Below are 101,061 nucleotides of genomic sequence, written 5' to 3'. Positions count from 1 at the left end.
TCCCCCACTCCGCCCAGTTCATCCGGGCAAGCGCCTTGCCCCCCTCGGCGTTGTTGGGAAGGTTCACCGTGCCGTCGACACCCACCTCCAGCCCGTGCGCGCGTGCCCACGCCGCCGGGATCTCCGCATTGCCGACCTGGCTGCGCGTGCCCAGCCAGTCCGGGATCGGGTTCCACGACCCCGCGTTCGCCCGCGGGTTCACGCCCGCGTCCAGAAGCGGAACCTCGACCTTCGAGGCCGCGCGGAACTCGTCCGCAAGCTCAGGACCCGTCAGCGCCTGCGCAACCAGAACAGGCTCGCCGTCCAAATCCCCGGCACCGCCCTCCAGACCCCCGACATCCCCGCCCGCGCCAGGAAAAAGCCCAAAGCCCCCCTCGCCGCCGCCGTCGCCCGACCCAACCCCATAACCGCCAGAGGACAAACCCCCAAACTCAGATCCCGTCGCCATGACCGAATTCCCACGCAAACCGGCGCAGCCGCCGCCGGATGCGCGAGGCTGCCGCCATTTCCACAACAGTTGTTCAGGACAAGGGCGCGCGGCTGTTCAGGTGGGCACCAGCGATGCGCGACAGGAGCGTGACTGGCACGCGACCCTGACGGCTCTGTTACAACCAGACCGGGAAAGCAATCAAGCGGGAAGTCGAAGGAACTCGACACAAACGAGATCGACTGCCTCGTCGACAGTGTCGCAGTAGACGGCGCCCGGCACCTGCGGGGCACTTTCGAGGCCTACCACAAGCTTGTCGAAGTGGCGGCCATAGGCCATCTCGGTCAGCGTGCCGAACTCGCCCCCCACCGCGATCATGGCGAAGGCCGCACGCGCGATCACCGCGTTGCGGGCGACCCCGATGCCGGTCGCGAGCGGGATGGCGACATAAGGATTGGCCAGCGTCCAGTCGTCGTCGGGCAACATGCCGATGGGCTGGCCGCCCGCTGCAAGGTTGCCCTTGCACACCCCCTCCATGACGCCGGACTTGCCGCCGCAAAGGACCGTGAGCCCGACCTCGCCCAGCAGATGCCCCAGTTCCTCCGCCACGGCGACCTGGCGTGGCGTAGCGACCTTGGGGCCGATCACGCCGACGGGCAGGCGGCGTGCGCCCCCCTCCGCCGTCAGCCAGCGCACAGCCTCGCGCGCCGTCACCTCCTCCAGATCCCCCGGCGCCGCGCCGTCGGCCGGCACCCAGCGCAAGGCCCAGGCGTCGAACGCGAGCGAACCGGACCGCAGGGTGCGGACGGAGCGGGAAAGCGAAAACGGAAACTGCATCGGACCCATGATCCTGGCTGAGGGGCGCGCGACATGGACTTTCGCCCGGAATTGTCGCACTTGTGTGTCAGAGTCGCTGCGGCTTGTAAATTATCTTCCATCGCCCTGAGGAGGCCTTCGCGCGTGACCTCACGCCCTGCCCCTGCGCCAACCGCGGATGACGGATCGGGCCCGCGCCTCACCGATCGCCAGCGCGCGATCCTGGAGGCGGTGACCCGGCAGGGCTTCGTGACCATCGACGCGCTGGCCCGCGACCTCGACGTCTCGGCCCAGACAATCCGCCGCGACATCATCCAGATGGACCGCGCGGGCGTGCTTCAGCGGTTTCATGGCGGCGCGGGCCTGCCGGAGAACAGCGTGCGCCTTGGCTATGTCCAGAAGCGCGCGACCGCGGCGGAGAGCAAGGAGCGGATCGCCGCCGCCGCCCTCGGCCTGATCGCACCGGATGCAGCGGTCTTCCTCGACTACGGAACGACGGTGGAGGCGGTGGCCCGCGGGCTTGCGGCGCGGCCCCAGCCGCGCGTCTTCACCGCCAGCATGCCGGCAGCGGCCGCCTTTGCCGGGCGCAACGGCGCGGAGGTGCACGTCACCGGCGGCACGGTGCGCGGCGCGGACGGCTCTCTGGCAGGTGCGGCCGCGCTCGCCGCGCTCGATGCACTGCGCGTCGACGTCGCCGTGGTCGGCTGTTCCGGCTTCGACGAGGACGGGGCGCCGATGGATTTCGACCTCGACAAGGTCGCGGTCAAGCGCGCCATGATCGCCCGCGCCCGCACGGTGATCCTTGTCGCCGACGGTGCGAAGTTCCGCCGCACGGCCATCGCCCGGATCGTGGAACCCGGGCGCATGGCGCACCTCGTCACGGACGCCGCGCCGCCCGCCGCGCTCCGCCAGAGGATGGAAGCAGCAGGCGTGCGGATCGTCGTGGGCTAGAACCCGCCGCGCAGGTACTGTGGGGGCACCGTCACGTCCTTGGCTCCCAGCGCGCGCGCCGCGCTGAATGTCCAGTTCGGATCGACCAGCAGGGCGCGCCCTACGAGGATCAGGTCGGCCTGGCCCTGCGCGAGGATCGCCTCGGCCAGTTCCGGTACCTTGATGAGACCGACCGCGCCGGTGGCGATCCCCGCCTCGCGGCGGATGCGCTCCGCGAACGGGACCTGGTAGCCGGGGAAGACCGGGATCTTCTGGTCCGGGCTCATGCCGCCGCCGGAGCAGTCGACGAGATCGACGTCGCCGCGGGCCTTCAGCTTCTTCGCCACCATGACCGCGTCGTCGATCGTGAAGCCGCCGTCGGCCCAGTCGTCGCACGACAGGCGCACGAAGAGCGGCAGTTCCTCCGGCCAGACGCCGCGCACGGCGTCGATCAGCTCCATCAGGAAGCGCGTGCCGCCATCGCTCCGGATGCCATATTCGTCGGTACGCCGGTTGCTGAGCGGCGACAGGAACGAGTGCCCGAGGTAGCCGTGCGCGGAGTGCAGCTCGAGGATCTCGAACCCCGCCTCCAGCGAGCGGCGGGTGGAGTCGACGAACGCCTGGATCACCTCTGCGATCATGGCCTTGCTCATCTCCTCCGGCACGGGATGACCGTCGGCATAGGGCACGGCGGAGGGCGCGACGGTGGTCCAGGCCCCCTCGTCCGGGCCAAGCGGCAGCCCGCCGTCCCACGGCACGTGGCAGGAGGCCTTTCGCCCCGCGTGCGCGAGCTGGATCGCGGGGGTTGCGCCCTGCGACTTCAGGAAGGCGACGATGCGGCCCAGCTCGTCGCGCTGCGGGTCGTTCCAGAGGCCGAGACATCCCGGCGTGATGCGCCCGCGCGCCTCGACATGGGTCGCCTCGACGCAAACGATGCCGCAGCCGCCCGTCGCGCGCGCGCCGAGATGGACGTAATGCCAGTCGTTCGGCATGCCGTCGGTCGCGGAATATTGGCACATCGGGCTCATCATCACGCGGTTGCGTGCGGTCACGGAGCGGAAGGAGATGGGCCGGAACAGCCGCCGCCCGGTCGGCGATCCGGTGCCGAAGACGGGGCTGGCGGGCGCGCTGGTTTCGTAGGTCATGACACTCCTGCTTGGTCTGGATCGTACTGGAAGCTGGTGGGCCGGGCTTATCCCTCGGACCCGTTGCCGGAGCCCCGCCGCAGCCCGCCATAGGCGGACCAGGGCACGGCCGTAAGATAGCCCGCGTCGACTGGCAAGACCGCTCCCGTGATGGCGGATGCGCGGTCGGAGGCGAGAAAGACGATGGCGTCCGCGATCTCCCGCGCAGCGACGAGCCGGCCGAGCGCCGCGGAGGCGGCAAGCGCGTCCTCGTCCAGCGTGCCAGTGGCGAAGCCGCGCGCAAGCGCCGGCGTCTCGGTGAAGCCGGGTGCGACTGCGTTCACGCGCACACCGCGCGGTCCCCATTCGCCGGCAAGCGTGCGCGTGAGTTCGGCGATGGCGGCCTTGGCCGGCGCGTAGGAATGAAGCGGCCCGGACACGAGACCCGCGACCGAAGAGATGGTGACGATGGCGCCGCGTCCGCGCCGGGCCATGGCGGTGCCCGCCTCGCGCGCGCAGGCGTAGGTGCCGCGCACATGGACGCGCTGGACGAGATCCCACTCCTTCCAGCTCAGTTCGTCCGGCGGCAGGGTTTTCTGCAGCACGCCAGCGCAGGTGACGAGCACGTCGATTGGTCCCTCGCCGGCCTCGATCCGCGCGACCGCATCCGCAACCGCCGTCTCGTCGCCCACGTCGAAGGCGAGGCTCACCCCGCCGAGGGCCGACGCGGCCGATTCCGCCGCCGCACCGTCCCGGTCGGCGATGGCGACGCGCGCGCCTTCCGCCGCGAACGCCTCTGCCGTCGCGCGGCCGATACCGCTCGCACCGCCGGTGATCAGGACGAGCCGCCCGGCGAGCCCGGTTTCCATGTGCATCCCCCTGCCCGAACTGGCTTTTATGAACTATGAATCGTATTTCATTTTATGTTGACCGCCAGAATTTGACCACACCATACTCGATACCGCATCCCCTGCCGGAACGGATCCGGGCGGCGCGCGCCATGCGCGACAAGGCTCCCGGACCGTGGCGAAGGAGGACGCAGACGGCGCGCGGCCTTCGGACGGCAACGAACGCGCCGCACAACGAAGGGAGGATCATGTCATGTCGCTGGTGCAGGACTTCGGAACATTCATCGCCGGCCTGACGATGGACACGCTGCCGGCGGACGTGGAGGAGCGGGCGCGGGTCTGCCTGCTCAACGGCTACGGCGTCGGGATCGGCTGCCACAACACACCCTATGCCCCGGTGGCGCGGGCCGCGGCGCTGTCCATGGACGGGGTGCACCCGGACGGCGCGACCCTGCTGGGCGACGGGCGCAAGACCTCCGTCGCGGGCGCCGTCCTTGCGAACGCAGCGCTGTTCCACGGTCGCGCGCAGGAAGACGCCTCGGGCGCGGCGCACTTCGGGACGGAGCTTCTGCCGCTGGCAACCGCGCTGATCGAGGCGAAGGGCTGTCCGCTCGACCGTCTCCTCCCCGCGCTGGTCGCCGGTTACGAGATCGGCGGCCTGCTGGAAGAGGCATATGCCGGAAAGACGACGCCCGCGGGCCTGCGCTCCTCCACGATCTATGGGCCGGTCGCCTGCGCCGCGCTGGCAGCGCGCCTCATGGGGCTCCCAGCGGAGCGGATCGCGGCGGCGCTGTCGCTCGCGGCGTCCTTCACGGGCGGGAACCTCCAGGCCTTCGCCGATGGCACGGACGAGTGGCGCTACCAGGTGGGCATGGTGGCGCGCATGGGCCTCGTCGCGGCGGAACTGGCGGCCGCGGGCGCGCGGACCGCGCCGGGCGCCATCGAGGGCAAGGCGGGCCTGATCCGCACCATGGCACGGGTGGAGCCCGACCCGGACGGGCTGCGCGCAAAGCTCGGCAAGGAGTGGAAGATCCATCGCGTGGCCTTCAAGCCCTTCCCCGTGTGCGCCTTCAACCAGTCGCCGGTGACGGCGGCGCTGCGCCTGCGCGAACGGTTGGGCGGGACGGACCTTGCGCGCGTGACCGTGCGCATGAACCCTTACGAGACGGGCTATGCCGGCATGGACGCGACGGGGCCGTTCGCGTCGATCTCCGGCACGCTCATGAGCATTCCGTTCTGCATCGCCACGACGCTCGTGCATGGCGTTCCCACCATGAAGCACATGACGACCTATGACGATGCCGCGGTGAACGCGCTGGAGGCGCGCGTGGAGCTCGTCTCCGACGACAGCGTGCCGACGCTCTGCTGCGTGATCGAGGTGGAACGCACCGACGGCACCCGCGAGGTCGAGGACCTGAAGATGACGGCGAAGGACTATGCCTACAGCTGGGACGAGACCTCCGCGCTCGCCCGCCGCATCGGCGCGGAAAGCGGCGTTCCGTCCGTGGCCTACGACGCGCTGGAGCGGTTCTGCCGCGACCTGCCGGGCGGGTCGATCCGGACCGTGCTCGACGCCTTTGCCGAGCTTGACAAGGTGCCGGCGGCAGCCGAGTAAGCGTCCGTGACGAACAGCCAAGCTCAGCGGACGGTGGCCGTGCAGACTTCCAAGCCGAGGCGCGCGCGCCGCAAGACCCGCGAAGAAAAGGCGCGCGAGACCTATTTGCGCATCCTCGAGGCCGCGGCCCAGGTCGTCGGCGAGGATGGCTATGCCGACAGCTCGATCTCCAAGATCACGCAGCTTGCCGGCATCGCGCAGGGCACGTTCTACAATTATTTCGAGACGCGCCAGCAGGTCTTCGACGCGCTGCTGCCCTACATGGGCGAGCAGATGGTGGAGTATATCCGCACCGCCGTTCCCGCGGACGTGCAAGGCGCGGCGCGGGAAACGGCACGGCTGCGGGCCTTCTTCACCTATCTGAACGCGCACCCGGTCTTCTACCGCATCCTCTACGAAGCAGAGGTGTTCGCGCCCGCGGCGCACGCCAAGCATTTCCAGATCCTCGTCGACGGCTACCGCGGCGCGCTCGAGCGCGCGGTCGCACGCGGAGAGATCGAGGGCTACGACGCCGAGGAGCTGGAAGCGATCATCTACATCCTGCTTTCGGCGCGGGCCTATCTCGCCATGCGCTATGTGCGGCGCGCGGACGACGGGCGCAGCACGGTGCCCGAGCACGTCATCACGGCCTACGAGAAGCTGATGACACGGGGCCTCTACGGCAAGCCGGACCACGCCTGATCCGCCGTCTGCCGCCGCGCGCCGCCCTCAGATCGCGAGGTAGCGCCGCGTCACCTCCTCGTTGGCACGCAGGTCCTTGATCGTGCCGCGGTAGACGATGCCGCCCTTGTCGATGACAGCCGCGTCCTCGGAGATGCCGAGACAGAAGTGCATGTTCTGCTCCGCCAGCAGGATCGTCACGCCCATGCCGCGCAGCTTGCGGATGAGGTCGCCGATGGCCTGCACGATGATCGGCGCGAGACCCTCCGACGGCTCGTCGAGCAGCAGCACATCCGGGTTCCCCATCAGCGTGCGCGCGATGGTCAGCATCTGCTGCTCGCCGCCCGAGAGAAGGCCCGCCTTGCGCTCCTTCATGCCGGCGAGGATCGGAAAGACCTCGTAGACCGTCTTGAGCGCCCAGAAATCCTGCCCGCCCGGGCCCTTCTTGGCACCGATCAGCAGATTGTCCTCGACCGTGTGCTGGGGGAAGACCTGCCGGTCCTCCGGCACGTAGCCCATGCCTGCGCGCGCGATCGCGAAGGGCTTGGCCCCCGCAATTTCCCGGTCGTGCAAGCGGATGCTGCCCCGCTTGGGCGGCGCGATACCCGCGATGGCCTTCAGCGTGGTGCTCTTCCCCGCCCCGTTTCGGCCGAGCAGCGCCAGCGTGCGCCCCTTTTCCACCGCGAGGTCGACGCCGAACAGGATCTGCGAGGCGCCGTAGAAGACGTCGATCTTCTCGACCGACAGCATGGTCTCGCCGCTCATTCCGCCGTCTCCTCCGCACCGGTCTCGCTGCCGAGATACGCCTCGATCACGTCCGGATGGCCGCGGATCTCGTCGGCGGTGCCTTCTGCGAGCACCGCGCCGTAGCACAGGACATGGATCTTCTGGGCGACCTCGAAAACGATGTCCATGTCGTGCTCGATGAACACGACCGTCATGCCGCCCATCTCCCAGAGACGGCGCACCGTCTCGATCATCTGCCAGCGTTCCTCCGGCCCCATGCCGGCCGTCGGTTCGTCGAGCAGCAGCACCTTGGGTTCCAGGGCCAGCGCCAGCCCGATGTCCAGAAGCTTCTGATCGCCGTGCGAGATATTGGCCGAGATCATGCGCGCGACGGGCTGCATGCCCAGCACCTCGATCAATTCGTCGGCCCGCTCGCGCACGCTCCTCGGCGGAAAGACCGACAGCAGGTGATCCGACAGGTTCTGGTGCGAGGCGACCGCCGCCATGAGCGATTGTTCCACCGTCAGCGTCGGGAAGATGCTCGCGACCTGGAACGCACGGCCCATGCCCTTGTGCACGATTTCGCGCGGCGAACGCCCGGCGATGTTCTCGCCCGCCAGCAGGATCTGGCCGCTGTCCGGCACGAGATGGCCGGTGATGAGGTTGAACAGCGTGGTCTTGCCCGCGCCGTTCGGCCCGATGACCGCATGCAGCGAGCCCTCGGGAAAGTCGAGCGTGACATCGTTCGTGGCGGTCAGGCCGCCGAACTTCTTCACGACGGAGTCGAGACGCAGCACCGTTCAGCCTCCCCGCTTGCGCACGCCGCCATAGGGCGCCCAGCCCCCGGCGGTGAAGTAGCCGCAGTCGACCGGCAGCGCGATCCCGGTGATCGCGGCAGCCTCGTCGGAGACGAGGAAGGCGGCCGCGCGGGCGATCTCGTCCGGCTCGACCAGGCGGCCGAGGGCAGAGTTCTCCTCCAGGAGCGTCGGGTCGCGGTAGCCCCTGTCGATCTGGTCCTGAAGCGCGGGCGTGCGCGTGTAACCGGGCTCGATCGTGTTGACCCGGATGCCCGCCCGCCCCCACTCGGCGGCAAGACCCGCCGTGAGGTTCGTGACCGCCGCCTTGGTCGGCGCGTAGGCATGGAGCGGCGTCGCGCGCTCCGCCGTGATCGAGCTGATCGTCACGATCGCGCCCTTGCGCCGCGGCAGCATATGCTGCGCGAAGGCGCGCGCCGACAGGTAGGTGCCGCGCAGATTGACCGCCACCACCCGGTCGAAAAGCTCCATCGGAAGCTCCTCCGGGGGCAGCGGCGGCTGCACGATTCCGGCGGAGGTGACGAGGATCTCCGCCGGGCCGACCTCGGCCTCGGTGCGGGCGGCCACGGCCTCGATGCTCGCCTCGTCGCACACGTCGAGATGCATGGCGGTGCCGCCGGTCTCGCGGGCGACGGCCTCGGCGCCCGCCTCGTTCATGTCGGCGACGACCAGGCGGGCGCCGCGCGCAGCCAGCAGGCGGGCACACGCCGCGCCGATGCCGCTCGCCCCGCCCGTGACGACGGCGACGCGGCCGTCGAGGCTTCCCGCGGACCCGCTCATCGTCCGGCCTCCCCGCCGGCGCTGCGGGAGGTGTCGTCGGCCGCCCGGCGGAGGCTGGATTGCTCCCGCTCCACCCACAGGTCGCGGATGAAGTCGAGAATGCCGCGCCGCAGCCCCAGCACCACCGCCAGGATCACGATGCCGATCACGATCTCGCTGTGGGTCGTGTAGGACTGCACGACGTCGTTCAGGATGCGCAGAAGCACCGCCCCCAGGAGCGGCCCGAGGAACACCGTCAGTCCACCGAGCATGATCATGAAGATGGCCTCGCCCGACTGCGCCCAATAGGCCCACTCCGGATAGGCGCCAGAGGTGAAGAGCGCCAGGATCACGCCGCCCACACCTGCGACCGCGCCCGCGACCACGAAGCTGATGAGCTTCACACGGAACACGTTCACGCCGAGGAAGGCCGTGCGCGTCGGGTTGTCGCGGATCATGCGCAGCGTGTAGCCGAACGGGCTTTCCGTCACCACGCGCAAGAGCATCAGGCACGCCACGAACACGATGGCGCAGGTCACGTAGCGGTCATAGGGATTGCTGAGGTCGACGCCCAGGAACTCCGGCCGCGGAATACCGCCCATCAGGCCCTGGTCGCCGCCGGTGACGTCCACCCAGCTGATGATCAGGCTGTAGAGGAACATCTGGAACGCGAGCGTGAGGAAGGCGAAGTAGATCTCGCTCAGCCGCACGCAGATCGCCCCGATGACGAGGGCGTAGAGCGCCGTACCCCCCGCCGCCGCCACGAAGGCAACCGGCACCGACCATGCCCCCATCGCGCCCGTGAAGCCCGTCGACTGGAGCAGAAGGCCGAAGGTGTAGCCGCCGAACGCAAAGAACGCCGCATGGCCGAAGGAAACGAGCCCGGTAAACCCGATCAGCAGGTTGAGCGACATGGCCAGCAGGCCATAGGCGAAGATCGAGGTCAGGAAGTCCCGCGGCCAGGGGTGATCGACGCCCAGCCCGATCAGCAGCAGGACAGCGAGACCCGCGATCGCCAGCAGGAAATCGCGGCGGAATTCGAGAAGCACGTTCATCGCAGTTGCCCCTGCCCCAGCAGGCCCGTCGGGCGGAAGATCAGAACCAGCGCCATGATCAGGAACATCGCACCGTCCACGAACAGCGGGAATCCCACGCTGCCGATCGACCGGGTGAGCCCGAGAATGATCGCCGCGAGGAACGCCCCGGTGATCGACCCCATGCCGCCGATCACCGTCACGATGAAGCTTTCAACCAGGATGCCGAAGCCCATGCCCGGCGTCATGGAGCGGACTGGGGCCGCCAGCGCGCCCGCCACCCCCGCGAGGATGCAGCCATAGCCGAACAGCAGCGCGAAATAGACCGGCACCCGGATGCCCAGCGCCGAGACCATGGACGGGTTGATCGCCGCGGCCCGGACGATCTTGCCGAAGCGCGTCCTTCCCACGAGCAGCAGCGAGCCGATCCCGATGACCACCGCAACCGCAACGAGGAACAGGTAGAACGGCGGCACGAATCCGCCGGCGATCCGGAACGGCGGCAGGCGGAACTCGGGCGGGATTCCCATCGCCAGATATTCCGCGCCCCAGAACACCTTCACCAGGTCGTCGGTTATGAGGATGAAGGCATAACAGACGAGCAGCTGCATCAGCACGTTCTGTCCGTAGACGCGACTTATGATGAGGCGCTCGAACAGAACGCCCGCGACACCGGCCCCGAGCGCGCCGAAGGCCGCGGCCAGGAAGTAGCTGCCGGTGATCTGGTAGGCCGTGTAGGCGAAATAGGCGCCCAGCATGTAGAAGCTGCCGTGCGCGAAGTTGATGACGTGCAGGACGCCGAAGATCAGCGTCACGCCGGACGCCACCAGGAAGAGCAGCATCCCGATGATGAGGCCGCTCGTGACCTGGTTCACGACGCACGCGGACGTCGAGAGACAGGTCGAAATCGCGTCGAGATCGAACATGCGCGGGGCACTCCGCTGCTACCGGATAGCCAAGGGCCGCCGCCGGCGCGAACCGGCGGAAATGTCAGGCGGGGCAGCCGGGGATGGCCGCCCCGCCCGGGTCAGGCAATCGGAATCAGATGTACCCGTTCCGCTTCTTCCACTCTTCCTCGTACTTCGTGATCGTCGCCCAATCGGTCGTGGTGAAGTCCTTCACATAAGGCTCCTTGCCGATCGTGACGCCGTAGCCCACGACGTAGTTGACGAGAGTGTGGTCGCTCTCGCGCATCGTGAGCGTGCCGTCGACGCCGAAGGGCGACTGGATCGTCAGGCCCGCGGTCGCAGCAGCCATCTTCTCGGCATCCGTGTTGCCGCCGGTCTTCTTCAGCGCCTCGATGATGAAGGACATGGCCGTGTAGTTCTGCCACGCCCAGTTGGTCGGCAGCACGTCGGAGTTGGCGCGGAACTTCTCGTTCCAGGCCTCGTTGGCATCGGTATCCGGGTTGTCCTTGTGATACCGGCTGCCGCCGTGGACCCCCTCGGGCAGGTTCTTGATCGCCGTGATGACCGGGTAGTCGGTCAGGTTGACCGCGAACGCCTCGAACTGGTCGAACAGGCCGTAAAGGCTCGCCTGGTCGAAGAAGGCGACGAGGTCGCCGCCCCACAGGCAGGAATAGAGCGCATCCGGCTGGGCGTTGAGCAGCGCGGTGATGTTCTCGGTGTAGTCGGGCTGGAAGAGCTTCGGCCACGTCTCGGTGATGACCTCGACGTCGGGCGCGAAGATCTTCACATACTCCATGAACTCCTCGGTGTTGGCGCGGCCGTAGGCATAGTCCGGGGAGCATGTCGCCCAGCGCTTCAGGCCCTTCGCCTTCGCCACCTCGGCCGCGTAGAGACCGCCGCCGACGGCGTCATGGATGCCCTGGCGGCAGGAGCGGAACGCCCACGGCACCTGGTTCTTCGGATCGGCCGTCAGCGAAGACGTTTCCGAGCACGAGTGCAGGCAGAACTTCTTGATGTCGCGCACGGTCTCGTTGACGGCAAAGGTCGCGCCCGAGGCCTCGGCATTGAGGACGATCTCGCAGCCCTCGTTGTTGACCATGTCGCGGGTCATCCGCGCGGCCTCGTCGGGCTTGCCCTTGGAGTCGCGGGTCACGACCTCGATCTTGCGGCCCTCGATGCCGCCGGCGTCGTTGATCTCCTTGGCTGCAAGCTGCAGGCCCGCCACGGACGACTGGCCGAGAATCGCGACACGGCCCGACAGGATCGTCGGAACGGCGACCTTGATCGGCGCGTTGGCGGCCTTCAGATAGGCCGGGAAACCGGTGATGCCGGTGGCGACGGCGGCGGTTGCCGCGGCCCCCTTCAGCACGGTACGCCGGTCGAATCCGGCCGGTTGACGGGTGTCGGTCTTCTTCATGGTGTCACTCCCTCCCATGGGTTCCTGCCGTCGTGATGCGGCGGGCTCTCATCCCAGTCCCGCGAGGGCCGGGCTTGTCGTTTTTACATCGCGAGTTTGGCCAAGGCCGCTCCGCGCTGTCAATTGAAATGACTTCTGAATCATTGCTCATTTTTTCACGAGAATGGCTTCCGCGAGACCTGGGCGTTCAGGCCTCGCCGGCGAGTTGCTCCCGCAGCACACGCTTCAGAACCTTGCCGGACGGATTGCGCGGCAGGGCGTCGGTCAGGTGCAGCCCCTTGGGCACCTTGAACCCTGCCAGGTGCGCCCGGCAATGCGCACGCAACGTGTCGAGGTCGAGCGTCTCACCCGGCTTCAGCGTCACCACGGCGACCGCCTTCTCGCCCCATTGCACGTCCGGCACGCCGATCACGGCGCAGTCGGCCACCTGGGGCATCTGGTAGATCACCCTCTCGACCTCGGAGGAGGCGATGTTCTCTCCCCCCGACAGGATCATGTCCTTCTTCCGGTCCGTGAGGAACAGGAACCCGTCCGCGTCAAGGTAGCCCACATCGCCGGTGCGGAACCAGTCCCCGTGGAAGCTGCGCGCGGTCTTTTCCGGATCGTTCCAGTAGCCGCGCGTGACCTTGGGGCCGCGCACGCAGATCTCGCCCTCCGTGCCCGCGGGCAGCGCCTTGCCGTCGTCGTCGCGGATCGAGATCTCGCAATGGGCAAGCGCCGGACCGGTCGAGCCGATCTTCTCGATCTCGCGGCCGGGCAGCATCAGCGTGTCGCCGCTGCATGTCTCGGTCAGGCCGTAGGCGTCGATGTAGCGGCCTTGGGGGAAGAGGTCGGTGAAGGCGCGGATGCGCCCCTCGGGCGTCTTCTCGCCCCCGCCGACGCACCAGCGCAGCGAGCTGAGGTCGTAGGTCTCGCGCCCCTCGTGCGACAGGGTCATGCCCAGCATCACCGGCGCCATCCATGCCCCCGTCAGCCGCTCCGCCTCGATGGAGGCGAGCATGGCGCCCGCGTCGAAGTCGCGGTGCACGCACATCATGCCGCCGAGCCAGAGGACCGCGGTGCCGGGCAGGTCGTAGGCGCCCACGTGATAGAGCGGACCGACGCAGACGAGGCGGTCCTCCGCGCTCAGGCCAAGCGCGATCACATGATCCATGCACTTCCAGTAGTAGTTGTCGTAGGTGTGCATGACGCCCTTGGGCCGGTCCGTGGTGCCCGAGGTGTACATGAGGCGGAAGAGATCCTCCGGCTTGCGCGGGTGCATCTCCGGCGCGCGGCGGCCGGTGCCGGTGAAGGTGCGGATGTCGGCCTGCGCCGCGGCATCCAGCAGGGCGAGCTTCGGCGCGCCTTCGACGACATTGGCGAACTCTGCGTCCGCAACCACCACCTTCGCGCCCGCGTCGCCTATGATGTAGGCAGCCTCGTCGCGCGCCAGCCGGTAGTTGATCGGCAGGAAGATGCCGCCGAGGTGGCTCACCGCGAACGAAAGCTCCAGGAACGCCGCGCTGTTTTTCATGAAGGCGGCGACCACGTCGTCGGGACCCACGCCTTCTGCCTTCAGCCAGGCGGCGAGGTGCTGCACCCGGTCCCACAGATCGGCGTAGGTGATGCGCGTTGCGCCATAGACGATGGCCAGCGCACCGGGCGTGCGGAACGCATGATTGCGGATGAACGCGCTCAGATTGACCACGGCGCGATTGCCTCCCTGTTGGCCCGCCCCCGTCCGCTCAGTACGACTTCGGCATGCCGAGGTCGTGCATGGCGATGAAGTTGAGGGTCATCTCTTCCGACACCGGCGCGAAGCGGAACAGGCGGCAGTCGCGCCAGAGCCGTTCGAGATGCGATTCCCTGGCGTACCCCATGCCGCCCAGCGTCTGCATCGCCCGCTCGGTCGCGGCCGCGCAGGCCTGCGCCGCGATCAGTTTCGCGGTATTGGCTTGCGACCCGAACGGCAGGCCGCTGTCGAACAGCGAGGCGGCCTTGTAGTTCATCAGCCGCGCGCATTCGTTCTCCGCATGCGCCTGGGCGAGCGGGAACTGGATGCCCTGGTAGCTGCCGATCGGGCGGCCGCCGAAGATCTTGCGGTCGTTGGCGTAGTCGACGGCGATCTTCAGCGCGAGATCGACCGTCCCCGTCAGGCCAGCCGTCGTGACGATCCGCTCGGTATTGAGGATGTCCAGAAGCTCCGGCCAGCCGCCGTGCAGCGTGCCGATCACGTCCTCCTGCTCGACGCGCACGTCGTCGAAAAAGACGCTGCAGGACGAGAGCGTGTTGGTGCCCAGCTTCTCGATGGGTGCGAAGCTCACGCCCTCGCGCTTGGTGTCGATCAGGAACATGGTCAGGCCGTCGGTGCGGCGCTTGACCTCGTCGACCTTCTTCGAGCGCGCGATGACCAGCATCACGTCGGCGGCTTCCACGCCCGTGATCCAGATCTTGCGCCCGTTGATGCGCCAGCCGTTGCCGTCCTCGCGCGCAAACGTCTTGATCTCCAGCGTGTTGGAGCCCGCGTCCGGCTCGGTCAGCGCCATGCAGCAATTGATCTCGCCGGAGATGATCTTCGGCAGGAGCGCCGCCTTCATTTCCTCGTTGCCGAAGCGCGAGATGGAGACGCCGCCGAAGATCGGGTTGATCATGAACAGCTGGCCGACCGTCGAGCCCGCGCCCGCGGCGGCAAGCTGCTCGATGATCAGCGCCATCTCCAGCATGCCGAGGCCGCCGCCGCCGTGCTCCTCGGGCAACGCCGCGCCGCCGAGGCCCGCATCGCAGATCGCCTTCCACGCTTCCGCCGGAAATGCCTTTTCGGCGTCCTGCTTGCGCCAGTAGTCGAGGCCGAACCGCTCGCCCACCCGGCGCGCGGTCTCGACGATCATCTCCTGCTCTTCGGTCAGACGGAAATCCATGAGCCTTCAGCCTTCCTTCGCTGGAACGGTCAGCAGCCGCATCGGCTGCCCGATCAGTTCGACGACGCGGGCGAGGAACGCCGCGCCGTCCATGCCATTGATGACCCGATGGTCGCAGGCGAGCACGAGACCAAGCTCGCGCTTCAGTACGGGGCGCCCCTCGGCGTCCGGGCGGAACACCTCCCCCACCGCGCCCGCGCCCAGGATCATGGCCTGCCCCGGGTTGATGATCGGGGTGAGATAGCGCACGGCGTTCGTGCCAACGTTGGAGAGCGTGATCGCGCCCCCCGCCATCGCGGCCGCGTCGAGGCCGCCGCCCCGCGCCTTCTCGACGAGAGCACCGGCCGCGACGGCGATCTCGCCCACGGACCTGTGCCCTGCGTCCCGCACCACGGGCACATAGAGCCCGCGCGGCGTGTCGACCGCCAGGCCGACGTCGGCGCGCGGCAGGCTGACGAGGTGCCCGTCGTCCCACACGCGGTTCATCTGCGGCATCTCGGTGAGCGCGCGTCCCATCGCCGCGACGATCCAGTGCGTCAGCGTCGTGCGCGGCCAGTCGCCCACGGCGTTGACCTGCGCGCGCAAGGCCATGAGCGGGCCGACATCGGCGTCGGCGGCGACGTAGAAGTGCGGGATCTCCTGCTTGGACTGCGTCAGCCTGCGGACGATCGTCGCCTGCGCGCCCGTGACCGCGACCCGCTCGCCCTCGGGCGCGGGGCCTTCGGGCATGGCGGCGGTGGACGCCTGCCGGGCCTTCGCGGCCTCCACATCCTCCGCCTTGATCCGCCCGCGCGGGCCGCTGCCGGCGACGGCGGCGAGGTCGACCCCGTCCTGCCGCGCGATGCGGCGGGCGAGCGGGGTGGCGATGATGCGCTCGCCCTCCTTGCGCGGCGCGGTCGCGGCGGCGGCTAACTTCGGTTCCGTCGCCGTGGGCTTCTCTGAGGGCGTTTCGGCGGGTGCGGCCTCCGACTTCGCCGTGCCCGCCGCACCGCCCGCCTTGAGCCGGGCGAGCGGGGTGCCGACGGCGACCGTCTCCCCCTCGCCCACGAGGATTTCGGCGATTTCGCCCGCATCCTCAGCCTCGATCTCGTTGGCGATCTTCTCCGTCTCGATCACCAGCAGGATGTCGCCGGGCGCGAAGCGGTCGCCCGGGCCGACCCGCCATTCGGTGACGAGACCCTCCGTCATGGTCAGGCCCAGCTTGGGCATGACGATGTCGCGAACGCCGCTCATGCGCTTACTTCCCGGTGAACTTCGGTGCGCGCTTTTCCAGGAAGGCGCGGCAACCCTCGTGCGCGTCCTCGCTGTCGAGCACCAGCCCGATCATGGATTGCTCATAGGGCAGCGCGGCCGCGAGCGGCATATCGCCCCCGTGCAGCAGCGTGCGCTTCAGCAGCTTCAGCACCAGGGGCGACTTCGACGCGATCTTGCCCGCAAGCTCCATCGCCGCGTCCATGAGTTCCGCCGCCGGGACCACCTTGTTGACGAGGCCGATCTCGAGGGCCTCCTGCGCGCTGATCCGGTCGCCGGTGAACATGATCTCCTTGGCGCGGCAGAGCGGCACCTGCCGGATGATGCGCTGCGTGCCGCCCGCGCCGGGGAAGAGACCCAGCGTGATCTCCGGCAGGCCGAGCTTGGCCGTATCCGCGACGATGCGCATGTCGAGGCAAAGCACAAGCTCCGTCCCGCCGCCCAGCGCCCAGCCGTTGACCGCCGCGATGGTCGGCTTGTCGCAGGTCTCGAAGCGGCGGAAGACGCGGTGGATCTCCTCCGCGAACTCCTCGTAGTGCGCGAGGCCCTGCCGGCTGTCGAGGTCGCCGATGTCGCCGCCCGCGACGAAGGCGCGGTCGCCCGCGCCCGTCACGACGATCACGCGCACGCCGTCGTCGGCCTCGGCCTTGTCGAGCGCGGCCTCCAGCGCCGCCATCATTTCCATGTTGATGGCGTTGAGCGTCTTGGGCCGGTTGATGGTGAGGACGGCGACGCCGTCCGCGGCCTTGTAGATCACCGGTTCGTCGGACATGGGTTCCCTCCCCCGTTTCCTGTTGGCCCGTTCCTATTCCAGCGTGCGCCGGACGCCCGCGACGATGTCGTCGGGGCCGGGCAGATAGGCCTGTTCGAGGCTGGCGGCGAACGGCACCGGCATGAAGGGCGCGCCCACGCGCACCACCGGCGCGTCGAGTTCGTCGAAACCCTCGTCCGCGATGGTTGCCGCGATCTCCGCGCCCACGCCGTGCGACTGCACCGCCTCGTGAGCCACCACGGCCCGGTGCGTTTTCGCCAGCGAGCCCAGCACCGCCGCCTTGTCCCAGGGTTGGAGCGTGCGCAGGTCGATCACTTCCGCCTCCACCCCATCGGCGGCAAGCGTATCCGCCGCCTGGAGCGCGCGGCCCACGCTCGCGCCATAGGTGACGATGGTGACGTCCCGCCCCTCGCGCGCCACCCGCGCCCTGCCGAGTGGGATCGGCCCCGCACCTTCGGGCAAGTCGCCCTTCATGGCGTAGAGCGCCTTGTTCTCGATGAAGACGACCGGGTCCGGGTCGTCGATGGCCGCGCGCAAGAGACCGTAAGCCTCCGCCGGGTCGGCCGGGCAGACGACCTTCAACCCCGGAATGTGCGCGAACCACGCCTCCAGGCATTGGGAATGCTGCGGCCCCGCGTTGAGCCCCGCCCCGTGCGGCGTGCGCAGCACCATCGGCACCGAGCATTGCCCGCCGAACATGAAGCGCGCCTTGGCGGCCTGGTTGACCATCGCGTCCATGGCGAGCGTCACGAAGTCCATGAACATGATCTCGACGACGGGGCGCAGGCCGCTCATCGCCGCCCCCGCCGCCGCGCCGACGATGGTCGCCTCCGAGATCGGCGTGTCGAGCACGCGCGCTGCGCCGAACCGGTCGCGCAGGCCCCGCGTGGCGGAGAACGGGCCGCCCGCCGCGCCGATGTCCTCGCCCAGCAGGACGACGCGGTCGTCGGCCTCCATCGCGTCGGCGAGCGCCTGGGTGATCGCCTTGACGAAGCGGGTCTCAGCCATGGGCGGCGTCTCCGTTCAGCGGGTCGGCATAAACATCCGCTGCAGCCTCCGCGAAGTCCGGCAGCGGGCTTGCGAGCGCGCCCTCGACCGCCCTGGCGATCCGCGCGTCCACGTCCCCGGCGATCTTCTCCAGCGTCTTCTGCGCGACCTTGCGTTTCTTCAGCATCGCGGCGGCCCGCGCGATGGGGTCGCGCGCCGAGAGCCCCTCGATCTCGTCCGGGTTGCGGTAGCGTTGCGGGTCGCCCTCGAAGTGGCCGTGCACGCGCGTCGTCTTGCATTCGAGGAGGCGCGGCCCGCCCCCCTTGCGCATCTCCGCGACGAGGGCCTGGGCCGCCTGCGCCACCGCCTCCACATCGTTGCCGTCGACCGTCTGCGCCTCGATGCCGAACGCGCCTGCGAGGTCCGGCGCGGTGCCCGCGAACTGCGTGTCGGAGGGGGAGAACTCCGACCAGCCGTTGTTCTCGCACACGAAGAGCAGCGGCAGCGACCACAGCGCGGCGATGTTCAGGCTTTCGTGCATCGCGCCCTCGGCCAGCGCGCCGTCGCCGAAGAACGCCGCGCACACCCGGTCGGTGCCGAGCGTCTTGTGGGCGAGCGCGCTGCCGACCGACAGCGGCACGCCCGCGCCGACGATCCCGTTCGCGCCGAGCATGCCGACCGAGAGGTCGGCCACGTGCATCGAGCCGCCCCGCCCCTTGCACAGCCCGTCCGCGCGCCCGAACAGTTCCGCGAAGAAGCCGTCAAGCTGCATCCCCTTGGCGAGCGAGTGCCCGTGCCCGCGGTGGTTCGACGCGATGGTGTCGTCGTCGCGCAGCGCGGACATGACGCCCGCGGCCGTCGCCTCCTGCCCGATGGAGAGGTGGATGAAGCCCGGAATGTCGCCCGCGGCGAAATGGCTGCTGAGCGTCTCCTCCACCCGGCGGATGAGCAGCATCTGGGCGTAGAGCTCCGTCAGGCGCTCTGCTGATAGGGACCGTGCCGGCATGCGCGTCCACCCGGTTGCCTGAGAACCACGAAGCGCCCCGGCGGCACGCGGCGGCGGCGCGGCCCGCGCGGGGCCTGCGGGCCCGTCAGGCGCCCCCGGGGTTCCCGAACACGGGGGTCCCGAAGCACCCGGCCTGGCCCAGCGCCCCCGGAAGCATCCGGCGCGCCCGCCGCCCCGTTTCCGGAGCCACCCAATCAGGTCACGCCACCCCTCGCCCTGTCAACAAAAATGAATGGCGGCTCATTATTCATTTTGTGTGCGGTGCGGGATGGAGGGGGCAATAGTGGTCTGCCCCATGAAAAGTGGTCCTCCCTGAAGTAGGCTTTCGAGCCAGTTTGGAGGGTAAGGGAATGCCCCAGAAGAAGCACAAGCCGGAAGAGATCGTGATGAAGCTCCGGCAAGTTGACGTGTTGGTGTCGCAAGGAGTATGCGCCCCGGTGCTCTAGGAGGCTCGGATTGCCGGGAAACGTCACCTCGGTCCATAGTCCGGACAAGGACACCGGAAAACGGATAGCGCAACATGGAACGCCGCTTCAAGATTGACCCAGAAGGCCTGCCAGATCTGACAGGAATGATGTTGGCCGTCACGGATGCACTGCGGTCTATCGGCGGGTCTGCCAGCATTGAAGAACTTGATGAAAAGGTAATTGAGCAAGAGGGGCTGACCGAGGAAGAGCAGTCCTTCACGATGCGCAATGATGAAAGCAAACCTCGCGTGAACTACTACCTCGCATGGGCGCGGACCTACCTCAAACGCGGTGGCGCCTTGGAAAACTCCAAGCGCGGTGTGTGGGCCCTTACCGAGAAGGGCCTCTCGCTGACCACCTATGAGGAAGCACGCGATATTTATGAACAGGTCCAACGTGAGGAGCGCGAGCGCGCCCGACTGAAACGGCTGGCGGCAAAGAATGCCAACTCAAATGCTGCGGATGATAAATCCATACCGGATTTTGCTCCCGACCCCGAATCTGAAGGCGATTGGCGTTCAGAGCTGTTGGCGGCACTGAGCGCAATGTCATCTGACGGATTCGAGCGTTTGGCGCAGCGGCTCTTGCGCGAGGCCGGTTTCACCAAGGTCGAAGTACGTGGGAAGTCTGGCGATGGCGGTATAGATGGAGTCGGCGTTTTGCGCGTGAACCTGGTGTCGTTCCAGGTCTATTTCCAATGCAAGAAATGGAAGGGGAGTGTCGGCGCGAAGGAAATCCGCGACTTCCGAGGCGCCATGCAAGGGCGGGCTGATAAGGGCCTCTTCGTCACCACAGGCCGATTTACCGCCCAAGCCTCCGACGAGGCCACACGTGACGGCGCCACAGCCATCGATTTGATCGACGGCCCCAGACTGTGCGACCTACTCAAGCAGCAGGGCTTAGGGGTGCGAACCGAGATGATCGAGCAGGTCTCCGTCAACTCCGATTGGTTTAAGACAATCTGAGGTTGGAAAACGTAGGGCGCACGCACTTATTTCGCCGAAACGCTCCCCTAGCGCTCACTTACGGACAAGCGCTGGCGAATCCGAAGCTTCGGGATTCGTGTAACAGCTTGCTTCCAAAACGTTTTATTGGCGCACCCGAGAGGATTCGAACCTCTGACCTCTGCCTTCGGAGGGCAGCGCTCTATCCAGCTGAGCTACGGGTGCGTCGGGCCGGTGTTCGGCCTCGCATAGGGCCGTCGCGCGGCCCCATGCGGCTGGGAGGCCCCGTTTAACGCATCATCGCGTCCAAGGCAAAGGGTGATCTCGCGAAAAACGCGCTGGCGCCCTACTCCGCCGCCAGGCCGCCCGCACCCGCCTTCGCCGCCGCCGCGCGGCTGCCCGTCAGCGACAGGAAGACCGATTCGAGGTCCGCGTCCTCCGTCGACAGGTCCGCGATGCGCACGCCCGCGCCGTGGACCGCGTCCAGCACGTCCTCGAACGGCATCCGGCTCGGCGCGTAGTGGAGGACCAGCGCCCCGTCCTCCCGCACCGCCGGCTCGAACGCCTTCAGCGCCTCCGGCGCCTGCGCCAGCGCCGCCTCGGGCCGCACGATCAGCCGCTTGGTGTCGAGACGGCGCAGCAGCGCGTCCTTGGTGTCGTGGGCCACCACCTCGCCATTGTTGATGATGGCGATGCGGTCGCACAGCTCCTCCGCCTCCTCCAGATAGTGCGTGGTCAGCACGATGGTCGTGCCCGCCGCGTGAAGCTGGCGCACATAGTCCCAGAGCTGGGCCCGAAGCTCGATATCCACGCCCGCCGTCGGCTCGTCCAGCACCAGGATCGGGGGGGAGTGCACCATCGCCTTCGCCACCAGCAGCCGCCGCCGCATGCCGCCCGACAGCGAGCGGGCATAGGCCTCTGCCTTGTCGGTCAGGCCGACCGCGGCGAGGATCTCCTCCGTCTTGCGGGCGCGCTTCGGCACGCCATAGAGGCCCGCCTGGATCTCCATCGCCTCGCGCGGGGTGAAGAAGGGGTCGAGGTTCAGCTCCTGCGGCACGATGCCGATGGACCGGCGCGCGTTGCGCGGGTTCCGGTCGATGTCGAAGCCCCAGATGCTCACCGATCCGGCGGTCTTCATCACGAGGCCGGCGAGGATGTTGATGAAGGTGGACTTGCCCGCCCCGTTCGGTCCCAGCAGCCCGAAGATCGAGCCCTGCGGTATGGCGAGGTCGATGCCCTTGAGCGCATGCTTGGGCGGCTGGCCGTGCTGGCCGCGATAGGTCTTCTCCAGCCCCCGCGCCTCGATGGCGTTCTGGCTGGCGGCGGTGTCGGTCGTGTCGGTCATTGTCGCTCCGCTGATCGGGCGTGTGGCTTGCGCCCGGCTTCGCTTTGCCTATAGTCGCGTGCACATATAAGGGCTTCAGCGCATGAGGGCGAGCATGACGGCTCCCGAACCGCCGGAAATCATCGAGGTCGACGATACCCGCGTCTCCTGCGACGGCGGGGGCGGGCCGCTCGGCCACCCGGTCGTCTGGTACACGATCGGCGACGAGGGCTATGTCGAGTGCAAGTACTGCGACCGCCGCTTCGTGCTGAAGGCGGGGGCGGAGACGCATGCCCACTGAGCGCCCATTCCGGAATTGATCCGCCGCGCGGCCCGGCCCATAGTCCGGCCCCATGACCGACAAGACGCCGACGGGCCCCGGCAAGGGCGACCATCTCTATCTCATCGACGGGTCCGGCTACATCTTCCGGGCCTATCATGCGTTGCCGCCCCTGACGCGCAAGTCGGACGGCCTGCCCGTGGGTGCCGTGCACGGCTTCTGCGCCATGCTGTGGAAGCTGCTGGAGGAGACGAAGGGCGAGGACGCGCCGACGCACCTCGCGGTGATCTTCGACGCCTCGGGCGTTTCATTCCGCAACGAGATCTATCCCGCTTACAAGGCGCAGCGGCCCGAGCCACCGGAAGACCTCGTCCCGCAGTTCGGCCTGATCCGCGACGCAACGCGCGCCTTCGGCCTGCCGTGCGTGGAGATGGAGGGGTTCGAGGCCGACGACCTGATTGCCACCTACGCCCGCCAGGCGGCCGACGCAGGCGCGAAGGTCACGGTCATTTCCTCCGACAAGGACCTGATGCAGCTCGTCCGTGAGGGTGTGGAGCTGATGGACCCCGTGAAGGCGCGCCGCATCGGCCCCGAGGAGGTGATGGAGAAGTTCGGTGTCACCCCCGGCAAGGTGATCGACGTGCAGGCGCTCGCGGGCGATTCGGTGGACAATGTCCCCGGCGTGCCCGGCATCGGGGTGAAGACCGCCGCCCAGCTTCTCGACACCTATGGCGACCTCGAGACGCTGCTGGAGAAGGCCGAGGAGATCAAGCAGCCCAAGCGCCGCGAGAACCTGATCGCCTTCGCCGACCAGGCGCGCGTCTCCAAGCTGCTGGTCACGCTGAAGGACGACGTGGAGGTGCCGGAGCCGCTCTCGGATTTCGCCGTGCGCGATCCGGAGGCAGGCCCCCTCGTCGGCTTCCTGAAGGCGATGGAGTTCACGACGCTGACGAAGCGCATCGCGGGCAAGCTCGACGCCGACGCGGGCGAGATCTCGGCGACGGCGGAGTTTGCCGCCGACCCGGATGCCGCCGTGGATGAGGCTCCGCCCGTCGAGGCGGGCGCGCCGGGTGCGGCCGTCGCGGGCCAGGCGGCCCCGATCGACACCGCCGCCTACCAGACCGTGACAGACATGGAAACGCTCGACCGCTGGATCGCACGATGCTTCGCGGCGGGCGTCATCGCGGTCGACACGGAGACGGACTCGCTTGACGCCGCCTCGGCCAATCTCGTCGGCGTGTCGCTCGCCACGGGCGTGAACCAGGCCTGCTACATCCCGCTCGCGCACCGTGCGGGCGACGGTCTCGACCTCGACGGCAACGGCGACGCGCCGAAGCAGCTCGACCGGGCCGAGGTCCTCGAACGGCTGCGGCCGCTGCTCGCCGACCCCGCGACGCTCAAGGTCGGGCAGAACATCAAGTACGACCTGCTCGTACTCGCCCGGCACGGGGTGGAGGTCGCGCCCTACGACGACACGATGCTGATCTCCTACACGCTGGAGGCGGGCGCGCACGGTCACGGCATGGACGAGTTGTCGAAGCTGCACCTCGACCATGCGCCGATCCCGTTCAAGGAGATCGCAGGCAGCGGCAAGTCGGCGAAGACCTTCGACCTCGTGCCCATCGCGGACGCGACGCGCTATGCCGCCGAGGACGCGGACGTCACGCTGCGGCTTTGGAACGTGCTCAAACCCCGCCTGCTGGCCGAGCGCAAGGTCACCGTCTACGAGACGCTGGAACGCCCCATGGCGCGCGTGCTGGCGGGCATGGAGCGCGAGGGCGTCAAGGTCGATGTGAAGGTGCTGAACCGCCTCTCCAACGACTTCGCGAAGGAAATGGCGCGGCTCGAGGAGGAAATCTTCGCCCTCGCCGGGGAACGGTTCACCATCGGCTCGCCGAAGCAGTTGGGCGAAATCCTGTTCGGCAAGATGGGGCTCGTCTCGGCGAAGAAGACCGCGACGGGACAGGCCGCGACCGGCGCCGACGTGCTGGAGGAACTGGCAGCCCAAGGCCACGACCTGCCCGCGCGGGTGCTCGACTGGCGGCAGGTGTCGAAGCTGAAATCGACCTACACGGACGCGCTGCCCACCTACATCAACAAGGAGACGGGGCGGGTCCACACCTCCTACTCGCTGGCGGCGACGACGACCGGGCGGCTCGCCTCGTCGGAGCCGAACCTCCAGAACATCCCGATCCGCACCGACATGGGCCGGGAGATCCGAACCGCCTTCATCGCGGAACCGGGCAATGTGCTCATTTCGGCGGACTATTCGCAGATCGAGCTGCGCCTGCTCGCCCACATCGCCGACATCCCGCAGCTGAAAACCGCGTTCGCCCATGGGCTAGACATTCACGCGCTGACCGCAAGCGAGATGTTCGGCGTGCCGGTCGAGGGGATGGACCCTTCCGTCCGCCGGCGTGCCAAGGCGATCAACTTCGGCATCATCTACGGCATCTCCGCCTTCGGCCTCGCGAACCAGCTACACATCCCGCAGGAGGAGGCGCGCACCTACATCGCCCGCTATTTCGAGCGCTTCCCCGGCATCCGCACCTACATGGACGAGACGAAGGCGTTCGCGCGCGAACACGGATACGTCGAGACGATCTTCGGGCGGCGCATCCATGTGCGCGGCATCGACCAGAAGCAGCCTTCCGCCCGCGCCTTCGCCGAGCGGGCGGCGATCAACGCGCCGATCCAAGGGGCTGCGGCCGACATCATCCGGCGCGCGATGATCCGCCTGCCGGGGGAACTGGCGGCGGCCAGGCTCAAGGCCCGCATGCTGCTGCAGGTCCACGACGAACTGATCTTCGAGGTGCCGGAGGACGAGGCCGACAAGACCGCCGCCCTCGTCAAGCGGGTGATGGAGGGCGCCACCCTGCCCGCCCGGCAGCTCTCGGTGCCACTGACCGTCGAGACGGGGCGCGGTCCCAACTGGGACGCCGCGCACTGATCGTGGCGCGGCTACCCGCCATCGATGCCGACTTTTTTATCCCTTTGTCATGTCACCGTAACGCGGACGACATGAAAGGCCGTCAGTAAGCACGTGCCCCGGCGCATGTTGCGTCCCCGCGCCGGGCGCCGTGCGGCGCATGAACGGTCCCCTGCCGACGCCCACGTCGTTCCCCTCTCTGTTGTGTCTTCAGGAGCGACCGATGGCACAGGTCAGCAGCACCGCGGCTGCAATCCCCGGCTACCCCACCCCCCCCTCAGACGCAGACGCATTCTCGTATCTGGTTGCGCGCGCCGACCCGCCGCCAAACGACGGTCTGTCCACCGCAGCACCCTATGCGACGGACGACCTCCAGCGGTTCGGACGCACCGCTCCGGGCGGCGCCGTGATGATTGCGCCCGGCGCCGGCGGCGCACCCGAGCCGGGGCAGTTCCTCGAAGTTCCGACCGGGGACGGTGGCGTCGTGCGGGCGTCGGGCTACTTCGACCCGGCGACGGCGACACAAAGCACCAAGGTTCTCGGCATCTTCAAACCGCCCTCGACCCGGCTCGACGAGATGGCGCCCGGGGTGGGCCTGAAGCCGCCCTCCATAGAGAACTGGTGGACGGTGGAGCTTCCCCTTCAGAAGACGAAGCTCGGCGGCGGGCGCTTCGGGGCCGAGGCGGGCATCGACGCCGGCGTCGGCTACGAGCCGAAGTTCGACCGCACCGGCGATCTCGTCGGTCACCAGGTTCGCATCGAGGTGAAGGCGGGCGCGAAGCTCGACCTTGGCCAGGTGGTCGGCGCGGGCCTCGCCGACCCTAGGCTCGGAATTCCTGCGGGCACCCGCACGCAATTGCTGCGAAATCTCGACCAGGGTGTGCTTGCAAACGCACAATCGAAGATCCCCAGCGGCGCGGCCGGCAAAGCCATCGTGGACATTCTCGTCACCCGTGCAAACGACACCTCGCTCGACGGCGCGGCAGCCTGGCGCACGCCCAACGTCGGGGTGCACGTGACCTTCATCGGCGAGGTGACAGGCGGCGGCGTCTCGGTTGCTCCGGGCGGGGCCGCGCGGCAAGCCATGGGCAGCCTGCCCAAGCCCATGCAGAAACTCGCGGAGACGAGCGACAAGGTGGAGATGAAGGCCGGCGTTGCCGTCCAGTATGTCTCGCCGCAACGCATTCCGGCCAGCGCCGCGGCCGCGTCCGCGCCTGCCGCACAGCAGACCGACGCCGCGCCCATGGACGCCCAGCGGATCGCGCGCGCCGCCTACGACCGCTATGTGCGCGACGGGCATGCCCCGGCGGACGCCCGCGCCTGGGTCACCGACGCCTACCGCAACGGCGGCAAGGCGGCGCTCGTCGCGCGCGCGACACCCGATGTGCCCGGCTCGGTCCACACGGCCGTGTTTCGCGCGAACGGGATGGGTGCGCAGGCCGCGGGCCTCGCCAACGAGGCCTATCTCGCGCTGCGCCAGTTCGGATCGTCGCCCGCGCAGGCATGGTCCACGGTCTGGACCAGCTATCTGCAGGGGCTCGGCAGCGGCGGGAACGCGGGCGCGGTGAACCGGCTGTCGGAACTGTCGGCCCGCATCTGACTCGAAAAAGGGCGGCGCATCGCAGCGCCGCCCTTCACCTCTGGCATCCGGTGTGCGGACCGTCAGGCCGCCGTCGGGGCCGCCTTGCGCACGTCGTCGGAGACGTGGCTTTCGAACTTCGCGAAGTTCTCGATGAACATGTTCACGAGCTTTTTCGCCTGCGAGTCATAGGCCTCGGCGTCCGACCAGGTCGAGCGCGGATCGAGGATCTGGGACACCACGCCCGGCACCGCGACCGGCACCTGGAAGCCGAAGTTCTCGTCCGTGCGGAACTCCACCTTCGCGAGCGAGCCGTCGAGCGCGGCCGACAGCAGCGCGCGCGTCTCGCGGATCGGCATGCGATGCCCCTCGCCATAGGCGCCGCCCGTCCAACCCGTGTTGACGAGCCAGCAGTCGACGTCGTGCGCGGCGATGAGGTCGCGCAGCAGATTGCCATAGACCGACGGATGGCGCGGCATGAAGGGCGCGCCGAAGCAGGTCGAGAATGTCGCTGTCGGCTCCGTCACGCCCTTCTCGGTCCCGGCCACCTTCGCCGTGTACCCCGACAGGAAGTGGTACATCGCCTGCGCCGGCGTCAGCTTGGCGATGGGCGGCATCACGCCGAAGGCATCGGCCGTCAGCATGATGATGTTCTTCGGCTGGCCCGCCCGTCCGGTCGCGCTGGCGTTCGGGATGAAGTCGAGCGGATAGGCCCCGCGGGAATTCTCCGCCAGGCTGCCGTCGTCGAAGTCGAGCACGCGCGTGCCCGCATCCATCACCACATTCTCGAGCACCGCACCGAAGCGGTTCACGGCGGCATGGATCTCCGGCTCGGCCTCCGCCGAGAGCTTGATCATCTTGGCGTAGCAGCCGCCCTCGAAGTTGAAGAGGCCCGACTCCGACCAGCCATGCTCGTCGTCGCCCACGAGCGTGCGATTGGGGTCGGCCGACAGCGTCGTCTTGCCCGTGCCCGAAAGGCCGAAGAAGATCGCCGCGTCATCCTCCTCGCCCACGTTGACCGAGCAGTGCATCGGCATGACGCTCTTCTCGGGCAGCAGGTAGTTGAGGATCGTGAAGACCGACTTCTTCGTCTCGCCCGCATAGGACGTGCCACCGATCAGGACGAGGCGCTTGGCGAAATTGACGGCGATCACGGTTTCGGACCGGCAGCCGTGGCGCGCCGGGTCGGCGCGGAAGGACGGCAGGTTGATGATCGTGAACTGCGGCGCGAACTCGGCCAGGTCCTCAAGCTCCGGGCGGCGCAGCAGGTGCCGGATGAACAGCGAGTGCCAGCAGAGTTCCGTGACCGCGCGCACGGGCAGGCGGTGCACCGGGTCGGCACCGCCGTAGAGATCCTGCACGAAGAGCTCGCGCCCCTTCATGTGCGCCTTGAAGTCTTCCCACAGCGCGTCGAAGTGCGCCGGGCTCATCGACTTGTTGTTGTCCCACCAGACCGTGCCTTCGGTCGTCTCGTCGCGGACGGTGAACTTGTCCTGGGCCGAGCGGCCAGTGTGCTGACCGGTCCTGACGACCAGCGGGCCGCCCCGCGCGATCTCCCCCTCGCCGCGGCGGACAGCTTCCTCGTAGAGCGCTTCCTCGCGCCAGTTCCAGTGGAGCGCGGCGACGCCGCTGACGCCCAACGTCTCAAGTCCGTTCTTGCTGATCTGAGGCCCGGTCTGTTTCACGGTTGTCTCCATTCAACGCAGTTCGTGCGCCCGGTCGCTCCAGCACGGGACAGGTCGGGCGGGTCGCCTTCTTCTCACGCAAGATGAAGGCCAACACAACCCCGCTTTCGCCGCAATTCGCCCCTAGGCGGACGCAAGCGTGTCATGACGACAGGGGCGTGCGTCCCGGGCGAGCGGCGCTCGCATGGGTTTGCTTGGCCTGCATGCGCGGGCGTGCATAGAGTGTGACCGAACCGGACACGGGAGGGAAGAGGACAAGATGTCCACGATCGCGCTGGTCGACGACGACCGGAACATCCTGACATCGGTCTCCATCGCGCTGGAGGCGGAGGGCTTCCACGTGCGCACCTACACCGACGGGACACAGGCACTCGCCGCCATCTCGCAGCGCCCGCCGGACCTTGTCGTGCTCGACATCAAGATGCCGCGGATGGACGGGATGGAAGTGCTGCGCCGCATCCGGCAGAAGACCGACCTGCCGGTGATCTTCCTCACCTCCAAGGACGAGGAGATCGACGAGGTCCTTGGCCTGCGCATGGGCGCCGACGACTATATCCGCAAGCCCTTCTCCCAGCGCCTGCTGATCGAACGGATCCGCGCGGTGCTCCGTCGGGCCGAGAGCGCGCAGGGCGCCGAGCGGACGGAGGGCGAGAAGGTGCTGGTGCGCGGGCGCCTCGTCCTCGATCCGCTGCAGCATGCCTGCACTTGGGACGGCAGGGACGTCACGCTGACCGTGACAGAGTTCCTGATCCTGCAGGCGCTCGCCGTCCGGCCCGGCTTCGTCAAGAGCCGCGACCAGCTGATGGACGCCGCCTACGACGACCAGGTCTATGTCGACGACCGGACCATCGACAGCCATATCAAGCGGCTGCGCAAGAAATTCAGGGCGGTAGACCCCGAGTTCTCGGCCATCGAGACGCTCTACGGCGTCGGCTACAAGTTCACCGAAGGCTGATGGCACCGCCGCCGGGACAGATGCGAGCATGACAGGCGCAGGCACCACGCCGCCCACACCGGAGACCGGACCCGCGCCCGCCGCGGCGCGCGATGCCGCGCCAGTGCGACGCAAGCGCGGCGCGGGCCTGAGGACGCGCGTCTTTTCCTCCCTCACCATGCGCATCCTCGCGGTCAACCTGTTCGGACTGATGCTGCTGTGCGCGGGCGTGCTCTATGTGAACCAGCTGCGCTCGGGCCTGATCGACGTGCAGATCGAGGCGCTCATCACGGAAGGCGAGATCATCGCCGCCGCGATCACCGAGGCCGGGGACTACGGCCCGGAGGACACGACCGTGCGCCCGGGCGACGCCCAGGACATCCTGCGCCGCCTCGTCGTGCCGACGCGGACGCGCGCGCGCCTGTTCTCCGCCGGCGGCGAGGTGGTGGAGGACACGGTTGAGTTCACCAGCGCCCAGGTGCGGACCTATGCCCTGCCGCCGCCCGATGCTGGCTTCGATGCCATGCAGACGGCGGACCATGTCTATGAATGGCTCGTTTCGCTGATCCCCGGGCCGCACCTGCCGGTCTACCGGGAGGGTGCCGACGTCACCGCCGCCGACCTGCAGGAGGTGGAGGACGCGCTGCGCGGACTGCGGGCGAGCGCGGTGCGCGAGAACAGCCAGGGCGAGCTTGTCGTGTCGGTCGCGGTGCCGGTCCAGCGGTTCAAGGTGGTGATGGGCGCATTGCTTCTGTCCACGGAGGGCGGGCAGATCGACGAGATCGTGAGGGCGGAGCGGTTCGCCATCCTGCGCGTCTTCCTGCTGGCGACCGCGGTGATGGCGCTGCTGTCGGTCCTGCTGGCGCGCGGCATCGGGCGGCCCATCGCGCGGCTTTCGCGGGCCGCCGACGCAGTGCGCTACGGCCAGGTCGGCTCTGGCGGCGCGGAACGGGCGCAGATTCCGGATCTCGGCCGGCGGCGCGACGAGATCGGCGATCTTTCGGCGGCGCTGCAACGGATGCTGGATGCGCTCTACGGCCGCATCGACGCGATCGAGAGTTTCGCTGCGGACGTGGCGCACGAGATCAAGAATCCGCTCACCTCGCTGAAGAGCGCGGTGGAGTCGCTCGACCGCACGAAGGATCCGGAGAAGCTTGCCCGCCTGGTCGATGTCGTGCAGTCCGACGTGAAACGTCTCGACCGGCTGATCAGCGACATCTCCAACGCCTCGCGCCTCGATGCGGAACTGGTCCGCGACGCGCGCGCACCCGTCGATCTTGCCCGCATGCTGGAGGCCATCGTCGCCATCTACCGCGACCGGATCGCGCCGGAGCAGGCGCACTTCACGCTCGACATCGGCGAGAGACCGCTCGTGGTCAGCGGGCTCGAAAGCAGGCTCGGGCAGGTCATGCGCAACATCGTCGACAATGCCATTTCCTTCAGCCCGCCCGGCGGCGAGATCCGGCTTGCGGCGCACGCGGCGGACGGCCTGGCCCGGCTGTCCATCGAGGACGAGGGACAGGGCCTGCCCCCCGACACGCAGGAGCTGATCTTCCGCCGCTTCTACACGGAGCGGCCGGAAACGGAAGCGTTCGGCACCCACTCAGGCCTCGGTCTCTCCATCTCGCGCCAGATCGTGGAGGCGCACGGCGGGCGCATCTGGGCGGAGAACCGCGCGGACCCGGACGGAACCGTCAGGGGCGCACGCTTCATCGTGGAGCTGCCGCTGTGAGCGCGCGCGCAGAGACGATCCATGCCACGTGTGTCGCGATCGAAGGCCGGGCGGTCCTGCTGCGCGGTGCATCGGGCGCTGGCAAGTCCGACCTCGCCCTGCGCCTCGTCGACGAAGGCGCGGACCTGGTGGCCGACGACCGCGTTCGCCTCGCGCTCAGGGGCGGCAGGCTTGTCGCAAGCCCGCCGCGCACTCTCGAGGGGTTGCTGGAGGTGCGCGGCCTCGGCATCGTCCGGCTGCCGTTCCTTGCCGGCGTGCACGTGACGCTGGTCGCCGACCTCGTGCCCGCCGCCGACATCCTCCGCCTCCCCACGCCAGGCGAGGTGCGCCTCTGCGGCGTCGCGCTGCCATGCATCGCGCTCGACCCTTCTGCCCCCTCGGCGACGGCACGCGTCCGTCTCGCGCTCGCCGGGCGGCACTGGGTCGCGGGCGCACTCGGCGATGAGGACGGCCCCTGAAAGCCGTGCTAGATAATGCCCCCATGGACGAGATCGCACACACCCCGTCACCCGAGCCGCGAAAGACCGCCGAGGCATTGCGCCTCGTGGTCGTGACGGGGCTTTCGGGCGCCGGAAAGACCTCCGCCCTGCGGATGCTGGAGGACATCGGGTTCGAGGCGATCGACAATCTGCCGGTGCGCCTCCTGGGCCAGCTTCTGCCCGAGGGAACGGACGCCCAGCGGCCCATCGCCGTCGGCATCGACGCCCGGACGGAAGGGTTCGACCCGCAAGCGGTACGCGCCTGGATCGAGAGCCTGCGGGCCCGCCCCGGCGTCGCGCCGACACTCCTCTACATGGATTGCGACACCGAGGTGCTTGCGCGCCGCTTCACCGAGACGCGGCGGCGCCATCCGCTGGCGCTCGACCGGCCCGTGCCCGACGGCATCGTGCGCGAGCGCGCCCTGATCGGTCCCTTGCGCGACGTGGCCGACCTCGTGCTCGAGACGACGGACTTCTCGCTGACCGACCTGCGCCGCGAGATCGCGGAGCGGTTCGAGACGGCGGGCGCGAGCGGACTGCTCGTCTCGCTCCTGTCCTTTTCCTACAAGGGCGGCCTCCCGCGGGAGGCGGATATGGTGTTCGACGTGCGCTTCCTCGACAATCCGCACTGGGTGGCGCACCTGCGGCCGCTGACCGGGCGCGACGCGGGCGTGGCGGCCCATGTAGCCGCCGACCCCGCATTTCCGGAGTTCCTGGCACGGCTGACCGGGCTCATAGACCTGCTGGTCCCCCGATTCCGGGCGGAGGGGAAGAGCTATCTCACGCTCGCCATCGGGTGCACCGGCGGGCGTCACCGCTCGGTCTTCGTGGCTGAGAGGCTGGCTGCACACCTGCGCGAGGCGGGCGTGCCCGTCGTCCTGCGGCACAGGGAACTGCCGTGACCCCGCAGACAACATGTTTTCATCGCCCGTGCGGCAAGGCATAGTGCCTGACCCGGCCGCGTGCGGCACGCACTCGCCGGATGCAGCTTGTGACAGGGTTTTAGGGAGAGATCCGCGCCGATGATCGGACTGGTCCTCGTGACGCACGGACGGCTCGCCGACGAGTTCGTCTCTGCCATGGAGCATGTCGTTGGTCCGCAGCAGCAGGTCGGCTCGGTCTGCATCGGCCCGGACGACGACATGGAGCAGCGCCGCAACGACATCCTCAAGGCCATCGAGGAGGCCGACCGGGGCGACGGCGTCATCCTGCTGACCGACATGTTCGGGGGCACGCCGTCCAACCTGTCGATCTCGGTCATGAAGCGGCCGAAGACCGAGGTGATCGCCGGCGTGAACCTGCCGATGCTCATCAAGCTCGCCAGCACGCGCGCGAGCGGCGAACTGGCCGAGGTGGTGGAACAGGCCCGCGACGCCGGCCGCAAGTACATCTCGGTCGCCTCGCAGGTCCTGGCTGGCGAAGGCACTTCATGAGCACGGGCGCGGCATCGCCCGCGCCCGGGGCGCAGCGGCTGGAGCGCGAGGTGACGATCCGCAACGCCAAGGGCCTGCACGCGCGCGCCTCGGCCAAGTTCGTGCGCTGCGCGGAAGTCTATGACGCCGAGGTCATCGTGTCCAAGGACGGGCAGCGGGTCGCCGCGACGTCCATCATGGGCCTGATGATGCTGGCGGCGGGGCCGGGTTCTGTCCTCAAGCTCGAGGCTGAGGGTCCGGAAGCCGCCGGTGCGCTGGACGCGATCGCCGCGCTGGTCGACGGCCGCTTCGACGAGGACTGAAACCCGCAAAGGCGGAGGTGCCCATGACATCGCTCAGGCCCCGCACGGCGACGCGGCGGCTGGCCGGTCTCGGCGTCTCGCCGGGCATCGCGTCCGGCCGCGCCCACGTCCTGCGCCGCGGCCGGATCGAGGCGCCGCGCTACCGTCTCGCACCGGAGGACGTGACCGGCGAGGTCGCCCGCCTCGCCGACGCCTCCTCGCGCGCCCGCGCCGAGCTGGAAGCGATCCGCGACCGGCTGGCCGAGCGTGCGGGTCCCGCGGTCGAGGACCTCGCCCAGATCATCGACGTGCAGATCGCCATGGTCTCCGGCTCGCGGCTGATGCGGGCGGCGGAGGTGCGCATCAGCGATGGACGGCAGAACGCGGAAAGCGCTCTGGAGGACACGCTGGAGGAGTTCGCGCGCGCCTATGCCGAGATGGACGACGCCTATCTCGCGAGCCGCATCTCCGATATCCGCGCCGCGGCCGAACGGGTCATGGCCTCGCTGGGCGCGCAGGCGGGCGGCGACCTGACCGACCTGCCGGAAGGCACGATCCTGCTCGCGCGCGAGATCACGCCCGCCGACGCGGCCATGATGGACCCCGCCCGCATCGCGGGCTTCGCCGCGGAGATGGGTGGCGCGCAAGGGCATACCGCGATCATGGCGCGCGCGCTCGGCATACCCGCGGTGCTCGGCGTCGACGGGCTTCTGGACGAGGTACGGGCGGGTGACGAGGTGGTGATCGACGGTGCCGGCATGGTCGTCATCGATCCGGACCCGGCAACCCGCGCCTCGGTGGAACGGCGGCGGGCGGAGGCGCGCGACCGCGACCGGCGGCTGCGCGGCCTCGCCTCGGAGCCCGCGGTCACGGCGGATGGTGTCGCCGTCACCCTCACCGCGAACATCGAGCTTCCGGCAGAGGTTGCGGCCGCGCTGTCGAATGGCGCGGAAGGAATCGGCCTGGTCCGGTCGGAATTCGTCTTTCTCAACCGCGCCACCATGCCCGGAGAGGAGGAACAGGCGGAACTGCTGGGCGACATCGTGCGCCGGATGAACGGCCGGCCGGTCACCATTCGAACGCTTGACGTCGGCGGAGAGAAGGCCCTGCCCGCGCTCGCCGACTATCTGGGCGACTGCCCCAATCCCGCCCTCGGGCTGCGCGCTGTGCGGCTGTCGCTGCGCGCGCCCGACCTGCTGCGCATGCAACTGGCGGCGATCCTGCGTGCCGCCGTTCATGGGCCGGTGCGCATCCTTCTGCCGATGATCACCACGGGCCGCGAGATGCGGCAGGTGCGTGCGGCACTTGCCGAGGTGGCGGCGGGGCTGCGCCAGCGCGGTGTCGCGGTGCCCGATCCCCTGCCCCCGCTCGGCGCGATGATCGAGGTGCCGGCGGCGGCACTGGCCGCGGACTCGCTGGCCCGGGACGCGGATTTCTTTTCCATCGGCACGAACGACCTGACCATGTACGCGCTGGCCATCGACCGGGCGAACGAGCAGGTGGCGGACCTCTACGATCCGTTGAACCCGGCCGTGCTGCGGCTCATCCAGTTCACCACCGCCGCGGCGCAGCGCGCGGGCATCCCGGTCAACATCTGCGGCGAGATCGCAGGCGACCCCTGGTTCACGCCGTTGCTGCTCGGCCTCGGCCTGACGGACCTGTCGATGACGGCGCAGTCGCTGCTCAGCGTGAAACAGCGGGTGCGCAGCCTGTCCGCGGCCGATGCACGCGCCACGGCGCAGGCCGCGATGGCCGAAACGGACCCGGTGCGCATCGCCGCCGTTCTGGACCAGGCCAGCGCAAGCGCGTGAGTGCGCGGCGCAATGTCGCGCAAGGACATAAGGATGTCTTTATGCGGCGGTTGTCGGCGTCCCTGCCGCCTGATATAGACGCCATCCAAGGACACCCCGGACCCCTCGCCAGAGAAAGAGACGCCGCAATGACCGCCAACGACTATGTGGTGAAGGACATCTCGCTTGCCGATTACGGCCGTACCGAGATCGAGATCGCCGAACACGAGATGCCGGGCCTGATGGCCGTGCGCGCCGAATATGCCGATGCCCAGCCGCTGAAGGGTGCGCGCATCGCGGGCTCGCTGCACATGACGATCCAGACCGCCGTTCTGATCGAGACGCTGGTTGCGCTGGGCGCGGAGGTGCGCTGGGCGTCCTGCAACATCTTCTCCACGCAGGACCACGCCGCCGCCGCGATCGCCGCAGCCGGGATCCCGGTGTTCGCCGTGAAGGGCGAGACGCTGCAGGAATACTGGGACTATTGCGACCGCATCCTCGACTGGGGCAATGGCGAGAGCGCCAACATGATCCTCGACGACGGCGGCGACGCGACCATGCTCGTGCTGCTCGGCGCGCGGGCCGAGACCGACCCGTCCGTGCTCGACAATCCCGCCAACGAGGAGGAGGAGTGCCTCTTCGCCACGATCCGCGCCCGCCTTGCGAAGAACCCCGGCTGGTATTCGAAGGTGAAGGCGCAGATCCGCGGCGTGTCGGAGGAGACGACGACCGGCGTGCTGCGCCTCTACCAGCTCGAGAAGAAGGGCGAACTGCCCTTCCCCGCCATCAACGTCAACGACAGCGTCACCAAGTCGAAGTTCGACAACAAGTACGGCTGCCGGGAGTCGCTGGTCGACGCGATCCGCCGCGGCACCGACGTGATGATGGCAGGCAAGGTCGCGGTCGTGTGCGGCTATGGCGACGTGGGCAAGGGCTCGGCACAGTCGCTCGCCGGGGCGGGCGCGCGCGTGCTCGTGACCGAGATCGACCCGATCTGCGCCCTGCAGGCCGCGATGGACGGCTTCGAGGTCGTCACGCTGGAAGACGCGGCCCCGCGCGCCGACATCGTGGTCACCGCGACCGGCAACAAGGACATCGTCACGATCGAGCACATGCGCGCGCTCAAGGACATGGCGATCGTCTGCAACATCGGCCACTTCGACAACGAGATCCAGGTTTCGGCGCTGAAGAATTTCCAGTGGAAGAACGTGAAGCCGCAGGTCGACCTGATCACCTTCCCGGACAACAAGCGCATGATCCTGCTGTCGGAAGGCCGCCTCGTGAACCTCGGCAACGCGACCGGGCATCCGAGCTTCGTGATGTCGGCGTCGTTCTCCAACCAGACGCTGGCGCAGATCGAGCTGTGGACCAAGGGCGGCCAGTACGAGAACAAGGTCTATGTCCTGCCGAAGCATCTCGACGAGAAGGTCGCGGCGCTGCACCTGGAGAAGCTGGGCGCGAAGCTGACCCAGCTGACCAAGGCGCAGGCCGACTATATCGGCGTGCCGGTGCAAGGCCCGTTCAAGAGCGGCGAGTACCGCTACTGACGGTCGCAACCGCCATCGCCCCCCTGTAGACTGTTGCGTCATGATTCTGCGGGGGTTCGACACTGGCAATCGGCATGATGGCGCGCGGCGTGCGGCCCCCGTGGCTTGCGCCGCACGCCGTTCGCTGGGTGCGGGCGCCGCGGCGGCGGGCATGGCGGCCGCCTCGCCTGCCCATGCGGCTCCCGGCCCGCTCGCGGGCGCCGATGCTGCAACGCTGGTCGCCCTCTCGCTTGCCCTCATATTCGCCGGTTGGGCCGCGGTCATGCGGCGTCGCACCCGTACCGCGCTTGAGGATGCGGCAGCCGAAATGGACCGGCTGCGCGCCACGCTGGGCGATCTGGAGACCGTGCTGGGCGCGGGCGCAACGGTATTGTGCGTCTTCGACGGCGGGCGCCTGCACCGCGTGATCGGTCCGGTGAAGGCGCTGCTCGGCGCCTCGGAAGACGCAGCCCTGGCGTCGCGCGCCGACCTGCTTGCCCGCCTCGACACCCGGATGCGCAGCCGCATCGGCGCGCAGATCGAGGCACTGCTCGACGAAGGGCGCCCCTTTGCGGACCGCGCGGGGCTCGCCGACGGCCAGGCGGAGGTTGCGATCACGGGTGAGACGGCCGGTCCGTTCGCCGTGGTGCGCCTGATGCGGCCATCGGATGCCGAGCGGATCGCGGCGCGGCTGCGGGCAGAGCGGGAAATGGCGCGGGCGGACGCGGCGCGGCTGCGCGCATTGCTCGACGCGGTGCCCATGCCGATGTGGGAACGCGGGCCCGACGGCGCCTTGCGCGCCGTCAACGCGGCCTATGTGCGCACGGTCGAGGCGACGGACGCGGGTGCTGTCGTGCGCGACGACACGGTGTTTTCCCTCACGGGGATCGAAGGCGGCCAGGCCGCGGTCCGCCAGGCGCTGCGCCGGCTTGCCCGCAAGGCGCGGCAGAGCGGCGTCCCCCAGCGGGCGGAGCATTTCGTGGTCGCGGGCGGCGAGCGGCGCGTCTTCGAGATCGTCGAGGCACCCTACGCATCCGGCACCATCGGCCATGCCCGCGACATGACCGCAGAGCACGAAGCGACGCAGGAACTTGCCCGCCACGTTCGCGCCCATGCCGAGACACTGGACAGCCTGCGCACCGCGATCGCGGTCTTCGGCCCGGACAAGCGGCTGCGCTTCTTCAACGCGGCCTTCGTGAAGCTCTGGCAGCTTGATCCCGGCTGGCTCACGGGCCATCCGAGCAACGCCGACGTGATCGAGGCGCTGCGCGAACGCCGCCGCCTGCCGGAGCAGGCGGACTTCCGCGCCTGGAAGGCGGAACGGCTGGACCTCTACACCTCGCTGCTCGAGCCGCAGGAAGACCTCTGGACGCTGCCCGACGGGCGCGTGCTGCGGGTGACGGCGCGGCCGCACCCGCTGGGCGGGCTGATGTTCGTCTACGAGGACGTGACCGACCAGCTGACGCTCGAACGCAGCTACCGGGCGCTCGCCGGCATCTACAGCGCCTCCATCGAGACGCTGAGCGAGGCGGTCGCCGTCTTCGGCACCGATGGGCGGCTCAGGCTCTTCAACCCGGCCTTCGAGCGTGTCTGGGGTCTCTCCGAGGAGCGGCTGCAAGGTGGGCCGCACATCGTCGACGTGGCCGACTGGTGCAGCGACAAGAGCCAGGACGCCACGCTCTGGCCCGCGCTGCAGGAGCGGATCACGGCGCTCGGCGGCACGCAGGCCCGGTTCGAATCGCGTATCGAGACCGCCGACGGACGCATCCTCGATTGCGCGGGCGCCGCCCTGCCCGACGGTGCGACGCTGCTGACCTTCTCCGATGTCAGCGCCAGCGTGCGGGTGGAGCGGGCGCTGCGGGAGCGGGCCGACGCCCTGGAAGCTGCCGACCGCATGAAGGCCGACTTCATGGCGCACGTCACCTACCAGCTGCGCACGCCGCTGAACGCGGTTCTCGGTTTCGCGGAAGTGCTGCGGCGCGAGATGTTCGGGCCGGTGAACGCACGCCAGGCCGAACAGCTCGACGCGATCATCGACGCCTCGGTCCGGCTCTCGGACCTCATCGACAACATCCTGGAACTCCTGGACCTGCAGCAAGGCAACACGGCCCTGGCTGCCGCCGCGTACGATGCGGACGCACTCATGACGGAGGCGGAAACAGCAATGGCGGACATGGCGGCGGCACGCGGCGTCACGCTGACGCGCACTGCCGGTCCCGGACTTCCGCCGGTGATCGGCGACCGCGGTCGCCTGGTGCGCGTCCTGCAGCACCTCCTGTCGAACGCGATCCGCTATTCGCAGCCCGGCCAGAACGTGCATCTGGGCGCGCGGCGCGAGGGCGGCGAGATCCTGTTCTCCGTCACCGACACCGGCATCGGCATGGATCCGGAGTTGCAGGCGCGCGTGTTCGACGACTTCAGCACCCGCCGCAGCGGAGGACAGCGGCGCCGCGACGACGGTGCGGGCCTCGGCCTCGCGGTGGTGCGCCGGGTGGTGGACCTGCACGGAGGCAGCGTCGACCTGGAGTCCGCGCCCGGCAAGGGCACCACGGTCAGCGTCCGCCTGCCCGCCTTTGCTCGGGCGGAAGCGGAAGCGGAAGCGGACGCGGAAGGCTGAGGCGATGGCCCGCTCCCTCCCCCTTGCAGGCGAGGCTGCGACCGCCGATCTCGGCCGGCGGCTGGCTGTCGCGCTGCTGAAGGCGGGGACGGACGGGGCGGCGGTCCTTCTGCATGGCGACCTGGGCATGGGCAAGACGACACTGGCGCGCGCGCTGGTGCACGCCGTGCTCGCCGCCGACGGTGCACCCGACGAGGACGTGCCGAGCCCGACCTTCACCATCGTGCAGACCTATGCGACGCCCGCGCGGGAGATCTGGCACGTCGACCTCTACCGGATCGAGGAGCCCGGCGAACTGGCCGAACTGGGCCTCGACGACGCGTTCGAGGAGGCGCTGGTTCTGGTCGAATGGCCGGACCGGCTCGGCGCACGCCTGCCGCACGACCGGGTGGACGTGACGCTCGCGGCGGAGGCTACAGGCCGGCGGGCAACGATCGCTGGCCATGGCCGCCTGGAGGGGATCGCGGAGCATGTCTGAGACGGGCACGGTGAACCGGGCGCACGCGGCGCGCGCGTTTCTCGACGCATCGGGCTGGCGCGGGGCCAGAATCGCGCCGCTGGCGGGCGATGCCTCCTTCCGCCGCTACGCGCGCGTGACGCGGCCGGGCGCGACCGCGATGCTGATGGATGCCGACCCCGCGACGGGCGAGGACGTACGCCCCTTCCTGCGGGTCACGGCGCTGTTGCGCGGGGCGGGCTTCGCCGCGCCGATGATTCTGGCGGCGGACGAGGCGCAGGGCTTCCTGCTGCTGGAGGACCTGGGCGACGCGCTTTTTGCGCACGTGCTGGCGCACGATGACGACCCGCACCTCGAAGAGACGCTCTACGCCGCCGCGGTCGACGTGCTGGCGGCCCTGCATACCGGGCAGGCGCCGGGCGCGGACGCGCGCGCCGCCGCGCACCTGCCGCCTTATGACGATGCGCGGCTGGAGGCCGAGGCGGGGTTGCTGCTCGACTGGTACATGCCAGCCGCGACCGGAGCGGCCGTCCCGGCGGAGGCCGCGGAGGAGTGGCGGGCGGTGTGGGCGGAACTGCTGGCCCTCGTGCGGGTCGGCGGGGATGTCGTCTGCCTGCGCGACTATCACGCGGAAAACCTGATCTGGCAACCGGAGCGGGCGGGCCTCGACCGGGTGCGCCTGATCGACTACCAGGACGCGGTGACAGGACCGGCGGCCTACGACCTCGTTTCGCTCGTGGAGGATGCGCGCCGCGACCTCGCGCCCGGTCTTGGTGACGTCATGATCGCGCGCTACCTCAACGCGGCCGGCGTGGCCGACCGGGAGGCGTTCCTGACCTCCTATGCCGTGCTTGGCGCCCAGCGCAACGCGAAGATCGTCGGCATCTTCGCCCGGCTCTGGCGGCGGGACGGCAAGCCGCGCTATCTGGGGCTGCTGCCGCGCGTCTTCGGGCACCTGGCGCACGACCTCGCGCACCCGGCGCTTGCGCCCTTGGCGCACTGGTTCGCGCGCTGGCTGCCGCGGGAGCGTTGGGAAAGGGACGTGGCGTATCTGAAGGAGACGGCCAAGTGAGCTTCGAAACCGCCATGGTGCTGGCCGCGGGCCTGGGAACGCGGATGCGGCCGCTCACCGACGACCGCCCGAAGGCGCTGGTCGAGCTCGACGGGCGCGCGATGATCGACCGCGCGCTTGACCGGCTGGTGGCGGCTGGCGTGCGCCGGGCCGTCGTCAACGTCCACCATTTCGCCGACATGCTGGAAGCCCATCTCGCCCGGCGCACCGACATCGAGATCGTCGTCTCCGACGAGCGGGCGCAATTGCTCGACACCGGCGGGGGCGTGAAGGCCGCGCTGCCGCACCTCGGCCCCGGCCCGTTCTTCGTGCTTAATGCCGATTCCGCCTGGATCGAGGGCGCGGTCCCGGCGCTGACCCGCCTCGCGCATACCTGGGACGGGCGGAAGATGGACGCTCTGCTGCTGCTGGCGGCGACCGTGCTGTCCACCGGCTATGCCGGGCGCGGCGACTTCCTGATGACGGCGGACGGGCACCTCGACTGGCCGCGCGAGAACCGGGTCGCGCCCTTCGCCTTCACGGGCGTCGAGGTGCTGACCGCGGCAGCCTTCGAGGGCACGCCCGACGGCCCCTTCTCCATGCGCCGCGTCTGGGGCCGGGCGATGGAGGCCTCGCGCCTCTACGGTCTGCGGCACGAATCCATGTGGCTGCACGTCGGCACGCCGGACGCGATCGACGAGGCGTCCCGCGCCATCGCGGAGTCCTGAGCCGATGGCCGGCGGGCCGGCGGTCTTCACCATCCCCGCGGGGCTGCCCTTCGCGGACCTCGTCGCGCGCGAGGTGCTGCGGGCGCACGGACGCGCCGATCCTCTGGCCCTCGCCGACGTGACGCTGCTGGTGCCGACACGGCGCGCGGTGGTCACGCTGCGCGAGGCATTCCTGCGCGAGGGCGGCGGCCGCCTGACGCTGCTGCCGCGCCTGCGCGCGATCGCCGATGCGGGAACCGAGGCCGCCGAAATGCCAACGGGGACGGAAGCGGCGGCGCTCGACCTGCCCCCCGCGGTCGACCCCGTGCACCGCGAGATGCTGCTGGCGCGCCTGATCCTCGACGGCGGTGTGGTCGACGGCCTCGACCTCGATGCGCCGCGCGCGCTGGCGCTGGCGGGTGACCTTGCGCGGCTGATCGACGAGATGACGGCGGAGGGCGTGGGCGCAGACGGCCTCGACACCGTGCTCGCGGCCTGCGTGGGACCCGAGTGGCGGGATCGGCTCGCCGAACTGAGCGCCCATTGGGAGACGACGCAGACCCTGCTCGCCCATGTGCTGGCCGCCTGGCCGGAGCGGCTGCGGGCGCTGGGCCTGGGCGACGTGGCGATGGTGCGCGACGCGACGATCGACGCGCTGACCGCGCGTGTCGTGGCGGGCGGCATGCCGGGGCCGGTGATCGCCGCGGGCTCGACCGGAAGCGTACCCGCGACGCGCCGCCTGCTCGCCGCCGTCGCACGATCTCCCGGCGGCGCGGTGGTACTGCCGGGCCTGGACGAGACGCTGGAGGAGGAGACCTTCCGCACCCTCACCCCCGATCATCCGCAGTTCGGCCTGGCGCGCGTGCTGGACGAGCTGGGACTGACGCGTGCGGACGTGCGGCGCTGGCCGGGCTGCGGGGCGCACGACACCGCCGACGCGCGCGCCCGGCGCTGGCTCGTGTCGGAGGCGCTGCGCCCGGCGGAGTCGACGGACCGCTGGGGCGGACTTGCCGCGCACGCGCCTGCGGAGGGCGATCCTCTGAAGGGCCTTGCCCTGCACCGCGCGCCCGGCCCGCGGGAGGAGGCGGCGCTGATCGCCGTGCTCATGCGCGAGACGCTGGAGACGCCGGGCCGCACCGCCGCGCTGGTGACCCCAGACCGGATGCTGGCGCGGCGCGTGCAGGCCGCGCTCCGCCGCTGGGGGGTGGAGGTCGACGACACAGGCGGCACGCCGCTCAGCAAGACCGCACCGGGCGCGTTCCTGCTGCATCTCCTGGAGGTGGCGGCAGAAGAGGCAGCACCCGTCGCGCTGCTCTCCCTGCTCAAACATCCACTTGCTGCGCTGGGTCTCGATCCGGCGGCGTGCCGGCGCGCGGCGCGCACGCTCGACCGCGCGATCCTGCGGGGGCCGCGGCCGGCCCCCGGGCTAGGCACCCTGCGCCATATCGTGACCTCGCGGCGTCGCAAGCTGGCGGAAGGCGGCCGGCGCGCGGTTCCCCACGGCGTGCGCGACCGGGACCTCGCGGACGCCGACAACCTGCTCCGGCGGCTGCAATCGTCGCTTGCCCCTCTCGCGCGCCTGTTCGCGGACGGACCCGCGCCCCTGCCGGAGATCGCGCGCGCGCTGGAGGATGCCGCGCTCGCCGTTGCGCGCACGAACGCGCAGGCCGGGGGAGATCGGCTGTGGCACGGCGACGCGGGCGACGCGGCTGCGCAACTTCTCGACCGCCTCGCCAGCGCGCCCGACGGCGCACTCGCGGTAACGGGGGCCGAAACGGGCGCGATCCTGCGCCGGCTGATGGACCAGGTGTCCGTGCGGCAACGGGCGGCGACGCATCCGCGGCTGAAGATCCTCGGTGCGGCGGAAGCGCGCATGACGACGGCCGACGTGCTGATCCTCGGCGGGCTGAACGAAGGGACGTGGCCGCAGGTGCCGGATGCCGATCCCTGGCTCACGCGCGGAATGCGGACTGCGCTGGGCCTGTTGCCGCCCGAACGGCGCCTCGGCCTCGCCGCGCACGACCTGGCGCAGGCGCTGGGCGGCGAAACCGTGCACCTGACGCGCGCGGAGAAGGCGGGCGGCAAGCCGCAGGTTGCCTCGCGCTGGCTGACGCGAATCGAAAGCCTCGTGCAGGGTCTCAACGGCGAGGACGCGCTGAAGGCGCTGGCACATGCCCATGACGCGGGCAGCTGGGCCGCCGCGCTCGACCGGGCGGACCGGGTCGAAGGGCCGGGTCGGCCCGCACCGAAGCCACCCGTCCATCTGCGCCCGCGCCGCCTCTCGGTCACGCGGATCGAACGGTGGATCCGGGACCCCTACGAGATCTATGCGCAATATGTGCTGAGGCTCTCGCCCCTCGACCCGCTCGATGCGGAGCCTGACGCCCGTGACCGGGGCACCGCGCTCCATGCAGCGCTCGAGGCGTTCACGCGGGCCGTGGGCGACGGTCCGCTGCCCGCCGACGCCGAAGCGCAGCTCGAGGCTGCGGGCCGCGCCGCCTTCGCCGACCTGGAGGATTTTCCCGGCGCGCACGCGCTCTGGTGGGGCAAGTTCCGCCGCGCGGCGGCCTGGTTCCTCGACTGGGAGCGGGTGCGCCGCGCAAAGGGCAAGGTCCCGCTCGATGTCGAGGTGCGGGGCGAGCTTGCAGTCGAAGGGCCTGCGGGGCCCTTCCTGCTGACCGGCACCGCCGACCGCATCGACCTGCTGCCCGACGGCACGGCGGAGATCATCGACTACAAGACCGGCAGCGGCGCGACGCCGGGCACGGTGGCGAGCGGCCTCAGCCCGCAATTGCCGCTGGAGGCCGCAATGCTGATGGCGGGCGGACTGGGCGGCCTCGGCCCCCGCGAGGTGACGGCGCTCACCTATGTCGAACTGAAGGGCGGGCGCGAGGCCGGCAACGAACGATCCGCGCTCGCTTCAAAGCCCCCGAAAACCGCCGCCGAACTGGCCGCGGAGGCGCGCGCGGGCTTGGCCGACCGCGTGGCGCGCTTCGACGATCCGGACGTGGGCTATCTCTCCCGCCTGCTGCCGCAGAGCGTGGCGGCGGAGGGCGACTACGACCACCTCGCCCGCGTGCGCGAATGGACGGCGGGCGACGCGGGCGACGCGGAGGATGTCGCATGACCCTGACACCGGAATTCCGCGAGAGCGTGCGCGCGCCGCAGCGCGCGGCCGCAGCGCCCGATGCGTCCGTCTGGGTTTCGGCGAACGCGGGCTCCGGCAAGACGCGCGTGCTGGTCGACCGGGTGGCGCGGCTTCTGCTGGCGGGTACGCCGCCGGCGCGCCTGCTCTGCCTCACCTTCACCAAGGCCGCGGCGAGCGAGATGGCGACGCGCCTTTTCCGCACGCTGGGCGGCTGGGCGACCATGCCCGATGCACAGCTTCACGAGGCGCTGGAGGAATTGACGGGCGAGGCCGCCGACGCGGACCGGCTGCGCGACGCGCGGCGGCTCTTCGCGCGGGCGCTGGAGACCCCCGGAGGCCTCAAGATCCAGACGATCCACGCCTTCTGCGAAAGCCTGTTGAAGCGCTTCCCGCTGGAGGCCGGGCTCAGCCCGCATTTCGAGGTTGCCGACGAGGGCACCGCAAAGGCCCTGCTCGGCGAGGCGTTCGACGGCGTGCTGTCGCACCTCGACGCGGCACAGCGGGGCGAGATCGCCGCCGCCGTCGACCGGCTGTCGGAGGTCTGCACGCACGAGACGCTGCTCGGCCATGTGCGCACGCTGCAGACCCTGTGGCGGCGGCACGGGACGGGAGAGCGGGATGCGGAGGCGGAGCTTGCCGCGCTCGCCGCGACCCTAGGCATTGCGCCCGGCACCACCGCAGACCAGGCGCGCGCGGAGTACGCGGCGGAGAGCGGCCGCCACGGCTGGCAGGAGGCGCTGGAGAAGCTCTCGCAGGAAAAGGGCAAGGAGGCTCCGCCGCGCGCCGTCCGCCTGCTCGCCGCCCTGCGCGGGAACGAGCCTGGCGCACGCGAGGCGGCTTACCGCGACTTCGCCCTGACGCAGAAGGGCGAGGCGCGCAAGAAGATTGTGCCGAAGGGGCTGCTCAAGGCCGATCCCGCCGCCGCCGACACGCTGGAGGCAATCCAGGACTGGGTCGTCGCGACGGATGCGCGGGTGCGCGCGGCGCGCCAGCTCGAGGCGATGGACGCGATCCTGACCGTTGCGCACGCGGTCGACGACCGCTACCGCATCGCCAAGCGGGCACGCGCGCTGCTCGACTACGACGACCTGATCGACGCGGCGCGCGACCTGCTGGTCCATGGCCGGATGACGCCCTGGGTGCTGTTCAAGCTCGACGGCGGCATCGACCATGTGCTGGTCGACGAGGCGCAGGACACGGCCCCCGAGCAATGGCAGATCGTCGGCGCGCTGACCGAGGAGTTCTTCGCGGGCGAGGGCGCGCGGCCGGTCGCCCGCACCCTCTTCGCCGTGGGCGACGAGAAGCAGTCGATCTACAGCTTCCAGGGGGCCGATCCCGGCGCCGTGGCGGCCACGCGCGAGACGTTCCGCGGCGCTGCACGCGCCGGCGGCGCGCGCTGGGCCGAGCCTCGGCTCGACACCTCCTTCCGCACCGTTCCCGCCGTCCTGCACGCCGTGGACGCGGTCTTCGCCGATCCGGCAGCGCGCGACGGCCTGGTCTTCGACGGGGACGACGCCATTGCCCACCGCGCCTATCGGGAGGGCGAGCCGGGCTCCGTCGAGCTGTGGCCCCTGCTGGCGAGCGACGTGGAGGACAAGCCGGATGCCTGGTGGACCGAGGTCGACCGCCCCTCGCCCGCGAGCGGCAGGCTGAGGCTCGCCCGCCTGATCGCCGAGCAGGTCACGGGCTGGCTGTCGGGTCTCGCGCCGAGACGGATCGAGGCGCTGCAGCGCGACGCGCGCCCCGGCGATATCCTCATCCTCGTGCGAAAGCGCGACGCGCTCGCCCGCGCGCTCGCCCGCGAACTGAAGACGCTGGGCGTGCCCGTGGCGGGTACCGACCGCATGATGCTGACCGAGCAGATCTCCGTGATGGACCTGCTGGCCGTGGCCGAGGTGGCGCTGCTGCCAGAGAACGACCTGGCGCTTGCGACCGCGCTCAAGACGCCGCTGTGCGGCCTGTCGGACGACCACCTGATCGCGCTCGCGCCGAAACGGACGGGCACGCTCTGGCACGCGCTGGAGACGGCAGCGGCAGCACCGGATGCCGCGCCAGGGATCGCGGCGGCGCACGGCCTGCTCGCCCGGGCCCGCGCGCGGGCGGACTTCACCGCGCCGTTCGAGTTCTTTTCCTGGCTGCTCGAGGCGGAGGGCGGGCGCACGCGCCTTGCCGCCCGGCTGGGCCCGGAGATCCACGATCCGGTCGACGAGCTGCTGGCACAGGCGCTGGATTTCGAGCGGACGGGCACGCCGGCGCTTCAGGCCTTCCTGCACTGGATCCGCCGCTCGGCGCACGAGGTGAAGCGCGAGATGGAGCAACAGGCCGACGCCGTGCGCATCATGACCGTGCACGGGGCGAAGGGGCTCGAGGCCAACATCGTCATCCTGCCGGACACGACGGCGAAGCCCAGCGACGGGTCGAAGACCTCGGGTCTCTTTCACGATGCAGACCTGAATGCGACCGTCTGGGGCCTCGGCAAGGACAGCGATGCCGACGCGGTGGCGGAGGCACGCGGACGGCGAGAGAAGGAGATCGCGCGGGAGGAACGCCGCCTGCTTTACGTCGCGCTGACGCGGGCGCGCGACCAGTTGATCGTGGCGGGCGCGCTGGGCGGCAAGCCGAAGGAGGGCGCCGAACCGGAGGCGCCGGAGGGAAGCTGGTACGCGCTCGTGACCGACGGGCTTGCGCGGCTCGGGGCGCAGGAGACGGCGGTTCCCGGCATCGAGCGCCCGGTGCTGCACTACGCGACCGACGGGGGCGTGCGCACGCAGGCCGCAGCGGACACCGCTGCCCGAACGCCCGCGCCCGCGCCCGCCTGGCTGTGGCAGCCGCCCCGGGAGGAGCCGCGGCCGACCCGCCCACTCAGTCCGTCGGCGGCACTGGGCGAGGAACCGGGACCGGGCGCGGTCGATCCGGAACGGGCGCGTCTCGCCCGCCGCCGGGGCACGCTGATCCACCGCCTGCTGGAAACCCTGCCCGAGCTTCCCGTGGCGGACCGCGCGGCGGCCGGCCGGCGCTACCTCGACACCGCGGCCCGCGACCTTGATGAGGATGTGCGCGGGGCGCTTCTGGAAGAGGCGCTGGGCGTTCTGGCGACAGAGGGGCTTGCACCGCTGTTCGCGCCGGGCTCCCGCGCCGAGGTGCCGCTTGCAGGCGTGCTTGCGGACCTCGGCGGCCGGGTGGTGAGCGGTACGGTCGACCGGCTCGCGGTTACGGACACGCAGGTCATCGTCGCCGACTACAAGACGAATCGCCCCCCGCCCGCAGACGTGAAGGACGTGCCCGACGCCTATGCCGCGCAGATGGCGGTCTATCGCGCCGCACTGAGGGAGATCTATCCCGGGCGCGAGATCGCGTGCTGGCTCGTCTGGACGTGGGAGGCGCGCGCCATGCGGCTTGCCGACGGCGTCCTCGACGCGGCGCTCGCCCGTCTTGCGCCGGGCACGCATCCGCTTGCTTGACGCCCCGGACCGGGCTGCTTAGGTCTAGTTCGTCAGGGCACGGCGCCCCTCGCGGCGCTGGTCCGAACGGTTTTGCGAACCCCATGTCCCAATGAGGAGAGGAGAGGGCCGATGGCGACCGCCAAGGTGACCGATGCAAGCTTCGAGGCCGATGTGCTGAAATCCGGCAAGCCGGTGCTCGTGGATTTCTGGGCCGAATGGTGCGGTCCCTGCCGCCAGATCGCCCCTGCGCTGGAAGAGATTTCCGGCGAACTGGGCGAGAAGCTGACGGTCGTGAAGATCAACATCGACGAAAACCCGGTGACGCCCACCAAGTATGGCGTGCGCGGCATCCCGACGATGATGATCTTCAAGGATGGCCAGGTCGCAGCGACCAAGGTCGGCGCGCTGCCCAAGGGCAAGATCGTGGAGTGGATCGACGGGGCGGTGTGACCCTGCCCCCCGCGCGCCGTCAGGAATTGGCGCGCAGGATCTGCCCGGCGAGATAGAGCGACCCGCAGAGGAGCACCCTTTGCGGGTCGTTTCCGTCCCGGGCGAGGCGGCGCAGGGCGTCGTCCACGCTGTCGGCAGTGCGCGTCGTGAAGCCGTGTGCAAGCGCCGCCGCGGCGATGTCGGCGGCGGGAACCGCGGCTTCTTCTCCCGGGATCGTGACCGCCGTCACGGTGCGCGCCAGCCCTGCGAAGGGCGCAAGGAAACCGCCCACGTCCTTGGTGTTGATCATGCCGACCACGAGATGGAGCGGCATCGGGCGGGCATCCTCCATCGCCGCCATCTCGCCCGCGAGCGCCGCGCCCGCCGCGGGGTTATGCCCACCGTCGAGCCAGACCTCGTCGTCGGAGGTCAGTGTCTCCACCAGCGGCCCGCGCGTCAGCCGCTGCAGCCGGGCAGGCCACTCGACGCGGACGAGCCCCCGCTCATAGGCGCGCGTCGGCAGGGCGAAACGGTCCTGCGCCCGCAAGGCCGCGATGGCGAGACCGGCGTTCGAGACCTGGTGATGGCCGGGCAGGCGTGGGCGCGGCAGGTCGAGAAGGCCCGCGGCGTCCTCGTAGACCATCCGGCCGCCCTCCTCCCGTACCTCGAAGTCGCGGCCCTCCACCGTCAGAGGTGCGCCGACCTGGCGGGCGCGCTTCTCGATCGCGCGCATGGCGTCCGGCTCCTGCGCCGCGACGACGGCGGGCACGCCGGGCTTCAGGATCCCCGCCTTCTCGCCTGCGATCTGCGCGAGCGTGTCGCCCAGGAACGCCTGGTGGTCGTAGGAAACGGGCGTGATGACGGTCACGAGCGGACGGTCGACAACGTTGGTCGCGTCGAGACGCCCGCCGAGCCCCACCTCAAGCACCAGCGCATCGGCGGGCGTACGCGAGAAGGCGAGGAAGGCCGCCGCGGTCGTGATCTCGAAAAAGGTGATCGGCGCATCCCCGTTCGCCGCCTCGCACTCCTCCAGCAGGGCGAGCAGGGCGTCCTCCGAAATCAGGTCACCCGCGAGGCGGATCCGCTCGTGAAAGCGCACGAGATGGGGTGAGGTGTAGACATGGACGCGCGCGCCCGACGCCTGCAGCATGGCGCGCAGGTTCGCGCAGACCGAACCCTTGCCGTTGGTTCCCGCGACGTGGAAGACGGGCGGCAACGCCTGCTCCGGATGCCCAAGCGCGGCCAGCAGCCTGTGCACGCGGTCGAGCACGAGGTCGATTCGCTTGGGATGCAGCGCCATGAGGCGTGCAAGCACCCGGTCGCTTCCGCCCGCATCGGGGGCGGCGGCAGCGCCCGCGGGCGCCGCGTCGGTGGGTCCGGTCATGGTTGCGCGGGCTCCGCCCCTCCGCCTTCGCTCAGCCCTTGGACCGGGCCTCGGCCTCGCCGCCGGCGTCCGCCGCGGCCTCCGATTCCACGGACGGTCCGGCAGCATCCTTCTCCGCCGCAACCTTGCGCTTGCGGCCAGCCGCGGACTTGCCCGCCCCCTCCGCATCGTCGAGCAGCGGCAGCGGCACCGGCCGCATCAGCATCTCGACCACCAGGGTCAGTGTCTCGCGCATCTGGCGGCGGTCGACCACCATGTCGAGCATGCCGTGGTCGAGCAGGTACTCCGCGCGCTGGAACCCTTCAGGCAGCTTCTCGCGGATCGTCTGCTCGATCACGCGGGGACCGGCGAAACAGATGAGCGCGCCCGGCTCCGCGATCTGGATGTCGCCCAGCATGGCGTAGGACGCGGTCACGCCGCCCGTCGTCGGGTCGGTGAGCACAACGATGAAGGGCAGACCCGCCTCGCGCAGCATCTCCACCGCGACGGTCGTGCGCGGCATCTGCATCAGCGAGAGGATTCCCTCCTGCATCCGCGCACCGCCTGCCGCCGGGAAGGCGATGAGCGGCGCGCCGAGCGCCACGGCGCGTTCCGCCGCCGCGAGCAGCGCATTTCCGACCGCCATCCCCATCGACCCGCCCATGAAGTCGAAGGCATGGGCCGCGAGCACGACGGGCACGCCCGCCATTTGCCCCTCGACCACGGTTGCGGCGTCCTTGAACCCGGTTTTCGAGCGCGCATCCTTCAGCCGGTCGGTGTAGCGCTTGGTGTCGCGGAACTTCAGCGGGTCGGCGATCGGCTCCGGCACCTCGACGGCGGCCATCGTCCCTTCGTCGAGCAGCGCCCGGAACCGCGCATCCGGCCCGATCTTCATGTGGTGGCCGCAATTGTCGCAGACGTGAAGCTGCGCCTCGAAATCGCGGTGGAAGATCATCTGGCCGCAGGAGTCGCACTTCTGCCAGAGATTCTCCGGCATCTCGCGCGTGCGGAAGACCTGCTTGATCTTCGGCCGGACATAGTCGGTGAGCCAGTTCATGCGTTCCGTCTCCGCTCTCGCCCCGGGGAGATCCCTATTCCGCCGCCCGGCTGCGCGCGCCGCGCACGCCATCGGCCAGCCGCGCCACGAAGTCCAGCGCCTCCTCCACCAGGCCGGGCTTCGCCTTGCCGTCGGCATCGAGCCCGCGGGCGATCACGTCGACGATGGCAGAGCCGACAACCGCACCGTCGGCAACCTCCGCAATGGCTGCCGCCGCCTCGGGCGTCTTGATGCCGAAGCCGACCGCGACGGGAAGGTCCGTGTGCCGCTTGATGCGCGCGACCTCGCGGCCCACCGCGCCGGAATCGGCCGACTTTGACCCGGTGATTCCCGTCATCGAGACATAATAGAGGAAACCGCCGGTGTTGGTGAGCACCTTGGGCAGGCGCCTGTCGTCGGTCGTGGGCGTCGCGAGGCGGATGAAGTCGATCCCCGCCGCGCGCGAAGGGATACACAGCTCCGCATCCTCCTCCGGCGGCAGGTCGACGACGATCAGCCCGTCGACGCCAGCGTCCTTCGCGTCCTTCAGGAACGCCTCGACCCCGTAGACATAGATCGGGTTGTAGTAGCCCATGAGGATGAGCGGCGTCTCGCCGTCGCCCTCCCGGAACTCCCGCACCATGGCGAGCGTGCGCTTCAGCGTCTGCCCGGCCTTGAGCGCGCGCAGGCCCGCTGCCTGGATCGAGGGGCCGTCTGCCATCGGGTCGGTGAAGGGCACCCCCAGCTCGATCACGTCGGCACCCGCCGCGGGCAGGCCCTTGACGATGGCCATGGAGGTGTCGCGGTCCGGATCGCCCGCCGTCACGAAGGTCACGAGCGCCGCGCGCCCCTCTTCCTTCAATTGGGCGAAGCGCCGCCCGATGCGCGTCTCGAACGTCACAGGTCCACTCCCAGCGCTTCGGCGACGGTGAAGATGTCCTTGTCGCCCCGGCCGCACATGTTCATGACCATCAGGTGATCCTTTGGCTTGCGGGGCGCCAGTTCGATCACCTTGGCGAGCGCGTGCGAGGGCTCGAGCGCTGGGATGATCCCCTCCAGCCGGCAGCAGAGCTGGAAGGCGTCGAGCGCCTCCCGGTCCGTCGCCGAGAGATATTGCACGCGGCCCACGTCCTTCAGCCAAGAATGTTCCGGCCCGATGCCCGGATAGTCGAGGCCCGCCGAGATCGAGTGCGCCTCGGTGATCTGGCCGTCGTCGTCCATCAGCAGATAGGTGCGGTTGCCGTGCAGCACGCCCGGGCGTCCGCCAGTGAGCGAGGCGGCGTGCTGGCCCGTCTCGATGCCGAGGCCCGCGGCCTCGACCCCGTAGATTTCCACGCTCGCGTCGTCGAGGAACGGATGGAACAGGCCCATCGCGTTCGACCCGCCGCCGATGCAGGCCACCAGGCTGTCGGGCAGGCGGCCTTCGCGCGCCTGCATCTGCTCGCGCGTCTCCTGCCCGATCACGGACTGGAAGTCGCGCACCATCGCCGGATAGGGATGCGGCCCCGCCACCGTGCCGATGCAATAGAAGGTGTCGGAGACATTCGTCACCCAGTCGCGCAGCGCCTCGTTCATGGCGTCCTTGAGCGTGCGCGAGCCAGAGGTGACGGGCACCACCTCCGCCCCCAGGAGCTTCATGCGGAAAACGTTGGGCTGCTGGCGCTTCACGTCCGTCTCGCCCATGTAGACGACGCATTGCAGGCCGAAGCGCGCGCACGCAGTCGCGGTCGCCACGCCATGCTGGCCCGCGCCTGTCTCGGCAATGATCCGCGTCTTGCCCATGCGGCGGGCAAGCAGGATCTGCCCCAGCACGTTGTTGATCTTGTGCGCGCCGGTGTGGTTCAGCTCGTCGCGCTTCAGGTAGATCTTGGCGCCGCCCAGGTGCTCGGTCAGCCGCTCGGCGTAATAGAGCGGCGAGGGACGCCCGACATAGTGCGTCATCAGGTCGTCCATCTCGGCCTTGAAGGCGGGGTCGGTCTTCGCCGCCTCGTAGGCCGCCTGCAGGTCGAGGATGAGCGGCATCAGCGTCTCGGCGACGAAGCGGCCGCCGAAAATGCCGAAATGACCGGACTCGTCCGGGCCGGTCCGGTAGCTGTTCGGTTTCTCACTGCCCATGAACATTCTCCGCGGGCGCGCGGGCCCCGCGCGCAGCCTTGAGGAAGGCATGGATCAGGGCGGGGTCCTTCAAACCCCGCGACCGCTCCACGCCGGAGGAAACATCGACCATTCGCGCGCCGGTCCTGTCAATGGCTTCCGCCACGTTCTGCGGCGTCAGGCCGCCAGCGAGGAACCAGGGCGTGCGCGTGCGCAAGCCGGCGAGCAGTGTCCAGTCGAAGGCCAGCCCCGTGCCGCCCGGAACCGCCGCATCGGGCGCGGGCTTGGCGTCGAACAGGAACATGTCGGCCACGCCCGCGAAATCGCGCGCGCGGGCGAGGTCATCCGCCGTCGCGACGCCCAGCGCCTTGATCGCGGGCAGGCCCGTGCGCGCCTTTATTTCCGCCACCCGCGCCGGGCTCTCCGCCCCGTGCAGCTGGAGGATGTCGAGCGGCACGCGGGAGAGCACAGCGTCCAGCGCGGCATCGTCCGGATCGACGAACAGGCCGACCTTGGCGAGCCCCGCCGGCGCCTCGGCCGCGAGAGTGCGCGCCTCCTCCACCGCGAGGTGACGCGGGCTTGCAGGATGGAACACGAAGCCCACGAACGCCGCCCCGCCCTCCGCCGCGGCGGCCAGCGCCGCGGGCGTGCGGATGCCGCAGATCTTGACCTTGATGTCGGTGGCCTTGCTCATGGCCGCACGTCTTAGCAAAGCCGGATGCGGAGCGCGAGGCTCTATCCGCCCCGCGCCTCGATCCAGCGGACGAGACCGTCCGCGTCGCCCGTCTCGACCGCGCGCGCGAGGCGGCGGCCGACCGCGGGGCCGAACTTGTAGCCGTGGCCGGAACAGGCCGAGACGATCCACGCCCGTCCCCGGCGCGCCGCGAAGAAATGCTCGTCGCGCGTGAAGGTGTAGGCGCAGGTCACCACTTCGGCCACCCGGTACTCATCGATCCGCGCGAAGGGGGGCGCGAAGCAGTCGCGCAGCCGCTGCCCTTCCCCCGGTTCCGGCGCGCGGCGCTCATCCGCCCGTGCCTTCACCTTGTGGATGCCGGCGCCGACCTTGAGCCCCGTGCCCTGGACGGGCGGCAGAACATAGCCGTCGACCGCGCCGCCCACGTCGAGAATGGCGGGCGCGCCCGCCCAGGCAGCGGCGAGGTCCGGCGGCGGCTCCAGATAGGCGACCGCGGTACGCCAGGGCGTCAGCGTCGGGGCGAGATCGGGCAGAAGGTCCGTGACCCACGCACCCACCGTCACCACCACGGCGTCGCCCGTGATGCGCTGGCCGGATGCCGTCACGACCGCCGCGCCGTCGGCATCGAGCCCGGTCACGCGGGTGTAGGGCCTGAGTTCCGCGCCCGCCGCCGCGAGCCATCCCGCCAGTGCGTGTGCGATGCGCGCGGAGAACAGCACCCCCCCCTCCTCCATGCGGATCGCATAGGCAAAGGTCGCGGGATCGAGAAAGGGGTAGTCGCTGGCCGCCGTGGCCGGCGCAAGGCGCACGAACGGCGTGCCCATGCGCTCCAGCCCGGCACGGTAGCGGTCGGCCTCGTCGCCCGCGTGCTGGGAAACGGCGATCACGCCCGTGTTGGCGTAGTGCGCGGCGCCGAGGTCGGCCCAGAGCGCATCCCACGCCGAAAACGCTTCGGAAATCGCCCGGGCATAGCCGTCCTGCCCGGCATAGGCGCGACGGATGATGCGGTGCTGGTCGGCGGACGCCGAGAGCGGATTGGGAATCGGCCCCTGGTCAAGCAGCACGACCTCGTGGCCCTCGCCCGCGAGCGCCCAGGCCGTCGACAGGCCTGCGATTCCGGCCCCGGTGACGATGACGCGCATGGATGTGCGCTCCCGCGCCCTCCTCAGGCAGCCTTCGCGGGCAATCCGCCCGGGCGCGGCGGCGGCAACTTGGCCTGCGCCTCCTCCGCCTCCCGGTGGGCGATGCGCGCATCCGCCCGCGCGGCGCGCGCGGCCTTGCGGTGCTTGCCCTGCACGAACCACATCACGATACCGCCCGCCACGAAGCCGATCATCAGCGTGGCGAGGATCACGATGGCGAGTCGCGTCTCCACGCTCGGCAGATAACCCGCCTCGGGATTGAAGGGATCGAGGTGCAGGGTGACGACCTGCCGGTTGGCGAAGGCGATCACGCCGAACAGAAGCGCGGCAACGAGATAGCAGACGAAACGGACAAGCTTCATGGCGCGGTTCGCGACCTCCCGCTCAGACGCCGGGGTTGCCGGGGTTCAGACGCTCCCGCAGTTCCTTGCCGGTCTTGAAGAAGGGGACGTACTTCTCCCCCACCTCGACCACGTCGCCGGTGCGCGGGTTGCGGCCCTTGCGCGGCGGGCGGTGCTTGACCGAGAACGCGCCGAAACCGCGCAGTTCCACCCGGTCCCCGCGGGCGAGCGCGGCGGAAATCTCATCGAAGATCGTGTGCACGATCCGCTCGACATCCCGCTGGTAAAGATGCGGGTTGGCGGCGGCAAGCTTTTGAACCAGTTCGGATTTGATCATCCCCCCTCAGCACGGCTCTCGGCGGTAACGCGGCGCGGAGACCCTGCCCCCCTTTCTTTTATTTAGAATGCCCAAATCTAAAAAGGACGAGGAAAAATTGCTTATCGTACAGTAGGTTGCCAGACAGAAACGAGCCCGTCAACGGAGAGACCCGCCTCGCGCCCCAGCAGTCGCGCGGCGCCTGCCAGCGCCTGGCCGATCAGTCCGGCCTCCTGCTCGAAGATCGAGCCCGGATCGTAGGGCACGACGGGCAAGTCAGGGGCGACCCCGCGCTCGGCTTCGAGCCAGGCGATGGCCGCATCCTCGCCGCCGACGGCATCCACGAGGCCGAGGCCGACGGCCTGCCCGCCCGTGAAGACGCGCCCGTCCGTCACCTGCGCCATGATCTCCGGTGCAAGGCCGCGCCGCTCCGCCACGAGATCCCGGAACCAGGCGAAGCTGTCTTGCAGAAGGCCGCGCATGGCCTCGCGCACCTCGTCGCTCATGGGGCTGAGGCCGGTCGGCTGGCCCTTCAGCGGCGCGCTCTTGATCTCGTCCACCCGCACGCCGAGCGTGTCGAGCAGGCCCGAGACATCCGGCGACTGGAAGATCACGCCGATGGAGCCGGTGATGGAATTGCGCCGTGCGACGATATGGTCGCCGGCGATGGCGGCGATGTACCCGCCCGAGGCCGCGACCGAGCCCATGGTGACCGCGAGCGGCTTCGTCTCGGCCAGCTTGCGCAGGCTTTCGTAGAGCGCCTCCGCCCCCGAGACGGTGCCGCCGGGACTGTCGACATGCAGGATCACCGCCGCGACGCTGACGTCCTCGGCCAGTTCGCCGATCCCCTCGATCATCACGGGATCGTCGACGATGGTTCCTTCGATGGTGAGGCGGGCGATGCGCTCCCCGCGGATGGGGGAGACGCCCGTGCGGTCGATCGCGACGACGAGCGCGACGACCGCGAAGAGAATGGCGGCGAACCGCCAGAAGCGGCCGCGACGGCGGAGGCGACGACGTTCCAGAACCTCGTCAATGTCACGCGCCATCGCGGCCTGCTCCTTCGTTCAGAGGGAGGCGAAGATCACTCCTCGTCGCCCTTGTCCTTCTGCGCCTTCGACAGCGCGGCACCGAGGATGTCGCCGAGCGAGGCGCCGGAGTCGGACGAGCCGTACTGGGCCACCGCCTCCTTCTCCTCGGCGATCTCGAGCGCCTTGATCGACAAGCCGATCGAGCGGCCCGAGCGGTCCACGTTGGTCACGCGGGCGTCGACCTTGTCGCCCACCGCGAAACGCTCCGGACGCTGCTCCGAACGGTCGCGCGACAGGTCGGCGCGGCGGATGAAGGCTTCCGCCCCTTCCGAACCCACCGCCACGACGAGGCCGTTGTCCTGAACCGCCTTGACGGTGCAGGTGACCGTGTCGCCCTTGCGCAGGCCAGCCGATGCGGTCTCGAACGGATCGCCCTCGAGCTGCTTGATGCCGAGCGAAATACGCTCCTTGTCGGTATCGACGTCGAGCACCTTCGCCTTGACGATGTCGCCCTTCTTGTACTCCTTGATCACCACGTCGCCCGGACGGCTCCAGTCCAGATCGGACAGGTGGACCATGCCGTCGACGTCGCCCGGAAGGCCGATGAACAGGCCGAACTCGGTCATGTTCTTGACCTCGCCCTCGATCTCGGTGCCGACCGGATACTGCTCGGAGAACGTCGACCAGGGGTTGTCCATGCACTGCTTCAGGCCGAGGCTGATGCGGCGCTTGTCCGGATCGACCTCGAGCACCATCACCTCGACCTCCTGGGAGGTGGAGACGATCTTGCCCGGATGGACGTTCTTCTTCGTCCAGGACATTTCGGAGACGTGCACCAGGCCCTCGACCCCCGGCTCCAGCTCCACGAAGGCGCCGTAGTCGGTGATGTTGGTGACGCGGCCGGTGAACTTCACGCCGACCGGGTACTTGGCTTCCACGCCGTCCCACGGGTCGGCCTGGAGCTGCTTGATGCCCAGCGAGATGCGCTGCGTCTCGGGGTTGACCTTGATGATCTGCACCTTGAGCTGCTGGCCGATCTGGACAATCTCGGACGGGTGGTTGACCCGGCGCCACGCCATGTCGGTGACGTGCAGCAGGCCATCGACGCCGCCCAGGTCGACGAAGGCACCGTAGTCGGTGATGTTCTTGACCACACCCTCGACCACGTCGCCCTCGCGCAGGTTCTCGACCAGTTCCTGACGCTGCTCGGCACGCGCTTCCTCGAGCACGGCGCGGCGCGAGACCACGATGTTGCCGCGGCGGCGGTCCATCTTCAGGATCTGGAACGGCTGCGGCACGTTCAGCAGCGGGGTCACGTCGCGCACCGGGCGCACGTCGACCTGGCTGCCCGGAAGGAAGGCCACCGCGCCGCCGAGGTCGACGGTGAAGCCGCCCTTGACGCGGCCGAAGATGTGGCCCTCGACGCGGTCGTTCTTCTCGGCCGCCTTCTCCAGGCGGTCCCAGGCTTCCTCGCGGCGCGCCTTGTCACGGCTGAGCACGGCCTCGCCGCGCGCATTCTCGATCCGGTCGAGGTAGACCTCGACCACGTCGCCGACCTTGGGCTGGCTGCCCTGGCCGCCACGCCCGAATTCCTTGAGTTCGACCCGGCCCTCGGTCTTGAGGCCGATGTCGATCACCGCGAAGTCGTTCTCGACGGCAATCACGGTGCCCTTGACGACGGAGCCTTCCACCGGAACCTCGGTCTCGAAGCTCTCGTTGAGCATCGCCGCGAAGTCGTCACGGGTGGGGTTGAAGCTCTCGCCTTGCGTCTGATTCGTCATGTAAGGTCTTTCTCCTGATCATTCTGTCGTTTCGGGCCAGCCGGTTGGCTCCGGCGGTCTTCCCCGAATGCGCCCACCCCCGAGGGGCGGTGCCGGGGTCTCGTTGATGTCACGTCACGGACAAACGTCAATTGCGCCCGGGCCGGGTCATCCCCTTGCCCGCAGCGCGTCCTCGGTCAGTCGGATCGCTTCAGCGACGGCGCTGTCTATATCCATTTCGGTGGTGTCGAGCAAGCGTGCGTCGCCCGCGCGGACCATCGGTGCCGCCGTCCGGCCCGCATCGCGGGCGTCCCGGGCGCGGATGTCGGCCAGCACGTCCGCTTCCGTTACCCGATCGCCGCGGCGCGAGAGTTCAAGATGGCGGCGGCGGGCGCGCGTCTCCGCGGCGGCCGTGACGAACAGCTTCAGGTCGGCGTCCGGGCACACGACCGTGCCGATGTCGCGCCCGTCGAGCACCGCGCCCGGCGCGCCGCCCGGGGGGTGTGCCGCGAAGTCCCGCTGGAAGTCGAGAAGGGCTGCCCGTACGCCCGGAATGGCGGCGACGACCGAGGCCGCAGCCCCTGCCGCCTCGCCCCGCAAGGCCGGGTCGTCGAGCTGGCCGGGTGTCAGCGCGCGCGCAGCAGCCTCCGCCGCAGCCGGATCGGCGGGGTCGTCCCCAGCCATCCGGACGGCGTGCCCCACGGCACGGTAGATCGCACCCGTATCGAGATGCGCGAAGCCGAAATGCCGGGCGAGCGCGCGCCCGATGGTACCCTTGCCGGACGCGGCGGGGCCGTCGATGGCGATCACCGGACCGCGCGCGGTCATGCCGGGGGCGCCTCGCGGAACGCCGCGCCGAAGCCGGTCATCAGTACCTCGAACTCCGGGAAGCTCGTCGCGATCATGCGGGCGTCGTCGACGCCGACCGGCGTCCGCGCGGACAGACCGAGCACCAGGAAGGACATGGCGATGCGGTGATCGAGATGTGTGGCCACCGTCGCCCCACCCGGCACGGCGCCCGGCGCGCCGGTGACGGTCATGCCGTCCGGGCTCTCCGCGACCTTGACGCCGCACGCCTCCAGCCCGCGCGCCATGGCAGCGATCCGGTCGCTTTCCTTCACGCGAAGCTCGCCGATGCCCTGCATCACCGTCTCCCCCTCGGCATGGGCGGCGGCGACGCAGAGGATCGGGTATTCGTCGATCATGGAGGGCGCGCGCTCCGGCGGCACGGTCACGCCCTTCAGCGCGGAATGGCGCGCCACGAGATCGCCGACGGGCTCGCCCGCTTCCGTGCGCGCATTCTCGATGACGAGGTCCGCGCCCATCTCCCGAAGCGTGTCGAAGAGGCCCGTGCGTCCGGGGTTGAGGCCGACGCCTTCCATCCGCACCTGCGAGCCCGGCACGGTCAGTGCCGCGACCAGCGGGAAGGCTGCCGACGACGGATCTCCCGGCACGGCCACCGGGGCGGCGGTCAGGTCCGGCTCCCCGTCGAGGGCGATCTCGCGCCCCTCCGGCCCCTCGGTCACCGTCACCGTGGCGCCGAAGTGACGCAACATCCGCTCGGTGTGGTCGCGTGTGGCTTCCGGCTCGACGACGATCGTGCGGCCCGGCGCGTTGAGGCCCGCGAGCAGCACCGCCGACTTTACCTGCGCGGAGGCGACCGGAAGGACATAGCGGATGGCGCGCGCCCGCGCGGCCCCATGCAGCGTCAGCGGCAGCCGCCCGCCCTCGCGCGAAAGCCACGTTGCGCCCATCTGCCCGAGCGGCGTCAGCACGCGGCCCATCGGCCGGCGCGACAGCGAGGCGTCGCCCGTGAATGTCGCCGTGATCGGGTGCCCCGCGACGAGACCCATGATGAGCCGCGCGCCCGTGCCCGAATTGCCAAGGTCGAGCACTCCCGCAGGCTCGGCGAGCCCGCCGACGCCCACGCCGCGCACGCGCCATGCGCCAGTGCCCTCGCGCGCGACCTCGGCGCCCAGCGCACCCATGGCGGCGGCAGTGCGCAGCACGTCCTCGCCCTCCAGCAGGCCGGTGATCGACGTCTCCCCCACCGCCAGCGCGCCGAAGATCAGTGCGCGGTGCGAGACCGACTTGTCGCCGGGGGCGCGGCCCGTGCCCGACAAGGGGCCGGACGCCGCCGAAACGAGCGGCCGCGGCGCGCTCTCGGGGTCTGCGGACATGGACGTCTCCGGTCGCTGGAACGGCCGCGTTGGGCCGCCGATGCGGGCGCAAACTGACCGATCCCGCGCGCTCCCGCAAGCCGGGCGCGCAGAAAAAGCGAAAGCCCCGCCGCCGCGATGCGATTTTGACTTTTGACAGAGGCCCGGCAGCGTGGCAAACACCCCGGCGCCCGCGGAGGATCGCGCGGGCGCGCACCCGGGGTGCCTGCCGCTTGCGCGGGGGTGGCCGGGCTCCAGCAGCCAAGGGGGATGGACGCCATGGCGAAACCGGAATGGGGCACGAAGCGCATCTGCCCTGCCTGCGACACGAAATTCTACGACCTGGGCAAGACCCCGCCCCTCACCTGCCCGAAGTGCGGCGAGGTGTTCGAGCCGGAGGTGGTGCTGAAGTCGCGCAAGACGCGCCCGGCCGACAAGGTGCCGGCAAAGCGCGCGCCGGTGACCGAGGACGAGGATCTGGAAGACGAGGACCTCGAGGACGAGGAGGAAGAGGCGGACGAGGACGAGGACGAGGACGACGCCGACACCTCGGACGACGACGATGACGAGGAAGACGGCGACGACCTGGCCGAAATCGACGAGGACGAGGAGGAAGATCTCGACGAGGACCTGCCTGTCGAGGAAGACGAGGACATCGACGATCTCGACGACCTGGACGAGGACGAGGATCTGCCTCTCGACGACGAGGAAGACGACCTCCCGCTCGAAGATGAGGACGAGGACGGCGACGAGGACCTGCCCAAGCGCTGATCCTGCGCAGGTTTGAAAAGGCGCTGATTTTCGGGTTGAACCCCCGCCCGGAACAGCGTATATCCCCGCCGCGGCCGCGATGTCCCAACGCGCGGCGACAGGGTTTTCGGGGCCATAGCTCAGTTGGGAGAGCGCTTGAATGGCATTCAAGAGGTCGGCGGTTCGACTCCGCCTGGCTCCACCAGATCGAGAGGCCCGGTGCACCGCGCACCGGGCCTTTTCGCATCCGCGGCAGCGGCTATCCGGCGCCGCTTGAACCGCCCCCCCGACACCCCCATGTCTTGCACTGTACCCAAGGACGCGCTGCGTGCCGATTTCCGGGCGGGCCGTTCCCTGTCGCTTCTTCAGGAGGACAGCAGATGAGTCGCATGTCGCTGTTTAGCAGCCCCCAGCTTCTGGGCTTCGACCATGTCGAGCGGATGCTGGAGCAGCTGTCGAAATCGGGCGGCGAGAGCTATCCGCCCTACAACATCGAGCAGTTGGGCGAGGATCGCCTGCGCATCACGCTCGCCGTGGCCGGTTTCCGCCTCGAAGAATTGTCGATCACGCTCAAGGACAAGCACCTCGTGATCGCGGGCAAGCAGACCGAGGACGTCGATCGCGTCTATCTCCACCGTGGCATTGCCGCGCGTCAGTTCCAGCGGAGCTTCCTGCTCGCGGACGGCATCGAGGTGGAAGGCGCGCGCATGGCGGACGGCCTGCTCCACATCGAGCTGCGGCGTCCGCAAACGCAGGAAGTGGTGCGCGAGATCAAGATCACTCCTGCCGGAAGCTGACGGGCCGTCTGGCCCCTTGCGACCCATCATTCGGAGCACACGGACGCACATGATTGCAAAGCACACCCCCGGCGCCGCGGGCGCCATCACCGCCGAGGCGCTGCTGGCGCTCGGCACGCCGGACACGGTTTACGTCCGGCCGCTGGCAGCCGACGAGGCGGAGGGAATTCCCGAAGCCCAGTCGCTGGCCCGGACCGGCCAGCTCTACGCGATCCACCAGGCGGACGGCACGAGGCTTGCCATCGTCAATGGCCGGACAGCCGCCTTCGTGACCGCACGTCAGAACGACATGGAGCCGGTGAGCGTCCACTGAGCCGCCGCCGGCGCGGACGGAACCGCCCCCCTTGAACGCAGAACCGGGCCGGATCCCCGCAGGATCCGGCCCGGTGCGTTTCCGGCACCGCCGCGTCCGCCGTCAGGCGGCGTTCGACGCGGCCGAAGATTCGGTGAGCAGCGCGTGGATCGCGTCGGCATCCCGGCTGCCGCGGATCTTGGCGCAGACCACCTTGTTGCGCAGGAGGCGCGACACGCGGGCCAGCGCCTTCAGGTGATCGGCCCCCGCCCCCGTCGGGGCGAGCAGCAGGAAGACCAGGTCGACCGGTTGCTCGTCGATGGAATCGAAATCGATCGGCTGGTCGAGGCGCGCGAACACGCCCCACACGCGGTCAAGCCCGTCGAGCTTGCCATGCGGGATCGCAACGCCCTGCCCGACACCCGTGGTTCCGAGCCGCTCCCGGCCGAGCAGGGTCTCGAAGATGTCACGCTCCCCAAGGCCCGTCAGCTCGGCAGCCTTGGCAGCGAGCGCCTCGAGCGCCTGCTTCTTGCTTGACACCTTGAGCGCCGGAAGCACTGCCTCCGGAAGCACCAGTTCATGCAGTTCCATATCGCCTCGATACAGGTTCGCTGCGGGGCTCGGGCGTGCCTGCCGTCACGCCCCGCGCTTGGTCCGCCCGTCAGGATCCACCCAGCCGATGTTCCCATCGGACCTGCGGTAGACCATGTTCAGACCGCCATGCGCGCTGTTGCGGAACATCATCGCCGCGGACGACGAAAGCTCCAGCTGCATGACGGCTTCCCCGACCGTGAACTCGCGTATATCCGTCGTGGTCTCCGCCACGATTACGGGATCAAGCGTCTCCGGCTCGCTCTCGCTTGCCTCCTCGTCCTCCGACGGCGCGCTTATGACATAGGATGCGGCAGAAATGGAAGGGATACTTCCCTCGCGGGCCTTGTGATGGTCCTTCAGCCGCCGCTTGTAGCGCCGCAACTGCTTCTCCAGCCGCGTCAGCGCGTCGTCGAAGCTCAGGTAGATGTCCTGCGCATTGGCGTGCGCATGGCCGGTCATGCCGGACGGCAGATGGATCTGGAGGTCGCAGCGGAAGCCGGGCCCCTCCCGGTTGAAGGTCACCGCCGTCTCGGTCGGACGGCTGAAGTACTTGCCCACGGCCTCGTCGAGGCGGTCCTCGACATGAACCTTGAGAGCGTCGCCGATGTCGATCTGCTTACCGGTAATCTGAAGATGCATGGGCGTTCCTGCCTCATGTGTGACTGTGCCATCGGGGCCGTTTCGCAAGGCCCCCCGAAAGCGGACGGGACAGTAGTTTGCCCCGCTTCCACAAGTCAACTCTGAGCGGAATTCCGTTTTAAGTCAATATATTAGACAAGAGCCGCCTTCATGCGGCGGCGTTGCACCGAGGACGGAATCCGCATGGCCTCACGATACTTCGCCACGGTCCTGCGGGCAATGTCCACGCCCTCGGATTTGAGGATTTCCACGATCCGGTCGTCGGACAGGATGGCGTCGGGCGGCTCCGCGTCGATCAGCCCGCGGATGCGGTGACGAACCGATTCTGCCGACAGCGCCTCGCCGCCGTCCGCCGAGGCGATGGCGGTCGTGAAGAAGTACTTCATCTCGAGGATGCCGCGGGCGGTGCCGATGTACTTGTTCGCCGTCACGCGGCTGACGGTCGATTCGTGCAGGCTGACCGCCTCGGCCACCGTCTTGAGGTTCAGGGGCCGCAGTTCTGTGATGCCATAGGCGAAGAACCCGTCCTGCTGGCGCACGATCTCGGTCGCGACCTTCAGGATGGTGCGCGCGCGCTGATCGAGGCTCTTCACCAGCCAGTTGCCGGTCTGGTAGCAGTCGGAGAGATAGGTCTTGTCTTCCTTGCTGAGCCCCGAGCCGCTGATCTGCGTGTAATAGCGGCTATTCACGAGGACGCGCGGCAGGGTCTCGCTGTTCAGTTCGACGAGCCAGCCGCCGCTCTGGCTCTCGCGCACGAAGACGTCGGGCACGACCGGCTGGACGGGGGCGCCGCCGAATGCGCGGCCGGGCTTGGGCTCGAGCGCGCGCACCTCCGCGATCATCTCCTGCAGGTCGTCCATGTCGACGCCGCAGACGCGCAGAAGCTGGGTCAGGTCGCGCCGGGCAAGCAGGTGGAGATTGTCGAGCAGCGCGGCCATGCACGGGTCGTAGCGGTCCCGCTCCTTCAATTGCAGGACGAGACACTCCTTCAGGTCGCGCGCGCCGACGCCGGTCGGCTCGAGCGACTGCACGAGCGCCAGCGCGGCTTCCGCCCGCGCGGGCGGGATGCCGAGGCGCAGCGCAAACTCCGCCATCGGCTCGCGGATGTAGCCGGCGTCGTCCACCTGGTCGATCAGAAGCTCCCCGATCAGCAGCATCTGCCGGTCGCGCGTCGCAAGGTGCAATTGCTTGCGCAAATGATCATGCAGCGTGTCCTCGGCGGACAGCATTTCCTCGAAGCCGCCATCCTCGCCGTCGAAGCCGCGGCCGCCGCCGACGCCCGACCAGGAATTGACCGCGAATGCGTCGCCTTCGCCCACCCGGGCCGGCACCGCGTCGGAGCCGGTGTCGTCGCCGTAGAGGTTCTCCTGCCCGCCGTCGAGCGCCTCGGACCGCTCGTAGCCGCGGCTGTCGTCGCCCAGCGCCTCGTCCGCTCGTTCGGTCCGGGTCTGCGCGTCGGCCCGGTCCGACCCGTCCGAATCGCCATCGCCGCGGTCTCCCCGCTCGTCGCGTTCGAGCAGCGGATTGCGCTCCAGCTCCTCCTCCACGAAGGAGGCGAGCTCTATGTTGGAAAGCTGCAGCAGCTTGATCGCCTGCTGCAGCTGCGGCGTCATGACGAGCTGCTGGCTCTGCCGGACCTCCAGCCTGGGCGCAAGGGACATGCGCGAGGGTCCGGCGGCGGACATCAGAGCGAGAACCTTTCCCCGAGATAGACGCGGCGCACGTCGGCGTCGCGCACGATCTCGGACGGCGTGCCCTCCATGAGGACCTGCCCGGAATGGATGATGTAGGCCCGGTCGATCAGGTCGAGCGTCTCGCGCACATTATGGTCGGTGATCAGCACGCCGATGCCCCGCTCCTTGAGGTGCTGCACGAGCGCGCGGATGTCGCCGACCGCGATCGGGTCGACGCCCGCGAAGGGCTCGTCCAGCAGCATGAAAGAGGGCGCGGACGCGAGCGCGCGGGCGATCTCCAGCCGGCGCCGCTCGCCGCCCGAAAGCGCGATGGACGGGGTGCGCCGGAGATGGGTGATGGAAAACTCAGCCAGCAAGTCGTCGAGCAGCGCCTCGCGCTTGTCGCGGTCGCCGACGTTGAGTTCGAGCACGGCGCGGATGTTGTCCTCGACCGTGAGGCCGCGGAAGATCGAGGCCTCCTGCGGAAGATAGCCGACGCCGAGACGGGCCCGCCGGTACATCGGCAGGTCGGTGATGTCGTGCCCGTCGAGCGATATGCGTCCATAGTCCGCGGCCACCAATCCGGTGATCATGTAGAAACAGGTCGTCTTCCCGGCTCCGTTGGGTCCCAGAAGGCCGACGATCTCGCCGCGGCGCACCTTCAGGCTGACACCCCGGACGACCGGCCGCTTCTTGAAGCTCTTGCCGATCTCGTGGGCCTCCAGCCCCGCCCGGTCTGCCACCACGCGCGGGCGCGGACGCGAACCGGCCGGTTTCTCGGGTGCGGACGGGCCGCCCTTCAGAACCCCCCTTAGCCAGGATGTCATTGGACCCCGCCCCGCTTAAATTTCTCTGAAGCCGTCTGCACGGAACGCACGCCCACCCTCATGTCACTGCTCCTTCGCCCCGCGTTCGGGCACGGTGAAGACGCTGCGCACGCGCCCGCCGCCGGACCCGCCGGTCAGCTTCGAGCGCCCCGTGGCAAGGTCGATCACCAGCTCCTGCCCGCGGATCACCGTGTCGTCCTGGCTCAGCACCACGTCGCCGGTCATGCGGATGGTGCGCGCTGCGACGTCGTAGTGCGCGGTGGCGCCGGTCGCCTTCTCGCGGCCCGACGTCACGACGACGCCGCCCTCGGCGCGAAGTTCGGTTATCTGGCCGCCGCCCGATTGCGGGTCGCCGGAATAGGCGACGCGCAGCCGCTCGGTCCGCAGGCGGATGTCGCCCTGCACCACGTCCACCTTGCCGGAGAAGATCGCGCGGCTTTCCTGCTGCAGGACCTCGAGGCTGTCGGCCGTGATCTCGATCGGTTTCGATGCGTCCAGCGCAAATCCCGGCGCCGGCGACTGGGCGAAGGCAGGCACAGCGGCCATGAGCGCCGCGGCAAGACCGAAGCGGGCGAGCGCCGCGCGGAGAAAGGCAGGGGACATCATGGGCGGCTCTCCGGTCCGGAGGCGGGGGTCGGTGCGTCGGCCCCGCGCACGGGATTGATCACGAGACGGACACCGCCGTCGAATTTCAGGCGCCGGCCCTCGTCGCTGACGCGGGCGCGGGCGGCGTCGAGCGTGCCGTAGGGCCCCTCCGCTGCGAGTGCGCCGGGCGCGACGATCGTGCCCTGGGCAAGATCCAGGGTGGCGGCCCCTGTCTCCACGCGCGTGCCGTCGTTCGAGGTCACGACCACGCCGCCGTCGAGATCGAGCGTCTCGAGCTTCGGATAATAGAGCCCGCGCACGGCATCGACGGTCACGGTACGGCCGGAGGGATCGGTGACGGTCGCGGTGAGCCGTTCCAGCCGCACCTCGGTCGGGTCGAGACCGTTCGGATAGGCGGCATCGGCCACCAGCGCGTAGCGGCGCCCGGACGCATCCGCGCCCGAATAGCTGGGCCGCGTCATCTTCATCAGGTCGCCGGGAACGTTCATCTCACCCATCACGCGGGCCGATTCGAGCGCGCGGATCCGCTCCCCGATCACGGGCCAGAGCGTGAGCGCCGCGAGCAGCAGCAGTGCCACGAGCGGCAGCGCCACCCGCATGACGCCGACGAAGCGGGAGTAGCGGCGCGCATCCCGCGCCGACCCCCCGGCTCCGGCCAGGCCGTCCAGCCGCGGCCGCCGCGCGGGCGCAGACGCCATCTCAGACCACTCCGGCGCGGAGGCAGTCATGGATGTTCACGAAGCCGGCAATGCGCGGGGCCACCCCCTCGCCCGGCTCCCCCTCGACGACGAATACCGAGGTGATCGCAGCCGCCTGCATCATCGAGACCGCCTCCACCGCCAGCGCGTCGGCGCGGATCGTCTTGGGCCGCGCGGTCATCACGTCGGCGACCTTGCGGGTCAGCAGATCGGGCTGCATGTGCCGGCGCAGGTCGCCGTCCGTCACGATGCCCACGAGGCGGCCCGCACCATCCTCGATCCCGACGCAGCCGAACGATTTCGACGTCATCTCGATCAGCGCGTCGCCGAGCGCGGTCTCGGGCGTCACGAGCGGGAGTGCGGTGCCCGTATGCATGATGTCGCGCACGCGCACCAGCCGCGCGCCGAGGCGCCCGCCCGGGTGGAAGGTGCGGAAATCCTCCGCCGAGAAGCCCCGCCGCTCCATCAGCGCGACGGCCAGCGCGTCGCCGAGCGCCAGCATCATGGTGGTCGACGTGGTCGGCGCGAGGCCGTTGGGGCACGCCTCCTCCGCCTTCGGCAGGACCAGCGCCACGTCGGCGGACCGCGCCAGCGTGCTTTCGGCGCGCCCCACCATGCCGATCAGCGGGATCGAAAAGCGGCGGGTGTGCGCGATGAGGTCGGCAAGCTCCGAGGTCTCGCCGGAGTTCGACAGGCAGATCACGCTGTCGCCCTGGCGAATCATGCCGAGGTCGCCGTGGCTCGCCTCGCCCGGATGGACGAATTGAGCCGGCGTCCCCGTCGAGGCGAAGGTCGCCGCGATCTTGGCGCAGATGTGCCCGCTCTTGCCCATGCCGGACAGGATGGTGCGGCCCGTGGTGCGCGCGACCAGGTCCACGGCGGCGGAAAAACTGCCGTCCAGCGCCGCGCTCATCGCGGTCAGGCCCGCGATCTCGACCGAAAGCGCCCGCCGGCCGGCTGCCACGTCCCGGCCGGTCTGACCGTCGGCGCGCGCCGCCGCCTGTGCATTGGCTGTCGTCACCCGAAACCCCTTCTCCGCGCCCGCAACATTCTTATGGTTAACGGCCGTTATGCGAAATCCATGCCAGCCCGCCCGCGATAATGGGGGCTGGGTGCGCGCCGGTCAATGCGTGTGGCATGAAAACAACGCATGCGCGCGGCGCGGGGGCGGTGCACCGGGCGCGCATCAATGCGCGAAGATATCCGTCTCGGCCCAGCCCGCGATGTCGAGCCAGGCACGCGCCGGCAGGAAGTCGAAGCAGGCCTGCGCCACCGCGGTCCGCCCCTCGCGCGCCAGCATGGCGTCGAGCCCGGCCTTCACCTTGTGCAGGTAGAGCACGTCGCTCGCGGCATATTCCATCTGCGCCTGGGAGAGCGTCTCCGCCCCCCAGTCGGAGGATTGCTGCTGCTTCGACAGTTCCACACCCGCGAACTCCCGCACCAGGTCCTTGAGCGAGTGGCGGTCGGTGAAGGTGCGCACCAGCTTCGACGCGACCTTGGTGCAATAGACGGGCTCCGCGCGCACGCCGAGATAGTACTCCATCACCGCCACGTCGAAGCGCGCGAAATGATAGAGCTTCAGCACCTCCGGGTCGGCCAGCAGGCGGCAGAGATTAGGCGCGTCGTAGGTGTCCGGGGCAAACTGAACCAGGTGAGCGTCGCCGTCGCCCGCCGACAATTGCACGACGCAAAGACGGTCGCGGTGCGGGTTGAGGCCCAGCGTCTCGCTGTCGATCGCCACCACCGGCCCGAGACCGAGTCCGTCCGGCAAATCGCCCTTGTGAAGATGGATCGCCATGCGCCCTGCTTCCCCCTCATTCCCGTCGCGGCCCGGCCCCGGATGGCGGACATGCCCCGGCAAGGGCCCCGAAACCGGGGGAAATGGTGCCCAGGAGAGGACTCGAACCTCCACGACCTTTCGATCACTAGCACCTGAAGCTAGCGCGTCTACCAGTTCCGCCACCTGGGCTCAGCAAGCAGCGGAGGGGTGAGTAACGGCCCTCGCGGCGTCTGTCAATCGGCCATCGCAGGGATTCTTGACGGCAAGCCGAAACGGCCCCGTTTTTACGCCACGAACGGCTGACAGGCCGCGCCGCCCGGGTTATATCGTCGGGCGGCGCCAAGGTGCGGCGCCGCACATGCGTCAGGGAGAGCAGGACCATGGCCGACAATCTGCGCGATGCCCGCGGGCAGCTTCCGCTTCAGGGCAAGCTCGTCACGATCTTCGGCGGCTCGGGCTTCGTCGGGCGCCATCTCGTCCGCCGGCTGGCGAAGTCGGGCGCGCGCATCCGCGTCGCCGTCCGCCGCCCGAACGAGGCGCATTTCCTGAAGCCGCTGGGCACGGTCGGCCAGATCATGCCGATACAGGCGAACGTCCGCAATGCCGCCTCCGTCGCGCGCGCTGTCGAAGGCGCGGACATCGTGATCAACCTCGTCGGCATCCTTGTGGAGAGCGGGCGCCAGACCTTCCGCGCGCTGCAGGCCGATGGTGCGGACAGGGTCGCCGCTGCCGCGGCGGCTGCGGGCGTCACGCAGTTCGTGCAGATGTCGGCGATCGGGGCCGACCCGGAGAGCCCGTCGGCCTATGCCCGCACCAAGGCCGCGGGCGAAGTTGCCGCACGCGAGCACATGCCCGGCGCCACCGTCATCCGCCCCTCAATCGTGTTCGGACCGGAAGACGAGTTCTTCAACCGCTTCGCCGCGATGGCCCGCATCTCGCCCTTCCTGCCGCTGATCGGCGACGGGTCCACGCGCTTCCAGCCGGTCTACGTCGCCGACGTCGCGGAAGCCATTGCCCGCACGCTGGAAAACCCGGCACTGGGGGGCGAGATCTACGAGCTTGGCGGGCCGAACGTCTACACGTTCCGCGAGCTGATGGAGCTGACCCTGCGCATCATCGGGCGCAAGCGCTTCCTCCTGCCGCTGCCCGTGCCTGTGGCGCGCGCGCAGGCAGCGGTGTTCGAGATGCTGCCGCTCATCACGCCGCCGATCACCCGCGACCAGATCGCGCAGCTGACCCGCGACAATGTCGCGGCCGAGGGCGCGCGGACGCTGGAGACTCTGGGCATCGAGGCGGCCACGGCGGAGGCGGTCGTGCCGACCTACCTCTACCGGTTCCGCAAGCACGGCCAGTTCACGGACGTGGGCTACGACCCTACAGGAACACCCACAGAAGCATGACGCCAAGCGCGAGGCGGTAGATCACGAACGGCGTGAAGGTCGCCTGGCGCAGCCAGAGCATCATCGCCCAGATCGCCGCCAGCGCGCTGACGAAGGCGAGTGCGGCCGCGATCACCGCGTCGAGCTGCAGCGTGGCGTCGCCGGACTGGACAAGGTCGAGGGTTGCAAGCGCACCCGCCGCGAATGTCGTCGGTATCGCCAGGACGAGCGCGAAACGCGCCGCCTCGGGCCGCGAATAGCCGAGCAGCAGCGCCGCCGTCATCGTGATGCCCGACCGGCTGACGCCGGGAATGAGCGCCAGCGCCTGGGCCAGCCCCACGAGGATCGCGTCCCGCCAGGTGATGCCGGCGAACAGCCGCTCCGCCCGGTCGGCCTTGCGGTCGGCCACCCACAGCGCCACCCCGAACAGGATGGTCGTCGCCGCGATCAGCAGGGGCGCGCGGAAGTCGCTGCCGATCATGTCCTTGAACAGCAGGCCCGCCACCATCACGGGCACCGTCGCGGCCACCACCATCAGGGCGAGCCGCGCGGCATCCGTCCGCCGGAACAGGACGACATCGAAGCCGCCACGGATCAGCATGGCCGTTTCCTTGCGGAAATAGACCATTACGGCAGCCAGCGTGCCCACGTGCAGCGCGACGTCGATCAGGAGCCCCTGGTCCTTCCAGCCGAAGAGAACCGGCACGAGAATCAGGTGGGCCGAGGAACTGATCGGCAGAAACTCGGTGATGCCCTGCACGACGGCCAGCACGGCAAGCTGGATGAACTCCATGTCCTTGCGGATCTCCCTAGCAACGCGCCGGCAACTCCGGGGCCAGCGAGGGGTATCCTAGCAGGCCTGGGATAACAATTGCTGACCAGGCCCAGCCCGCCACAGCCGCCACCTCAATTAGTCTCATATCGGAACCAATATGACAGAAACGCGCGGCACATGCCGGGCACCCTTCGACCCAACGGTGGATTTCGGGGCAATGGGCGCCAATTTAGTCTCGTATTGATGCCTAAATTGGAAAAATCGCTTGGCCGCGTGCCGGCATGGCGCTATGTAGAGGGCCGAGCGCGCCCGGAAGCCGGCGGCCCGGACGCCGGAACAGGGTGGCCGGACCCCCGATGACCGGCACGCATGCACGACGCCGTAACGGAGGGAGGCCGGCACGAAGATCGGCCCTGCGGCCGCCCCGGTGCCATGCCAGAGATCACGCTGCGCTTCATCACGCCTGCGCTTGAAGAACACAAAGGGACGCGAAAATGGCTCAACGCATGCTGCAATTCGTGAAGGTCGGGCGCCAGATGCCCGAGAAGCGCGGCGCCGACACGCGCAAGCGCGACTTCGACGAGATCTATGCGGAGTTTGCGGAGGCCAAGGCGGCCGAGCAGGCCTCGCGCTGCTCGCAGTGCGGCGTGCCCTTCTGCCAGGTCCACTGCCCCTTGCACAACAACATCCCCGACTGGCTGAAGCTGACGGCGGAAGGCCGCCTGCAGGAGGCATGGGAGGTGTCGAGCGCGACCAACAACATGCCGGAGATCTGCGGCCGCATCTGCCCGCAGGACCGGCTGTGCGAGGGCAATTGCGTGATCGAGCAGTCGGGTCACGGCACGGTCACCATCGGCGCGGTCGAGAAATACATCAACGACACCGCGTGGGAGGAAGGCTGGATCCAGCCCTTTACCCCGCCGCGCGAGCTTGAGCAGTCCATCGGCATCGTCGGCGCCGGCCCCGCGGGTCTCGCCGCGGCGGAGGAGATGCGGCGCAAGGGCTACAAGGTCACCGTCTACGACCGGTACGACCGCGCGGGCGGCCTGCTGATCTACGGCATCCCCGGCTTCAAGCTTGAGAAGGAGGTCGTGGAACGGCGCACCAAGCGCCTCGCCGACAGCGGGATCGAGTATCGCATGAACTTCGAGGTCGGACGCGACGCGACGCTCGCCGACCTGCGGGAGAAGCACGACGCGGTGCTGATCGCGACCGGCGTCTACAAGGCGCGCGACATCGACGGCCCGGGCTCCGGCGCCGACGGCATCCTGCCGGCGATGGAGTTCCTGACGGCCTCGAACCGGGTGGGCCTCGGCGACGAGGTGCCGGACTTCCGCAACGGGCGCCTCTCGGCGGAGGGCAAGAAGGTCGTCGTCATCGGCGGCGGCGACACGGCCATGGACTGCGTGCGCACCGCCGTGCGCCAGGGCGCGACCTCGGTCACCTGCCTTTACCGCCGCGACCGGGAGAACATGCCGGGCTCGCAGCGCGAGGTGGCGAACGCCGAGGAGGAAGGCGTGCATTTCGAGTGGCTGGCCGCGCCCAAGGGCTTCCTCGCCGACGACGACAACCAGGTGATGGGCGTGCGCGCGGTGCGGATGCGCCTCGGCCTGCCGGACGCCACGGGCCGCCGCCGGCCGGAGGAAGTGGCGGGCAGCGAGTTCACGGTCGAGGCCGACCTCGTGCTGAAGGCGCTGGGCTTCGATCCGGAGGACCTGCCGACCCTGTTCGGCGCGCCAGAGCTTCCGGTGACGCGCTGGGGCACGGTCAAGGTCGACTTCCACACCCAGATGACCGAGATGGAGGGCGTGTTCGCCGCGGGCGACATCGTGCGCGGGGCCTCGCTCGTCGTGTGGGCGATCCGCGACGGCCGCGACGCTGCGGAAGCCATGCACGCCTATATCCAGAACAAGACCAAGGCCGCCGGAGAGACGGCCGGCGTGCGCGCGGCCTGACCGGCCCGACGCGACCTGCACGCCATCAAGGACACAGAAGAACGAGGGATGCGCCCATGACCGACCGCCCCATCATCGACACCGGCTTCGCAGAGATCGCGCGCATGGAGCGCGAGCGCGAGCGGCTGGCCGCCGAAGGCCTCTACGATCCGGCGTTCGAGCACGATGCCTGCGGCGTGGGCTTCGTCGCCGCCATCGACGGCAAGCCGCGCCGCGAGGTCGTGGAGAAGGGCATCGCCGCGCTGAAGGCCGTGTGGCACCGCGGCGCGGTCGACGCCGACGGCAAGACCGGCGACGGCGCGGGCATCCACGTCGAGATCTCGCAGGAGTTCTTCAAGGAGCACGTCGCCCGCACCGGGCACGAGCCGCTGAAGGGCCGCCTCGCGGTCGGCCAGGTCTTCCTGCCGCGCACCGATTTCGCCGCGCAGGAGGTCTGCCGCACGATCGTCGAGCAGGAGGTGCTGAAGTTCGGCTACTACATCTATGGCTGGCGCCAGGTGCCGGTGAACATCGACGTTCTCGGCGAGAAGGCGAACGCCACCCGCCCGGAGATCGAGCAGATCCTGCTCGCCAACTCCAAGGGTGTCGACGAGGAGCGGTTCGAGCGCGACCTGTTCTTCATCCGCCGCCGCGTGGAGAAAGCGGCGATGGCCGCCTCGATCCGCGACTTCTACATCTGCTCGCTGTCGTGCCGGTCGATCATCTACAAGGGCATGTTCCTGGCCGAGCACCTGTCGGAGTTCTATCCCGACCTGCGGGACGAGCGCTTCGAATCGCGCTTCGCGATCTTCCACCAGCGCTACTCGACCAACACCTTCCCGCAGTGGCGCCTGGCCCAGCCCTTCCGCATGCTCGCCCACAATGGCGAGATCAACACGCTGAAGGGCAACTCGAACTGGATGAAGAGCCACGAGATCCCGATGGCGTCGGAAAACTTCGGCGTCCATGCGGAGGACGTGAAGCCGATCATCCAGCCGGGCTCGTCGGATTCCGCCGCGCTCGACGCCGTGTTCGAGGTGCTGGTGCGCGCGGGCCGCACCGCGCCGCTCGCCAAGACGCTGCTGGTGCCCGAAGCCTGGTCGAAGCGCGTGACCGTGATGCCGGAAGCGCACCGGGCGATGTACGCCTATTCCAACTCGGTCATGGAGCCGTGGGACGGCCCCGCAGCGCTCGCCGCGACGGACGGGCGCTGGGTCATCGGCGGCATGGACCGCAACGGCCTGCGGCCCATGCGCTATGCCGTGACCCGCGACGGGCTGATCGTCGCCGGTTCCGAAGCCGGCATGGTGGTGCTGGAGGAAAACCGCGTGATCGAGAAGGGCCGCCTCGGCCCGGGCCGCATGATCGCCGTCGACCTAGTGGAAAAGAAGCTCTACCGGGACCGCGCGATCAAGGACAAGCTCGCCGCCGAGCAGCCCTACGAGGAGTGGATCCAGAACGTCCGCGAGCTCGATTCCGACATCGAGGCGGTGCGCGAGCCGCGCCTGTTCGGGAAGGAGGACCTGCGCCGCCGCCAGGTTGCCGCGGGGCTGACGCTCGAGGACATGGAACTGATCCTGCACCCGATGGTGGAGGACGCAAAGGAAGCGGTCGGCTCCATGGGCGACGACACGCCGTCTGCGGTGCTGTCCAAGACCTACCGCCCGCTGTCGCATTTCTTCCGTCAGAACTTCAGCCAGGTCACCAACCCGGCCATCGACCCCCTGCGCGAGCACCGGGTGATGAGCCTCAAGACCCGGTTCGGCAACCTGCAGAACGTGCTCGACGAAAGCTCCGCGCAGGTCGAGATCTTCACGCTGGAAAGCCCCGTCGTCTCGAACGGCATGTTCGCCAAGATGCGCGAGATCATGGGCGAGCACGTCTACGAGATCGACTGCACCTTCGCCCCCGCCGACGGGGACGAGGCGCTGAAGGACGCGCTGGACGCCATACGCGCCGATGCAGAGGACGCGGTGCGCCGCGGCTTCCAGCACATCGTGCTGACCGACGAGAAGAGCGGCGCCGACCGTGCGCCGGTGCCGATGATCCTTGCCACGGGCGGCGTGCACAGCCACCTGGTCGCGCAAGGACTGCGCACCTTCTGCTCCCTCAACGTGCGCTCGGGCGAATGCCTCGACCCGCACTATTTCGCGGTGCTGATCGGCTGCGGCGCGACCACGGTGAACGCCTATCTGGCGCAGGAGTGCATCGCCGACCGGCATGCGCGCGGCCTCTTCGGCGACATGTCGCTGGAGGAGTGCGTCGCCCGCTTCACCGAGGCGGTGAACCAGGGCCTGCTGAAGATCATGTCCAAGATGGGCATCTCGGTCATCTCGTCCTATCGCGGCGGCTACAATTTCGAGGCGGTGGGCCTGTCGCGCGCACTGGTGGCGGAATTCTTCCCCGGTATGCCCTCGCGCATCTCGGGCATCGGCCTCGCCGGCATCCAGCACAAGGTCATGGAGATCCACGAGAAGGCCTATGGCACGGACGCCGTTCCGCTGCCGATCGGGGGCTTCTACCGCTACCGCCGCGGCGGCGAGAGCCACGCGCTGGAGGCCAACCTCATCCATCTGCTGCAGCAGGCGGTGACGGACGAATCCTACTCCGCCTACAAGAAGTATTCCGAGGCGGTCCACAAGCAGCCGCCGGTGGCGCTGCGCGACCTCCTCGACTTCAAGCCGGCAGGCAAGGCCGTCCCGATCGACGAGGTCGAATCGATCACCGAGATCCGCAAGCGGTTCGTCACGCCGGGCATGTCGCTGGGGGCGCTGTCGCCGGAGGCGCACGAGACGCTGACCATCGCCATGAACCGCATCGGTGCGAAGTCCGACTCGGGTGAGGGCGGCGAGGATCCGGCGCACTTCAAGCCGAAACCCAACGGCGACAACGCTTCCTCGGCGATCAAGCAGGTGGCGTCGGGCCGCTTTGGCGTGACGGCAGAATACCTGAACAATTGCCGCGAGCTGGAGATCAAGATCGCGCAGGGCGCCAAGCCGGGCGAGGGCGGCCAGCTTCCGGGCTTCAAGGTGACCGAGATGATCGCGCGCCTGCGGCATTCCACGCCCGGCGTGATGCTGATCTCGCCGCCGCCGCACCACGACATCTACTCGATCGAGGACCTGGCGCAGCTCATCTACGACCTGAAGCAGATCAACCCGAAGGCGCGCGTGACCGTGAAGCTGGTCGCGCAGTCGGGCGTCGGCACGGTCGCGGCGGGCGTGGCCAAGGCGAAGGCGGACGTGATCCTGATCTCCGGCCATTCCGGTGGCACGGGCGCCTCGCCGCAGACCTCGATCAAGTTCGCCGGCATCCCGTGGGAACTGGGCCTGACCGAGGCGAACCAGGTGCTGACCCTCAACAACCTGCGCCACCGGGTCCTGCTGCGCACCGACGGCGGCCTGAAGACGGGCCGCGACATCGTCATCGCCGCCATGATGGGGGCGGAGGAATATGGCGTGGGCACCGCCTCGCTGGTCGCCATGGGCTGCATCATGGTGCGGCAGTGCCACTCCAACACCTGCCCGGTCGGCGTCTGCACGCAGGACGACGCGCTGCGCAAGAAGTTCGTGGGCACGCCGGAGAAGGTCGTCAACCTTTTCACCTTCATCGCCGAGGAGGTGCGCGAGATCCTGGCGAGCCTCGGCCTGCGTTCGCTCAACGAGGCGATCGGGCGCACCGACCTGCTGGCGCAGGTGAGCCGGGGCGCGGCGCATCTCGACGACCTCGACCTCAACCCGCTGCTGGTGCAGGCGGACCCGGGCGGGCATGCGCGCTATTGCACGCTGAAGCCCGGCGAGCGCAACGAGGTGGTCGACACGCTCGACGCGCAGATCGTCCGCGACGCTGCCCCACTGTTCGAGCATGGGGAGAAGATGGAGCTTGCCTACACGGTGCGGAACACGCACCGCGCGGTGGGCGCCCGCACCTCCTCCCACATCACGCGGAAGTTCGGGATGCGCGGCCTCAATCCGGGCCATCTGACGATCCGGCTGCGCGGATCGGCGGGCCAGTCGCTCGGCGCCTTCGCGGTGCAGGGCGTGAAGATCGAGGTCAAGGGCGACGCCAACGACTATGTCGGCAAGGGCCTGTCGGGCGGCATGATCGTCGTGCGCCCGGTCACCGAAAGCCCGCTCGTGGCCAAGGACAACACGATCATCGGCAACACCGTGCTCTACGGCGCAACGGCGGGACAGCTGTTCGCCGCAGGCCAGGCGGGGGAGCGGTTCGCGGTCCGCAACTCCGGCGCGGAAGTGGTGATCGAGGGCTGCGGCGCCAACGGCTGCGAATACATGACGGGCGGCACGGCGGTCATTCTCGGCTCGGTCGGCGACAATTTCGCCGCCGGCATGACGGGTGGCATGGCCTTCGTCCACGTGACCGACGAGGGGTTCGACGAGCGCATCAACCCGGATTCCGTGATCTGGCAGCCGGTGCAATCGCGCCATTGGGAAGGCGTGCTGCGCGGCCTGATCGAAACCCATGTGCGCGAGACCGGCTCCCAGCTCGCCCGGGAGATCCTCGCGCATTGGGACCTCGAACTGCCGCGCTTCATCCAGGTCTGCCCGAAGGAGATGGTGAACCGGCTGAGCCATCCGCTGTCGGACACCGCGGCGGCGGGTGCCGCGGAGTAAGCCAAAGACACCGGCGAAGGGCGGCGGCCGCACGGTCCGCCGCCCTTTGCGTGCGCGCCTGCGCGACTGGGCGCGCGCGGCGCTTGCCACGCTCGTCGTGCTCGCGGGGCTCAGCATCGCCTGGGTCGCTCTCTACCGCGCCGTCGACCCTCCCATCACCAGCCCGATGCTGGCCGACCGGCTCGCAGGGCGCGAGGTCGTGCGTTCGAACCTGCCCCTCGACGCCCTCGGCCCCCGGATCGCCTGGGCCGCCATCGCGGCGGAGGACGCGCGCTTCTGCCTGCATCCCGGCTTCGACCTGGAGGAGATCGGCCGCGCCATAGAGGCGTGGCGGAACGGCGCGGCCCTGCGCGGGGCCAGCACGATCAGCCAGCAGACCGCGAAGAACGCCTTCCTGTGGAACGGGCGGTCGTGGCTGCGCAAGGGGCTGGAGGTCTGGTTCACGGTCCTGATCGAGGTGCTGTGGCCGAAGGAACGTATCCTGGAGGTCTATCTCAATATCGCCGAATGGGGCCCCGGCATCTATGGCGCGGACGCCGCCGCTCGGCACCACTTCGGCGTCGCGGCACGCGACCTCGGCGTGGGCCAGGCGGCAGCGCTCGCCTCGATCCTGCCGAACCCGAAGGCATGGCGCGTGGACAGTCCGTCGCTCGCCGACCGGCGGCGCACTGTCGCGCGCGGCATGGGCGACGTGCGTCTCGTCCTCGGCGAGTGCCTGCCGTTCGCGCGGGAGTAAGGCGCGCGTCCAAAAACCGTCATCCCCGGGCCTGTCCCGGGGGATCCATGAACACGGACGGATGCGAGGATAACGGAAGCGGCGGCGCCGGCCTCGCCTGCATCACGATCTCCCCGCGCATGGGTCCCCGGCACGGTGGCCGGGGACGACGGCGGGTTCTGGAACGCCACACCCTAGCCCACGCGCACCAAACCCATCATGCCCCCGTGCTGGTGCGCGAGGACGTGGCAGTGCAGCATCCAGTCGCCCGGATTGTCGGCGACGAAGGCGACCTCGGCACGGCCGCGCGGCGGCACGTTCACGGTGTCGCGCCAGGGGGCGTGGGGCACCTTTTCCCCGTTCACGCGCAGCACCCGGACGTGATGGCCGTGCAGGTGCATCGGATGCTCGAACGCGGTGTCGTTGCGGAAGTCGAGCACATAGGACCGCCCCAGCCCAAGGGTCATCAGAGGCTGCGCCAAATAATCGTGCGTCATGGCGATGCCGTTGATCGCCCAGGCGAGGCCGTGGCGCATGACCATCTCGCGCAGACCCATGTCCTGCCCGTCGACGATGGCGCTCGACATGCCACTCATCATGCCGCCGCCCATCTCGAGCACATAGGTTTCGGCACGCTCGAAATCGGGCTCGGCGAGCAGCGGGTTGGGGGCAAGCGCCGGCACATCGGCCACGTGCGTGCGCAGCGGCGCGTCCGGCCCGGCCGCGAGGCTGACGAGGCGGTAGTCCTGGCCGCGGTAATGCCCGTCCACTACCTCGACGACGCTGCCCGGCTCGGCGGGGATGTCGAGGATCAGGTCGGCGCGCTGGCCCGGCGTCAGCACGACCCGCCCGTCCGGCGCGGCATGCACCGGCACGGGCTGACCGTCGAGCGCGATCACGGCGGGCGCGAGACTGCCGAACCCGAGCGTGAAGCCGCGCGCGACCGCAGCGTTGACGAGGCGCAGGCGCACCCGCTCGCCCGCGCGCACAGGCACCCGGTCCGGCACCTGCCCGTTGATCGTCACCGTGTTGCCGAGGCGCCCGGCATGCGTCAGGTCGTGGCGATTCTCGAAATCCTCCGCGATTGCGCCCTCCCGCGTCATGCGGAAGTCGGCGAGCACCCAGAGCAGGTCGCGGTCGACGGCGGGCGGGGTCTCCTCCTCCACCACCAGCGCGCCGAAGAGGCCGCGCGCCACCTGCTCGTAGGACCGCGAGTGCGGGTGGTACCAGAAGGTGCCCGCGTCCTGCGCGGCGAAGCGGTAGCGGAAGGTCTCACCGGGCGCGACCGGGGCTTGCGTCACGTGCGGCACCCCGTCCATGGCGTTCGGCAGGCGCAGCCCGTGCCAATGGATCGTCGTGTCCTCGGCCAGCGCGTTGGAGAGGGTGACGTCCACCTCCTCCCCGCGCCGGACCCGCAGCACATGGCCCGGCACACGCCCGTCGAAGGCCCAGACGTCCGTCTCGGGCCAGTTCGCGCCCAGAAGGCCGACACGCGCGGCCCCGGCCTCGACCGTCCGGCCATTCCCCGAAACCGCCGCCCGCGCGATGCCCGGCAAACCGCCGAGCGCCGCGCCGCCGGCGAGCGCAACCCCGCCCGCCAGAACCTGCCGCCGCGTCGGGCGCGTTATCTCCCTCACCGACATGGCCATCCCTCGTGCCGTTTATTCCGCCATCCTCGCACAAAATATTCCGTCCGGACGCACTGGCGAGGCGCCCCCGCGCCGGTCTATGGTGACGCCATGCGCCGGCTGATTCATCTTCCGCTGTCGCCCTTCTGCCGCAAGATCCGTCTCGTCCTTGAGGAGAAGGGCCTCGACTACCGCCTGGTAACCGAAAAGGTGTGGCTCAGGCGGCCGCAATTCCTCGCGGTCAATCCCGCGGGCACCGTCCCCGTCTTCATCGACGACGACGGAACGCGGGTGTGCGACAGTCTCGCCATCGGGGAGTACCTCGAGGAACGCTACGCCGATCCGCCGCTGATGCCCGTCACGGCGGCGGACAAGGCGGAGGTGCGCCGCCTCGTCTACTGGTTCGACCTGAAGTTCCACCAGGAGGTGACCGCGAACCTGCTCTACGAGAAGGTCAACAAGCGGCTGATGGGGACGGGCACGCCCGACAGCCAGGCGATCCGCGCGGGCCTCGACAACATCAAGTACCACCTGGAATACATCGGCTGGCTGGTCGACCGGCGGAACTGGCTCGCGGGAGAGGCGATGACGCTCGCCGACCTCGCGGCGGCGGCGCATCTCTCCACCCTCGACTACATCGGCAACGTGCCGTGGGACCGCTTTCCGCCAGCCCGCGACTGGTACCAGCGGCTGAAGTCGCGCAAGAGCTTCCGCCCGCTGCTGGCCGACGCGGTTCCCGGAATTCCGCCGCCCGCGCACTACGCAGACCTTGACTTCTGAGGGGCCGCCCCGCGCACACTCGGCCGCCATGACCGACGCTGCCGACATTCGCCGCGAGATCGAGGACCGCCTCCGCGCCGAGGGGTTCGAGGCGGTCGCAATCGCGCGCACCGACGCAGCCCCCCAGGCGGGCGCGCGGCTGGAGGCGTGGCTCGGCGAAGGCTTCCACGGCGACATGGGCTGGATGGACCGGCCAGAGCGGCGGCATCCCAACGCGCTTTGGCCCGCGGCGCGCAGTGTCATCGTCGCGGCGGCGAACTACGGCCCCGCCGACGACCCGCTGGACCTGCTGCAGATGCGCGACCGGGCCGCGGTCTCGGTCTATGCGCGCGGGGCGGACTATCACGACGTCCTGAAGGCGCGGCTGAAGCGGGTTGCGCGCTGGCTGGCCGAAACCCATGGCGCGGACGTCAAGGTGCTGGTCGACACCGCCGGGATCATGGAGAAGCCGCTGGCAGAGGCGGCGGGCCTCGGCTGGCAGGGCAAGCACACGAACCTCGTGAGCCGGGAGCACGGCTCCTGGCTGTTCCTAGCGGAGATCCTGACCGACCTGGACCTGCCGCCGGATACAGCCGAAACGGACCATTGCGGCACCTGCCGGGCCTGCCTCGACGCCTGCCCGACGAAGGCCTTTCCAGCGCCCTACCGGCTGGATGCTCGGCGCTGCATCTCCTACCTTACGATCGAGCACAAGGGGCATATCCCGGCGGAGTTCCGGGTGGCGATGGGCAACAGGATCTATGGCTGCGACGACTGCCTCGCGGTCTGCCCGTGGAACAAGTTCGCCCATATCGCGTCGGAGGCGAAGTTCCACGCCCGCGCAGAGCTTTCCCGCCCGCGCCTCGCCGATCTGGCGAACCTCGACGACGCGGCGTTCCGGGAGGTGTTCTCCGGCTCCCCCATCAAGCGGATCGGGCGCGACCGCTTCCTGCGCAATGTGCTGATCGCCATCGGAAACTCCGGCGATCCGGCGTTGTCCGGGGTTGCGGAGCGGCACCTTGCCGACCCCTCGGCGCTCGTTCGCGCCATGGCCGTCTGGGCGGTCTCCCGCCTGCTGGACGGGGATGCGTTCGCGGGCCTGCGGGCGGCACATCTGCCAAGCGAGACGGATCCGGACGTCGCCGCCGAGTGGGACACCGCGCCCGCCTGAGCCCCGGGCCCCTGAGCGCCCCTCAGCCGCCGGGCTTCACGTCGAGGGTTTCGAGCGCGTCGCGCGCGGCCTCCGCCGTCGGCCCCTCGCCCACCTGCGCTAGCACGGCCACATAGTCGGCGCGCGCCCCGTCGATGTCGCCCGTCCTCTCCCGCGTCAGCCCGCGTTCGAGCAACGCCTCGGGCTTGCCCGGCGCAAGCTCGAGCGCGCGCGCGAGATCCGCCAGCGCGGCGTCGAACTGGCCCTCGTAGCGGTAGGACACGGCCCGCAGCACCAGCAGGCCGGCGCGGCCCGGCGCGGCCTCCAGCGCGGCGGTCAGGTCGGCGATGGCGCCCGCGTCGTCCTCGATCAGGCCCTTGGCGCGGCCCCGGTCGCCCAGAAGGTCCGGGTCGCCCGGCACGAGCACGAGCCCTGCATCGAGCGCGGCGATGGCATGGCGCGGCTTGCCCGCGACCATCCATGCGCTCGCGGCCTGCTCCAGCACACTGGCACGTGCCTCCCGCCCGCCCATGCCGGGCTCGTCGGCGAGCGCCTGCAACACCTCCGCACCCGCCTCGGGCAGGCCCGCCGCGACGAGCGCTAGCCCTGCGCAATGGCGCGCCGGCAGGCCGCCGCCCAACCCCTCCCAGCCGCGCGCGGCCTCGTAGGCCGCATCCGGGTCGGATGCGGCAAGCACAAGACATTCCTCGTAGGAGGCAACCTCCGCGGCACGCGCCGGGACTGGACCCGCCAGCACCAGCGGTCCACATAGGCAGGCGAGAAGGAACGGCGTCCGGATGAAAGGGGTGCGTGTCATGCCCAGGCTTTTCTGCTTCGGTTACGGCTATTCTGCGGCACGGCTCGGCCAGCGGCTTCAGGCGCGCGGCTGGACGGCCGCGGGGACGTGCCGCACGCAGGAAAAGGCCGAACGGCTCCGCGCGCAAGGGGTCGAGGCCTTCCTGTTCGACCGGGACCGCCCGCTTGCCGACCCGCGCGCGGCCCTTGCCGGTGCGACGCACCTGCTCGCGTCCGTGCCGCCAGACGCCCGGGGCGACCCCGTCCTCGACCACCACGCGGCCGACATCGCCGCCATCGCGGGCGGAATCGCGTGGGCGGGATACCTGTCGACGACCGGCGTCTATGGCGACCGCGCGGGCGGCTGGGTCGACGAGGAGAGCGCGCTGGAGCCCTCGACAGAGCGCGGGCGGCGGCGGCTCGCTGCCGAGCAGGGCTGGTGCGCCCTCATGCACGAGCATGGCCTTCCCGTGCACCTCTTCCGGCTCGCAGGCATCTACGGGCCGGGGCGCAGCCAGATCGACGGTGTGCGCGACGGCACCGCGAAACGCATCGTCAAGCCGGGCCAGATCTTCTCGCGCATCCATGTGGACGACATCGCGGGCGTGCTTGAGGCCTCCATCGACCGCCCGAACCCGGGCCGGGTCTACAATGTGTGCGATAACGAGCCCGCCCCGCCGGCCGACGTCGTCGCCCATGCCGCCCGCCTGCTGGGCGTGAGCCCGCCGTCCGAGGTGGCGTTCGAGGAGGCCGACCTCTCCCCCATGGCGCGCAGCTTCTATTCGGAATCGAAGCGCGTCTCGAACGTCCGCATCCGCGAGGAACTGGGCGTGACACTCACCCACCCCACCTACCGGGAGGGGCTGGCGGCGATCCTGGCGGCGGAGGAGCGTGGGCGGGCCTGAACGCGGCTCAGCCCCCGAGCCGCGCGTCGACTGCCGCGCACACCTCGTCGAGCGTCGCGGCGAGCAGGTCGAGGTCTTCCGGCGTCGACAGCCGGTGGTCCCCGCCCTTCAGCAGCGTCACGCGCACGTCGTCATGGGCGATGGCGCCGGCAAGCTTCAGCGCCCTTTCCCACGGCACGTCAGCGTCCTTCATGCCCTGCAGGAGCCGCACGGGAATGTCGAGCGGGATGGGCGCGCGCAGAAGCAGGTGCTTGCGCCCGTCCTCGATGAGGCGGCGCGTGATCGCGTAGGGCTCGTCCGAATACTCCGACGGCTCGTAATAGACGCCCGTCTCCATGATCTCCGCGCGGATCTCGTCGGAGAACTCCGCCCACATCAGGTCCTCGGTGAAGTCCGGCGCCGCCGCGATGCCGACGAGCCCGCGCACCGCGTGCGGCAGGGCAAGTGCTGCGTGCAGCGCGATCCAGCCGCCCATGCTCGACCCCACCACGACCTGTGGGCCGGTCGTCATCAGCCGCACCATGTCGCGCGCGTCCGCGATCCAGTCGCCGAGGCACAAGTCCTCGAACACGCCCTCGGAGGACCCGTGCCCGGAATAGTCGAAGCGCAGGTAGGAGCGGCCGCGCTCGCCCGCCCATTCGTCGAGGAAGAGCGCCTTCGTCCCCTGCATGTCGGAACGGAACCCGCCCATGAAGATCACGCCCGCGCGCCTTTCCATGGCGCCGGAGGCCTGTCGTTTGCTATAGGCAAGACGGGGCCGGTCGAGCGGTTGGAAATACTGTGTCGTCGCCATGTGTGCCTCGCTTGCGTTTGCCGTTGCCTTCCGGGCCGCCACTCTAGCCGCCCCGCACCCATGGACAAGACCTTGACCCAGACCCGCATGCCCACGGTGCTCCAGGTGATCCCCGCGCTCGATGCAGGCGGCGCGGAACGCGGCTGCGTCGACGTGGCGCTCGCGCTCGCCAGGGCCGGCGGCACGGCGATCGTCGCGTCGGAGGGCGGGCGTCTCGCGGGAGAGCTGGAACGCGGCGGCGCCCGCCATGTCACCCTGCCGCTCGCCTCGAAGAACCCGCGCACCATGTGGGCGAACGCCGCCCGCCTCGCCGACCTGATCGCGGAGACCGGCGCGGACGTGATCCATGCCCGCTCGCGCGCACCGGCGTGGAGCGCGCTCCGGGCCGCGCGGCGGACGGGTGCGCATTTCGTCACCACCTACCACGGCGTCTACAATGCACGCGGGCCGCTGAAGCGCCTCTACAACTCCGTGATGGCGCGTGGCGAGCGGGTCGTCGCGATCTCGGACTTCGTGGCCGCCCACGTGCGCGCGACCTATCCCTTTGCCGCGGACCGCATCGTGACGATCCCGCGCGGCATCGACATCGCCCGGTTCTCGCCCGCCTCGGTGACGGAGGTGCGCAAGGTCCGCCTGCTGGAGCAATGGGGGCTGCTCGACGACCCGCGCAAGATCCTGTTCCTGCCGGGCCGCCTCACCCGCTGGAAGGGGCAGGCCGTGATGATCGAGGCCGCCGCCCTGCTGCGTGCGCGGCGCGACGACTTCGTCTGCGTGATCGCGGGCGATGCGCAGGGCCGCGACGCCTACGAGAGCGAGCTTGGCCGGATGGTGCGGGAGCGCGGGCTGGAGCATTTCGTGAAGCTGCCGGGTCACCTCGTCGACATTTCCGCCGGCTACGCGCTGTGCGACATCGCGATCTCCGCCTCCATCGAGCCGGAAGCCTTCGGGCGCGTGCCGGTCGAGGCGCAGGCAATGGAACGGCCGGTGATCGCCACCGCCCACGGCGGCGCGGCGGAGACCGTGATCGACGGGGTGACGGGCTTCCTCGTCCCGCCGGGCGATGCGAAGGCGCTGGCCGCGGGCCTCGACGCCTGCCTCGACCTCGGGCCTCGCTACCGGGCGGAGATGGGCGCCAGGGGCCGCGCGCACGTGCAGGACACCTACACGGTGGGGCGGATGTGCGCGTCCTATATTGAGGTCTATAAATCTCTTTGCGATTGATGCAGCACAGTCGAAAGTCTATATTTGAGTTATGTCTTTGACCGACATGGGAACGCCGCCGGCCAGGCCGGAACCGCCCGCGGGCTTTGCCGACCGGCACCGCGGGGCGGTGGCGCTTGGCCTCGCGGGGCTGCTGCTCGGCTCCTGGGCAACCGGCGGGCTGCTGGCGGTCGCGCTGGCGACGGCGGGGGGAGTCGGCGTCGGCGTGGCGGTGGACCGCGTGCGGGAAGCCGACCGCTGAGATGACCTGGCTCGCCGACCGGCTGATCGATCATCGCGGGCGGACGATCATCTTCTTCGCCGTGGCGATCGTCGGTGTCTTTCTCTGGAAGGCCGCGAACGGCACGCCAAAGCTGCCACCGGTGGAGACCTTGCTGGTCGTGGCAGCTGCGTCGTTCGGCATGGTCTCCGGCATCTGGCTGCTGCTGATCAGCATCCTCGCCAAGGGACCGGCCTATTTCGGACGGGTCGCGAGCGAGGTCGAGTTCGCGCTTCTCGCCGTCGTCCTGACCTATATGTCCTTGACGACAGTGCACGAGGCGTTCCAGAACCTCGGCTGAACGCGTGTCAGCCAGAGGATCCCGCGACATGAGTGCCGAAACCGCCGCAGCGCAAGACGTCCGCATCACCCTGCCCGACGGCTCGGTGCGAACGTACACGCGCGGCGTGACCGGGGCCGAGATCGCGGCAAGCATCGGCGCGGGCCTTGCCAAGGCCGCACTCGCCGTGCGCATCGACGGCGACCTCTCCGACCTCGACCTGCCGATCGGGAGGGACGCCGAGGTTGCCATCGTCACCCGCAAGGACGACGACGCGCTCGAACTCATTCGCCACGACGCGGCCCACCTGATGGCCATGGCGGTGCAGGAGCTTTATCCCGGCACGCAGGTCACCATCGGCCCGACGATCCAGGACGGCTTCTATTACGACTTCGCCCGCGAGGAGCCCTTCACGCCGGAGGATCTGGAGAAGATCGAGGCGAAGATGAAGGAGATCGTGGCGCGCGACGTGCCCACCCGGCGCGAGGTCTGGGACCGCCGGGACGCGATCAACCACTTCAAGGAGATCGGGGAGCACTACAAGGCCCAGATCATCGAGGAGATCCCGCGGTCCGAGGACGTGCGCATCTACTGGCACGGCGACTGGCACGACCTGTGCCGGGGCCCGCACCTGATGAGTTCGTCCAAGGTCGGCACGGCCTTCAAGCTGACCAAGCTTGCGGGGGCCTACTGGCGCGGCGACGCCAAGAACGCCCAGCTCCAGCGCATCTACGGCACCGCATGGCGCGACGAGAAGGAGCTTGCGGCCTATCTCCACCGGATCGAGGAGGCCGAGCGCCGCGACCACCGGCGGCTCGCCCGCGAGATGGAGCTCTTCCACGTACAGGAAGAGGCGCCGGGCATGGTGTTCTGGCACCCCAAGGGCTGGACGATCTACCTCGCGCTCGAGGCCTACATGCGCCGCAGGCTGACCCGCGCGCGCTATGTCGAGGTGAAGACACCGCAGCTCGTCGACCGCAAGCTGTGGGAGGAAAGCGGCCACTGGGAGAAGTTCCGCGAGCACATGTTCACCGCCGAGGTGGATGAGGATCACGCGCGGGAGAAGCGCGTCTCCGCGCTCAAGCCCATGAACTGCCCCTGCCACGTGCAGATCTTCAACCAGGGCCTGAAGTCCTACCGCGACCTGCCGCTGCGCATGGCGGAGTTCGGCTCCTGCCACCGGTACGAGCCGTCGGGCGCCCTGCACGGCATCATGCGCGTGCGCGCCTTCACGCAGGACGACGCGCACATCTTCTGCGCCGCCGACGACATCGCGAACGAGACCCGCGCCTTCATCGAGCTTCTGTCGGGCATCTACCGCGACCTCGGGTTCGAGGAGTTCCGGGTGAAGTTCTCCGACCGGCCGGAGGTGCGCGCGGGCTCCGACGAGACGTGGGACCGGGCGGAGAACGCGCTCAAGGAAGCGACCGCCGCGGCCGGCTGCGACTACACGCTCAACCCCGGCGAGGGGGCGTTCTACGGGCCGAAACTCGAATTCGTGCTGCGCGACGCCATCGGGCGCGACTGGCAGTGCGGCACGCTGCAGGTCGACTTCGTCCTGCCGGAGCGGCTGGACGCGAGCTACATCGGGGAGGACGGCCAGCGGCACCGCCCGGTCATGCTGCACCGCGCGATCCTGGGCTCGTTCGAGCGGTTCATCGGCATCCTGATCGAACAGTATGCGGGCCGTTTCCCGCTCTGGCTCTCGCCGGTGCAGGCGACCGTCGCAACCATCGTGTCGGACGCCGACGGCTATGCGCGCGAGGTGGCGGACGCGCTGACGGCGGCGGGCCTGCGCGTCGAGACCGATCTCAGGAACGAGAAGATCAACTACAAGATCCGGGAGCTGTCGCACGCCAAGGTCCCGGTGATCGTCGTCGTGGGCAAGAAGGAGGCGGCCGAGCGGACCGTTTCCGTGCGCCGTCTCGGCAGCCAGCAGCAGGAGACGCTTGCACTCGACGAACTCGTTTCTATCCTTAAGACCGAGTCAACGCCTCCCGATCTAAGGTAAGGGAAGCGTGATACGGTGCACGAAGCACATCCGACGCCCCGGGAAAGGTCCCGCGGCGCGACAGATGAAGGAGGTTGTTCATAGCACGTCGTCCGCACAACGCGCCGCCGCCCAAGCAGGAAGGCCCGCGCGTCAACGATCAGATCGACACCCGCGAAGTGCGTCTGATCGACGAGAACGGAGAGAACGTCGGCGTGGTCTCCACGCGCGATGCGATTGCCCGTGCGATCGAGGCGGGGTTGGACCTCGTGGAGATCTCGCCCAACGCATCGCCGCCGGTCGCGAAGATCCTCGACTACGGCAAGTACAAATACATCGCCCAGAAAAAGGCGAACGAGGCGCGCAAGAAGCAGAAGGTCATCGAGATCAAGGAGATCAAGATGCGCCCGAACATCGACACGCACGACTATGACGTGAAGATGCGGGCCATGCGGCGCTTCTTCGAGGAAGGCGACAAGGTCAAGGTCACGCTGCGCTTCCGCGGCCGAGAGATGGCGCACCAGGACCTCGGCCTGAAGCTTCTGGAGAAGGTGCGCGCCGACGTCGACGAGATCGCCAAGGTCGAGGCGCACCCCAAGCTGGAAGGCCGCCAGATGATCATGGTGATGGCGCCGCGCTGACGCCCGTTCCGGGGCGCGCGCCCGCCGCCGCGGGAAAGGTGGGGCCGCATGTTCTACCTGGCCTCCAAGCTTCTCGGCGCCGCGCTGCAGCCGTCTAACCTGGCGCTGCTGATTCTGATGTCCGGGCTCGCCCTGCTGATCGCGGGGCGGGCCCGCCGCATATCCGACCTGCTCATTGCGCTTGGCGTGGCCGTGCCGCTGCTGGCCGGCCTGACGCCCTTGCCGCAGGGGCTGCTCGCCCCCCTTGAGCGCCGCTTTCCCCCGCCATCCGCGGACATGCCGCCGCCCGACGGGATCGTCGTGCTGGGCGGCGCGGTCGACCCGGTGATGAGCGTGCGGCGCGGGCAGCCCGCGCTCAACCACGCCGCCGAGCGCATGACGCAAGCCGTGGCCCTCGCTCTCCGCTATCCCGACGCGCGCATCGTCTTCGCTGGCGGCGCGGGCGGCCTGCCCGTGCCGGAGGAGAAGGAGGCGGACGCTGCCCGCGCGCTCTTCACGAGCCTTGGCCTGGCCCCCGACCGCGTGCTCTATGAACGCGCCTCCCGCAACACGCAGGAGAACGCGGTCCTTGCAAGGGAGATCGCGGATCCGCAGCCGGGGGAGCGTTGGTTGCTCGTCACCTCCGCCTTCCACATGCCCCGCGCCGTCGGCGTCTTCCGTGCCGCGGGGTGGGAGGTCGTCGCCTGGCCGGTCGACTACCGCACGCCCCCCGATCTCGGCGAAACAGGCTGGATGCCGTCCGTGTCCGACGGGCTGAGCGTGCTCGACCTTGCGGCGCACGAATGGCTGGGGCTTGCCGCCTACCGGCTCACGGGGCGCACGCAGTCCCTCTTTCCCGCACCGTGAGAACCGCCGCACGGCTTGCCAAGCGCGCGCCGATCGCCTATAGAGCGCCCCTCTAACCGGGGTGGTCCGGCCTGTAGGGCATGCCGTGGCGACCCGAAATTCCACCTCTCGATGTTTTGGAGGCAAGGCAAAAATGCCCAAGATGAAGACCAAGTCGGGCGCGAAGAAGCGCTTCAAGGTCACGGGTACGGGCAAGGTGCTCGCCGCGGCGGCCGGAAAACGGCACGGAATGATCAAGCGCACGCCGAAGTTCATCCGTGACGCACGCGGGACGATGGTGCTGTCGGAGTCCGACGCCGCCGTCATCCTCAAGAAATTCCTGCCCTACGCCGGCAAGTAAGGAGGCCGTCCCATGTCCCGTGTGAAAGGTGGCGTGCCGTCCCATCAGCGGCACCGCAAGGTCATCAAGGCAGCCAAGGGCTACTACGGCCGCCGCAAGAATACGTTCCGCACCGCGATCCAGGCGGTGGAGAAGGGCTGGCAGTACCAGTACCGCGACCGGAAGGTGCGCAAGCGCAACTTCCGCGCGCTCTGGATCCAGCGCATCAACGCCGCGGCGCGCGAGCACGGCCTGACCTATGGCCGATTTATCAACGGGCTGTCCGTCGCCGGGATCGAAGTGGACCGCAAGGTCCTCGCCGACCTCGCGGTGCATGAGCCCGCGGCGTTCGCGTCCCTCGTCGAGAAGGCGAAGACGGCGCTCGCCTGAGGCGGCTTCTGGCCCCTCGCCCGCAGGGTAATCCGCGACCGGTCCCGTGCGACGCCTTCGTCCGAAGGCGTCCGCGGGGCCGTTTGCGTTGAGGCCGGGCCGAACCGCAGCCGCCCGGCACACGTCCAGACGATCGAAGGAAAGCCCACAGCATGACCACGACCGGGGAGATTTCGGCGCTCGAGACCGAGATCATGGGCCAGATCGGCGCCGCGGGCGACGAGAAGGCGCTGGAGGAGGTGCGCGTCGCCGCGCTCGGCAAGAAGGGCCGCGTGTCGGAGCTGATGAAGGGCCTCGGCGCCATGTCCGCCGACGAACGTCAGGTCATGGGCCCCGCGCTCAACGGCCTGAAGGACCGCGTGGGCGACGCCATCGCCGCGCGCAAGGCCGCGCTGCGGGAAGAGGCGCTGGCCGCCCGCCTCGCCACCGAGACGATCGACGTCACCCTGCCCGTCCGGCCCGAGTTCGCCGGCACCATCCACCCGGTCAGCCAGGTGACGGAGGAGGTGATCGCGATCTTCGGCGACCTCGGCTTTTCGGTCGCGGAAGGCCCGCACATCGAGACGGACTTCCACAATTTCACCGCGCTCAACATCCCCGAGGAGCATCCTGCCCGGCAGGAGCACGACACCTTCTACTTCAACGAGAGGGCAGACGGCTCCCGCATGGTGCTGCGCACGCATACGAGCCCGGTACAAATCCGCACCATGCTGGAAAGCACGCCGCCCATCCGCATCATCGCGCCGGGCCGCACCTTCCGCTGCGACAGCGACCAGACCCACACGCCCATGTTCCACCAGGTCGAGGGGCTGGTGATCGACGAGACCACGCACCTCGGCCACCTGAAATGGGTGCTGGAGGAGTTCTGCAAGGCGTTCTTCGAGGTCGACAAGGTCAAGATGCGCTTCCGGGCCTCGCACTTCCCCTTCACCGAGCCATCGATGGAGGTGGACGTCGGCTGTTCCTGGGTCGACGGGCAGGTGAAGATCGGCGAGGGCGACGGCTGGCTGGAGATCCTCGGCTCCGGCATGGTGCATCCGAACGTGCTGCGCGCGTGCAATGTCGATCCCGAGCGTTACCAGGGCTTCGCCTTCGGCATGGGCATCGACCGCATCGCCATGCTGAAGTACGGCATCCCCGACCTGCGCGCCTTCTTCGAGAGCGACCTGCGCTGGCTGCGCCACTATGGCTTCCGGTCGCTGGACGTGCCCACGCTGACCGGGGGCCTGTCGTGAGCGTCCCGGCCGGCACCAGCGCCTTCGTCATCCGCGCCCAGAATCGAGCGAGCATCCGATGAAATTCACCCTCTCCTGGCTGAAAGAGCATCTCGACACCGATGCGAGCGTGGACGAGATCGTCGCCGCCCTGAACGAGATCGGGCTGGAGGTCGAGGGCGTGGACGATCCCGCACGCACGCTCGCGGCCTTCACCGTCGCCCGCGTGCGCGAAGCGCGCCCCCACCCCGACGCCGACCGGCTGCGCGTCTGCGACGTGGAGACGAAGGACGGCCTCGTGCAGGTCGTGTGCGGCGCGCCGAACGCGCGCACCGGCCTCGTCGGCGTCTTCGCGCCCCCCGGCACGCACATTCCGGGCACCGGCCTCGACCTCAAGCCCGGCGTGATCCGCGGCGTGGAGTCGAACGGCATGCTCTGCTCGGAGCGGGAGCTGGAGATCAGCGAGGACCACGACGGCATCATCGACTTCCGCGAGGACATTCCCGTCGGCACGCCGGCGGCGGCGGCGCTGGGCCTCGACGATCCCGTGTTCGACATCGCGATCACGCCGAACCGGCCCGACGCGCTGGGCGTGCGCGGTGTGGCGCGCGACCTGGCCGCGCGCGGTCTCGGCACGCTGAAGCCGCTGCCCGTCGAGCGCGTGGCGGGCCATTTCGACAGCCCCATCGGCGTCGAGCTGCGCTTCCCCGCCGAGAGCGCGAGCGCCTGCCCCCTGTTCGTCGGGCGCTACATCCGCGGCGTGAAGAACGGCCCCTCGCCCGCGTGGCTGCAACGCCGCCTGCGCGCCATCGGCCTGCGCCCGATCTCGGCGCTCGTGGACATCACCAACTTCATCACCTTTGCCTATGGACGGCCCCTGCACGTCTTCGACGCCGACAAGGTCAAGGGCACGATCCACGCCCGTCTCGCGGTCAATGGCGAGACGATCGAGGCGCTGGACGGCAAGGTCTACACGCTCGACGACACGATGACCGTGATCGCCGACGACGCGGGGCCTGAGGGCATTGCCGGCATCATGGGCGGCGAGGTGTCGGGCTGCACGGAGGAGACGGTCAACGTCTTCGTCGAGGCCGCCTATTTCGACCCCATCCGCACGGCGACGACGGGCCGCAAGCTCGGCATCGAATCCGACGCCCGCTACCGGTTCGAGCGCGGCATCGACCCCGTCTTCACCGAGACCGGGGCCGAGATCGCGACCGCCATGATCCTCGATCTTTGCGGCGGCGAGGCCTCGCACCTCGTGGTCGCCGGTGCGCCGCCCCTGCGCAACGCCTCCTACCGGCTGCGCATGGACCGCGTACGCACGCTGGGCGGCGTGGACGTGCCGGTGGACGAGCAATTGCGCATCCTGCGCGCGCTGGGCTTCGGCATCGCGGGCACGGACGAGGAGATCGTGGCGAGCGTGCCCTCCTGGCGCCCCGACGTCGACGGGGAGGCGGACCTCGTGGAGGAGATCGTCCGCATCCATGGCCTGAACAACGTGCCGCCCGCCCCCATGGACCGGCCGGACGCCATCGCGCGGCCCGTACTGACGCTCATGCAGCGCCGCCAGTTCGCGGCGCGGCGCGCGCTCGCCTCTCGCGGCATGAACGAGGCGGCGACCTGGTCCTTCCTGCCGCGCGCCCATGCGGAACTGTTCGGCGGCGGGCAGGAGAGCCTGCGGCTCGCCAACCCGATCTCCTCGGAGCTTTCGGACATGCGGCCCTCGCTGCTGGCGAACCTGATCGCGGCGGCGGCGCGCAACGTCGCGCGCGGCTTTGCCGACGTCGCCCTGTTCGAGGTCGGCGCCGCCTATGCGGGCGACGCACCGGAAGATCAGACCACGCGCGCCGCGGGCATCCGCCGCGGCCATGCGATCCCGCGCAACTGGGCGGGTCCCGCCCGCCCGGTCGACGCCTATGACGCGAAGGCCGATGCGCTTGCAGCCCTCGCCGCCGCCGGGGGTCCCGCGGCCAGCGCACAGGTCGTGGCCGGCGCGCCAGCGTGGTTCCATCCGGGCCGGTCGGGCACCATCCAGCTTGGCCCCAAGGTGCAGCTTGCCTGGTTCGGCGAGATCCACCCGCGCGTGCTCGACGCCATGGACGTGAAGGGTCCACTCGTCGGATTCGAGCTTGTGTTCGACGCCATTCCCGCGCCCAAGGGCCGCAGCGGCACAGCGCGCCCCGCGCTCGACGCATCAGACCTGCAGGCGGTCTCCCGCGACCTCGCCTTCGTCGTGGACACGGGCGTCGAGGCGGAGACCATCGTCAAGGCCGCCCGCGGTGCGGACAAGAAGCTCATCTCGGACGTGCGCGTCTTCGACGTGTTCGAGGGGGCATCGCTTGGGCAAGGCCGGAAGTCGGTCGCCATCGAGGTGACGCTGCAGCCACGCGACAAGACCCTGACGGACGCGGAGATCGACGCGGTCATCCAGGCGGCCGTGCAGAAGGTCACCAAGGCCACGGGGGCGACGCTGCGGGGCTGAGCCTGCCCCGGCGCCCCCTCGCCGAAACCTCTCGCCACCGGACGGGCGCGCGCGATAGACTCGCGCGCGTCGGTTTCCGCAGGCAGGGGGTGTCGCCGCGCATGACCTCGCTCGTTCTCGCCACTCTGTTCTTCCTGGGCATCCACCTTGCCTCGTCGAGCCCCCTGCGGACCGCGCTCGTCGCGCGCATGGGGGAAGCCGCGTGGCTCGGCCTCTTCTCGCTCGTCTCCGTGCTGGGTCTCTTCTGGATGGCCATTGCCTATGCACAGGCGCCCGTCGGCGCGCCCGTTTGGGACGCAGGCGTGGGCGGGCGGCACCTGTCGCTGATCCTCGTGGCGCTTGCCTTCCTGCTGCTCGTTCCGGGCGTGCTGGGCCGCAATCCGACCGCCGTCGGCCAGGCGGGGCAGCTTCAGGCGGTGGAGCCCGCAACCGGCGTCCTGCGGATCACCCGCCACCCGGTCATGTGGGGCATCGGGCTGTGGGGCATCGCGCACCTGCTCAACAATTCGACGCCCGCGGATCTCGTCTTCTTCGGCGGGCTGACCGTGCTCGCCATCTTCGGCCCGATGGCGCAGGATGCCAAGTTCCGCGCCCTGCGGCGGGAGGATTACGCGCGCTACACCGCGGTCACTTCCTATATCCCGTTCGGAGCTATCCTGACCGGGCGGCAGAAGCTGCTGCGCGCCGTGTCAGAGACGGGCCCCTTGCGAATCCTCGTCGCCGGTGCCCTCTATTTCGCGGTCCTCTTGGGCCACGCCCACCTGTTCGGTGTCTCGCCGCTCGCCATGTGAGCAGGATCAAGGCGGCGCCGGCGAACGATTGCCAGTCTCTCCACCTCTCAACCACGTCCCCCGGCCCGATGCATCGACGGGGGCATATCCCGGGGAAACGCCCATGAGCGACACGACATCCACCTCTCCCCTCTCCACGGTCAGCCGCCGCGGCGCGCTGGCGCTAGGCCTCGGAGCGGGCGCTGCGACATTCGCCGCGCCCGCCATCGTGCGTGCGCAGGAGGCGAAGACCTGGCGCATGGTCATGGCCTGGCCCAAGGGCACGCCCGGCGTCGGCGTGAACGGGGAACGGCTCGCCGCCATGATTACCGAGATGTCGGGCGGCCGCCTGAATGTCGAGGTCTATGGCGCGGGCGAGATGGTGCCGCCGTTCGAGGTGTTCGACGCCGTCTCCGGCGGCACGGCAGAGCTTGGCCACGGCACGCCCTACTACTGGCAGGGCAAGAACCCGGTCTTCCACTATTTCACCGGCGTGCCCTTCGGCCTGACCGCGCAGGAGCATCAGGGCTGGCTGCGCTTCGGCGGCGGCCAGGCGCTGTGGGACGAGGCCTACGCCCCCTTCGGCGTCCTGCCCTTCTATGCCGGTTCCTCCGGTCCGCAGGCGGGCGGCTGGTTCCGCAAGCCGATCGAGAGCCTCGACGACATGCAGGGCCTCAAGATGCGCATCGCGGGCCTCGGCGGCGAGGTCATGCGCCGCATCGGCGTCAACACGGTGCTGATGCCGCCGGGCGAGATCTTCCCGGCGATGCAGTCCGGCACGGTCGACGCGGCCGAATGGGTGGGGCCGTGGAACGACCGCGCCTTCGGCCTCTACCGCGTCGCCAAGTACTACTACATGCCCGCCTTCCACGAGCTTGGCCCGGCGTTGGAGCTTGTGGTCAACAAGGCGGCGTTCGAGGGGCTCTCGCCCGACCTGCAGGCCATCGTGAGGGCGGCGGCGCTTGCCTCCTCGGCCGAGGCGTTCGCCGACTTCACCTACCACAACGTCGTCTCGCTCGACCCGCTGCTCGCCGAGGAGGGCGTGGAACTGCGCAAGATGCCGGCCGACGTGATCGGCGCGCTGGCCGCCGCCTCGGGCGAGGTTCTGGCCGAGATCGCAGCGAAGAACGACGTCGCGACCCGCGTGCACGAGAGCTTCCTCGCCTACCGCGCGCAGGCCGACCGCTACGCCCAGGTGGCGGACATGGAGGCGCTTTCCATGCGCGCGATGGCGCTCAAGGGCTGAGCCGCCTGCCGCTTTCCCCCTGCCCCCGCGCCTTGCCTCGCGGACACCGCTTGGCGCGGGGGCAAAGGGGTGCTACATGCCCGCCTCATGACCGACCTCGACCGTATCCGCAACTTCTCCATCGTCGCCCACATCGACCACGGGAAGTCGACGCTCGCCGACCGCCTCATCCACAAGTGCGGCGGCCTCGCCGACCGTGAGATGAAGGAGCAGGTGCTCGACTCGATGGATATCGAGCGGGAACGCGGCATCACGATCAAGGCGCAGACCGTCCGCCTGCTCTACGACGCCAAGGACGGCAAGCAGTACACGCTGAACCTCATCGACACGCCCGGGCACGTGGACTTCGCCTACGAGGTCTCGCGCAGTCTTGCCGCCTGCGAGGGCTCGCTCCTCGTCGTCGACGCGAGCCAGGGGGTCGAGGCGCAGACGCTCGCCAATGTCTATGCCGCGATCGAGCAGAACCACGAGATCGTGCCGGTCCTCAACAAGATCGACCTGCCCGCAGCCGAACCCGACCGCGTGCGCGCGCAGATCGAGGACGTGATCGGCCTCGACGCCTCCGACGCGGTGATGATCTCGGCCAAGACGGGCCTCGGGATCGAGGACGTGCTGGAAGCCATCGTCACGCGCCTGCCTGCGCCCAAGGGCGACCGCAAGGCGCCGCTCAAGGCCCTGCTGGTCGACAGCTGGTACGACGCCTACCTCGGCGTCATCGTGCTGGTGCGCGTGGTGGACGGCGTCCTGAAAAAGGGCATGAAGGTCCGCATGATGGCGACGGGTGCCGCGCACCCGGTCGACCGCGTCGGCGTGTTCACGCCCAAGGGCCTGATGGTGGACGAGCTTGGGCCGGGCGAGATCGGCTTCATCACCGCCGCGATCAAGGAGGTGGCCGACACCAATGTCGGCGACACGATCACCGACGACCGCGTGCCCGCCGACAAGCCGCTTCCGGGCTTCAAGCCGGCGCAGCCCGTGGTGTTCTGCGGCCTGTTCCCGATCGACGCCTCGGATTTCGAGCATCTGCGCGACTCTCTGGCCAAGCTGCGCCTCAACGACGCGAGCTTCGAGTACGAGATGGAAACCTCCGCCGCGCTCGGCTTCGGGTTCCGCTGCGGTTTCCTCGGCCTTCTGCATCTCGAGATCGTGCGGGAGCGGCTGGAGCGGGAGTTCAACCTCGACCTCATCACCACCGCGCCGTCGGTGGTCTACCACCTGCACCTGACCGACGGCACGGTGAAGGAGCTGCACAACCCCGCCGACATGCCCGACCCGGTCTATGTCGATTCGATCTCGGAGCCGTGGATCAAGGCGACCATCCTCGTCCCGGACGAGTTTCTCGGTGCCGTTCTGAAGCTGTGCGAGGACCGGCGCGGCGTGCAGCTCGACCTGACCTATGCGGGTTCGCGCGCGATGGTGGTCTACAAGCTGCCGCTGAACGAGGTCGTGTTCGACTTCTACGACCGGCTGAAGTCGGTGACGCGCGGCTATGCCTCCTTCGACTACCAGCTCGAGTCCTACGAGGAAGGCGATCTCGTGAAGATGTCGATCCTCGTCAATGCCGAGCCTGTGGACGCGCTCGCCACCATCGTGCACCGCCAGCGGGCGGAGGCGCGCGGCCGCCAGATGTGCGAGAAGCTGAAGGACCTGATCCCGCAGCACATGTTCCAGATCCCGGTGCAGGCCGCGCTCGGCGGGCGAATCATCGCGCGGGAGACGATCCGCGCCCTGCGCAAGGACGTGACCGCCAAGTGCTACGGCGGCGACGTCACCCGCAAGCGCAAGCTTCTGGAGAAGCAGAAGGAAGGCAAGAAGCGGATGCGCCAGTTCGGCCGCGTCGACATTCCGCAGGAAGCCTTCATCGCCGCGCTCAAGAGCGACGTCTGAGGGGCCTCCACGCCGCCATTTCCTCCGTCCTAAGCGTCCCTCTCCCGTCATCCCCGGGCTTGTCCCGGGGATCCATGAACACCGCCGCCAGCGCGTTCCCTTCACCCCCGAAAAATACTTATCCCCTCGCCCCGCGCGCGGTGCGACAATGCCGCCCATGACTCGCGCCCTCGCCCTTCTCGCCCTCCTTGCCGCAGCGGCCTTCGCCGCGCTCGGTCCTCTCCCCGCACACGCAAGCGACGACGCGCGCCCGGCGAAGGAAATCTTCGGCAGCCTCGACGCCCCTTCGCGCCACAGCCTGCCCGCGGCCATCGGCTCCTACGCGCGCGGCTGCGTCGCGGGCGCCGTCCCGCTCGCCATCGACGGGCCCAACCACCAGGCGATGCGCCTGTCGCGCAACCGCAACTGGGGCCATCCCGCGCTGATCGCCTATCTGGAGGAGCTGGCCGCCAACGCCCCCTCTGCCGGCTGGCCCGGCCTGCTGGTCGGCGACATCTCTCAGCCGCGCGGCGGACCGATGTTGACCGGCCATGCCTCGCACCAGATCGGGCTCGACGCCGATATCTGGCTGCGCCCGATGCCCGGTCGTCGCCTCACGCGGGCAGAGCGGGAGGAGATGTCTTCCTGGGTCGTCGTCCGCGCCGACCGCAACGACGTCGATCCGGCGCTCTGGTCGCCCGCCCACACCGCGCTGATCGGTCTTTCTGCCCGCGATACCCGCGTCGCCCGCATCTTCGTCAATCCGGCGATCAAGCGCGCGCTCTGCCGCGAGGCCGGGGCCGACCGCGCCTGGCTTTCCAAGGTCCGGCCCTGGTGGGGGCACGATGCGCATTTCCACGTGCGCCTCGCCTGCCCGGAGGGCGCGGATTTCTGCCGCGACCAGCCTCCGCCGCCGCAGGGCGACGGCTGCGGGGCCGAACTCGACTGGTGGTTCTCCGAGGAGGCGCGCGCGCCCGCCAAGACACCCGCCCAGCCGAAGCCGCAGATCACACTCGCTGACCTGCCCGAACAATGCCGTGATGTGGTGCAGGACTCGGTGGCCGAACGGAACTGATCCGCCGTGCCGGGGGTTGACCTGCCAGATCGACACCGGCCCAAGACAGAAGAAGGAGGCCCCCAGATGATCCGTGCTCTCAGCACTCTTGCGCTTGCCGCAGTTGCCGTCCTTGCCGTGGCCCTCGCCCCGGCGCAGGCGGCAACCAAGTCGAAGGCTGAAATCGACGCGGGCGTTACGACCACGCTCGACCGCTTCTACAAGGAGTTCGCCGGCGGCCGCGACCTCATGTCCCGCGCGTCCGGTGCATTGGTGTTTCCGACCATCACCAAGGGCGGTTTCATCGTCGGTGGCGAGTACGGTGAGGGCGCGTTGCTCATCGACGGTGCGCCCGTCGCCTATTACAGCTCCGCCTCCGCCTCGATCGGCTTCCAGGCCGGTTTGCAGTCGCGCAGCCAGATCATCTTCTTCATGACCGACAAGGCGCTAGCGGACTTCCGCGCGGCAGAAGGCTGGGAAGCCGGCGTCGACGCCTCGATCACCGTCATCGAGGAGGGGGCGAGCGGAAAGCTTAGCACCGAGACCGCCAAGCAGCCGGTGATCGGCGTGGTCTTCGCCGGGCGCGGCCTGATGGGCGGCATCAGCCTCGACGGTACGAAGGTGACGAAGATCGATCCGCAGTAAGGTGCGGACGCGCGCCCTGCCTCACCGCAGGCGGGCGCGCACCCACCCGGTGAGAAACAGGACGCCGCCGAGGAACGCCAGCCCCGGCGGCGTTCCATAGACGAGCGCCGTCTGGATTACCGGGTCCCACAGCGCCGGATGGACATAGCGCTGGACCGCCGACTGCGCGAGGCCGAGGCTGGAGGGGTGTGCGGCGAACCAGATCGCGCCCAGCGTCCAGCCCTTGGCCCCTGCCGCAAGCTTCACGGCGCCCGCGAACAGGGCAAGCACGATCGCCGCCGCGCCGGCCCAGCGCAGCAAGCGCCCCTTCGATCTCTCCTCGCCGTCGTCCGGCCCGCTCATCGAACCCCCACGCCCACCGGGCAGCTCACGCCCGTCCCCGCGAGCCCGCAATATCCTCCGGGGTTCTTCGCCAGGTACTGCTGGTGATAGGCTTCCGCGAAATAGAATGGCCCGGCCGGCGCGACCTCCGTCGTCACGGGCCCATATCCCGCCGCCTTCAGCGCCTTGCCGAACGCGCGGGCGCTGGCATCCGCATCCGCGGCCTGCTCCGCCGTCGTCGTGTAGATGGCGGAGCGGTACTGGGTGCCGACGTCGTTGCCCTGGCGCATGCCCTGCGTGGGATCGTGGTTCTCCCAGAAGATTTCCAGCAGGCGCGCATAGCTCACGCGGGCCGGGTCGAACACCGCGAGCACGGCCTCCGTATGGCCGGTCATGCCGCTGCAGGTCTCCTCATAGGTCGGGTTGGGCGTCGTGCCGCCGGCATAGCCCACGGCCGTTACCCAGACGCCCGGGATCTGCCAGAACAGCCGCTCGGCGCCCCAGAAGCAGCCCATGCCGAAGATCGCCCGCTCCATGCCGCCGGGATAGGGCGGATGCAGCGGGCGGCCGGACACGTGATGGACCTGCGCTGTCGCTATCGGGTCGCTTCGGCCCGGCAGCGCCTCGTGCGGGGCGGGAATGGCAAGGGGCTTGCGGGACATGAACCACATTGTCGGGCCTCCTCTCGCAGTGCGCCCCTCGGGCACGCGCGTCACTATACCGGCGGATATGGGTCAACGCACGCGGGAACGGAAGCGATCTTCACATCACATGCACGCGAGCGGTAGACATCCGCGTTTTGCTGGATATAGTCCGCGCCCGTGGAGGGATGGCCGAGCGGTCGAAGGCGCACGCCTGGAACGCGTGTATACGGTGACCCCGTATCGTGGGTTCGAATCCCACTCCCTCCGCCACCCACCCCCGACCTTTCCCATGCTCTGCAAGGCGGCCCGGATTCTGCCCGCAATTCCGGGGCTTGGGCGAACTTGTTCATCTCAGCCTGCCGCCCGCTCGACCTGATGACGGCCATTCTCCCCACCCGTCTCAGAGACGCGCATCGCGCGCTTCGGATGGGGTCATTTCACTGGGAACAGGGAATTTAACAGGGAATTCGTTTGATTTAGATGGAGCAGACGCCAGGACGCCCCGGTTTGCCATGGCAGAACAGGCACTTGCGGGCCATTTCCCGTAGGCAGGAAGCAGGGAAGTGCGCAAGCTCTAACAGGGA

Annotated in this window: 91 protein-coding genes and 4 tRNA genes; 49 read left to right on the top strand and 46 right to left on the bottom strand. The window is 69.4% G+C overall.

Annotation, left to right across the window (positions count from 1 at the left end):
- Both NJQ99_RS12665 and NJQ99_RS12660 read right to left on the bottom strand, forming a co-directional pair.
- Positions 1 to 307: hypothetical protein (locus NJQ99_RS12665; RefSeq protein ID WP_269333191.1), on the bottom strand; the 307-nt coding region annotated here is incomplete at its 3' end.
- Positions 308 to 628: 321 nt separating this feature from the next.
- Positions 629 to 1,264, bottom strand: a complete 636-nt coding sequence (locus NJQ99_RS12660) for an SLOG cluster 4 domain-containing protein (RefSeq protein WP_269333190.1) — start codon at positions 1,262 to 1,264, stop codon at positions 629 to 631.
- Between the two features lie 123 nt (positions 1,265 to 1,387).
- Between NJQ99_RS12660 and NJQ99_RS12655 the strand changes: the two genes are divergently transcribed.
- Positions 1,388 to 2,194 carry a DeoR/GlpR family DNA-binding transcription regulator gene (locus NJQ99_RS12655; RefSeq protein WP_269333189.1) on the top strand — a complete coding sequence of 269 codons (807 nt, stop codon included), beginning with the start codon at positions 1,388 to 1,390 and terminating at the stop codon, positions 2,192 to 2,194.
- Here NJQ99_RS12655 and NJQ99_RS12650 read toward each other — a convergent pair.
- Both NJQ99_RS12650 and NJQ99_RS12645 read right to left on the bottom strand, forming a co-directional pair.
- Positions 2,191 to 3,318, bottom strand: a complete 1,128-nt coding sequence (locus NJQ99_RS12650) for an NADH:flavin oxidoreductase/NADH oxidase (RefSeq protein WP_269333188.1) — start codon at positions 3,316 to 3,318, stop codon at positions 2,191 to 2,193. The two genes, NJQ99_RS12655 and NJQ99_RS12650, sit on opposite strands and share 4 nt — an antisense overlap.
- Before the next feature lie 47 nt (positions 3,319 to 3,365).
- The gene (locus NJQ99_RS12645; protein WP_269333187.1) at positions 3,366 to 4,166 is read right to left on the bottom strand and encodes an SDR family NAD(P)-dependent oxidoreductase; all 801 of its coding nucleotides are present in this window, start codon (positions 4,164 to 4,166) and stop codon (positions 3,366 to 3,368) included.
- Positions 4,167 to 4,398: 232 nt separating this feature from the next.
- On the opposite strand from NJQ99_RS12645, the gene NJQ99_RS12640 reads away from it, so the two are divergent.
- Both NJQ99_RS12640 and NJQ99_RS12635 read left to right on the top strand, forming a co-directional pair.
- Positions 4,399 to 5,760 carry an MmgE/PrpD family protein gene (locus tag NJQ99_RS12640; RefSeq protein ID WP_269333186.1) on the top strand — a complete coding sequence of 454 codons (1,362 nt, stop codon included), beginning with the start codon at positions 4,399 to 4,401 and terminating at the stop codon, positions 5,758 to 5,760.
- 39 nt (positions 5,761 to 5,799) lie between these two features.
- Positions 5,800 to 6,441 carry a TetR/AcrR family transcriptional regulator gene (locus NJQ99_RS12635; protein WP_269333185.1) on the top strand — a complete coding sequence of 214 codons (642 nt, stop codon included), beginning with the start codon at positions 5,800 to 5,802 and terminating at the stop codon, positions 6,439 to 6,441.
- 27 nt (positions 6,442 to 6,468) lie between these two features.
- On the opposite strand, the gene NJQ99_RS12630 is transcribed toward NJQ99_RS12635, so the two are convergent.
- The 12 genes from NJQ99_RS12630 to NJQ99_RS12575 form a co-directional block, all read right to left on the bottom strand.
- Complete coding sequence (locus tag NJQ99_RS12630; protein WP_269333184.1) at positions 6,469 to 7,185, bottom strand: ABC transporter ATP-binding protein; 717 nt, start codon at positions 7,183 to 7,185, stop codon at positions 6,469 to 6,471.
- Positions 7,182 to 7,943: an ABC transporter ATP-binding protein gene (locus tag NJQ99_RS12625; RefSeq protein WP_269333183.1), complete on the bottom strand. Its 762-nt coding sequence runs from the start codon at positions 7,941 to 7,943 to the stop codon at positions 7,182 to 7,184. Before NJQ99_RS12625 ends, NJQ99_RS12630 begins: the two co-directional genes overlap by 4 nt.
- 3 nt (positions 7,944 to 7,946) lie before the next feature.
- On the bottom strand, positions 7,947 to 8,741 hold the full coding sequence (locus tag NJQ99_RS12620) for an SDR family NAD(P)-dependent oxidoreductase (protein ID WP_269333182.1): 795 nt from the start codon (positions 8,739 to 8,741) through the stop codon (positions 7,947 to 7,949).
- Positions 8,738 to 9,775, bottom strand: coding sequence for a branched-chain amino acid ABC transporter permease (locus NJQ99_RS12615; RefSeq protein ID WP_269333181.1), 1,038 nt, complete (start codon positions 9,773 to 9,775; stop codon positions 8,738 to 8,740). Before NJQ99_RS12615 ends, NJQ99_RS12620 begins: the two co-directional genes overlap by 4 nt.
- Positions 9,772 to 10,680: a branched-chain amino acid ABC transporter permease gene (locus tag NJQ99_RS12610; protein WP_269333180.1), complete on the bottom strand. Its 909-nt coding sequence runs from the start codon at positions 10,678 to 10,680 to the stop codon at positions 9,772 to 9,774. The genes NJQ99_RS12615 and NJQ99_RS12610 overlap by 4 nt, the downstream gene beginning before the upstream one ends.
- 115 nt (positions 10,681 to 10,795) lie before the next feature.
- Positions 10,796 to 12,079, bottom strand: coding sequence for an ABC transporter substrate-binding protein (locus NJQ99_RS12605; protein WP_269333179.1), 1,284 nt, complete (start codon positions 12,077 to 12,079; stop codon positions 10,796 to 10,798).
- 187 nt (positions 12,080 to 12,266) lie between these two features.
- Entirely contained in the window at positions 12,267 to 13,766 is a 1,500-nt protein-coding gene (locus NJQ99_RS12600; RefSeq protein WP_269333178.1) for an AMP-binding protein, read from the bottom strand.
- Between the two features lie 37 nt (positions 13,767 to 13,803).
- Positions 13,804 to 14,976 carry an acyl-CoA dehydrogenase family protein gene (locus NJQ99_RS12595; protein ID WP_269333177.1) on the bottom strand — a complete coding sequence of 391 codons (1,173 nt, stop codon included), beginning with the start codon at positions 14,974 to 14,976 and terminating at the stop codon, positions 13,804 to 13,806.
- 6 nt (positions 14,977 to 14,982) lie between these two features.
- Positions 14,983 to 16,209, bottom strand: coding sequence for a dihydrolipoamide acetyltransferase family protein (locus NJQ99_RS12590; RefSeq protein ID WP_269333176.1), 1,227 nt, complete (start codon positions 16,207 to 16,209; stop codon positions 14,983 to 14,985).
- Positions 16,210 to 16,213: 4 nt separating this feature from the next.
- Positions 16,214 to 16,999, bottom strand: a complete 786-nt coding sequence (locus NJQ99_RS12585) for an enoyl-CoA hydratase/isomerase family protein (protein WP_269333175.1) — start codon at positions 16,997 to 16,999, stop codon at positions 16,214 to 16,216.
- Between the two features lie 33 nt (positions 17,000 to 17,032).
- Complete coding sequence (locus tag NJQ99_RS12580) at positions 17,033 to 18,007, bottom strand: alpha-ketoacid dehydrogenase subunit beta (RefSeq protein ID WP_269333174.1); 975 nt, start codon at positions 18,005 to 18,007, stop codon at positions 17,033 to 17,035.
- Positions 18,000 to 18,992: a thiamine pyrophosphate-dependent dehydrogenase E1 component subunit alpha gene (locus tag NJQ99_RS12575; RefSeq protein ID WP_269333173.1), complete on the bottom strand. Its 993-nt coding sequence runs from the start codon at positions 18,990 to 18,992 to the stop codon at positions 18,000 to 18,002. The genes NJQ99_RS12580 and NJQ99_RS12575 overlap by 8 nt, the downstream gene beginning before the upstream one ends.
- Positions 18,993 to 19,512: 520 nt before the next feature.
- Between NJQ99_RS12575 and NJQ99_RS12570 the strand changes: the two genes are divergently transcribed.
- Positions 19,513 to 20,424: a restriction endonuclease gene (locus NJQ99_RS12570; RefSeq protein WP_269333172.1), complete on the top strand. Its 912-nt coding sequence runs from the start codon at positions 19,513 to 19,515 to the stop codon at positions 20,422 to 20,424.
- A gap of 127 nt (positions 20,425 to 20,551) precedes the next feature.
- Here NJQ99_RS12570 and NJQ99_RS12565 read toward each other — a convergent pair.
- Together NJQ99_RS12565 and NJQ99_RS12560 are read right to left on the bottom strand one after the other, a co-directional pair.
- Positions 20,552 to 20,628: transfer RNA gene (locus NJQ99_RS12565), tRNA-Arg, on the bottom strand.
- A gap of 121 nt (positions 20,629 to 20,749) precedes the next feature.
- Positions 20,750 to 21,748: an ABC transporter ATP-binding protein gene (locus tag NJQ99_RS12560; protein ID WP_269333171.1), complete on the bottom strand. Its 999-nt coding sequence runs from the start codon at positions 21,746 to 21,748 to the stop codon at positions 20,750 to 20,752.
- A gap of 94 nt (positions 21,749 to 21,842) precedes the next feature.
- On the opposite strand from NJQ99_RS12560, the gene NJQ99_RS12555 reads away from it, so the two are divergent.
- The 3 genes from NJQ99_RS12555 to NJQ99_RS12545 all read left to right on the top strand — a co-directional run bounded on the left by NJQ99_RS12555 (position 21,843) and on the right by NJQ99_RS12545 (position 26,536).
- Positions 21,843 to 22,028 carry a zinc-finger domain-containing protein gene (locus NJQ99_RS12555; RefSeq protein WP_269333170.1) on the top strand — a complete coding sequence of 62 codons (186 nt, stop codon included), beginning with the start codon at positions 21,843 to 21,845 and terminating at the stop codon, positions 22,026 to 22,028.
- A gap of 52 nt (positions 22,029 to 22,080) precedes the next feature.
- Entirely contained in the window at positions 22,081 to 24,957 is a 2,877-nt protein-coding gene (gene polA / locus NJQ99_RS12550; protein WP_269333169.1) for a DNA polymerase I, read from the top strand.
- A 202-nt stretch (positions 24,958 to 25,159) separates the two neighbouring features.
- Positions 25,160 to 26,536: a hypothetical protein gene (locus NJQ99_RS12545; RefSeq protein ID WP_269333168.1), complete on the top strand. Its 1,377-nt coding sequence runs from the start codon at positions 25,160 to 25,162 to the stop codon at positions 26,534 to 26,536.
- A gap of 62 nt (positions 26,537 to 26,598) precedes the next feature.
- On the opposite strand, the gene NJQ99_RS12540 is transcribed toward NJQ99_RS12545, so the two are convergent.
- Positions 26,599 to 28,200 (bottom strand): phosphoenolpyruvate carboxykinase, encoded by a 1,602-nt coding sequence (locus NJQ99_RS12540; RefSeq protein WP_331283332.1) that lies wholly within the window; start codon positions 28,198 to 28,200, stop codon positions 26,599 to 26,601.
- Between the two features lie 259 nt (positions 28,201 to 28,459).
- Between NJQ99_RS12540 and NJQ99_RS12535 the strand changes: the two genes are divergently transcribed.
- The 15 genes from NJQ99_RS12535 (at position 28,460) to trxA (ending at position 48,248) form a co-directional block, all read left to right on the top strand.
- Positions 28,460 to 29,155 carry a response regulator transcription factor gene (locus NJQ99_RS12535; RefSeq protein WP_269333166.1) on the top strand — a complete coding sequence of 232 codons (696 nt, stop codon included), beginning with the start codon at positions 28,460 to 28,462 and terminating at the stop codon, positions 29,153 to 29,155.
- 28 nt (positions 29,156 to 29,183) lie between these two features.
- Positions 29,184 to 30,866, top strand: a complete 1,683-nt coding sequence (locus tag NJQ99_RS12530) for a sensor histidine kinase (protein ID WP_269333165.1) — start codon at positions 29,184 to 29,186, stop codon at positions 30,864 to 30,866.
- Positions 30,863 to 31,324: an HPr kinase/phosphorylase gene (locus NJQ99_RS12525; protein ID WP_269333164.1), complete on the top strand. Its 462-nt coding sequence runs from the start codon at positions 30,863 to 30,865 to the stop codon at positions 31,322 to 31,324. Before NJQ99_RS12530 ends, NJQ99_RS12525 begins: the two co-directional genes overlap by 4 nt.
- Positions 31,325 to 31,347: 23 nt before the next feature.
- Entirely contained in the window at positions 31,348 to 32,247 is a 900-nt protein-coding gene (gene rapZ, locus NJQ99_RS12520; RefSeq protein ID WP_269333163.1) for an RNase adapter RapZ, read from the top strand.
- Between the two features lie 120 nt (positions 32,248 to 32,367).
- Entirely contained in the window at positions 32,368 to 32,778 is a 411-nt protein-coding gene (locus tag NJQ99_RS12515) for a PTS sugar transporter subunit IIA (RefSeq protein WP_269333162.1), read from the top strand.
- Entirely contained in the window at positions 32,775 to 33,080 is a 306-nt protein-coding gene (locus NJQ99_RS12510; protein WP_269333161.1) for an HPr family phosphocarrier protein, read from the top strand. Before NJQ99_RS12515 ends, NJQ99_RS12510 begins: the two co-directional genes overlap by 4 nt.
- 23 nt (positions 33,081 to 33,103) lie before the next feature.
- Complete coding sequence (ptsP, locus tag NJQ99_RS12505) at positions 33,104 to 34,870, top strand: phosphoenolpyruvate--protein phosphotransferase (RefSeq protein WP_269333160.1); 1,767 nt, start codon at positions 33,104 to 33,106, stop codon at positions 34,868 to 34,870.
- 128 nt (positions 34,871 to 34,998) lie between these two features.
- Complete coding sequence (gene ahcY, locus NJQ99_RS12500; RefSeq protein ID WP_269333159.1) at positions 34,999 to 36,396, top strand: adenosylhomocysteinase; 1,398 nt, start codon at positions 34,999 to 35,001, stop codon at positions 36,394 to 36,396.
- A gap of 100 nt (positions 36,397 to 36,496) precedes the next feature.
- Positions 36,497 to 38,992, top strand: coding sequence for a sensor histidine kinase (locus NJQ99_RS12495; RefSeq protein WP_269333158.1), 2,496 nt, complete (start codon positions 36,497 to 36,499; stop codon positions 38,990 to 38,992).
- Positions 38,993 to 38,996: 4 nt separating this feature from the next.
- Positions 38,997 to 39,470, top strand: coding sequence for a tRNA (adenosine(37)-N6)-threonylcarbamoyltransferase complex ATPase subunit type 1 TsaE (gene tsaE / locus NJQ99_RS12490; RefSeq protein WP_269333157.1), 474 nt, complete (start codon positions 38,997 to 38,999; stop codon positions 39,468 to 39,470).
- Positions 39,463 to 40,521: an aminoglycoside phosphotransferase family protein gene (locus tag NJQ99_RS12485; RefSeq protein ID WP_269333156.1), complete on the top strand. Its 1,059-nt coding sequence runs from the start codon at positions 39,463 to 39,465 to the stop codon at positions 40,519 to 40,521. The genes tsaE and NJQ99_RS12485 overlap by 8 nt, the downstream gene beginning before the upstream one ends.
- Positions 40,518 to 41,228 (top strand): nucleotidyltransferase family protein, encoded by a 711-nt coding sequence (locus tag NJQ99_RS12480; RefSeq protein WP_269333155.1) that lies wholly within the window; start codon positions 40,518 to 40,520, stop codon positions 41,226 to 41,228. Before NJQ99_RS12485 ends, NJQ99_RS12480 begins: the two co-directional genes overlap by 4 nt.
- A gap of 4 nt (positions 41,229 to 41,232) precedes the next feature.
- The gene (gene addB, locus NJQ99_RS12475) at positions 41,233 to 44,334 is read left to right on the top strand and encodes a double-strand break repair protein AddB (RefSeq protein ID WP_269333154.1); all 3,102 of its coding nucleotides are present in this window, start codon (positions 41,233 to 41,235) and stop codon (positions 44,332 to 44,334) included.
- Entirely contained in the window at positions 44,331 to 47,816 is a 3,486-nt protein-coding gene (addA, locus tag NJQ99_RS12470; RefSeq protein WP_269333153.1) for a double-strand break repair helicase AddA, read from the top strand. Before addB ends, addA begins: the two co-directional genes overlap by 4 nt.
- A gap of 111 nt (positions 47,817 to 47,927) precedes the next feature.
- The gene (gene trxA, locus NJQ99_RS12465; RefSeq protein WP_269333152.1) at positions 47,928 to 48,248 is read left to right on the top strand and encodes a thioredoxin TrxA; all 321 of its coding nucleotides are present in this window, start codon (positions 47,928 to 47,930) and stop codon (positions 48,246 to 48,248) included.
- Positions 48,249 to 48,267: 19 nt separating this feature from the next.
- On the opposite strand, the gene NJQ99_RS12460 is transcribed toward trxA, so the two are convergent.
- The 12 genes from NJQ99_RS12460 to aroA all read right to left on the bottom strand — a co-directional run bounded on the left by NJQ99_RS12460 (position 48,268) and on the right by aroA (position 60,184).
- Positions 48,268 to 49,611 carry a bifunctional folylpolyglutamate synthase/dihydrofolate synthase gene (locus tag NJQ99_RS12460; protein ID WP_269333151.1) on the bottom strand — a complete coding sequence of 448 codons (1,344 nt, stop codon included), beginning with the start codon at positions 49,609 to 49,611 and terminating at the stop codon, positions 48,268 to 48,270.
- 31 nt (positions 49,612 to 49,642) lie between these two features.
- Positions 49,643 to 50,647, bottom strand: coding sequence for an acetyl-CoA carboxylase, carboxyltransferase subunit beta (gene accD, locus NJQ99_RS12455; protein ID WP_269333150.1), 1,005 nt, complete (start codon positions 50,645 to 50,647; stop codon positions 49,643 to 49,645).
- A 34-nt stretch (positions 50,648 to 50,681) separates the two neighbouring features.
- Complete coding sequence (gene trpA, locus NJQ99_RS12450; protein WP_269333149.1) at positions 50,682 to 51,527, bottom strand: tryptophan synthase subunit alpha; 846 nt, start codon at positions 51,525 to 51,527, stop codon at positions 50,682 to 50,684.
- On the bottom strand, positions 51,524 to 52,741 hold the full coding sequence (gene trpB, locus NJQ99_RS12445; RefSeq protein ID WP_269333148.1) for a tryptophan synthase subunit beta: 1,218 nt from the start codon (positions 52,739 to 52,741) through the stop codon (positions 51,524 to 51,526). The genes trpA and trpB overlap by 4 nt, the downstream gene beginning before the upstream one ends.
- Positions 52,731 to 53,414, bottom strand: coding sequence for a phosphoribosylanthranilate isomerase (locus NJQ99_RS12440; RefSeq protein WP_269333147.1), 684 nt, complete (start codon positions 53,412 to 53,414; stop codon positions 52,731 to 52,733). The genes trpB and NJQ99_RS12440 overlap by 11 nt, the downstream gene beginning before the upstream one ends.
- A 41-nt stretch (positions 53,415 to 53,455) precedes the next feature.
- Positions 53,456 to 54,556, bottom strand: a complete 1,101-nt coding sequence (locus NJQ99_RS12435) for an NAD(P)/FAD-dependent oxidoreductase (RefSeq protein ID WP_269333146.1) — start codon at positions 54,554 to 54,556, stop codon at positions 53,456 to 53,458.
- A 23-nt stretch (positions 54,557 to 54,579) separates the two neighbouring features.
- Entirely contained in the window at positions 54,580 to 54,918 is a 339-nt protein-coding gene (locus NJQ99_RS12430; protein WP_269333145.1) for a LapA family protein, read from the bottom strand.
- Between the two features lie 22 nt (positions 54,919 to 54,940).
- Positions 54,941 to 55,234: an integration host factor subunit beta gene (locus tag NJQ99_RS12425; protein ID WP_269333144.1), complete on the bottom strand. Its 294-nt coding sequence runs from the start codon at positions 55,232 to 55,234 to the stop codon at positions 54,941 to 54,943.
- Positions 55,235 to 55,335: 101 nt separating this feature from the next.
- Entirely contained in the window at positions 55,336 to 56,262 is a 927-nt protein-coding gene (sppA, locus tag NJQ99_RS12420) for a signal peptide peptidase SppA (protein WP_269333143.1), read from the bottom strand.
- A 35-nt stretch (positions 56,263 to 56,297) separates the two neighbouring features.
- The gene (rpsA, locus tag NJQ99_RS12415) at positions 56,298 to 58,025 is read right to left on the bottom strand and encodes a 30S ribosomal protein S1 (protein ID WP_269333142.1); all 1,728 of its coding nucleotides are present in this window, start codon (positions 58,023 to 58,025) and stop codon (positions 56,298 to 56,300) included.
- Positions 58,026 to 58,172: 147 nt separating this feature from the next.
- Positions 58,173 to 58,832 carry a (d)CMP kinase gene (locus NJQ99_RS12410; RefSeq protein WP_269333141.1) on the bottom strand — a complete coding sequence of 220 codons (660 nt, stop codon included), beginning with the start codon at positions 58,830 to 58,832 and terminating at the stop codon, positions 58,173 to 58,175.
- Positions 58,829 to 60,184, bottom strand: a complete 1,356-nt coding sequence (gene aroA / locus NJQ99_RS12405) for a 3-phosphoshikimate 1-carboxyvinyltransferase (protein ID WP_269333140.1) — start codon at positions 60,182 to 60,184, stop codon at positions 58,829 to 58,831. Before aroA ends, NJQ99_RS12410 begins: the two co-directional genes overlap by 4 nt.
- Positions 60,185 to 60,442: 258 nt before the next feature.
- On the opposite strand from aroA, the gene NJQ99_RS12400 reads away from it, so the two are divergent.
- The 4 genes from NJQ99_RS12400 to NJQ99_RS12385 all read left to right on the top strand — a co-directional run bounded on the left by NJQ99_RS12400 (position 60,443) and on the right by NJQ99_RS12385 (position 62,023).
- Complete coding sequence (locus NJQ99_RS12400) at positions 60,443 to 60,934, top strand: TIGR02300 family protein (RefSeq protein ID WP_269333139.1); 492 nt, start codon at positions 60,443 to 60,445, stop codon at positions 60,932 to 60,934.
- A 108-nt stretch (positions 60,935 to 61,042) separates the two neighbouring features.
- A tRNA-Ala gene (locus NJQ99_RS12395) sits at positions 61,043 to 61,118 on the top strand.
- Positions 61,119 to 61,302: 184 nt separating this feature from the next.
- Positions 61,303 to 61,710 (top strand): Hsp20 family protein, encoded by a 408-nt coding sequence (locus NJQ99_RS12390; protein WP_269333138.1) that lies wholly within the window; start codon positions 61,303 to 61,305, stop codon positions 61,708 to 61,710.
- Between the two features lie 49 nt (positions 61,711 to 61,759).
- The gene (locus tag NJQ99_RS12385; RefSeq protein ID WP_269333137.1) at positions 61,760 to 62,023 is read left to right on the top strand and encodes a DUF1150 family protein; all 264 of its coding nucleotides are present in this window, start codon (positions 61,760 to 61,762) and stop codon (positions 62,021 to 62,023) included.
- A gap of 102 nt (positions 62,024 to 62,125) precedes the next feature.
- Here the strand turns inward: NJQ99_RS12385 and ptsN are convergent, their stop codons facing one another.
- From ptsN to NJQ99_RS12340, 9 genes are all read right to left on the bottom strand, one after another.
- Complete coding sequence (gene ptsN, locus NJQ99_RS12380; RefSeq protein WP_269333136.1) at positions 62,126 to 62,593, bottom strand: PTS IIA-like nitrogen regulatory protein PtsN; 468 nt, start codon at positions 62,591 to 62,593, stop codon at positions 62,126 to 62,128.
- A gap of 45 nt (positions 62,594 to 62,638) precedes the next feature.
- Positions 62,639 to 63,235, bottom strand: a complete 597-nt coding sequence (gene hpf, locus NJQ99_RS12375; protein ID WP_269333135.1) for a ribosome hibernation-promoting factor, HPF/YfiA family — start codon at positions 63,233 to 63,235, stop codon at positions 62,639 to 62,641.
- Between the two features lie 131 nt (positions 63,236 to 63,366).
- Positions 63,367 to 64,896, bottom strand: coding sequence for an RNA polymerase factor sigma-54 (rpoN, locus tag NJQ99_RS12370; protein WP_269333134.1), 1,530 nt, complete (start codon positions 64,894 to 64,896; stop codon positions 63,367 to 63,369).
- A 23-nt stretch (positions 64,897 to 64,919) separates the two neighbouring features.
- Entirely contained in the window at positions 64,920 to 65,735 is an 816-nt protein-coding gene (gene lptB / locus NJQ99_RS12365; RefSeq protein WP_269333133.1) for an LPS export ABC transporter ATP-binding protein, read from the bottom strand.
- Between the two features lie 63 nt (positions 65,736 to 65,798).
- Positions 65,799 to 66,341, bottom strand: coding sequence for a lipopolysaccharide transport periplasmic protein LptA (lptA, locus tag NJQ99_RS12360; protein WP_269333132.1), 543 nt, complete (start codon positions 66,339 to 66,341; stop codon positions 65,799 to 65,801).
- Positions 66,338 to 67,039, bottom strand: a complete 702-nt coding sequence (lptC, locus tag NJQ99_RS12355) for an LPS export ABC transporter periplasmic protein LptC (RefSeq protein WP_269333131.1) — start codon at positions 67,037 to 67,039, stop codon at positions 66,338 to 66,340. Before lptC ends, lptA begins: the two co-directional genes overlap by 4 nt.
- Position 67,040: 1 nt before the next feature.
- A complete protein-coding gene (locus tag NJQ99_RS12350; protein WP_269333130.1) occupies positions 67,041 to 68,060 on the bottom strand; it encodes a KpsF/GutQ family sugar-phosphate isomerase in 1,020 nt (339 codons plus the stop codon).
- A 165-nt stretch (positions 68,061 to 68,225) separates the two neighbouring features.
- Entirely contained in the window at positions 68,226 to 68,837 is a 612-nt protein-coding gene (locus tag NJQ99_RS12345) for a ribonuclease D (protein ID WP_269333129.1), read from the bottom strand.
- A gap of 84 nt (positions 68,838 to 68,921) precedes the next feature.
- A tRNA-Leu gene (locus NJQ99_RS12340) sits at positions 68,922 to 69,008 on the bottom strand.
- Positions 69,009 to 69,199: 191 nt separating this feature from the next.
- Here NJQ99_RS12340 and NJQ99_RS12335 point away from each other — a divergent pair.
- Positions 69,200 to 70,219 (top strand): complex I NDUFA9 subunit family protein, encoded by a 1,020-nt coding sequence (locus NJQ99_RS12335; RefSeq protein WP_269333128.1) that lies wholly within the window; start codon positions 69,200 to 69,202, stop codon positions 70,217 to 70,219.
- Here the strand turns inward: NJQ99_RS12335 and NJQ99_RS12330 are convergent.
- Entirely contained in the window at positions 70,194 to 70,991 is a 798-nt protein-coding gene (locus tag NJQ99_RS12330) for an undecaprenyl-diphosphate phosphatase (protein ID WP_269333127.1), read from the bottom strand. The genes NJQ99_RS12335 and NJQ99_RS12330 overlap by 26 nt on opposite strands.
- A gap of 476 nt (positions 70,992 to 71,467) precedes the next feature.
- Between NJQ99_RS12330 and NJQ99_RS12325 the strand changes: the two genes are divergently transcribed.
- From NJQ99_RS12325 to mtgA, 3 genes are read left to right on the top strand one after another with little or no spacing between them, the layout of a single operon-like run.
- Entirely contained in the window at positions 71,468 to 72,928 is a 1,461-nt protein-coding gene (locus tag NJQ99_RS12325; protein ID WP_269333126.1) for an NAD(P)-dependent oxidoreductase, read from the top strand.
- A gap of 56 nt (positions 72,929 to 72,984) precedes the next feature.
- Entirely contained in the window at positions 72,985 to 77,541 is a 4,557-nt protein-coding gene (gltB, locus tag NJQ99_RS12320; protein ID WP_331283331.1) for a glutamate synthase large subunit, read from the top strand.
- 46 nt (positions 77,542 to 77,587) lie between these two features.
- Positions 77,588 to 78,277, top strand: a complete 690-nt coding sequence (gene mtgA, locus NJQ99_RS12315) for a monofunctional biosynthetic peptidoglycan transglycosylase (protein ID WP_269333125.1) — start codon at positions 77,588 to 77,590, stop codon at positions 78,275 to 78,277.
- Positions 78,278 to 78,450: 173 nt separating this feature from the next.
- Here mtgA and NJQ99_RS12310 read toward each other — a convergent pair whose 3' ends face one another.
- Positions 78,451 to 79,899 (bottom strand): multicopper oxidase family protein, encoded by a 1,449-nt coding sequence (locus NJQ99_RS12310; RefSeq protein WP_269333124.1) that lies wholly within the window; start codon positions 79,897 to 79,899, stop codon positions 78,451 to 78,453.
- A 96-nt stretch (positions 79,900 to 79,995) separates the two neighbouring features.
- On the opposite strand from NJQ99_RS12310, the gene NJQ99_RS12305 reads away from it, so the two are divergent.
- Together NJQ99_RS12305 and queG are read left to right on the top strand one after the other, a co-directional pair.
- On the top strand, positions 79,996 to 80,664 hold the full coding sequence (locus NJQ99_RS12305; protein ID WP_269333123.1) for a glutathione S-transferase family protein: 669 nt from the start codon (positions 79,996 to 79,998) through the stop codon (positions 80,662 to 80,664).
- Between the two features lie 28 nt (positions 80,665 to 80,692).
- Entirely contained in the window at positions 80,693 to 81,814 is a 1,122-nt protein-coding gene (gene queG / locus NJQ99_RS12300) for a tRNA epoxyqueuosine(34) reductase QueG (protein WP_269333122.1), read from the top strand.
- 22 nt (positions 81,815 to 81,836) lie between these two features.
- Here queG and NJQ99_RS12295 read toward each other — a convergent pair whose 3' ends face one another.
- On the bottom strand, positions 81,837 to 82,610 hold the full coding sequence (locus tag NJQ99_RS12295; RefSeq protein WP_269333121.1) for a tetratricopeptide repeat protein: 774 nt from the start codon (positions 82,608 to 82,610) through the stop codon (positions 81,837 to 81,839).
- Between NJQ99_RS12295 and NJQ99_RS12290 the strand changes: the two genes are divergently transcribed.
- Entirely contained in the window at positions 82,609 to 83,493 is an 885-nt protein-coding gene (locus NJQ99_RS12290; RefSeq protein WP_269333120.1) for an SDR family oxidoreductase, read from the top strand. The genes NJQ99_RS12295 and NJQ99_RS12290 overlap by 2 nt on opposite strands.
- Before the next feature lie 7 nt (positions 83,494 to 83,500).
- On the opposite strand, the gene NJQ99_RS12285 is transcribed toward NJQ99_RS12290, so the two are convergent.
- A complete protein-coding gene (locus NJQ99_RS12285; RefSeq protein ID WP_269333119.1) occupies positions 83,501 to 84,286 on the bottom strand; it encodes an alpha/beta hydrolase in 786 nt (261 codons plus the stop codon).
- A gap of 72 nt (positions 84,287 to 84,358) precedes the next feature.
- Here NJQ99_RS12285 and NJQ99_RS12280 point away from each other — a divergent pair, with 72 nt between their 5' ends.
- From NJQ99_RS12280 to NJQ99_RS12210, 15 genes are all read left to right on the top strand, one after another.
- Positions 84,359 to 85,507 carry a glycosyltransferase family 4 protein gene (locus NJQ99_RS12280; protein ID WP_269333118.1) on the top strand — a complete coding sequence of 383 codons (1,149 nt, stop codon included), beginning with the start codon at positions 84,359 to 84,361 and terminating at the stop codon, positions 85,505 to 85,507.
- Positions 85,508 to 85,538: 31 nt separating this feature from the next.
- Positions 85,539 to 85,748, top strand: coding sequence for a hypothetical protein (locus NJQ99_RS12275; protein WP_269333117.1), 210 nt, complete (start codon positions 85,539 to 85,541; stop codon positions 85,746 to 85,748).
- A 1-nt stretch (position 85,749) separates the two neighbouring features.
- Positions 85,750 to 86,067 carry a hypothetical protein gene (locus NJQ99_RS12270; protein ID WP_269333116.1) on the top strand — a complete coding sequence of 106 codons (318 nt, stop codon included), beginning with the start codon at positions 85,750 to 85,752 and terminating at the stop codon, positions 86,065 to 86,067.
- Between the two features lie 28 nt (positions 86,068 to 86,095).
- The gene (thrS, locus tag NJQ99_RS12265; RefSeq protein ID WP_269333115.1) at positions 86,096 to 88,057 is read left to right on the top strand and encodes a threonine--tRNA ligase; all 1,962 of its coding nucleotides are present in this window, start codon (positions 86,096 to 86,098) and stop codon (positions 88,055 to 88,057) included.
- Positions 88,058 to 88,131: 74 nt separating this feature from the next.
- Positions 88,132 to 88,677, top strand: coding sequence for a translation initiation factor IF-3 (infC, locus tag NJQ99_RS12260; RefSeq protein WP_269333114.1), 546 nt, complete (start codon positions 88,132 to 88,134; stop codon positions 88,675 to 88,677).
- Between the two features lie 48 nt (positions 88,678 to 88,725).
- Positions 88,726 to 89,523: a YdcF family protein gene (locus tag NJQ99_RS12255; protein WP_269333113.1), complete on the top strand. Its 798-nt coding sequence runs from the start codon at positions 88,726 to 88,728 to the stop codon at positions 89,521 to 89,523.
- Between the two features lie 133 nt (positions 89,524 to 89,656).
- On the top strand, positions 89,657 to 89,863 hold the full coding sequence (gene rpmI, locus NJQ99_RS12250) for a 50S ribosomal protein L35 (RefSeq protein WP_269333112.1): 207 nt from the start codon (positions 89,657 to 89,659) through the stop codon (positions 89,861 to 89,863).
- Between the two features lie 12 nt (positions 89,864 to 89,875).
- Positions 89,876 to 90,232, top strand: coding sequence for a 50S ribosomal protein L20 (rplT, locus tag NJQ99_RS12245; RefSeq protein ID WP_269333111.1), 357 nt, complete (start codon positions 89,876 to 89,878; stop codon positions 90,230 to 90,232).
- Positions 90,233 to 90,384: 152 nt separating this feature from the next.
- Positions 90,385 to 91,467 carry a phenylalanine--tRNA ligase subunit alpha gene (gene pheS, locus NJQ99_RS12240; RefSeq protein WP_269333110.1) on the top strand — a complete coding sequence of 361 codons (1,083 nt, stop codon included), beginning with the start codon at positions 90,385 to 90,387 and terminating at the stop codon, positions 91,465 to 91,467.
- A gap of 58 nt (positions 91,468 to 91,525) precedes the next feature.
- Positions 91,526 to 93,931, top strand: coding sequence for a phenylalanine--tRNA ligase subunit beta (pheT, locus tag NJQ99_RS12235; RefSeq protein WP_269333109.1), 2,406 nt, complete (start codon positions 91,526 to 91,528; stop codon positions 93,929 to 93,931).
- A 101-nt stretch (positions 93,932 to 94,032) separates the two neighbouring features.
- Complete coding sequence (locus NJQ99_RS12230) at positions 94,033 to 94,722, top strand: NnrU family protein (RefSeq protein WP_269333108.1); 690 nt, start codon at positions 94,033 to 94,035, stop codon at positions 94,720 to 94,722.
- Between the two features lie 103 nt (positions 94,723 to 94,825).
- The gene (locus NJQ99_RS12225) at positions 94,826 to 95,947 is read left to right on the top strand and encodes a TRAP transporter substrate-binding protein (protein ID WP_269333107.1); all 1,122 of its coding nucleotides are present in this window, start codon (positions 94,826 to 94,828) and stop codon (positions 95,945 to 95,947) included.
- 87 nt (positions 95,948 to 96,034) lie between these two features.
- A complete protein-coding gene (gene lepA, locus NJQ99_RS12220) occupies positions 96,035 to 97,834 on the top strand; it encodes a translation elongation factor 4 (RefSeq protein WP_269333230.1) in 1,800 nt (599 codons plus the stop codon).
- A gap of 157 nt (positions 97,835 to 97,991) precedes the next feature.
- The gene (mepA, locus tag NJQ99_RS12215) at positions 97,992 to 98,888 is read left to right on the top strand and encodes a penicillin-insensitive murein endopeptidase (protein ID WP_331283330.1); all 897 of its coding nucleotides are present in this window, start codon (positions 97,992 to 97,994) and stop codon (positions 98,886 to 98,888) included.
- A 66-nt stretch (positions 98,889 to 98,954) separates the two neighbouring features.
- Positions 98,955 to 99,512 carry a BPSL1445 family SYLF domain-containing lipoprotein gene (locus tag NJQ99_RS12210; RefSeq protein WP_269333105.1) on the top strand — a complete coding sequence of 186 codons (558 nt, stop codon included), beginning with the start codon at positions 98,955 to 98,957 and terminating at the stop codon, positions 99,510 to 99,512.
- Positions 99,513 to 99,533: 21 nt separating this feature from the next.
- Here NJQ99_RS12210 and NJQ99_RS12205 read toward each other — a convergent pair whose 3' ends face one another.
- Positions 99,534 to 99,854: a hypothetical protein gene (locus tag NJQ99_RS12205; RefSeq protein WP_269333104.1), complete on the bottom strand. Its 321-nt coding sequence runs from the start codon at positions 99,852 to 99,854 to the stop codon at positions 99,534 to 99,536.
- Positions 99,851 to 100,504 carry a peptide-methionine (S)-S-oxide reductase MsrA gene (gene msrA / locus NJQ99_RS12200; RefSeq protein ID WP_269333103.1) on the bottom strand — a complete coding sequence of 218 codons (654 nt, stop codon included), beginning with the start codon at positions 100,502 to 100,504 and terminating at the stop codon, positions 99,851 to 99,853. The genes NJQ99_RS12205 and msrA overlap by 4 nt, the downstream gene beginning before the upstream one ends.
- 152 nt (positions 100,505 to 100,656) lie before the next feature.
- Between msrA and NJQ99_RS12195 the strand changes: the two genes are divergently transcribed.
- Positions 100,657 to 100,747 (top strand) — tRNA-Ser (locus NJQ99_RS12195).
- Positions 100,748 to 101,061: the final 314 nt, after the last annotated feature.

Origin of the sequence: Futiania mangrovi, assembly GCF_024158125.1 — a bacterium.
GTDB lineage: Bacteria > Pseudomonadota > Alphaproteobacteria > Futianiales > Futianiaceae > Futiania > Futiania mangrovi.
The sequence above is the reverse complement of the archived record's forward strand: the minus strand, read 5'-3'. Positions and strand labels throughout refer to the sequence as shown.

Excerpts from the sequence above, each read along its gene's own strand:
- NJQ99_RS12660 (WP_269333190.1), bottom strand. The coding sequence starts at position 1,264 with ATGCAGTTTCCGTTTTCGCTTTCCCGCTCCGTCCGCACCCTGCGGTCC.
- NJQ99_RS12650 (WP_269333188.1), bottom strand. The coding sequence starts at position 3,318 with ATGACCTACGAAACCAGCGCGCCCGCCAGCCCCGTCTTCGGCACCGGA.
- NJQ99_RS12645 (WP_269333187.1), bottom strand. The coding sequence starts at position 4,166 with ATGGAAACCGGGCTCGCCGGGCGGCTCGTCCTGATCACCGGCGGTGCG.
- NJQ99_RS12640 (WP_269333186.1), top strand. The coding sequence starts at position 4,399 with ATGTCGCTGGTGCAGGACTTCGGAACATTCATCGCCGGCCTGACGATG.
- NJQ99_RS12630 (WP_269333184.1), bottom strand. The coding sequence starts at position 7,185 with ATGAGCGGCGAGACCATGCTGTCGGTCGAGAAGATCGACGTCTTCTAC.
- NJQ99_RS12620 (WP_269333182.1), bottom strand. The coding sequence starts at position 8,741 with ATGAGCGGGTCCGCGGGAAGCCTCGACGGCCGCGTCGCCGTCGTCACG.
- NJQ99_RS12615 (WP_269333181.1), bottom strand. The coding sequence starts at position 9,775 with ATGAACGTGCTTCTCGAATTCCGCCGCGATTTCCTGCTGGCGATCGCG.
- NJQ99_RS12610 (WP_269333180.1), bottom strand. The coding sequence starts at position 10,680 with ATGTTCGATCTCGACGCGATTTCGACCTGTCTCTCGACGTCCGCGTGC.
- NJQ99_RS12605 (WP_269333179.1), bottom strand. The coding sequence starts at position 12,079 with ATGAAGAAGACCGACACCCGTCAACCGGCCGGATTCGACCGGCGTACC.
- NJQ99_RS12595 (WP_269333177.1), bottom strand. The coding sequence starts at position 14,976 with ATGGATTTCCGTCTGACCGAAGAGCAGGAGATGATCGTCGAGACCGCG.
- NJQ99_RS12590 (WP_269333176.1), bottom strand. The coding sequence starts at position 16,209 with ATGAGCGGCGTTCGCGACATCGTCATGCCCAAGCTGGGCCTGACCATG.
- NJQ99_RS12585 (WP_269333175.1), bottom strand. The coding sequence starts at position 16,999 with ATGTCCGACGAACCGGTGATCTACAAGGCCGCGGACGGCGTCGCCGTC.
- NJQ99_RS12580 (WP_269333174.1), bottom strand. The coding sequence starts at position 18,007 with ATGGCTGAGACCCGCTTCGTCAAGGCGATCACCCAGGCGCTCGCCGAC.
- NJQ99_RS12575 (WP_269333173.1), bottom strand. The coding sequence starts at position 18,992 with ATGCCGGCACGGTCCCTATCAGCAGAGCGCCTGACGGAGCTCTACGCC.
- NJQ99_RS12570 (WP_269333172.1), top strand. The coding sequence starts at position 19,513 with ATGGAACGCCGCTTCAAGATTGACCCAGAAGGCCTGCCAGATCTGACA.
- NJQ99_RS12560 (WP_269333171.1), bottom strand. The coding sequence starts at position 21,748 with ATGACCGACACGACCGACACCGCCGCCAGCCAGAACGCCATCGAGGCG.
- NJQ99_RS12555 (WP_269333170.1), top strand. The coding sequence starts at position 21,843 with ATGACGGCTCCCGAACCGCCGGAAATCATCGAGGTCGACGATACCCGC.
- polA (WP_269333169.1), top strand. The coding sequence starts at position 22,081 with ATGACCGACAAGACGCCGACGGGCCCCGGCAAGGGCGACCATCTCTAT.
- NJQ99_RS12545 (WP_269333168.1), top strand. The coding sequence starts at position 25,160 with ATGGCACAGGTCAGCAGCACCGCGGCTGCAATCCCCGGCTACCCCACC.
- NJQ99_RS12535 (WP_269333166.1), top strand. The coding sequence starts at position 28,460 with ATGTCCACGATCGCGCTGGTCGACGACGACCGGAACATCCTGACATCG.
- NJQ99_RS12530 (WP_269333165.1), top strand. The coding sequence starts at position 29,184 with ATGACAGGCGCAGGCACCACGCCGCCCACACCGGAGACCGGACCCGCG.
- rapZ (WP_269333163.1), top strand. The coding sequence starts at position 31,348 with ATGGACGAGATCGCACACACCCCGTCACCCGAGCCGCGAAAGACCGCC.
- NJQ99_RS12515 (WP_269333162.1), top strand. The coding sequence starts at position 32,368 with ATGATCGGACTGGTCCTCGTGACGCACGGACGGCTCGCCGACGAGTTC.
- NJQ99_RS12510 (WP_269333161.1), top strand. The coding sequence starts at position 32,775 with ATGAGCACGGGCGCGGCATCGCCCGCGCCCGGGGCGCAGCGGCTGGAG.
- ptsP (WP_269333160.1), top strand. The coding sequence starts at position 33,104 with ATGACATCGCTCAGGCCCCGCACGGCGACGCGGCGGCTGGCCGGTCTC.
- ahcY (WP_269333159.1), top strand. The coding sequence starts at position 34,999 with ATGACCGCCAACGACTATGTGGTGAAGGACATCTCGCTTGCCGATTAC.
- tsaE (WP_269333157.1), top strand. The coding sequence starts at position 38,997 with ATGGCCCGCTCCCTCCCCCTTGCAGGCGAGGCTGCGACCGCCGATCTC.
- NJQ99_RS12485 (WP_269333156.1), top strand. The coding sequence starts at position 39,463 with ATGTCTGAGACGGGCACGGTGAACCGGGCGCACGCGGCGCGCGCGTTT.
- addB (WP_269333154.1), top strand. The coding sequence starts at position 41,233 with ATGGCCGGCGGGCCGGCGGTCTTCACCATCCCCGCGGGGCTGCCCTTC.
- addA (WP_269333153.1), top strand. The coding sequence starts at position 44,331 with ATGACCCTGACACCGGAATTCCGCGAGAGCGTGCGCGCGCCGCAGCGC.
- trxA (WP_269333152.1), top strand. The coding sequence starts at position 47,928 with ATGGCGACCGCCAAGGTGACCGATGCAAGCTTCGAGGCCGATGTGCTG.
- NJQ99_RS12460 (WP_269333151.1), bottom strand. The coding sequence starts at position 49,611 with ATGACCGGACCCACCGACGCGGCGCCCGCGGGCGCTGCCGCCGCCCCC.
- accD (WP_269333150.1), bottom strand. The coding sequence starts at position 50,647 with ATGAACTGGCTCACCGACTATGTCCGGCCGAAGATCAAGCAGGTCTTC.
- trpB (WP_269333148.1), bottom strand. The coding sequence starts at position 52,741 with ATGGGCAGTGAGAAACCGAACAGCTACCGGACCGGCCCGGACGAGTCC.
- NJQ99_RS12440 (WP_269333147.1), bottom strand. The coding sequence starts at position 53,414 with ATGAGCAAGGCCACCGACATCAAGGTCAAGATCTGCGGCATCCGCACG.
- NJQ99_RS12435 (WP_269333146.1), bottom strand. The coding sequence starts at position 54,556 with ATGCGCGTCATCGTCACCGGGGCCGGAATCGCAGGCCTGTCGACGGCC.
- NJQ99_RS12430 (WP_269333145.1), bottom strand. The coding sequence starts at position 54,918 with ATGAAGCTTGTCCGTTTCGTCTGCTATCTCGTTGCCGCGCTTCTGTTC.
- NJQ99_RS12425 (WP_269333144.1), bottom strand. The coding sequence starts at position 55,234 with ATGATCAAATCCGAACTGGTTCAAAAGCTTGCCGCCGCCAACCCGCAT.
- sppA (WP_269333143.1), bottom strand. The coding sequence starts at position 56,262 with ATGGCGCGTGACATTGACGAGGTTCTGGAACGTCGTCGCCTCCGCCGT.
- rpsA (WP_269333142.1), bottom strand. The coding sequence starts at position 58,025 with ATGACGAATCAGACGCAAGGCGAGAGCTTCAACCCCACCCGTGACGAC.
- NJQ99_RS12410 (WP_269333141.1), bottom strand. The coding sequence starts at position 58,832 with ATGACCGCGCGCGGTCCGGTGATCGCCATCGACGGCCCCGCCGCGTCC.
- aroA (WP_269333140.1), bottom strand. The coding sequence starts at position 60,184 with ATGTCCGCAGACCCCGAGAGCGCGCCGCGGCCGCTCGTTTCGGCGGCG.
- NJQ99_RS12400 (WP_269333139.1), top strand. The coding sequence starts at position 60,443 with ATGGCGAAACCGGAATGGGGCACGAAGCGCATCTGCCCTGCCTGCGAC.
- NJQ99_RS12390 (WP_269333138.1), top strand. The coding sequence starts at position 61,303 with ATGTCGCTGTTTAGCAGCCCCCAGCTTCTGGGCTTCGACCATGTCGAG.
- NJQ99_RS12385 (WP_269333137.1), top strand. The coding sequence starts at position 61,760 with ATGATTGCAAAGCACACCCCCGGCGCCGCGGGCGCCATCACCGCCGAG.
- ptsN (WP_269333136.1), bottom strand. The coding sequence starts at position 62,593 with ATGGAACTGCATGAACTGGTGCTTCCGGAGGCAGTGCTTCCGGCGCTC.
- hpf (WP_269333135.1), bottom strand. The coding sequence starts at position 63,235 with ATGCATCTTCAGATTACCGGTAAGCAGATCGACATCGGCGACGCTCTC.
- rpoN (WP_269333134.1), bottom strand. The coding sequence starts at position 64,896 with ATGTCCCTTGCGCCCAGGCTGGAGGTCCGGCAGAGCCAGCAGCTCGTC.
- lptB (WP_269333133.1), bottom strand. The coding sequence starts at position 65,735 with ATGACATCCTGGCTAAGGGGGGTTCTGAAGGGCGGCCCGTCCGCACCC.
- lptA (WP_269333132.1), bottom strand. The coding sequence starts at position 66,341 with ATGATGTCCCCTGCCTTTCTCCGCGCGGCGCTCGCCCGCTTCGGTCTT.
- lptC (WP_269333131.1), bottom strand. The coding sequence starts at position 67,039 with ATGGCGTCTGCGCCCGCGCGGCGGCCGCGGCTGGACGGCCTGGCCGGA.
- NJQ99_RS12345 (WP_269333129.1), bottom strand. The coding sequence starts at position 68,837 with ATGGCGATCCATCTTCACAAGGGCGATTTGCCGGACGGACTCGGTCTC.
- NJQ99_RS12335 (WP_269333128.1), top strand. The coding sequence starts at position 69,200 with ATGGCCGACAATCTGCGCGATGCCCGCGGGCAGCTTCCGCTTCAGGGC.
- NJQ99_RS12330 (WP_269333127.1), bottom strand. The coding sequence starts at position 70,991 with ATGGAGTTCATCCAGCTTGCCGTGCTGGCCGTCGTGCAGGGCATCACC.
- NJQ99_RS12325 (WP_269333126.1), top strand. The coding sequence starts at position 71,468 with ATGGCTCAACGCATGCTGCAATTCGTGAAGGTCGGGCGCCAGATGCCC.
- gltB (WP_331283331.1), top strand. The coding sequence starts at position 72,985 with ATGACCGACCGCCCCATCATCGACACCGGCTTCGCAGAGATCGCGCGC.
- NJQ99_RS12310 (WP_269333124.1), bottom strand. The coding sequence starts at position 79,899 with ATGTCGGTGAGGGAGATAACGCGCCCGACGCGGCGGCAGGTTCTGGCG.
- NJQ99_RS12305 (WP_269333123.1), top strand. The coding sequence starts at position 79,996 with ATGCGCCGGCTGATTCATCTTCCGCTGTCGCCCTTCTGCCGCAAGATC.
- queG (WP_269333122.1), top strand. The coding sequence starts at position 80,693 with ATGACCGACGCTGCCGACATTCGCCGCGAGATCGAGGACCGCCTCCGC.
- NJQ99_RS12290 (WP_269333120.1), top strand. The coding sequence starts at position 82,609 with ATGCCCAGGCTTTTCTGCTTCGGTTACGGCTATTCTGCGGCACGGCTC.
- NJQ99_RS12295 (WP_269333121.1), bottom strand. The coding sequence starts at position 82,610 with ATGACACGCACCCCTTTCATCCGGACGCCGTTCCTTCTCGCCTGCCTA.
- NJQ99_RS12285 (WP_269333119.1), bottom strand. The coding sequence starts at position 84,286 with ATGGCGACGACACAGTATTTCCAACCGCTCGACCGGCCCCGTCTTGCC.
- NJQ99_RS12275 (WP_269333117.1), top strand. The coding sequence starts at position 85,539 with ATGTCTTTGACCGACATGGGAACGCCGCCGGCCAGGCCGGAACCGCCC.
- NJQ99_RS12270 (WP_269333116.1), top strand. The coding sequence starts at position 85,750 with ATGACCTGGCTCGCCGACCGGCTGATCGATCATCGCGGGCGGACGATC.
- thrS (WP_269333115.1), top strand. The coding sequence starts at position 86,096 with ATGAGTGCCGAAACCGCCGCAGCGCAAGACGTCCGCATCACCCTGCCC.
- NJQ99_RS12255 (WP_269333113.1), top strand. The coding sequence starts at position 88,726 with ATGTTCTACCTGGCCTCCAAGCTTCTCGGCGCCGCGCTGCAGCCGTCT.
- rpmI (WP_269333112.1), top strand. The coding sequence starts at position 89,657 with ATGCCCAAGATGAAGACCAAGTCGGGCGCGAAGAAGCGCTTCAAGGTC.
- rplT (WP_269333111.1), top strand. The coding sequence starts at position 89,876 with ATGTCCCGTGTGAAAGGTGGCGTGCCGTCCCATCAGCGGCACCGCAAG.
- pheS (WP_269333110.1), top strand. The coding sequence starts at position 90,385 with ATGACCACGACCGGGGAGATTTCGGCGCTCGAGACCGAGATCATGGGC.
- pheT (WP_269333109.1), top strand. The coding sequence starts at position 91,526 with ATGAAATTCACCCTCTCCTGGCTGAAAGAGCATCTCGACACCGATGCG.
- NJQ99_RS12230 (WP_269333108.1), top strand. The coding sequence starts at position 94,033 with ATGACCTCGCTCGTTCTCGCCACTCTGTTCTTCCTGGGCATCCACCTT.
- NJQ99_RS12225 (WP_269333107.1), top strand. The coding sequence starts at position 94,826 with ATGAGCGACACGACATCCACCTCTCCCCTCTCCACGGTCAGCCGCCGC.
- lepA (WP_269333230.1), top strand. The coding sequence starts at position 96,035 with ATGACCGACCTCGACCGTATCCGCAACTTCTCCATCGTCGCCCACATC.
- mepA (WP_331283330.1), top strand. The coding sequence starts at position 97,992 with ATGACTCGCGCCCTCGCCCTTCTCGCCCTCCTTGCCGCAGCGGCCTTC.
- NJQ99_RS12210 (WP_269333105.1), top strand. The coding sequence starts at position 98,955 with ATGATCCGTGCTCTCAGCACTCTTGCGCTTGCCGCAGTTGCCGTCCTT.
- NJQ99_RS12205 (WP_269333104.1), bottom strand. The coding sequence starts at position 99,854 with ATGAGCGGGCCGGACGACGGCGAGGAGAGATCGAAGGGGCGCTTGCTG.
- msrA (WP_269333103.1), bottom strand. The coding sequence starts at position 100,504 with ATGTGGTTCATGTCCCGCAAGCCCCTTGCCATTCCCGCCCCGCACGAG.